The sequence below is a fragment of the Paenibacillus woosongensis genome (assembly GCF_030122845.1).
GTDB lineage: Bacteria > Bacillota > Bacilli > Paenibacillales > Paenibacillaceae > Fontibacillus > Fontibacillus woosongensis_A.
The window spans coordinates 2418434-2533776 of the sequence record NZ_CP126084.1 but is presented as its reverse complement, the minus strand read 5'-3'; the positions used below and the strand labels follow the sequence as shown (position 1 = coordinate 2533776).

The 115343-nt window shown below is 51.1% G+C and carries 108 protein-coding genes and 1 riboswitch (2 of these 109 running past the window's edge); of the genes, 13 read left to right on the top strand and 95 right to left on the bottom strand.

The features are described from left to right. Positions 1 to 1681, bottom strand: the 5' portion of a protein-coding gene (locus QNH46_RS11575) for a glycoside hydrolase family 3 C-terminal domain-containing protein (protein ID WP_283928205.1). The gene continues 614 nt to the left of window position 1, outside the view; only the first 1681 of its 2295 coding nucleotides appear in the window; the start codon lies at positions 1679 to 1681; its stop codon lies beyond the left edge, outside the window. A 187-nt stretch (positions 1682 to 1868) separates the two neighbouring features. Here QNH46_RS11575 and QNH46_RS11570 point away from each other — a divergent pair, with 187 nt between their 5' ends. Beyond that, positions 1869 to 3107 carry a helix-turn-helix domain-containing protein gene (locus tag QNH46_RS11570; protein ID WP_283928204.1) on the top strand — a complete coding sequence of 413 codons (1239 nt, stop codon included), beginning with the start codon at positions 1869 to 1871 and terminating at the stop codon, positions 3105 to 3107. A 56-nt stretch (positions 3108 to 3163) separates the two neighbouring features. Here QNH46_RS11570 and rhaD read toward each other — a convergent pair whose 3' ends face one another. Beyond that, entirely contained in the window at positions 3164 to 4021 is an 858-nt protein-coding gene (gene rhaD, locus QNH46_RS11565; protein ID WP_283928203.1) for a rhamnulose-1-phosphate aldolase, read from the bottom strand. Between the two features lie 330 nt (positions 4022 to 4351). Here rhaD and QNH46_RS11560 point away from each other — a divergent pair, with 330 nt between their 5' ends. Next, entirely contained in the window at positions 4352 to 5107 is a 756-nt protein-coding gene (locus tag QNH46_RS11560) for a DeoR/GlpR family DNA-binding transcription regulator (protein WP_283928202.1), read from the top strand. A gap of 69 nt (positions 5108 to 5176) precedes the next feature. Here QNH46_RS11560 and QNH46_RS11555 read toward each other — a convergent pair whose 3' ends face one another. From QNH46_RS11555 to QNH46_RS11385, 35 genes are all read right to left on the bottom strand, one after another. Beyond that, positions 5177 to 6166, bottom strand: a complete 990-nt coding sequence (locus tag QNH46_RS11555) for a dihydrodipicolinate synthase family protein (RefSeq protein ID WP_283928201.1) — start codon at positions 6164 to 6166, stop codon at positions 5177 to 5179. A gap of 31 nt (positions 6167 to 6197) precedes the next feature. Beyond that, positions 6198 to 7385, bottom strand: coding sequence for a M20 metallopeptidase family protein (locus QNH46_RS11550; RefSeq protein WP_283928200.1), 1188 nt, complete (start codon positions 7383 to 7385; stop codon positions 6198 to 6200). Continuing rightward, the gene (locus QNH46_RS11545; RefSeq protein WP_283928413.1) at positions 7378 to 8706 is read right to left on the bottom strand and encodes a helix-turn-helix domain-containing protein; all 1329 of its coding nucleotides are present in this window, start codon (positions 8704 to 8706) and stop codon (positions 7378 to 7380) included. Before QNH46_RS11545 ends, QNH46_RS11550 begins: the two co-directional genes overlap by 8 nt. 51 nt (positions 8707 to 8757) lie before the next feature. Further along, on the bottom strand, positions 8758 to 9576 hold the full coding sequence (locus QNH46_RS11540) for a sugar phosphate isomerase/epimerase family protein (RefSeq protein ID WP_283928412.1): 819 nt from the start codon (positions 9574 to 9576) through the stop codon (positions 8758 to 8760). Continuing rightward, complete coding sequence (locus QNH46_RS11535; RefSeq protein ID WP_283928199.1) at positions 9566 to 10549, bottom strand: Gfo/Idh/MocA family protein; 984 nt, start codon at positions 10547 to 10549, stop codon at positions 9566 to 9568. Before QNH46_RS11535 ends, QNH46_RS11540 begins: the two co-directional genes overlap by 11 nt. Before the next feature lie 108 nt (positions 10550 to 10657). Continuing rightward, the gene (locus tag QNH46_RS11530) at positions 10658 to 11482 is read right to left on the bottom strand and encodes a carbohydrate ABC transporter permease (RefSeq protein ID WP_283928198.1); all 825 of its coding nucleotides are present in this window, start codon (positions 11480 to 11482) and stop codon (positions 10658 to 10660) included. A gap of 34 nt (positions 11483 to 11516) precedes the next feature. Beyond that, a complete protein-coding gene (locus QNH46_RS11525; RefSeq protein ID WP_430691932.1) occupies positions 11517 to 12449 on the bottom strand; it encodes a carbohydrate ABC transporter permease in 933 nt (310 codons plus the stop codon). Positions 12450 to 12569: 120 nt separating this feature from the next. Continuing rightward, positions 12570 to 13892, bottom strand: coding sequence for an ABC transporter substrate-binding protein (locus QNH46_RS11520; protein WP_283928196.1), 1323 nt, complete (start codon positions 13890 to 13892; stop codon positions 12570 to 12572). 150 nt (positions 13893 to 14042) lie between these two features. Next, positions 14043 to 16091, bottom strand: a complete 2049-nt coding sequence (locus QNH46_RS11515) for an alginate lyase family protein (protein ID WP_283928195.1) — start codon at positions 16089 to 16091, stop codon at positions 14043 to 14045. Then, entirely contained in the window at positions 16084 to 17001 is a 918-nt protein-coding gene (gene sdaAA, locus QNH46_RS11510; RefSeq protein WP_283928194.1) for an L-serine ammonia-lyase, iron-sulfur-dependent, subunit alpha, read from the bottom strand. The genes QNH46_RS11515 and sdaAA overlap by 8 nt, the downstream gene beginning before the upstream one ends. A gap of 31 nt (positions 17002 to 17032) precedes the next feature. Further along, positions 17033 to 17698 (bottom strand): L-serine ammonia-lyase, iron-sulfur-dependent subunit beta, encoded by a 666-nt coding sequence (gene sdaAB, locus QNH46_RS11505; RefSeq protein ID WP_430691931.1) that lies wholly within the window; start codon positions 17696 to 17698, stop codon positions 17033 to 17035. Beyond that, on the bottom strand, positions 17695 to 18768 hold the full coding sequence (locus tag QNH46_RS11500) for a dihydrodipicolinate synthase family protein (protein WP_283928192.1): 1074 nt from the start codon (positions 18766 to 18768) through the stop codon (positions 17695 to 17697). Before QNH46_RS11500 ends, sdaAB begins: the two co-directional genes overlap by 4 nt. Continuing rightward, positions 18768 to 19784 (bottom strand): NAD-dependent epimerase/dehydratase family protein, encoded by a 1017-nt coding sequence (locus QNH46_RS11495; protein WP_283928411.1) that lies wholly within the window; start codon positions 19782 to 19784, stop codon positions 18768 to 18770. The genes QNH46_RS11500 and QNH46_RS11495 overlap by 1 nt, the downstream gene beginning before the upstream one ends. Positions 19785 to 19950: 166 nt before the next feature. After that, on the bottom strand, positions 19951 to 20451 hold the full coding sequence (locus QNH46_RS11490; RefSeq protein WP_155611085.1) for a sigma-70 family RNA polymerase sigma factor: 501 nt from the start codon (positions 20449 to 20451) through the stop codon (positions 19951 to 19953). A gap of 29 nt (positions 20452 to 20480) precedes the next feature. After that, entirely contained in the window at positions 20481 to 21404 is a 924-nt protein-coding gene (locus QNH46_RS11485) for a D-alanyl-D-alanine carboxypeptidase family protein (RefSeq protein WP_283928191.1), read from the bottom strand. A 219-nt stretch (positions 21405 to 21623) separates the two neighbouring features. Further along, on the bottom strand, positions 21624 to 22289 hold the full coding sequence (locus tag QNH46_RS11480) for a GGDEF domain-containing protein (RefSeq protein WP_283928190.1): 666 nt from the start codon (positions 22287 to 22289) through the stop codon (positions 21624 to 21626). A 63-nt stretch (positions 22290 to 22352) separates the two neighbouring features. Further along, entirely contained in the window at positions 22353 to 25439 is a 3087-nt protein-coding gene (locus QNH46_RS11475) for a hybrid sensor histidine kinase/response regulator (protein ID WP_283928189.1), read from the bottom strand. Between the two features lie 159 nt (positions 25440 to 25598). Next, positions 25599 to 25799: a sortase family protein gene (locus tag QNH46_RS11470; protein WP_283928188.1), complete on the bottom strand. Its 201-nt coding sequence runs from the start codon at positions 25797 to 25799 to the stop codon at positions 25599 to 25601. A gap of 236 nt (positions 25800 to 26035) precedes the next feature. Next, the gene (locus QNH46_RS11465; RefSeq protein WP_283928187.1) at positions 26036 to 26440 is read right to left on the bottom strand and encodes an LPXTG cell wall anchor domain-containing protein; all 405 of its coding nucleotides are present in this window, start codon (positions 26438 to 26440) and stop codon (positions 26036 to 26038) included. Positions 26441 to 26475: 35 nt separating this feature from the next. Continuing rightward, entirely contained in the window at positions 26476 to 26754 is a 279-nt protein-coding gene (locus QNH46_RS11460) for a prealbumin-like fold domain-containing protein (RefSeq protein WP_283928186.1), read from the bottom strand. Between the two features lie 182 nt (positions 26755 to 26936). Next, a complete protein-coding gene (locus QNH46_RS11455; RefSeq protein WP_283928185.1) occupies positions 26937 to 27113 on the bottom strand; it encodes a hypothetical protein in 177 nt (58 codons plus the stop codon). Between the two features lie 116 nt (positions 27114 to 27229). Continuing rightward, entirely contained in the window at positions 27230 to 27445 is a 216-nt protein-coding gene (locus QNH46_RS11450; RefSeq protein ID WP_283928184.1) for a collagen binding domain-containing protein, read from the bottom strand. Between the two features lie 31 nt (positions 27446 to 27476). After that, complete coding sequence (locus QNH46_RS11445) at positions 27477 to 27992, bottom strand: Ig-like domain-containing protein (protein ID WP_283928183.1); 516 nt, start codon at positions 27990 to 27992, stop codon at positions 27477 to 27479. 152 nt (positions 27993 to 28144) lie between these two features. Then, positions 28145 to 28612 carry a hypothetical protein gene (locus QNH46_RS11440; RefSeq protein ID WP_155611080.1) on the bottom strand — a complete coding sequence of 156 codons (468 nt, stop codon included), beginning with the start codon at positions 28610 to 28612 and terminating at the stop codon, positions 28145 to 28147. 142 nt (positions 28613 to 28754) lie between these two features. Further along, positions 28755 to 29888: a response regulator gene (locus QNH46_RS11435; protein WP_283928182.1), complete on the bottom strand. Its 1134-nt coding sequence runs from the start codon at positions 29886 to 29888 to the stop codon at positions 28755 to 28757. A gap of 27 nt (positions 29889 to 29915) precedes the next feature. Further along, positions 29916 to 31013 (bottom strand): sensor histidine kinase, encoded by a 1098-nt coding sequence (locus QNH46_RS11430; protein ID WP_283928181.1) that lies wholly within the window; start codon positions 31011 to 31013, stop codon positions 29916 to 29918. Continuing rightward, positions 31003 to 31698 (bottom strand): response regulator transcription factor, encoded by a 696-nt coding sequence (locus tag QNH46_RS11425; RefSeq protein ID WP_283928180.1) that lies wholly within the window; start codon positions 31696 to 31698, stop codon positions 31003 to 31005. Before QNH46_RS11425 ends, QNH46_RS11430 begins: the two co-directional genes overlap by 11 nt. A gap of 132 nt (positions 31699 to 31830) precedes the next feature. After that, positions 31831 to 32544, bottom strand: coding sequence for an MgtC/SapB family protein (locus tag QNH46_RS11420; RefSeq protein WP_283928179.1), 714 nt, complete (start codon positions 32542 to 32544; stop codon positions 31831 to 31833). 141 nt (positions 32545 to 32685) lie between these two features. Further along, the gene (metE, locus tag QNH46_RS11415) at positions 32686 to 34992 is read right to left on the bottom strand and encodes a 5-methyltetrahydropteroyltriglutamate--homocysteine S-methyltransferase (RefSeq protein ID WP_283928178.1); all 2307 of its coding nucleotides are present in this window, start codon (positions 34990 to 34992) and stop codon (positions 32686 to 32688) included. Between the two features lie 132 nt (positions 34993 to 35124). After that, positions 35125 to 35321, bottom strand: a riboswitch (cobalamin riboswitch). A 96-nt stretch (positions 35322 to 35417) separates the two neighbouring features. Then, positions 35418 to 35777, bottom strand: coding sequence for a replication termination protein (locus QNH46_RS11410; protein ID WP_283928177.1), 360 nt, complete (start codon positions 35775 to 35777; stop codon positions 35418 to 35420). A 195-nt stretch (positions 35778 to 35972) separates the two neighbouring features. Further along, positions 35973 to 36614 (bottom strand): response regulator, encoded by a 642-nt coding sequence (locus tag QNH46_RS11405; RefSeq protein ID WP_283928176.1) that lies wholly within the window; start codon positions 36612 to 36614, stop codon positions 35973 to 35975. Positions 36615 to 36924: 310 nt separating this feature from the next. Further along, the gene (gene hrpB, locus QNH46_RS11400; protein WP_283928175.1) at positions 36925 to 39438 is read right to left on the bottom strand and encodes an ATP-dependent helicase HrpB; all 2514 of its coding nucleotides are present in this window, start codon (positions 39436 to 39438) and stop codon (positions 36925 to 36927) included. A gap of 158 nt (positions 39439 to 39596) precedes the next feature. Then, a complete protein-coding gene (locus QNH46_RS11395) occupies positions 39597 to 40403 on the bottom strand; it encodes an SDR family oxidoreductase (RefSeq protein WP_283928174.1) in 807 nt (268 codons plus the stop codon). A gap of 149 nt (positions 40404 to 40552) precedes the next feature. Next, positions 40553 to 40708 carry a hypothetical protein gene (locus QNH46_RS11390; RefSeq protein ID WP_283928173.1) on the bottom strand — a complete coding sequence of 52 codons (156 nt, stop codon included), beginning with the start codon at positions 40706 to 40708 and terminating at the stop codon, positions 40553 to 40555. 21 nt (positions 40709 to 40729) lie between these two features. Further along, the gene (locus QNH46_RS11385) at positions 40730 to 41566 is read right to left on the bottom strand and encodes a hypothetical protein (RefSeq protein WP_283928172.1); all 837 of its coding nucleotides are present in this window, start codon (positions 41564 to 41566) and stop codon (positions 40730 to 40732) included. A 468-nt stretch (positions 41567 to 42034) separates the two neighbouring features. On the opposite strand from QNH46_RS11385, the gene QNH46_RS11380 reads away from it, so the two are divergent. Next, on the top strand, positions 42035 to 42274 hold the full coding sequence (locus QNH46_RS11380) for a hypothetical protein (protein WP_155611069.1): 240 nt from the start codon (positions 42035 to 42037) through the stop codon (positions 42272 to 42274). Positions 42275 to 42340: 66 nt separating this feature from the next. Here QNH46_RS11380 and QNH46_RS11375 read toward each other — a convergent pair whose 3' ends face one another. Together QNH46_RS11375 and QNH46_RS11370 are read right to left on the bottom strand one after the other, a co-directional pair. After that, the gene (locus QNH46_RS11375) at positions 42341 to 42529 is read right to left on the bottom strand and encodes a hypothetical protein (protein WP_283928554.1); all 189 of its coding nucleotides are present in this window, start codon (positions 42527 to 42529) and stop codon (positions 42341 to 42343) included. Between the two features lie 45 nt (positions 42530 to 42574). Beyond that, the gene (locus QNH46_RS11370) at positions 42575 to 43795 is read right to left on the bottom strand and encodes an MFS transporter (protein ID WP_283928171.1); all 1221 of its coding nucleotides are present in this window, start codon (positions 43793 to 43795) and stop codon (positions 42575 to 42577) included. Between the two features lie 156 nt (positions 43796 to 43951). Between QNH46_RS11370 and QNH46_RS11365 the strand changes: the two genes are divergently transcribed. The 3 genes from QNH46_RS11365 to QNH46_RS11355 all read left to right on the top strand — a co-directional run bounded on the left by QNH46_RS11365 (position 43952) and on the right by QNH46_RS11355 (position 46277). Then, positions 43952 to 44743: an alpha/beta hydrolase gene (locus tag QNH46_RS11365; protein ID WP_283928170.1), complete on the top strand. Its 792-nt coding sequence runs from the start codon at positions 43952 to 43954 to the stop codon at positions 44741 to 44743. 92 nt (positions 44744 to 44835) lie between these two features. Beyond that, positions 44836 to 45822: a YpdA family putative bacillithiol disulfide reductase gene (locus QNH46_RS11360; RefSeq protein ID WP_283928169.1), complete on the top strand. Its 987-nt coding sequence runs from the start codon at positions 44836 to 44838 to the stop codon at positions 45820 to 45822. A 2-nt stretch (positions 45823 to 45824) separates the two neighbouring features. Continuing rightward, entirely contained in the window at positions 45825 to 46277 is a 453-nt protein-coding gene (locus QNH46_RS11355) for a DUF441 domain-containing protein (protein WP_155611065.1), read from the top strand. A 142-nt stretch (positions 46278 to 46419) separates the two neighbouring features. Here QNH46_RS11355 and QNH46_RS11350 read toward each other — a convergent pair whose 3' ends face one another. Both QNH46_RS11350 and QNH46_RS11345 read right to left on the bottom strand, forming a co-directional pair. Beyond that, positions 46420 to 48168 carry an ABC transporter ATP-binding protein gene (locus tag QNH46_RS11350; protein ID WP_283928168.1) on the bottom strand — a complete coding sequence of 583 codons (1749 nt, stop codon included), beginning with the start codon at positions 48166 to 48168 and terminating at the stop codon, positions 46420 to 46422. Between the two features lie 74 nt (positions 48169 to 48242). After that, positions 48243 to 49205 (bottom strand): phosphotransferase family protein, encoded by a 963-nt coding sequence (locus tag QNH46_RS11345; protein ID WP_283928167.1) that lies wholly within the window; start codon positions 49203 to 49205, stop codon positions 48243 to 48245. A gap of 146 nt (positions 49206 to 49351) precedes the next feature. Between QNH46_RS11345 and QNH46_RS11340 the strand changes: the two genes are divergently transcribed. Next, positions 49352 to 49870 carry an ADP-heptose synthase gene (locus QNH46_RS11340; protein WP_283928166.1) on the top strand — a complete coding sequence of 173 codons (519 nt, stop codon included), beginning with the start codon at positions 49352 to 49354 and terminating at the stop codon, positions 49868 to 49870. 152 nt (positions 49871 to 50022) lie between these two features. On the opposite strand, the gene QNH46_RS11335 is transcribed toward QNH46_RS11340, so the two are convergent. Next, on the bottom strand, positions 50023 to 50325 hold the full coding sequence (locus tag QNH46_RS11335) for a HesB/YadR/YfhF family protein (RefSeq protein ID WP_283928165.1): 303 nt from the start codon (positions 50323 to 50325) through the stop codon (positions 50023 to 50025). Between the two features lie 463 nt (positions 50326 to 50788). On the opposite strand from QNH46_RS11335, the gene QNH46_RS11330 reads away from it, so the two are divergent. Beyond that, complete coding sequence (locus tag QNH46_RS11330; protein WP_283928164.1) at positions 50789 to 52543, top strand: ABC transporter ATP-binding protein; 1755 nt, start codon at positions 50789 to 50791, stop codon at positions 52541 to 52543. Positions 52544 to 52548: 5 nt separating this feature from the next. After that, positions 52549 to 54633 carry an ABC transporter ATP-binding protein gene (locus QNH46_RS11325; protein ID WP_283928163.1) on the top strand — a complete coding sequence of 695 codons (2085 nt, stop codon included), beginning with the start codon at positions 52549 to 52551 and terminating at the stop codon, positions 54631 to 54633. A gap of 392 nt (positions 54634 to 55025) precedes the next feature. On the opposite strand, the gene QNH46_RS11320 is transcribed toward QNH46_RS11325, so the two are convergent. The 3 genes from QNH46_RS11320 to QNH46_RS11310 all read right to left on the bottom strand — a co-directional run bounded on the left by QNH46_RS11320 (position 55026) and on the right by QNH46_RS11310 (position 57532). Then, positions 55026 to 55928 carry an S-layer homology domain-containing protein gene (locus tag QNH46_RS11320; RefSeq protein WP_283928162.1) on the bottom strand — a complete coding sequence of 301 codons (903 nt, stop codon included), beginning with the start codon at positions 55926 to 55928 and terminating at the stop codon, positions 55026 to 55028. Between the two features lie 106 nt (positions 55929 to 56034). Beyond that, positions 56035 to 56370, bottom strand: a complete 336-nt coding sequence (locus tag QNH46_RS11315; protein WP_283928161.1) for a four-helix bundle copper-binding protein — start codon at positions 56368 to 56370, stop codon at positions 56035 to 56037. 112 nt (positions 56371 to 56482) lie between these two features. Continuing rightward, positions 56483 to 57532, bottom strand: coding sequence for a CobW family GTP-binding protein (locus tag QNH46_RS11310; protein ID WP_283928160.1), 1050 nt, complete (start codon positions 57530 to 57532; stop codon positions 56483 to 56485). A gap of 160 nt (positions 57533 to 57692) precedes the next feature. On the opposite strand from QNH46_RS11310, the gene QNH46_RS11305 reads away from it, so the two are divergent. After that, positions 57693 to 58205, top strand: a complete 513-nt coding sequence (locus QNH46_RS11305; RefSeq protein WP_283928159.1) for a MogA/MoaB family molybdenum cofactor biosynthesis protein — start codon at positions 57693 to 57695, stop codon at positions 58203 to 58205. 5 nt (positions 58206 to 58210) lie between these two features. Here the strand turns inward: QNH46_RS11305 and QNH46_RS11300 are convergent, their stop codons facing one another. From QNH46_RS11300 to QNH46_RS11250, 11 genes are all read right to left on the bottom strand, one after another. Next, a complete protein-coding gene (locus QNH46_RS11300) occupies positions 58211 to 58744 on the bottom strand; it encodes a hypothetical protein (protein WP_283928158.1) in 534 nt (177 codons plus the stop codon). Between the two features lie 187 nt (positions 58745 to 58931). Further along, a complete protein-coding gene (locus QNH46_RS11295; protein WP_283928157.1) occupies positions 58932 to 59939 on the bottom strand; it encodes an acrylyl-CoA reductase family protein in 1008 nt (335 codons plus the stop codon). 73 nt (positions 59940 to 60012) lie between these two features. After that, on the bottom strand, positions 60013 to 62316 hold the full coding sequence (locus QNH46_RS11290) for a thiamine pyrophosphate-dependent enzyme (protein ID WP_283928156.1): 2304 nt from the start codon (positions 62314 to 62316) through the stop codon (positions 60013 to 60015). 68 nt (positions 62317 to 62384) lie between these two features. Then, positions 62385 to 63392, bottom strand: a complete 1008-nt coding sequence (locus QNH46_RS11285; RefSeq protein WP_283928155.1) for a 2-oxoacid:acceptor oxidoreductase family protein — start codon at positions 63390 to 63392, stop codon at positions 62385 to 62387. Positions 63393 to 63713: 321 nt separating this feature from the next. Next, positions 63714 to 65168: a nicotinate phosphoribosyltransferase gene (locus QNH46_RS11280; RefSeq protein ID WP_283928154.1), complete on the bottom strand. Its 1455-nt coding sequence runs from the start codon at positions 65166 to 65168 to the stop codon at positions 63714 to 63716. A gap of 57 nt (positions 65169 to 65225) precedes the next feature. Then, the gene (locus tag QNH46_RS11275) at positions 65226 to 65768 is read right to left on the bottom strand and encodes a cysteine hydrolase family protein (RefSeq protein ID WP_283928153.1); all 543 of its coding nucleotides are present in this window, start codon (positions 65766 to 65768) and stop codon (positions 65226 to 65228) included. Positions 65769 to 65879: 111 nt separating this feature from the next. Beyond that, the gene (locus QNH46_RS11270; RefSeq protein ID WP_155611048.1) at positions 65880 to 66665 is read right to left on the bottom strand and encodes an NUDIX domain-containing protein; all 786 of its coding nucleotides are present in this window, start codon (positions 66663 to 66665) and stop codon (positions 65880 to 65882) included. 82 nt (positions 66666 to 66747) lie between these two features. Continuing rightward, positions 66748 to 67170: a PaaI family thioesterase gene (locus tag QNH46_RS11265; RefSeq protein WP_155611047.1), complete on the bottom strand. Its 423-nt coding sequence runs from the start codon at positions 67168 to 67170 to the stop codon at positions 66748 to 66750. A 175-nt stretch (positions 67171 to 67345) separates the two neighbouring features. Beyond that, the gene (locus QNH46_RS11260) at positions 67346 to 67801 is read right to left on the bottom strand and encodes a YlbF/YmcA family competence regulator (protein ID WP_213588554.1); all 456 of its coding nucleotides are present in this window, start codon (positions 67799 to 67801) and stop codon (positions 67346 to 67348) included. 71 nt (positions 67802 to 67872) lie between these two features. Continuing rightward, on the bottom strand, positions 67873 to 69423 hold the full coding sequence (gene miaB / locus QNH46_RS11255) for a tRNA (N6-isopentenyl adenosine(37)-C2)-methylthiotransferase MiaB (RefSeq protein ID WP_283928152.1): 1551 nt from the start codon (positions 69421 to 69423) through the stop codon (positions 67873 to 67875). 224 nt (positions 69424 to 69647) lie between these two features. Next, entirely contained in the window at positions 69648 to 69854 is a 207-nt protein-coding gene (locus QNH46_RS11250) for a DUF1657 domain-containing protein (protein ID WP_283928151.1), read from the bottom strand. Between the two features lie 174 nt (positions 69855 to 70028). Here QNH46_RS11250 and QNH46_RS11245 point away from each other — a divergent pair, with 174 nt between their 5' ends. The 3 genes from QNH46_RS11245 to spoVAD are packed head-to-tail and all read left to right on the top strand — an operon-like array spanning position 70029 to position 72407. Then, positions 70029 to 70889 carry a DUF421 domain-containing protein gene (locus QNH46_RS11245; protein WP_283928150.1) on the top strand — a complete coding sequence of 287 codons (861 nt, stop codon included), beginning with the start codon at positions 70029 to 70031 and terminating at the stop codon, positions 70887 to 70889. Positions 70890 to 70900: 11 nt separating this feature from the next. After that, the gene (gene spoVAC / locus QNH46_RS11240; RefSeq protein WP_430691910.1) at positions 70901 to 71389 is read left to right on the top strand and encodes a stage V sporulation protein AC; all 489 of its coding nucleotides are present in this window, start codon (positions 70901 to 70903) and stop codon (positions 71387 to 71389) included. A gap of 1 nt (position 71390) precedes the next feature. Continuing rightward, positions 71391 to 72407 (top strand): stage V sporulation protein AD, encoded by a 1017-nt coding sequence (gene spoVAD / locus QNH46_RS11235; RefSeq protein ID WP_283928148.1) that lies wholly within the window; start codon positions 71391 to 71393, stop codon positions 72405 to 72407. Positions 72408 to 72491: 84 nt separating this feature from the next. Here spoVAD and pduL read toward each other — a convergent pair whose 3' ends face one another. The 39 genes from pduL to QNH46_RS11040 all read right to left on the bottom strand — a co-directional run. Then, the gene (gene pduL / locus QNH46_RS11230) at positions 72492 to 73064 is read right to left on the bottom strand and encodes a phosphate propanoyltransferase (protein ID WP_283928147.1); all 573 of its coding nucleotides are present in this window, start codon (positions 73062 to 73064) and stop codon (positions 72492 to 72494) included. 120 nt (positions 73065 to 73184) lie between these two features. Beyond that, on the bottom strand, positions 73185 to 74051 hold the full coding sequence (locus QNH46_RS11225; protein WP_283928146.1) for a 2-oxoacid:ferredoxin oxidoreductase subunit beta: 867 nt from the start codon (positions 74049 to 74051) through the stop codon (positions 73185 to 73187). Between the two features lies 1 nt (position 74052). After that, positions 74053 to 75813 carry a 2-oxoacid:acceptor oxidoreductase subunit alpha gene (locus QNH46_RS11220; RefSeq protein ID WP_283928145.1) on the bottom strand — a complete coding sequence of 587 codons (1761 nt, stop codon included), beginning with the start codon at positions 75811 to 75813 and terminating at the stop codon, positions 74053 to 74055. Between the two features lie 228 nt (positions 75814 to 76041). Further along, complete coding sequence (locus QNH46_RS11215) at positions 76042 to 76989, bottom strand: dipeptidase (RefSeq protein ID WP_283928410.1); 948 nt, start codon at positions 76987 to 76989, stop codon at positions 76042 to 76044. Positions 76990 to 77140: 151 nt separating this feature from the next. Further along, the gene (locus QNH46_RS11210) at positions 77141 to 77401 is read right to left on the bottom strand and encodes a stage V sporulation protein S (protein ID WP_006286829.1); all 261 of its coding nucleotides are present in this window, start codon (positions 77399 to 77401) and stop codon (positions 77141 to 77143) included. A 128-nt stretch (positions 77402 to 77529) separates the two neighbouring features. Next, positions 77530 to 78324 (bottom strand): TIGR00282 family metallophosphoesterase, encoded by a 795-nt coding sequence (locus QNH46_RS11205; RefSeq protein WP_213589393.1) that lies wholly within the window; start codon positions 78322 to 78324, stop codon positions 77530 to 77532. 86 nt (positions 78325 to 78410) lie between these two features. Further along, complete coding sequence (rny, locus tag QNH46_RS11200) at positions 78411 to 79952, bottom strand: ribonuclease Y (protein WP_283928144.1); 1542 nt, start codon at positions 79950 to 79952, stop codon at positions 78411 to 78413. Between the two features lie 280 nt (positions 79953 to 80232). Next, entirely contained in the window at positions 80233 to 81060 is an 828-nt protein-coding gene (locus QNH46_RS11195) for a regulatory protein RecX (protein ID WP_283928143.1), read from the bottom strand. A 128-nt stretch (positions 81061 to 81188) separates the two neighbouring features. Next, positions 81189 to 82247 carry a recombinase RecA gene (gene recA / locus QNH46_RS11190; protein ID WP_283928142.1) on the bottom strand — a complete coding sequence of 353 codons (1059 nt, stop codon included), beginning with the start codon at positions 82245 to 82247 and terminating at the stop codon, positions 81189 to 81191. A 678-nt stretch (positions 82248 to 82925) separates the two neighbouring features. Continuing rightward, positions 82926 to 84188 (bottom strand): competence/damage-inducible protein A, encoded by a 1263-nt coding sequence (locus QNH46_RS11185; RefSeq protein WP_283928141.1) that lies wholly within the window; start codon positions 84186 to 84188, stop codon positions 82926 to 82928. 123 nt (positions 84189 to 84311) lie between these two features. Beyond that, on the bottom strand, positions 84312 to 84899 hold the full coding sequence (gene pgsA, locus QNH46_RS11180; RefSeq protein ID WP_155611031.1) for a CDP-diacylglycerol--glycerol-3-phosphate 3-phosphatidyltransferase: 588 nt from the start codon (positions 84897 to 84899) through the stop codon (positions 84312 to 84314). Next, the gene (gene rimO / locus QNH46_RS11175; RefSeq protein ID WP_283928140.1) at positions 84896 to 86224 is read right to left on the bottom strand and encodes a 30S ribosomal protein S12 methylthiotransferase RimO; all 1329 of its coding nucleotides are present in this window, start codon (positions 86222 to 86224) and stop codon (positions 84896 to 84898) included. Before rimO ends, pgsA begins: the two co-directional genes overlap by 4 nt. Positions 86225 to 86363: 139 nt before the next feature. Next, positions 86364 to 86855 (bottom strand): YajQ family cyclic di-GMP-binding protein, encoded by a 492-nt coding sequence (locus QNH46_RS11170; protein WP_213588567.1) that lies wholly within the window; start codon positions 86853 to 86855, stop codon positions 86364 to 86366. 186 nt (positions 86856 to 87041) lie between these two features. Continuing rightward, positions 87042 to 87209, bottom strand: a complete 168-nt coding sequence (locus tag QNH46_RS11165; protein ID WP_283928139.1) for a hypothetical protein — start codon at positions 87207 to 87209, stop codon at positions 87042 to 87044. Between the two features lie 86 nt (positions 87210 to 87295). Next, positions 87296 to 88303: a RodZ domain-containing protein gene (locus QNH46_RS11160; protein WP_430691909.1), complete on the bottom strand. Its 1008-nt coding sequence runs from the start codon at positions 88301 to 88303 to the stop codon at positions 87296 to 87298. A gap of 427 nt (positions 88304 to 88730) precedes the next feature. After that, positions 88731 to 88985 carry a DUF3243 domain-containing protein gene (locus QNH46_RS11155; RefSeq protein ID WP_155611027.1) on the bottom strand — a complete coding sequence of 85 codons (255 nt, stop codon included), beginning with the start codon at positions 88983 to 88985 and terminating at the stop codon, positions 88731 to 88733. A gap of 144 nt (positions 88986 to 89129) precedes the next feature. Next, positions 89130 to 89897 carry an elongation factor P 5-aminopentanone reductase gene (ymfI, locus tag QNH46_RS11150; RefSeq protein WP_283928137.1) on the bottom strand — a complete coding sequence of 256 codons (768 nt, stop codon included), beginning with the start codon at positions 89895 to 89897 and terminating at the stop codon, positions 89130 to 89132. 3 nt (positions 89898 to 89900) lie between these two features. Next, entirely contained in the window at positions 89901 to 91181 is a 1281-nt protein-coding gene (yfmH, locus tag QNH46_RS11145) for an EF-P 5-aminopentanol modification-associated protein YfmH (protein WP_283928136.1), read from the bottom strand. A gap of 3 nt (positions 91182 to 91184) precedes the next feature. After that, positions 91185 to 92465, bottom strand: a complete 1281-nt coding sequence (yfmF, locus tag QNH46_RS11140) for an EF-P 5-aminopentanol modification-associated protein YfmF (protein WP_283928135.1) — start codon at positions 92463 to 92465, stop codon at positions 91185 to 91187. A gap of 129 nt (positions 92466 to 92594) precedes the next feature. Next, a complete protein-coding gene (gene sleB / locus QNH46_RS11135; protein ID WP_283928134.1) occupies positions 92595 to 93428 on the bottom strand; it encodes a spore cortex-lytic enzyme in 834 nt (277 codons plus the stop codon). Positions 93429 to 93600: 172 nt separating this feature from the next. Beyond that, positions 93601 to 96315 (bottom strand): FtsK/SpoIIIE family DNA translocase, encoded by a 2715-nt coding sequence (locus tag QNH46_RS11130; protein WP_283928133.1) that lies wholly within the window; start codon positions 96313 to 96315, stop codon positions 93601 to 93603. Positions 96316 to 96376: 61 nt separating this feature from the next. Next, positions 96377 to 96610 (bottom strand): YlzJ-like family protein, encoded by a 234-nt coding sequence (locus tag QNH46_RS11125; RefSeq protein WP_283928132.1) that lies wholly within the window; start codon positions 96608 to 96610, stop codon positions 96377 to 96379. Further along, positions 96607 to 97368 carry a ClpP family protease gene (locus QNH46_RS11120; protein WP_283928131.1) on the bottom strand — a complete coding sequence of 254 codons (762 nt, stop codon included), beginning with the start codon at positions 97366 to 97368 and terminating at the stop codon, positions 96607 to 96609. The genes QNH46_RS11125 and QNH46_RS11120 overlap by 4 nt, the downstream gene beginning before the upstream one ends. Before the next feature lie 210 nt (positions 97369 to 97578). Further along, complete coding sequence (locus QNH46_RS11115; protein WP_283928130.1) at positions 97579 to 99258, bottom strand: ribonuclease J; 1680 nt, start codon at positions 99256 to 99258, stop codon at positions 97579 to 97581. Between the two features lie 227 nt (positions 99259 to 99485). Then, complete coding sequence (dapA, locus tag QNH46_RS11110) at positions 99486 to 100361, bottom strand: 4-hydroxy-tetrahydrodipicolinate synthase (RefSeq protein WP_283928129.1); 876 nt, start codon at positions 100359 to 100361, stop codon at positions 99486 to 99488. Positions 100362 to 100384: 23 nt separating this feature from the next. Beyond that, positions 100385 to 101608 (bottom strand): aspartate kinase, encoded by a 1224-nt coding sequence (gene dapG / locus QNH46_RS11105; protein WP_283928128.1) that lies wholly within the window; start codon positions 101606 to 101608, stop codon positions 100385 to 100387. 361 nt (positions 101609 to 101969) lie between these two features. Then, positions 101970 to 102560 (bottom strand): dipicolinate synthase subunit B, encoded by a 591-nt coding sequence (locus QNH46_RS11100; protein WP_283928127.1) that lies wholly within the window; start codon positions 102558 to 102560, stop codon positions 101970 to 101972. Next, positions 102557 to 103456, bottom strand: a complete 900-nt coding sequence (gene dpsA / locus QNH46_RS11095) for a dipicolinate synthase subunit DpsA (RefSeq protein WP_283928126.1) — start codon at positions 103454 to 103456, stop codon at positions 102557 to 102559. Before dpsA ends, QNH46_RS11100 begins: the two co-directional genes overlap by 4 nt. Before the next feature lie 183 nt (positions 103457 to 103639). Further along, positions 103640 to 104095, bottom strand: a complete 456-nt coding sequence (dut, locus tag QNH46_RS11090; protein WP_283928125.1) for a dUTP diphosphatase — start codon at positions 104093 to 104095, stop codon at positions 103640 to 103642. Continuing rightward, positions 104079 to 105332 (bottom strand): M16 family metallopeptidase, encoded by a 1254-nt coding sequence (locus QNH46_RS11085; protein WP_283928124.1) that lies wholly within the window; start codon positions 105330 to 105332, stop codon positions 104079 to 104081. Before QNH46_RS11085 ends, dut begins: the two co-directional genes overlap by 17 nt. 91 nt (positions 105333 to 105423) lie before the next feature. Continuing rightward, positions 105424 to 106407: a polysaccharide deacetylase family protein gene (locus QNH46_RS11080; protein ID WP_283928123.1), complete on the bottom strand. Its 984-nt coding sequence runs from the start codon at positions 106405 to 106407 to the stop codon at positions 105424 to 105426. 177 nt (positions 106408 to 106584) lie between these two features. Continuing rightward, positions 106585 to 108690 carry a polyribonucleotide nucleotidyltransferase gene (gene pnp, locus QNH46_RS11075; RefSeq protein ID WP_283928122.1) on the bottom strand — a complete coding sequence of 702 codons (2106 nt, stop codon included), beginning with the start codon at positions 108688 to 108690 and terminating at the stop codon, positions 106585 to 106587. Between the two features lie 241 nt (positions 108691 to 108931). Continuing rightward, complete coding sequence (gene rpsO / locus QNH46_RS11070) at positions 108932 to 109201, bottom strand: 30S ribosomal protein S15 (RefSeq protein ID WP_055108415.1); 270 nt, start codon at positions 109199 to 109201, stop codon at positions 108932 to 108934. 197 nt (positions 109202 to 109398) lie between these two features. Further along, positions 109399 to 110346 (bottom strand): bifunctional riboflavin kinase/FAD synthetase, encoded by a 948-nt coding sequence (locus QNH46_RS11065; RefSeq protein ID WP_283928121.1) that lies wholly within the window; start codon positions 110344 to 110346, stop codon positions 109399 to 109401. A 41-nt stretch (positions 110347 to 110387) separates the two neighbouring features. Then, entirely contained in the window at positions 110388 to 111311 is a 924-nt protein-coding gene (gene truB / locus QNH46_RS11060; RefSeq protein ID WP_283928120.1) for a tRNA pseudouridine(55) synthase TruB, read from the bottom strand. After that, positions 111308 to 112285, bottom strand: a complete 978-nt coding sequence (locus tag QNH46_RS11055; RefSeq protein WP_283928409.1) for a DHH family phosphoesterase — start codon at positions 112283 to 112285, stop codon at positions 111308 to 111310. The genes truB and QNH46_RS11055 overlap by 4 nt, the downstream gene beginning before the upstream one ends. Before the next feature lie 17 nt (positions 112286 to 112302). Further along, the gene (gene rbfA / locus QNH46_RS11050; RefSeq protein WP_213588587.1) at positions 112303 to 112656 is read right to left on the bottom strand and encodes a 30S ribosome-binding factor RbfA; all 354 of its coding nucleotides are present in this window, start codon (positions 112654 to 112656) and stop codon (positions 112303 to 112305) included. 15 nt (positions 112657 to 112671) lie between these two features. Continuing rightward, on the bottom strand, positions 112672 to 115239 hold the full coding sequence (infB, locus tag QNH46_RS11045) for a translation initiation factor IF-2 (protein ID WP_283928119.1): 2568 nt from the start codon (positions 115237 to 115239) through the stop codon (positions 112672 to 112674). Continuing rightward, on the bottom strand, positions 115232 to 115343 hold the final stretch of the coding sequence (locus QNH46_RS11040) for a L7Ae/L30e/S12e/Gadd45 family ribosomal protein (protein WP_283928118.1). The gene runs 212 nt beyond the window's last position; only the last 112 of its 324 coding nucleotides appear in the window; its start codon lies beyond the right edge, outside the window; it ends in the stop codon at positions 115232 to 115234. The genes infB and QNH46_RS11040 overlap by 8 nt, the downstream gene beginning before the upstream one ends.

Here is a 115343-nt window from a genome sequence, read left to right as displayed (position 1 = left end):
CGCTTATGGACATATCCCGATAACTGAATTCGGTATAGCTCAATCCATGGCCAAATGGAAACAGCGGCTCGATTTCCTTGGCATCGTAATAGCGGTAGCCGACGAAAATTCCTTCCTTATACTCCACCTTGTCCCCGTCACCCGGAAAATTCAAATACGACGGATTATCACTGAGCTTCATCGGAAACGTCTCGGCAAGCTTGCCGGAAGGATTTGCATCGCCGAACAGCAACGAAGCAATCGCACCGCCCAGAGCCTGCCCGCCTAAGTAACCTTCCAGCACCGCTTTTACTTTCGGCAGCCAAGGCATTTCGATCGGCGCCCCGTTGCTGAGCACCGCGACAAGGTTCGGCTGAACGGAAGCCACCGCTTCGATCAAAGCGATTTGGTTCTGCGGGATGCTCAGATGCTCACGGTCATAGCCTTCCGATTCATATCGGTCAGGCAAGCCGATAAACAAGACAGCAACATCCGTATTCTGTGCTGTTTCTATCGCCTTGGCCATCGACTCCGCGTCGATTTCATCATGCTCCAGAGGGTAGCCCTCGGCAAAGAACACCTCTGCATCGCCCGCCGCCTGAACGATCTCCTCGAACACGTTATCCAGCTTCGTCGGCAATATATGCGAGCTGCCTCCGCCCTGGTATCTAGGCTTTGTCGCCAGTGTACCGATCACAGCGATCTTCCCTTGCTTCGCAAGCGGCAGCAGCCGGTCTTCATTTTTTAACAGCACCATGCTCTCCATGGCTACTTCTTTGGCCAACTGATGATGCGCCTCCCGATCATAAACGGCGTTCTCCCGCTTCTCGTCGACCGCCTTAAAAATAATGTTCAGCAGTCTTTCCACAGCCTGATCCAGCTTCGCTTCTGCAAGCGTTCCATTTTGGACGGCCGCGATAATCTTTTGCTCCCCAAGGCCACTGCTCGAAGGCATTTCCAGCTCCAATCCCGCTTCAAGCGCTTTTACGCGCTCATTGACCGCACCCCAGTCAGAAACGACAAAGCCTTCAAAGCCCCATTCGTCCCTTAAAACATCGGTAAGCAGCTCTTCGTGCTCAGAGGCGTATTCACCATTTACTCTGTTGTAGGCGCACATCACCGTCCACGGCTGGGCATCCCGAACCGCATGCTCGAAGCTGGCGAGATAGATTTCACGCAGTGTTCTTTCGTCGACGACGGCATCGGTCGACATCCGGCGATGCTCCTGGTTGTTGGCGGCGAAATGCTTTAACGATGTGCCTACGCCCTGGCTCTGCACGCCGCGAATATGGCTTGCGGCCATTTGTGAGGAGAGGTAAGGATCTTCGGAGAAATATTCGAAATTTCTGCCGCACAGCGGCGAACGCTTGATATTGGCTCCCGGTCCAAGCAGCACCGCCACATTCTCGGCCTGGCACTCCTGGCCTAGCGCTTCACCAACCTGCCTGATCAGCTCCCTGTTCCATGTACTGGCCAAGCCCACAGCCGACGGGAAACAGGTGGCTGGCACGCTTTCGTTGAGCCCTAAATGATCGGCGTCCGCCGCCTGCTTGCGCAGACCGTGTGGTCCGTCCGTCACCATAATAGATGGAATGCCCAGACGCTCGATCCCTTTCAAATGCCAAAAATCCAGCCCTGAACATAACCCTGCCTTCTCCTCCAACGTCATTTGGGCAATTAGTGATTTCATGTCTCTTTTCATAGGCTCCTCCTGTTCCAAGCATAAAGTAATCGCTTTCAATAATGATATATTCATTATAAGAAGAGAATCTGATTATTTATGGCGCTGATTTAGGCTTTTTGGTATTTTTTTAAGGTTTTTTCCTGGAAAGATGTTCGAATCGCTGAAGTATGTTATGTTCAAATTATGAACCTAAAGGAGATTTATCATGACCCTGCCAGCCGATCATTCCTTGCCATATATTTGCAAGCTCATGTGGCACTCTTTTAAAATACCGGTCTTTTATTTAAATGAGCATAAAAAGATCGAAATCGAATTTTCCGCTAATTTCGTAATCAATCCGCACTTCTCGTCCAAAGACAGCTGGTTGTCCCAGATTTGCGCACCGCATGCCGGACATATGCCCATACTCTTTAGAACGGATGATTCGGAGACCTTTATCTCCGTTCCTGTTCGTACGGACGGTGAATTTAATGGAACCATTCTGCTTGGACCGGCAGCTGAAATGAAACTGACCGATACGGAAATTCAAGCTTTCTTGCAGAAGACAGGCCCCGATCACGACCTGCACGACGAGCTGGCTGCCTACTATCGCTCCCTCCCCGTGCTTTCGATCACGGACTGCGTGTATGCCGCCATGCATCTACACTATATGCTGTATCAAGAAGTGCTTGACCCTGCCGATGTCTATACGCAGAGCCGTTCGGTAACGAGCTTGTCCAAAGAGATCGAGGATCCAATCCTCACGATCTCCGAACGCCGCCAGAATACGGCCATGCACCATGATGCCTTGTTTGAGCAAAAATCGATGCAAGCGATTAAGCAAGGCAATAAAGATGAGGTTATCCGCAACTGGAGGCAGCTCCCCCAATACGGCGAAGTCGGACTGCTCTCCAAAACAAGCGAGCTCAGAAGCCGGAAAAATCTCGCGATCACCGTCATCACCCTGGCAACCCGGGCCGCTGTGGAAGGCGGGCTGCAATATGAGACCGCCCTGACCATCAGTGATCTGTATATTCAAAATGTCGAAGAATTAAACGATGTTAAGGCGGTCGACCATTTCATTGAGGAAGTGCTGTCCGATTATGCGGAACGCGTGCATCAAACGAAACGGAACCGGTACTCCAAGCCGATCAATATTTGCCTGGATTATATTTTCAAGCATTTGTACGACCATATCAGCTTGAATGATTTGGCCCAGAAAGCGGGGCTTCATCCCAATTATTTATCCGCGCTGTTCAAGCGCGAGGTCGGCTATTCCCTGCGGGAATATATTCAGCGGATCAAAATAGAAGAGGCCCAATCCCTATTGCTGCTTACGGATCAGACCATTTCGGAAATATCGACATTGCTGAATTATCACGACCAAAGCTACTTCACGAAAATGTTTAAGAAATTCACCGGAGTGACCCCCATCGAATACAGAAACAAACGAAGCGTCCTGTGAACGCTTCGTTCATGACGCCGCACGAACATACATCGCAAGCGTTATTACAGTGTCCGCTAGAGCGGTGACTTGGTGCTCAGAATGCCTTCACGCGGCGTTACGCCAAATGCCTGGGCCAGCTCGGCCAGCTCCCCATCGGTGATCCGCTGCCTGATCGGCTGGTTGACAATGAGCATGTAGATTTGCGCCGCCTTCTCAATCGTTTCAATGAGCCCGAAAGCCTCGTCAATGGAGCTGCCCGTGCCGAATATGCCATGGTGCGGCCATACCACGGCGCGGTGGCCCTTCATTTTCTCCGCCGTGGCTCTGCCGATCTCGCTGGAACCCGGCACCATCCACGGGATTACGGCAATGCCATCCGGGAAAACGACGATACATTCCGTGCACATTTCCCAGAGCGTCTTCGTCAATTTATTATCGTCCAAATCATGAATAAAAGTCATAGCAATGACGTTCGTCGCATGGTTGTGAATGACGACGCGGTGGTTCGGGTCAACCTTCAAGCGTTCGATATGACTCATGAAATGGGACGGCAGTTCACTCGTCGGTACCGCGCCGTCCTTCAATCCCCACAGCAGCTCCAAATGCTCTCCGTTCTTTGAGACGCGCAATATGCCGAGATTCGCTTCCGGGTCGGCAACGACGTTCTTGAAATACTTGCCCGAACCGGTCACGATAAAATAGCGGCCAGCCAGTTCATGCACGGGAAAAGCAGGCTTGATCGTTCGGATCACATGGTTAATATCCAGATACTGCGACACTTCGGCTTCGTCCAGAATGCAGCTAATATTCCCGCCGTTCCGCTCATCCCAGCCAAACCTCCACATATGCTGCGTAATTTGCGCCATTTCCTTCACAAAAGGAATCTCCAGCTTGCGCGTACAGGATAAAGGATGCTGTTTAATAGTTGTCATCACGGTTTCTCCCTTTCTCTTGGCTTAAATGTTGTGCTTTAGCGTTGAAGCAGGGATTTCCTGTTCGTATATACCGCACCGAGCGGATAAGGTTTGAATTCCGGCTCCAGCTTGACCCCTCACTTCATCGTCACCAGTAAATCCTAAATTTCTTTGTTCTACTTACATCGTACCTGTGGTTATCTGTTAAGTCAACACGATCAAACATAATTAAATGTTGTTTTATCTGTTTTTGTTTATTTTTGTTAACATATTTGTAACAAACCTATACTTTTCTGTATTTTCAACATATAATGAGGAGCTAATAAAGGTACGGAGAAAGGAGTTTCTATGCTAGCAGCTGAACGGCGCCAAATAATGATCAGCATGGTGCATGCGGACAAACGCGTCCTCGTCTCGGAGCTCAGCGACAAATTCAACGTCACAGAGGAAACGATCCGCCGTGATCTGGAGAAGCTGGAGAAGGAAGGCATCGTCACTCGAACCTATGGCGGTGCAATATTAAACAGCCATACCAATGAAGACCTGCCCTTTACGACCCGAAATGCCACAAATTCGGAAATCAAACAGCAAATCGCAGCTAAAGCATTGGAGCTGATCCATGACGGGGATACCCTGATGATGGATCCCAGCTCTACCTCGTTTGAACTGATGAAGCTTCTGCATCAGCGCAAAAATTTAACTGTCATCACAAGCTCGATTCATATTTTGCACGAATTTCTAAACAGCGGGATTCAAATCATTTCCACCGGGGGAACATTGCGTCCTAGATCGATGTCCCTCGTCGGCACAAACGCAGAGGAGATCGTAAAGAAATACAACGTGGATAAAGTGGTCATGAGCTGCAAAGCGCTATTCCTCGGCAAGGGAATCATGGATTCCAACGAGCCGGAATGCGAGCTGAAGAAGGCCATGCTGCGCCAAGCCGGCAAAGTGCTGCTGCTTGCGGACCATTCGAAATTCAATAAGACCGCGTTTGTCAAGCTCATGGAATTCGATGAAATCGATGCGCTCATCACCGACCGGGAACCCGAGCCGGCGTGGATGGACATGTTGAAGGAGAAGGAAATCGAAGTCGTTTTCTGACGCAAAAAGGCTCTCCAGCCGGTTAGATGGCATATGGAGAGCCTTTTTCTTGTTGAAATTCATCTCAGGTTAATACAACCGGTACTTATCGATCCCTTGGCGAATCGAAGCCAGCTCCTGTTCCGTCATTTCGTATCCTGCCATATCATGGGCCGCTTCCTGCGGAATGACGCCGGCAAAGACAAGGCAATGCAGCATTCTTAAAATGTACTTATCCATCGGCTCTGTGAAGGTCATCTCGGCGAATCCGTCCACACGCTCCGATAAGTCGAGGAACCTGGCGTAATCCTGTACGCGGTATGCCGTAATCAGATCCGCCTGAATATTCGGAAAAGCAGCTCCAAGACCAACGAGCGCGCTCCGTGCCCCGCGCATCAGGGCATAACCGAACATCCTGTCTTCTCCCGTGATGTGCATCTGGCCTGGAAACTCTTCGGCAAGGAGCCGGGCGATCTTCTGCATCGTCATAATGCTGTCCAGCGTCGCGATCTTAATGCCGATCACATGGGGCAGAGAGAGCAGCTCCCGCAGCAAATCCAGGGAATACGACCATCCACCCGCTCCCTCATACAAATAAAAGATGACTAGCGGAATGCCGAGACGAGCCAAATCGCGGTGATATTCAGCCGCCGCCGCCTCCCGCTCATGAGCTGGCAGCCCGCGAAGAAGGACGGGCGGAAATACTAGCAAGGCATCCGCTCCCCCTGCGATCGCTTCCTCGGCCATCCTATTACTGTCCATCCGCCAACGCTCGATTCGGTCTGCCATGCTTAAAGCAGGATCAGGCAGCGCTCCTGCCCCGGCAATGACAACTCGAGTAGGACCCAGGGCCGATCGCCACAACCGCAAAATATCACACCGCTGCCCCGGCTGCAATTGCAGCCCCCGCCCGGTATGCGCCCATACCGCTACGCCGGCGATGTTCTGGCGAGCCAAGTAAGAAGCGTATGCGGCCTGAGCCTCGTCGTGAATCCTCCCGTCCGCATAACGCGGAACCGGGACGGCGGGGATCAGCCCTCCCTGCAGGGATTGCTTGACTCGTTCCGCATGCTCCAACATGATTGTACTCCCCCTTTCTAGCAAAGATGTATTAGTTCGTATCCCGTAAATAGTTGCGTACAAACTGCGCCAAATATGCGGCGCCATAGATCAGTGACTGCTCATCGACGGCAAGCTCCGGATGATGCAGCGGGAACCTGCCTTTGCCTGCCCCGCCTGTGCCGACCAGCAGGAACGCGCCAGGGATGTGCTCCATGTAATACGCCATGTCTTCGCTGGTCATTTGCGCATGCGCAAGACGATGGATTGCTTCCTGCCCGTACAGTTCGCGGAGCGCCTCTTCGGCGCAGCTGATCCACCGGCCATCATTTACGGTGGGCGGATATCCGAACTCATAGCGAACGTCCGCCCGGGCATTCATCCCCGCCGCAACCGCTTGGGCAAGCTCCGTCACACGATCTCGCATCCTTTCGCGGGCAGCCGAATTCACCGCACGAACTGTGCCGCGAATCTCCACCTCATCCGCGATAATGTTAGGGATGCTGCCTCCGTGGATCGAACCCATGCTCAGCACAACGGCGTCCGCCGGATCGCTCTCGCGGCTGATCAGCACCTGCAGCGCCGTGAGCACGTGAGCTGCGGCGATGATTGCGTCGACGCCCTGATGCGGCGCCGCCCCATGCCCGGAACGGCCATGGACCGTAATATCGACATGATCCATGCTGGCCATAATTGTCCCCGCCTTTACGCCGAAGCATCCTGTCGGCAGATCCGGCCACAAATGCAAACCGATGATGCCGTCCACGCGCGGCGAGTCCAGCACCCCGGCGTCGATCATGTGCCGGGCCCCGCCCAGCATTTCCTCCGCCGGCTGAAAAATGAACTTGACCGTCCCCATCAGCTCACGCTTTAGTCCGGTCAGCATCCGAGCGGCGCCTAGCGCCATGGCCATATGGCCGTCATGGCCGCAGGCGTGCATCGCGCCCTCATGCCGCGATGCATAAGGCAGCCCTGTCCGCTCCTGCAAGGGCAGGGCGTCCATATCCGCCCGTACCGCGATACATGGCCCGGGGCGGCCTGTTTCGAGCAGCGCCACGACCCCGGTGCCGGCAACGCCGCGCTGCACCTCAAGCCCAAGCCGCTCAAGATGCTCCGCCACGTACGCCGAAGTAATGAACTCCTGGAAGCCCAGCTCGGGATATTGATGCAAATGGCGGCGAACGTCTACAATTTCCTGTTCCAGAGATAAGGCGACTTGCAATAGGTTCATTTTACTCATAGTCGACTCCTTCTAGGTTCAAAGAATAAATTTGCCGCGGTCTGCCCCGTCCAGCAGGCTGCTCTTCCCCTACGATGCTCGCAATTTCATATTTCTCCAAGGCCGCCATGATCCGCCGTGCACTGCGAAGCGTAATACCGAAGCCCTCCGCGAGCTGGGCGGCGGTAATCCTCGACGTACCGAGCCTCCGGCATAGCGAAATGAGCTTATTGATCGTACCCACGCTAAGCCCTACCTTTTTCGCTAACGAAATCAGCTCGGGATTCTCGCTCCGCGCGGAATATTCCAGCTTCAGCTCCGAGCCCATCGGGCCGTAAACCATTCCGTCCTGCATAATCAGAAAACAGTTGCCTCCGCCGCCCGTCTTGGCCTTGAGCAGCGCTTCGCGTGCTTTGCCTTCCGCCTCGTTGGCTGTACGGCCCATGCCAATGCCGATGCTGGCATTCCATTGCAGCCGCTCCATGACTTCCAGCAGCAGCGGAGCGTCCTGGAATTTACGCGTCACCTGCTCGATAATTCCCCGTGTGGTGATAAACGATACTTCATCCGAATCGCTCCATTTGATCAGGGACTGGGTTTCTTCTCCAAAATCGATGAGAATTTGCTGCAGGATAATTTTTTTGCGCTGGATGTCGTATTCAGAGGCTGCCTCTTTGGCGACCTGCTCAAAGTTATCGATGTTCATAATGCCAACGGCGATTTGCGTGCTGCTATAACGAAGGCTTTTCCCTTCCAGCAGAGCGCAATTCAAGGCGTCCCGAATCGCCGATTGCGTCGGGATGACCCGGAATGCAGGAACGCCGAGCTCGACCAGACGATGATAAACCGAGGTTACGCAGGTTACCGTGACCGTAACTTTCCCCGCTCTCCACAAATCATAATGAAAAGCGACGAATTCCTCATGGCCCATACCCGATGCATAGGTTTTGATAAAAATATCATCAATCGGCAGCCCGATTTCCCGAAGCGGCTCCTCCACCTCATTTCGCTGCAGCACATCCACACTGATTGGCAGCCGTTCATCGAAAGACAGAACATGCTGGCGGTAGCAATCAAACAGCACCTTATACAGTGCCGTTCCCGAATAAAACACGTGAATCATAGGTTTACCGGGTGATGCCGCCAAGGCAATCTGATAAGGGATCGGACCTGTAAAAAGCAATATATCCGCCTGATCCCGAATGTTCTCGATGATCTCAAGCGTCTCCCGTTCATGGCGGTAAGGCGCGGGGAGCATGGACAGCTCGGAAAAGAAAGATCCAATATGGAGCACCGCATCGACTAGGTCATGCGGACCGATGACTGCAACCTTCATGTTCATCGACACGTTCGCCACCCCCAAAATAGGATCATACGCCTAAATTCAGGACTGCTAATGCATATATTCGGTTAACTCCGCCAGCGACTGCTTCGTCAATTCCAAAGCCTGACTGCCAAAATATTCGAAAGAGATGAAGCCTTGATACCCCAAGGCAATCAGCCTGCCCAGAATCGCCGCATGATTCGCATCCCCCTGCAGAACAGGTACGGCTATGCTTTTGCTCCAGTCCTCATGGTTCCAGTGGTAATTTTTAAAATGCACATGGCTGACCAGTGGATAGAATTGCTCCAGCACCGGGAGCGGATCGAGCCGGTCCACGCAGAGATTGAAACCGTCATAGATAAGTTCAATTTCATGTTCATGGGGTTCCAGCAGCCTGTTCAAGCCGCCTGTCGTGTCGGCCAGTGTATGATTGTGAATTTCGACCGCGAGAGAAACACCTTGCACACTGCAAATTTGACGCGCCTCCTGCAAACCTTGTGCGGCCATGCGCCAATGACCGTTCGCTGCCTTTCCAGAGGATACATGTCCCGCAAATACACGAATCCGCGGACAGTGCAGCGCTCTGGCCCATTCCGCCGAATACTGAAGGCTTTCCAGCTCGGCTTGGTATGCTTCCCTCCCCTTCGTAAAATAGCTGTATTCGCTAATACAGGGGACTTGCAGCCGGTTTGAATCCAGCAAAGCCCGCAGCTGGCCTAACGTACCGCCCCGATTCAAGTAGTCTTCGATATGTCCGCGCCAGATTTCCACGCCTTGCAGCCCTATACCTCTGGCTTCGACAGCGATCTGTTCGATCGTCATCGTCTTTAATCCGGTCGTGCAGATGCTGAACCGAATGAAGCCCTGTTTATCGCCGTCACTCTGCATCAAGGGTTTGTTCCACTCCCGTCTCATCCGAGCGGTACACCGCTTCCAAGGCCGCGATGACCGATCTGGCGTATTCTCCCGTGCTGCCCGGCTCCGCATCCTGCCTGATCGCCTGCAGCAAATCTTCGAATTGCAATACGAACGGATCAGTGCTGCATGGAGGCCTAACCTCCTCATAGCGACCGTCCCGGCTCACCCACAACCCCTTGGCAGAAACGAGCCTGATCATCCCTTGTGTGAAAATCAGCTCCGTTTCATCCCTGGCTACGCCAGCGTAACCGGATTGCACGATCACGGCAGATACTCCGCTTGATGTTTCTAGAAAAATACAGCCGCTTCCCTCCACATTGCCCCTCGTTCCTTCGTAAGACAAAGCCGCCTTCACCTTCTTAATCCGGCTTCCCGTCAGCCACTGGATCTTGTCGATGGAGTGAGCGCCCAGATTCATGAGAATCCCGCCGCCTGCTTTGGCTTTATCCAGAAACCAAGCTGGGCGGTGCTCACTGAAATAATACAAATGGCGGGTATCCTGAATGGCGAGAAGCTTGCCAAGCTCACCGCTCTCAATGAGCGTCTTGGCCAGCAGATTGGCTGGCCAGTAATGCTGGGTATGACCGACCATGAGCTTGACGCCCGAAGCCCTTGCCGCCCCCAGGATTGCATCGCATTGCTTCACATTAAGGGCCATCGGCTTCTCCAGAAGCAGATGACAGCCCTGGGCAGCACACCATATTGCACACTCCTCATGCAAAAAATGAGGCAGTGCGATAATGGCAATGTCCGGCTTTTCTTTACGGACCATCTCTTTATAATCGCTGTAATAAGTAATGCCGTACTCGCCGCTTACTGTTCTGCCTCGCTCCTCGTCGATGTCAGCGACAGCTGCCGCGCTCAGCTCCTTCATTTGCCGGATCGCGTTCAAGTGGTTGCGCGAGATAATGCCAGCTCCGATGAGAACGACCCGATAGGGCATGCGATTCCCTCCTTTCTTGAAGTTGCCGGAAGAGTTTGTTCTTGGCGCAAACTTTTCTGGTCACTTTATGCCTACCGGAAGAGTCCGCCCTGGCTCAAATTCGTCCGGTCATTTTATACCGGACGAATTTGTGCCTTGCACAAAGTATTTCTCCGCAAACAAAAACACCAGCAATATCGGAATCAAGCTCATCAGCGCCGCGGCAACCATATACTGCTCATTGCCCGACCACTGCCCGGCCATGGAGAGGATGCCGATCGGCAGCGTGAAGTTCTCCTTCGACGTCAGGAAGATCGCCGGCGACAGTATCTCGTTCCACTTCGTCATAAACGTAAAGACAGCCAAGGTGGCGAAGGTCGGCTTGCACATAGGCAGGAATATTTTCCAGTAGATCTGAAACGGGTTGCACCCGTCGAGCTTGGCAGACTCCTCGTAATCCTTCGGAATCATGAGGAACGCCTGCCGCATCAGGAATATGCCGAACGGCTGGGCCAGCCACTCGATAATCCACAGCGGTGTCAGCGTATCAAGCATATACAGCGATTTAAATATAACGAATTGCGGAATGATCAGCACAACCGGCGGAATCATCATCGTGCCGAGCACGATCATGAACAGCGTATTTTTGAAGGGAAATCGCAGTCTCGCAAACGCAAAAGCGACCATGGAGCAGGAGATCAGGGCTCCGCACACGGACAGCACCGTCACGATAACGCTATTGATGGTGTATTGCTCGAATGCTCCCAGCTTCCACACCTCAAGGTAATTGCTCCATTGGATCGGCCTTGGAATCCATTTGGGCGGAAAGGCGGTATACTGGGCATAAGTTTTCAAGGAATTGAACAGCGTTGTCAAAAACGGCAGGATCATAATAAGCGAACTAAAAATAATGACGGCGTAACCGACGCTTTTGCGAAATCTATTCAGCTTCATACCGGAGCCTCCTTTCGACATGCTGTGCTGCTATTCATTCGTAATGCACCCACTTTTTCTGAAGCGTGACCTGCAGGGCGGTAAGAATGAACAGGATGACGAAGAGCACCCAGGCAATTGCTGAAGCATATCCCATACGCAGGAAAGTGAAGCCCTCCTGATACAAAAAAATCATCAGCACAAGGCTGGATTTATTCGGTCCCCCGGCCGATGATGCATCGAGCGCCCCTCCCGTCATCACGTAAATTTGCTCAAACGCCTGGAAGGTGGAGATCGTGCTCAGAATGAGAACGAGAAACGTTGTGCCCGAAATCAGCGGCACTGTAATATGCATGAATTTGCGGAATACGCCAGCCCCGTCAATTTCGGCCGCCTCGTACACGTCTGAAGGAACGTTCTGCAATCCGGCAAGAAAAATGACCATAATGTAGCCGATCCCTTTCCAAACAGCGATCATCACCAGCAAAGGAATGACGAGACGTTCATCCTGCAGCCATTTTTGCGGTTCCAGCCCTATTTTCAGGAGAAAAGAATTGGCCATCCCGAAGCGGGGATTAAAAATCGCATCCGAAACATACAAAATGACTGTCCAGGAAGAAATAACGGGCACAAAATGCGCCAATCGGAAAAATTTCAGCCCCCGCAGCCGCTGATTCAGTGCCGTCGCTAAAATCAAGGCCAAGACGGTCTGCAGCGGCACGAACAGGATCGTGAAATATACCGTGTTCCACATCGCCTTCCAGAATACCGGCTCCTGGAACAGTTTCTTATAATTCGCCAGGCCCGCCCACTGCGGAGCGTTCAGAATATCATAATGAGAAAAACTGAAATACAAGGAGGCGAGCAGCGAACCAAGTACAAAAACAATAAAATGAATGATATAAGGGGTTACCATCAGCAGTCCCCACTTGCTGTCACTGTTAAGGCGCCGCCTCCGGATCCGCGGGGTTAATGGTTTGACTCCCATCCTTACTTTTTCCGTTTTTTCCATCATGATCATCACGCTTTCTGTCGCTATTCTAGAGGGCCGGCACTTGGCATGCCAGCCCGCAATCCTTCAAAGTTTCAAATGAAAGGCGCTGCTCTATCATTTCTTATAAAATTCATCCAGCACCTTCTGCACTTCCTGATCCGCCTGCTTCATTGCCTGCTCGACGGAAATTTCGCCTTCGAATGCGCGGTTGATGCTGTCGTTGAATTTGCCGACCCATTCGCTCCATACCGCATTTACATCCAGCGTCCCGGCGAATTCGAAGCTGTCGAGAAAGGCCTGTTTATTGGCCGGCGATCCGCTCAGGAACTGCTCGGAATTCGCCACCGATTTCTTGACAGGCACCGCCTCGCCAAGCGAAGCCCACTCTTTCTGAACCTCATCCTCTGTGGCCCAGAATTTCACCCATTCCCAGGCAGCTTCCCCTACCGCGCCTTCGGCCTTCTTGTTGATCACCCAGGAATTTGCGATCACCGGGGAGAAGCGTTTGCCTTCAGGACCTTTTGGCAGCAGCGTCACATCGTAATTCAGGCCTGCTGCGTTCGCATCGATCGTCCGGGCGTATATGCCGATTCTCATGGCAGCCGCCTTGCTCGGGAAGGGGGCCATATTGCTCTGGAAGCTTTTTAAATCAGAGGGAGTCGGAAGCAGCTCGCGCTGCATGCCGTCCACAATCCAGTCCAATGCGGCTTTGTTCTCTGGCGAATCGATGATCGACTGTTCCAGCGTCTCGTTGAGCACCCCTCCGCCATACGATTTCAGCACCGTCATCCATCCTTCGGTGATGCTGAAGAAGGTAAGGCCGTATTGACTGATCTTATTTTTGTCGAACGCCGGGTCTACGGCGTATTTGCCATTGGTATCCTTCGTCAATTTCTCCGCGGCCGTCTTCAGATCGTCCCAGCTCCAAGCGTCAGTCGGGTACTCAATCTGGGCTTCGTCGAACATATCCTTGTTGTAGTACAGCACGGCGATTTGGATCCCCTGCGGCACGCCCCAGTACTTGCCTGCAGCGTCTTTATTAAACTCCAAGCCGTAGTAATCGCCTGCTTTCAAGTCCCGCTGAATCCATTCGGTCAAATCCTTAAGCACGCCACGCTCCGCATATTTCGGGACGAGCACCCCGTCCGAGAGCCATACATCCGGTGCGCTTTCCGCCGCGATTTGCGTATCCAGCTTCTGAAAGAACTGATTATACGGGGAGGATTCCGTTTTTATTTTAATATTCGGATGCTTTTCCTGGAATTTGGCGATCAGCTCCTGCATCTTCTCATCCGATTGAGCTGAGGAATAAAATCCAAGCTTCAATTCCACATCTCCGCCGCCCTTGCCCTTGGTCGAACAGCCGGAGATCAGCAGCGCGGAAAGCAATGTTATCGCAAGCAGCAACGCGCCCCATTTTTTGTGCTGGCTTTTCAAGCTATAACCCCCTAATGATTGGATTGTTCACCTTATTAAAGCGCTTTCTCATAATTGTGTCCGATTTGTGAACTGTGAACTTACTTTAAAATTACTGCATGCTTCCTTTTAGGGTCAACGTCCTTAAAAAGTCCTTTATTCATGCTTTACTTATACCTTTATGATGGAAGGCCTCGCCTCATTCCCGGTTAGCCCGCCGCTGCGCACCAGTAACACCTCACCGCTGAGATGATGATCCCCGAAACGGTAGCTGCGCGGGCCTTGATGGGAGAACACGAACTCTTCCTTCCCCTGCTCCCTCTGCACCGAAAACGCCGTAGCCAGATGGGACGGAACCTGATTACCGTAACTGTCCAGTACCTCCAGCTCTTGCAGGATAGGCAGCTTCGCCTGCGGGCTGGCACTTGGATACAGCAGGGTAATGAATTTGGTGAACCCCTTGCCTTTGCGGACGAAAGAAGCTTTAAGCGAGGGGGTTTTCTCGTTGTAATTGCGCGACACCCAGCATGGTCCCTCTTTGACGTCCACTGGAACCAATGGGATAATCCACAGTTCGGGCCCCTCCTGAGACGCAGCCGCATGAACAATTCCATCCTTCCGAACCGTTAATTCAAGCCCCTCTGCAAAATGAAAAGGGATCGTATATTCATGCTCGCCATGGGAACGGCAAGTATCGACGATAACCCAGTAATCCGGCTTGACAAACAGCACCTGTCTTGCGACATGCACCGGCTGCTCCAATCTCCAATAGCCGTCATGCCCGGCCTGCACGTAATCGAAATCCGGACCGCTGTTCCAGTAGCGGTCTAAGGGCCTCGCCACATCCGCCCAGCGCCAGGAGCTGACGTACGTGGAAATCGTCTCCCCGTCAACGGACAACGTATTATGCTGCAGCGACTCCATGAAATATTGTCTATCTTCCGTTTCCATATATGTGAATCTGCCCGGATCGGTCAGAAATTCGCGACCGTGTGCGAACAGGCTCACATGCAGTAAATCATCGTGCCCATGCGCCCGGATCACATCCATATGGCCGCCGTCAAAAACAAGATACTGCGCGTGGCTGCCCCAGCCGCTGCGCATAAAGACATATCCGCTGTCGTTCAGTTGAATTGACGTGAAGCTTGGCTCCTGAACTGCCAATTGATTAAAGCGATCGTATCCCCGTTCCCCAAAAAACCAAATTCCTTCGTAGTCCAGCCGCTCATAAGCCATTCGCTTCAAATCGCCGCGCCCGAACAGAACGGAACCGCGGCTAAGTACGTCCCGCATGTCTGTCCCGTCGCTGTCGCCGAGCATCGGCTGACGGCCATCAGGCTGAACAAACGCTAGCGAAGCGGTATACATGCGATTCAGCGTGTCATCCAGCACTTCCGGCATTTCAATGCCATTCAACCTGCCAAGCCATACCGATTCGAACAGGCAATGCAGCACCTCATGATGGTACATGGTGCACTGCTCGTTTTGCAGGCCGTCCGTATACACTTGCAGCCTGCACATTTCCGCCAGCCGCTGCAGTGCAGTCTGCAGCCATGTCTCGGCTTCCGCAAGTTCGGGGAACAACAGAGCAAGCTGAAACAAACCATTCGTCTCCAGGAATCCCCAATTGCTCTGCCGATCATGCGGGACATATGCCAAATTCAAGTACATTCCATGCCTGCGGACCGCTTCTTTAAACAGCTTCTCTTCCGGTTCCCCCCACAAGGAACAACGGCGAACGCAGTAATACCCTTTTAGCCAATGCGTAATCCGTATCCCGCTATCCAGCTTGCGCCACGTATCCTTGACGTTGTAAACCCGGTCTGCCGCAGAACGCACTTCTTCCTCTGTCAAAGGATTTTGCTGCATCCAATCCTTCAATAGCCGGATGTATCCCTCGGCATATTTCTCTTTTCCCGTCAGCCAATAGGCCTGCCCGAGCTCACCCATATATCGCGCACGGTTCAGCATGACTAGCCATTCCAGATCCTCGTTATGCCGGTAATACCAATTGATGCGCTCAGGGAAAGCAACCTCCTCCTCGCAGCGCTCCATATCCCAGCGATGCGTGAAAATAAAGGTGTTCCGGCACGCCAAATCAGCCCGGTGCACGACTTCCTTCACTTCCTCCGGCCAGTGCTTCCGGCAGGCATCGACGATAAACCGGCGATCTTCCTCCGTCCAATAAAAACGCCGAACCGGCAGTGAACCTTCACTCATCCTGTATGCCCCCCTTCTCTTCCGATCGTTCATGACTTGATCCAAACAGTCTCTGGCGGTGCCTTTCGCCTGTCGGCGTCGCCGCAAGCCCCCCGAGCGCCGTCTCTTTAAGCGTTCCAGGCATCGCCTGGCCGACGCGGTACATCGCTCCGATGACTTCGTCCGCAGGTATGATGGTTTCGATGCCCGCCAGCGCCAGATCGGCCGATACGATCGCATTGGACGCCCCCATCGCGTTTCGCATTACGCAGGGCACCTCCACGAGTCCTGCAACGGGATCGCATACGAGACCTAGCGTGTTCTTTAGGGCGATCGCCACGGCGTGAGCCGACTGCCTTGGCGTGCCTCCGGCCATTTCAACGATTGCGCCGGCCGCCATAGCCGACGCGGAGCCAACCTCAGCCTGGCATCCCCCGGCTGCGCCGGAAATGAAAGAACGGTTGGCGATCACATAGCCGATGGCGCCTGACGTAAACAGGAAGCGGACCATTGCGTCGCGATCCGCGCCCAATTCCTCGGCCAGCCCGAAGAGGCAGCCCGGGATCACACCGCTCGCTCCCGCGGTCGGCGTAGCGACAATCGTGCCCATCGCCGCATTGACCTCGTTTGTCGCAATCGCCCGGCTGACCGCCTGAAGCACCCGCTGGCCGGACAAGGTGCTCCCCTGTCGCAAGTAGCCCTCCAGCTTGCGCGCATCGCCGCCGGTTAAGCCGCTCCGCGATCTAATCTCCTCCGTTAAGCCGCGCTGCACGGCCTTCTCCATCGTGTCCAGGTGCTGAAACATTTTGCTGATGATCTTCTCCTTCGGCACACCCGTGGCCAGCGCTTCCTCCTCGATCATGATGTCGGCTATGGCTTGGCCCTGGGCCTCGGCAAGCTGCACCAGTTCCTCTATTGTGCTGAACTGCATGGGTTGTAAACCTCCCTTTCAATCACCCTTCTTACAAGGGCGGCAGAATCCGGACATGCGCGACATCAGCAATGCCTGCGATTTGCGATCCGGCGGAAGCGGATATCTCTTCATCCGTCTCAATGATCAATAGCGCTTCCTGGCCCTTCGCCTTGCGGGACATTTCCATTCTGGCGATGTTGATCCGCCGATCCGCCAGCACACTGGCCACGGAAGCGATCAAGCCGAAATGATCCTTATGGAATACGAAGGCTGTCCAGGCATCCCCCGACAGATTCATTTGAAAATCATCCGCCTCCAGCATGGCGACTTTACCGCCCCCGATAGAGATGCCTTTCACCCTCATTGCCCCTGCTTCATCCTCAAGGCGAATCCAGGCTGTATTGGGATGCTCCTCGGGCAAGTCTACGGTTGTGATTGAAATGGCTAGACCAATATCTTCCGAAATTTTAAGAGCATCCTTGATACGGGGATCATGGGTATCGAAACCCATCAGCCCGCCGACGATTGCCACATCCGTACCATGCCCCTGATACGTCTTGGCGAATGAGCCGCAAAATTCGATTTGCGCCTTATGCGGAACGCGGCCGAATAACCGTCTGGCCATCCGTCCGATGCGTGCCGCACCCGCTGTATGCGAGCTGGACGGCCCGATCATGACCGGGCCGATAATATCAAAGACGGAGCGGTATTTCATGGCGATCCCAGCCATTTCGCCAAATGGCGATGCACGAAATCATCATCGTTCAGATGGGGATATGAGTGATATACCCGGTCGATTTCCTCCATCTGTCCTGGAGACAGCTGTTCCGCAGGATTCAGGCACCAGCGGCCCTCGAGCAAGCCTTGGCGGCGAAGCACCTCATGGATGCCCGGAATACAGCCATGAAAATCATGCCCGGGGTCAAAAAAGGCAGCATTCGCGTCGCTGATTTCCATGCTTCGCGTGAGAAGCTCATGAGGTATGTTTTCTCCGCTTTCCCGCAGATCAATGATTTGTGACATCAGTTCAACCGCTTTGCGCGTCCAGACCGCCCAGTGTCCGAGCAGACCGCCAACGATACGCTTCTCGACCTTCATACCGCCGACCTTAAAGCGATAGATCGTCAGCAAATCGGCCACGATATTGTCATCATTACCGGTATATAATGCGATGGATTCGCGGCGGCTCGACTCACAGACAGCCCTGACAACATCCAGCGTTTGATAGCGGTTGAAAGGGGCCATCTTGATCGCCTTCACGCCTGGAATTTCGGCCATTTCCCGCCAGAACCCATAGCTTAGCCGCTTTCCGCCTACGGCTGGCTGCAAATAAAACCCGAAGACGGGAATGACGTCTGCGATCGCTTCCGTACGCTCTAGAAGCTCTGACTCGCTCCACGAATCCAGCCCGCCTGTACTGACTAGGCCCAGATCATAACCAAGTTTAACGGCAAGCTCGGCTTCCCGCAGCGCCTGGTCCGTCGGCCCGCAAATTCCCGCGACCTTGATGAACGTACGATCCAGCCCCGCTTCCTCGACTTCTTCCGCCGCCATGCGCAGAACCGGCTCAAACAACCCGATGCCCGGATCGCGAATTTCGAACTGGGTCGTATGCACGCCAACGGCTATGCCGCCCGCACCCGATTCGATATAGTATCTGGACAAAGCCCGCTGCCTCCGTTCATCCAAGCGCCGGGACGCATCTAGCGCCAGCGGATGGGCCGGAATTACGGTGCCTCGCTGCAGCAGCGCATCAACCTCCGGTTTCAACTGCAGGGCTGTCATTAGAACGCACCTGCCCGTTCCTGGAAATGCGTCGGTTTGTTCAACGTATTTCCACCGGCTTCGACCCAGCCGGCCGTCCATTCCATCATTTGCCGGAGCGTGACGCGGGGATAGCCAAACAGACGATGGGATTGCGAGGCATTGTTAAGGAGCGCCGTAGACTGCTCCGTTCCGGTAAATTGCGGAACTGTTCCAAGCAGTTCGCCAAAACGCTCCGCCATCCAACGAACCGATACCGTCTCTGGTCCGGTAATATTGAGCGTGACGGGAGGCGAGTCACACAGCAGCAAAGAGCGGATCGCCATTTCATTGGCATCCCCTTGCCAAATGACATTGACCTGGCCCATGCTTACATCGATCGGCGTCCCTTCTTTAACCGCCTTAGCGATTTCTAACAAGATGCCATAGCGCAGATCAATCGCATAATTTAAGCGAAAATTGACGAGTGGCGTACCATTTTTCCGGGAGAAATATTCAAACACTCGTTCCCGGCCAAGGCAGGATTGCGCATATTCGCCAATAGGTGCAGGAGGCGTCTCCTCAGAGGCGCCGCCTGACCCGATATGGGTAAGCGGATAAATATTTCCCGAGGAAAAAGCGACGATTCGCGACCGCGGGAACTTCTCAGCTACGCGCCCCGGCAGATAGGCATTCATTGCCCAAGTAAAATACTCGCGGCCCGTTGTTCCAAACTTGTTACCGGCCATATAAATGACATTGCGCGCGGACGGCAGCTTGGCAAGCGCCGCTTCATCCAGCAGATCAGCTGCAATCGTCTCAATGCCTGCCGACTCCAGCTCGCCGCGTAAATCGCCAGAGGAGAAGCGGGATACGCCGGTTACTTTCGCCTTAATGCCAGCCGCCTCGATCCCTCGCTTCACCAGCTTGGCCAGACTTGGCCCCATTTTTCCGCCCACGCCAAGGATGAGAATATCTCCATCCAGCTTGGACAAATCCTCTATTAAACGGTCAGAAGGCTCGCTTAACTTGCTCTCCAGTTCGCTTATCGTTTTCAACATTCTCACCTCTACTAGTTATATGATCAGATGGAAATCAATACCTCCTGTCGATTTCATTCTAGAATCGCCGTTATTATAAGACAACGTCTTTAAATCGACCTTAAAAGCGCTTACAACAACGTTAAAATAAATAAGGCCGGGGATATTTCCCCAGCCTTTGTGGTTAAGCGGTCGCCGTAGCCTTCGATTCGTTGCGAAGTCTTTGTCTCGCGCGATATAGCGTAATTTTGAATTTGGACAACGAAATTTCCATGAGATTCGCCGCTTCCTGATAAGAGAAACCATGGATGTCGTAGAGCAGCACGGCCTGACGCTGATTTAGATTCAACAGCAACAATTGGCTGTAAAGCTCCTGGCGGCTCTCCTCCCGAAGCATCCATGTTTCCGGCGTCTCCTCGCCTGCAAACTGATAAAAAAATTCATTTTCATAGGAAGAGGAACGACTCTCCTTGCGCAGCTTATCTATGTAAGCATTATGCGACACCCGGAACAGCCAGGGCTTCACTTTTTTCTCCGGCAGCTGCTCCAGGTGGGACCATGCCCGGCAGAACGTCTCTTGTGTCAAATCCTCTGCGGTGTGGTGGTTCCGGCATAAGTAAAACAGATACCGGTATACGTCATTTTTATAATCACGGTAAGCTTTGTCGATCGATAATACGCTCATTTCCTATTCTCCCCTTCGTTATTCTCTCTCTAGCTTTGGAATCCGTAATCCAGCAATTTGACCGAGTCCGACCAAACTCCCTGCTCAGTCGAATGAAGAACAACGGAAATCAACTCTTTGTCATTTCGGACGGCCGACCCGACCAGACAATAACCTGCCTTCTCGGTGTATCCCGTCTTGATGCCGTTAGCTCCCTGAAAATACCACTCATTATCGCTTTGAATTAGTCTGTTGCGGTTACGAAAAGCAGTGGTTTCCCCCGTACCCTCTCTATAGTGAACCACCTCGCCAACGATGCCCTGAAAGGCTTCTTGACTCATCGCAGCTTGGGCGATGACTGCGATATCCCGCGCCGTCGTATAATGATCCGGATCATGCAGCCCGTGCGGATTGACGAAATGGCTGTTCTTCGCACCAAGCTCCTTAGCCCGCTGATTCATCAGCCCGGCAAAATAAGCGATCGCTTCCTCCGGCTCCAGCTTTCGGCCCGTTTCTTTCTCCGCAATATATACCGCCGCGGTTCTGGCCGCATCGTTCCCTGAGGGGAGCATCATCGCAGCGATCAGATCCCGAACTGGCAGCTGGTCCCCTTCGTGGAGACCTGCCGTGCTCTCGTCGGCTGTACGAAGCCGCGCTTCCTTGCCGACCGTTACAAGCTCATCGGGATCGCCTCTTTCGAGCACGATCAGCGCCGTTAATATCTTGGTTGTGCTGGCAGGATACATTCGCTTTTTATCATTATGGGCATATAAGATTTTTCCGGTCTCCCGATCCATAACAAGCATGGATTTTCCTTCCAGTCCACCTAGCCCGGGGGCTGTTATCACACGCCATTGCGCTTTTGCTTTACTCATGAACGCCGACGCGCTCAGGTGCAGATGATCAAGCTGCGGAGAGTTGGCCAGGAGCAGCAGTCCGATGACTGCAAACAGTACAAGCCCTTTTTTTCGCAAGAACTGGTAACCCCTTTCCTCCTTGCGCAAGCATAGGTCAGTTGAATTCGATATTTCCATTATCGGGGTCATAGTTTTCTTTCCGCGTAAGAAATTATTAAGATTATCTTAAGATTTTGCTGCAAATTTCTTAAACTTTCCGTCCAGCAAGCTTGAACAGCGTGATATAGCAAAAAACGCGCCTCCCCTGTAGGGATGACGCGTCTTTGACGGACGGATCTAAAATAGCATTTTTCTCTTATGTTTCTTCCTAAGCGTGTATTCCAATTCCTTCAAATACTTATGTCTTTCCTCCCTGTAAAGTGAATATCGGTTTCTGCCAAGCTTCTTGGCATGATACATCGCGAGATCAGCTTCAGCCATCATTCGCTGGCGGTCAACCTTGCGCCCTTCACTAATGCTGATCCCGATGCTCCCGGTGACCTTGATGTTACGCCCCTGAATTTCAAACGGCCGGCTGATTTTATCCAAGATTAGCGACGCCAATATCTCCACTTTGTTCGGATCGCAATTTTTCATGATAAACACGAACTCATCGCCTCCGATGCGAAAAGCCAACTGGTTTTTATTCGTGATTTGGCGCAGGCCGATACTGACATCATGCAGGAGCTGATCCCCCGCCATATGACCGTACGTGTCATTTATCTCTTTGAAATGATCCAGATCTAGAGACAATACAGCCAGATGATCCTTCCCTTTATGACGTGCCCAGAAATGATCGAAACCATTTCGATTCATAAGCCCAGTGACGGCATCGGTATAAGCCAGCTTCATCAGGTCTGTTCTCTCCCGGAGCAGCGACCGGAGAACAATGGTCATCCCGACAAGCACTGCACTTAAAACTCCGATGATAATGATATACATCGTTCCTGCATGTTCTGCCATACTCTTATCACATCCCATTTCATAAAAAGAACTATAAACAGCAAAGATTCAAGGTCGGTCAGGCTATGATTTGGGCTTAGGTATCTGAAAAGCCACCCTTGTTCCTTCGCCAGGAACGCTGCTTATATGTAAACCCTGTCCATAGAGCTGCTTCAAGCGCCGGTCTGTATTGATAAGCCCGATCCCGCGGCGCGAATGGGAGTCGGTCTCAAGCAGGCATCGCAGCTTCTCTTCCTCAATGCCTACACCGTCATCCTCAACGATGATCTCTGTATAGTCTGGGTGATTATGGATGCAGATCGTTACCGTACCTCCGCTTACCCGTGTCAGCAGGCCGTGTCTGACCGAATTTTCCACGATGGGCTGCATGGATAGGGGAGGTATCTGAACGCTGCTGTAATCCTCCAAGTCCCAGACCACCTGCAGACGGTCACCGAAGCGCTCCTTCTCAATGTAGAGATAAGAATGCAGCATCTCAAGCTCATGTTCAATCGGCACGAGCCGCTGTAAATTGCGCACATCAAAACTGGTCCGCAAATAGCTGCCAAACCGCTCGAGAAGAACTACCATTCGTGACGTATCCATAACACTGAGCGATGCCACGGAGTTTAGCGTGTTATACAGAAAGTGCGGCTGAATCTGTGCCTGAAGCCAAGCGGCCTCCATATGCAGACGCTCCATAATCGACCGCTTTAAGGCGATCAAAGCCTGCACCCTTGTTTTTAGCTCCAGCGCATCCATTGGCTTGCTTAAGTAATCATTCGCTCCGGCCTTGAACCCGGCTTCGATATCCTGAGACCTGCTTCTTGCCGTCAGGAGCAGGATCGGCAGCTCGGAAATCGTATATTTGCGGCGAATTTCCCGCGTCAGTTCGTACCCCGATATATTTGGCATCATGACATCGGAAATGACGAGGTCCCACTCTCCCGAGTCAAGGAGCTGCAACGCTTCCTCGGCGGTGGTTACGGCCGAAATATGATAATGCTCTTGAGAAAGGATATGCTGCAGTATTTTCAGATTTACGGGATCGTCATCCACAGCAATAATTTTGGGCTGGCTGTCCCACTGGGCCGTTTCCTGCTCCGGAGCGGATTCCTCCGTAACGGCCGGCTCGGCTAACCTGTCAGAAGAAGTTAAAAATAGATAGGCCGCATCGTCCTCCCCGGATTTCCCTGGATCTGGCGCCGCTTTATCCTGATCGGCCACGGCCAGAGGTAGCGAGAAGCTGAACACGGAGCCTTGACCGGGCTCGGATTGCAGCTCCAAGCTGCTTCCATGCAGCTCGACAAATTGCTTGCAAATGCTGAGCCCTAGTCCCAATCCACCTTGTATGGCCGGTGCATCAGAAGTCCCCTGATGATACGGTAGAAATACTCTGCGCTGTGTCTCTTCGTCCATGCCGATGCCAGTGTCTCTAACGTAGATACGAGCCTGGTTCTCATGCACTTCCGCCGACAGTACGATGAAGCCTTCGTTCGTATATTTAATCGCGTTATGCAGCAAATTGAAGAGGATTTGCACCAGCCTGTTCTCGTCGGCAAGAACTCGCGGAAACGAATCAGACACGTCCAGCACCATTTCCAGCTTTTTCGCATCGCTTAAATAACGAAGCATCTCGACTACGCCGGAAGCCGTCGCCTGCACACTCACGCTCTGCTTATACAGCCGGATTTGTCCCTCTCGGAGCAATGAAACGTCCAGCAGATCATTGAGCTGAAGCGACAGGCGCTGACCGATCTGGATCAAGAGCTTCAGGTCGCTGCGATGCCTGTCTATCAGACGATTCTGTCCATTATCAAGCACCGCCTGTGCCATGTTGATCATGCCATGCAGCGGATTACGCAATTCGTGTGAAGTATTGGCGAGGAACTCGTCTTTTCGCTTGTCTTCCTCTTGCAGCCGTTCAGCAAGCTTTTTCGCATGAAATGTCGTCTGTGCGAACCGGATGAACCAGAAGGCCGCAAAACTGACAAATGCAATGATCAAATCCAGCGGGTAGTAAGGCATATCCGCCCAAAATCTACTCTTGATGATCCCGCCAATAAATATATTTATGGAAACGGCAGCCGCCGCCATAAGAATGAAAACGGCCGACTTCTCTCCTTCCCGAATGGAGCGGAATGCGAAGTATGGAACAAGTATAATGACAGCAAGCATGATGACAAGCAGTAGATGATTGCCTACTCTCAAATAGCGGTCCGGCAAGCCGAACATGAGCAGCATGCCTGCAGCGCTAAACACGAGAAGCGCGCGAACGGTTCTTCTATTCTCTTTTCGGCCTAGAAGAGATTTCGTGCACAGCATCAGAAAAATAGCCAAGCAAATGTAGATGATAATCTTCAGCTTAAAGACCCATGCCATTGGGATAGGCAGCCAGGCCAGAAGCAGCTTGTCGTCATCCGTCAACACGGAGAGGACGGCAAAAAATATCATAAGCGCAAAGTAAAGCAATTCTTTGCCGCGATGACCAAGCGCAAACAAAATCCCGGCATATATGCCATGCAGCAGCAATACTACGCATGCGACGATCTGCAGCATTTCGGACAGCAGCCTCTCATTCATCATGGCCGCAGCCGTTCCAAATTTTACGGACTGTACTATACCGCCCATGCCGTAGATATGAAAATTCGAGACATGGAGGAGAACCTCAACTTCAGATTTAGCAGTGTGAAAATTAACGGAATAAGGAACGTTTCTTGCTTTGTTGTGTTCCTTTGTCTCTGCAGGGCCCATTTCGCCATACATTTGACCGTTTATATACAATCGTGTTGCTGACTGGACATTCGGAAGCTGAATCGAATATACGCCGTCCGTATCCTGAATCAAAACCCGAAGGCGGTAAGTTCCATAGCCGAATTTTTGATTTATGGAAGAGCTCCATTTTCCCGGCACCTGCATGTAGAGTCTATCGAGTTCATCCCGCTGCTCTCCGCTTGCTGCGGGGCTTACAAAATGCCCAGGGTAGAATTCCCACTCTCCATTTAGTGTAATAACCTGCCGATCGCTGAACTGCCAATGTCTAAGGTCCAGTTCTCCGCGTTCTGCCTGAGGATGCTCGGGCATGATGCGAAAGGAGCACCATACCAGTCTCAGGCTGGCCAACACAAGTAAAAATATACCGAGATAAATAAATACTTTTTTCGTTGTCATCTGCTTTTTTGAAATGGACAAGGATCAACAATTCCTTTACGGTAAGATTGTAGAGCATGCCTCACAACAAAATTGATAAGGGAAGTCTACTCATTTCCCGCTGCTTGTCCGCCTTCCCGGACGTCCTGCTTGGCATGAACAATCAATCGATGGGTAGGGTTAACCAGCAGATCGCAAGTAATCAAGGGGGGCGGTCTCCGTCATATGCGCGGCCACATGCTGCAAATTTTGCTTAGTAGCGCCTTCCAATATCGGCAGCTTCAAATCAATAACATCGATGAGGATCGTCCCCAATCCCTCTTCCTCCTCAAAATTATTAAGCTTCGTATGGGCAATCGCCGGCCCAGACTCCGTATTCATTTCTTCAAGCTACTGGGTTACCTGCGCATAACTTGATTGCAGGCGTTTAGATCAATGCTGTCTGCTTGCCTGCGGCTTTGCTCAGCGTTTTCAATATCCTGCAGAAGCATTTCCTGTCTATCCATTCTTGTTTCTAGTATGATTTGCCCAGTATACAATCTGTTTCTATACAATTTCTCAACTTTTATGAACAAAAAAAATCCTTTCCCGGCAATTGCCGAGAAAGGATTCTTCATCTAAGCTTGTTTGGTTGTTCTTCGCCGTAAATAGATTCCGGCGGCAATGATCGCCAATCCTGCTGCATAGTAAGGCAGATCAGAGCTTTCTCCCGTTTTCGGCAGCTTGGTCACACCCATGTCCGATTTACTCGGATGATCCTGGGCTCCTTCACCAGCTCCTGACACATTTTTACCGTCATTGGCATTCGTTTGTTCTTCATGATTTTGACCGCTTGCCTCGGATTGAGGCGGATTCCCCTCGCCAGTCGAGGCATTTTCTGCGGATTCGCCATCCTCGCCGGTCTCCACGGGCTCCTGAGCTACTGCCGGGTTTTCCGGCTCCGGCTCTTCCGGTGTGGTAACCGGCGGCGCTACTGGCGGTGTTACCGGTGGTTCCGCCTCTCTTTCATTGGCAACAGCCACTCTCTTAACATTGCCGTCGGCCTTAATACCGGAGTCTATTGTGACACTGATCGGAGCGTCAAGCAGTTCGTAGCCTGCAGGAGCCTGAAGCCTTCCAGTACATAGTCACCATACAGCAAATCGGTAAACAGTGCTTTGCCATCAACATCCGTCGTTTTCGTAATCGCCGGTCTTTTACCTTTGGCATCCTGCAATACGAATACAGCGCCTTCCAGCATTTGGGACGAATCGTCCGGAGCGATGACCAGTGTATAATCGACACCTTCCTGAAGCGGCGTCAAGCCCGTTATCGGTGCTAACTCCGCTGGCGCCAACCTTTGCTTTGTACAAACGGAAAGAATCCTCGACAAGCACCTGATTCGGTGTCGGCTCGACAATGATTTTGGCATCCTCGACATAGGATTGTCCGCGGTTGATATAGATCGTCCAATCAATTCTATCGTCGTTTTGCTCTCCGCCTTTGGATACAAACTCTCCACCTTGCCCGTTCCTTCGCTCAGAAGCGTGCCGTTTCCCGATCGCGAACTTCAAGCGTTCCCGCTACCAAATGCTGAGTGTCATTAAAGCGGTCTTCCAAAATCCCCTGCGGAATATGCTTGCCTCTAAAGTTATATTCGATCACCCAGGTCATTGTTCGAGTCTGCTCGTCATAGCTCTCCAATCTCTTGCTCAATACCTCGGGGCGCTGAATCGGCACTGTTTTTGATGCTTCAGCAGATTTGCTTCCCGTCAGCTTCGCCGTATTGGTGAAGCTCGTTTCATCGCCGTTGCCGACATTCGTCGTAGACGTTATCCGATATGCCGAATCGAGCGACTGTCAAATTCGATTCTAAAGCCGTCCAGGGACTGTGTGTCGAGCGTGTAGCCTGATAGAACGGGAGCCCCAAGCTGCGTGCTGCCGTCCACGTTAACGTTCAACTTATGAACTTGGATCGAGGAAACATCCAGAGATAGGCCCGGGGGTGTCTCATCCGTGATTACAGCCTGATCGATCCGTTCAAGCAAAGTGTTGACATCGATCGACCAGTGAATCTGTTTATCCCCCGCGGACCGGAAACGGAATAGCCACCTCGGTACTGCCCGTTATCGCCGTCTTGCTAAAATTGGTGTTGAAAATAATCGTCCCGCCCACGTCAGAATACCCGCTTACATCTTCATCGAAGGTAACAATCACATGGCCGTTTTTGGAGGCAGCGAAATTACTGATTTCTAAACCGCTAATTTCGAGAATGCCATTTACGCTGTTGTACAGCTCGAATTCCTGTGGAATATCGAACTCAAACGTGCTCCCGGCTACGTAATCATGACCGTTCTCAAGCTCCCATTCATATTCCAGGGTCACCGGCGCTCCCATGACCACCGGGTCGGCATTCGGATTATAGACAGCGTCAATGACGCTGCCTGCCGCATCCTTCAGCATGACCTTGGTCAAAATGCTCTTACTGTTACTGGAGCTGCCCAGGGGCGTGTTCGCCGATGCAAATCCGGGACCTATGATGCTGTGTAGAAACAGCATGGCGGCGACCAGTAATACAAAACCTTTTTTTCTCATACTTTAACCCGTCTCCAATTTAGAACTTGTCTTCCTTGTCAAGGATCTACTGAATTATCCTCCCTTCATCGGTTTCTTCAGTGGCAAGCCTATATTGCAAAATCAGACTAGACAATTCTCAACAAACAGGATGGATGCGGTCGAAGAGCTTGTTATTGAGCCATTTTCAGCAAAATTACATCGTTTTCCTGAAGCTCATCTTCTTTTAAAGTATAGAAACTGTAAAATTTCTTTCGTTTGACGGCCATGGCAAGCCAAGTAAAGAAATCCTGCACCATATCATCCACCCACTCGTCTCCTTTTCGGTACAACTTGCGGGAGTATGCGATGCGCAGCTTGGTTTCCCCTTTCCAGGTGAACAAGAATGTATTCTCTTGGCCATGGTGCAGCAATTGAATTTTAAAATTATCCTTCAGCAGGTAAGTGTCCTCGTTGCAGAAGAATAAAGGACCTTTCGGCGTGGCGACGATGCCAAGCATCTGCCCTTCAAAATTAATGTAATAGCCTCTTCCGTAGTTGGCATGCTTATCCCTAGCAATTTCGACTTCCTTCATAGCAAGGAGATCCAAGCCTTTGGAAACGATAGTTGAACGATGTCTAAAGTTACGAATCAATTTCATGTGCAGCTCTTCCCCCAATATTTTTGTATATGTCAAATATTCTTGTCTCCATCATAGAAAACTGGCCTATACAATTTCTAAACAAGTGAACAAAGACTCCGCACATACAAAAAAAGCCGCACACCGGCGACTATAGAAATGACTATTGCTCAATCATATTCTGCTTAAACCATTTGATGATGTGAGGGCTTGGCTCCTCATTCAGCTCTTCCTGGTAGATCCGGGTAAGCATTCCATACTCCCGCTCAACCAGATGGGGATGGTTCATGGAATGATGGATTTTCATCAGGGCAAAATAAGCTTCTTCCTCTAGAGCATGCTGCCTGCAAATAGCGCTATAGCTGTTAATCGCTTGATCAAGAAGCCCCGCGCGCTCATACAGAGCAGCGACGGCATATGAGGCCTCAAGCCAAAGCTCCTTAAGCCGCTGGCGCTCGCTCTCCGCCCACCAGTAATCATGTTCCTGCAAATAATGTCCTGTGTACTGCCTTATAGCTTCAGAGCATCGATCTACACGTTCCAAGGTCGGGGGATAGAGCGATGCAAGCTCTGACTCCCACTGTTCCACATCAAGAACGACATTTTGAATTTTCAGAATGTAGCCTTCAGTTGCGTTGGCAATTTGAAAACGTTCCCCGAACGGCTCCAGTGTTTTACGAATATGATAAACCGCTGTGTATAGCTGGGAGTACACTTTATCCATCTCGTATTCGGGCCAGAGTAAATCGATCAAGGCCGACTTTCGCACCAGTTGCCCGCGATGCTGAAGCAGGTACAGAAAAAGCTCCTGCGCCTTGGAGGTTCGCCACTGCATGATGGAAAATTGCCCAGGGGAGGTCTCAATCGTAACCTGCTTCAGAACATTCAGCCGAATATGCTCTTCCTTCCGCGGCACCTCCTGCTGTTTGGAGACCAGAACCCTCCGCGACCTGACGCGTTCCATCGTGATGGCTAAACGTTCGGCAATAATGGGTTTGACAATATAATCCAAGGCATTCAGCTCGAATGCTTTCACCGCATGTTCGTTATAGGCCGTCACGAATACGATATGCATGTCCGGCTTCTTCTCCAAAATTTGCTCCGCCAGCTCGATCCCGTTAATTTCAGGCAGGCTGATATCGAGGAAAATAACGTCTACATCCTGCTGCAATATTTGCTCTTTGCCCACGAACGGATTGGTATATTTCCCCAGAATCACTACTTCATCAAGCTTCATCAGCTGACGCTCCAAATAATCCAAGGCCAGCCTTTCATCATCTACCAAGATTACCTTCATCGTAATTATGCTCCTTCAACAACATTGCTAAGGCTTCGATTTCCTTGATAACTTGACGGTAAATGCGGTCCGGTCTTCGTCGCTGTCCGCAAAGATTTCACCTTGATGAAGATCGACGATATGCTTCGCTATTGCCAGACCGATGCCGGAGCCTCCTGTATTCGTAGCGCGCGATTTCTCGACCCGGTAGAACCGGTCGAACAAATGTGGAAGATCCGCTTCTGGAATCGGCTCGCCGTAGTTGATAACCTCGGTTATGACCTGATCTCCTTCCACGCGGCCGCGAATATCAATATATTTCCCGTCGCTGCCATAACGGATAGCATTGACAATCAAATTCTCGTATACCCTGCGCAGCTTGTCCCCATCGGCAATGACATAGAGCTGCTGCTCCGCGAAACAGAGCCGGCACTCCATATCGCTCTCCTGCAGCTGCCAGCCGAAGTGTGCCGTGATTTGATGAAGCATTTCAACCAGATTGATCCGGCTTTTATATATCTTCATTTCCTTGTTCTGCAATCTTGTAAACTCAAATAAATCCTGAAGCAGCTGCTTGAGGCGTAGAGATTCTTCATAGGCCATGCCGACGTAATAGCGAAGCTCCACCTCGTCCTTGTACCGGTCCTGTTCTATCAATCCCAAATATCCGGTAATTGACGTCAGCGGCGTGCGCAGATCATGGGAAACGTTCGTAATGAGCTCATTTTTCGTTTGCTCCGCCCGTCTCTCCTCCTCCATAGAGGTGCGCAAGCGATCGACCATTCGGTTGATGTCCGTCGCCAGCTGGCCCAATTTCCCGACGTTCTCAATTGGAATTCTGTGCGTGGTTCCCTCCTCGATCCGATGCACCTCTTCGATCAGAAGCGCCAAATACTTCTCCTCATGACGGCGAATGCTGCGCCGGTAGAAATAGAGTGCAAACAGCAGGAGGATGGGGACGCCCGTAATGTAATAGGCATCAGGATATCCGATATTCCGGTTCACCCAGCTAAGCACATAACCGATAGTCACCCACGGGAATAAGGCGTAGAACAGCTTCGCTACCAATACCAAAATAAGCAGGGCAACAATGGAAGTGACTACAGTCCATAACAGCCACGTTAGAAATCTGAGGCTAGCTTTCAATTTTGTAGCCAACCCCCCATACGGTGCGAATCAGCTTTTCGCCGTCCATTTCTTTCTCCAGCTTATCCCGCAGCCGGCTGATATGAACGGTTACCGAGTTGTTGCTCTCAAAGTACTTGTCCTTCCAAATCAGCTCGAATATCTCCTCCGAGCCGAACACCCGGCCGGGGTGACTGGCCAGCAGAAACAGGATATTGAATTCAATTGGCGTCAGCTTGACTGCCCGGCCATCGACCGTCGCCGTATGCGTCTCCTTGTCGATTTGCAGGGAGCCCAGATTGATGATATGATCCTGCGGAGGCTGCGCAGGCTGCATGCTGTAAGAGGAGCGGCGCAGCAGCGATTTGACCCGCGCAATCAGCTCTAGGGGATTAAACGGCTTCACCATATAATCGTCAGCCCCGGTCATAAGGCCTGTTATTTTGTCCATATCCCCGTCCTTGGCGCTGAGCATCAATATCGGCGTGGTTCGCGTCTCCCTGATTTTCATGCACACGGTAATTCCGTCCATGCCTGGCATCATAATATCCAGGATAACCAGATCTATGGGGTCACGCTCCACAATGTCAAGAGCATCCAGTCCATTGTCGGCCTTAAATACGGAGTAGCCTTCATTCAGCAAATATATCTCGATCAGCTTTGCAATCTTCTCATCATCGTCTACGATTAAAATTTGTTTGCTCATCCAATAATCCATCCTTTGGTGATTGTTCGAATAAACCAAGTTAGTTCTATCATACCATGACCGAACCGCCTAATTATGAATAACTTTCTGATTATCTTACAAACGGGCGGATCCATTGGAAAGTTACAAGCACTACAAATTTTCTACTTCAACACTGATGACATGATCGATTTGGCGCACAAAATGGTATATTTCCGTCGTGTATTCCCGCTCCGAGGCCGAGATGACCATATCAATACGCTGACGGCCCTCCTCCAAATCTTTAATTTTTAAACGGCGTATGCGATGACGGTTCCATTTCGCTGCTGGCCCCTTCTCTTCCTTCCGTTCAATGATCCGGATCATATCCGTAACGTTGCCTCGATCCTCCATCACGATTTTGACGGAGACATCGCGTTGATTCAGTTTATAGGGTCCAAGCCATTTGATCATATAAGGAATGAAATTCACCGCCAAAATGAGCAGGACAACCGCCAGCGCCGCTTCAAGATAAAATCCGGCGCCAATTGCGATCCCGATACCCGACGCCGCCCATATCATCGCTGCCGACGTAAGTCCGGAAATGCCTTCATTGCTTCTCCGCAAAATAACCCCGGCGCCAAGAAAACCAATACCGCTGACAATTTGCGCTGCCAGGCGCATCGGGTCCATATTCGGATGATCCGGTCCGGCGAATTTGTGAAACGATTGTATGGAGACGATGGTCACCAGACAGCTCGCGATACAAATGACCATGCTCGTCTTAATGCCCAGCGGCTTCTGCTTCAGCTGGCGGTCGATGCCGATAAACAAACCGAACAGAAGCGCGATAAACAGCTTCATAATAATTTCCCATTCCAGTAACATTCGTAATCTCCTCCTGCGTATAGAGAGAGTATAAGTGTAACTGCTATGTTTAGGCAATCAAAAAGACTACCCCTCAGGTTACTTTTATAACCTATTCAGGGCAGTCTTATGATTTACCATATTTACATAAAAGTCAGCGGATTACTTGGTGCCGACCAGCGATTCCTTGGCGCGGTATTGATTGGCGGCCAGCACCATATTCTTCAATGATTTCACGGTCTCATCCACTCCCCGCGTCTTCAGGCCACAGTCCGGGTTGATCCAGAACAATTCGGGATCCAGCACCTGCAGCGCGCGGTCGATCATGGAGGTCATCTCCTCAACCGACGGAACTCGCGGACTGTGAATGTCATATACGCCTAAACCGATGCCGAGATCGTACGTATGCTCTTCGAAGCTATGAACGAGCTCGCCATGGCTGCGCGAGGTTTCAATAGAGATGACATCCGCATCCAGTGCACGAATGGAATCGATAATGTCGTGGAACTCGCAATAGCACATATGGGTATGGATTTGGGTCGTATCGCGCACAGTCGACGTCGTGACGCGGAACGCCTTGACGGACCAGTCCAGATACCCCGCCCAGTCTTCGCGTTTCAACGGCAGCCCTTCACGCAGCGCAGGCTCGTCGACCTGAATCATCTCGATGCCTGCTCGTTCCAGCGCCTCTACCTCTTTACGCAACGCCAGCGCGATTTGATAAGCGACCTGCTCACGCGATAAATCACTGCGCACGAAGGACCAGTTCAGAATCGTAATCGGCCCGGTCAGCATTCCCTTGACCGGCTTGTTCGTCAGGGATTGCGCGTATTCCGTCTCCTTCACGGTCATTGGCTGGTCGAAATCAACATCCCCGTAGATGACCGGCGGCTTCACGCAGCGCGTCCCGTAGGATTGAACCCAGCCGCCCTTCGTAAAGGCGAATCCCGGCAGCTTCTCGCCGAAGAATTCCACCATATCCGTACGTTCGAATTCGCCATGTACGAGCACATCGATGCCAATTTCCTCCTGGAGGGAAATCCACTGTTGAATATGCTCCTTAATAAAGGATTCGTATTGCTCCTGGCTCCAATCCCCTTTGCGCCATTTCTGACGGGCGGAGCGAACCTCTGCCGTCTGCGGAAAACTGCCGATGGTCGTCGTCGGAAGCAGCGGCAAATGCCATTTCTCTTTCTGTTTTTTGCGGCGAATGGCGAACTCGCTTCCCCTCGCAGCCGGTTCAGAGGCGATTTTCTCTACCGCGGCCGCTACGTTTGCCCGGTTGCGAGCTGGATCCTTGGCCAGATTATCGAGGGCGATGCGATTGCTTTCGAATATCCCCTTCACACTGTCAATGCCTGTACTCACCGCAGCGCTCAATGCGACGACTTCACCCAGCTTCTCTTCGGCAAAGGACAAAGCGTCGCGAAGCACGGCCACCAGCGTCTGCTCCTGCTTAGCCGACACGGGCACATGCAGGAGGCTGCAGGACGGCTGCACGATAACCTCGGAATCCGCAGCCATTTCCAGGATTTCAAGTAACAGCTGCTTCTGGCGGTACAAGTCCGTGCGCCAAATATTGCGTCCATCGACCATGCCCGCTCCAAGCGTCTTGCCCGCCGGGAATCCAAATTTACGCAGGGCAGCCAGGTTGCCGTCCAGCCCATGAATGAAGTCAAGTCCGATGCCGGCAACAGGCAAAGACACGACCTCCTCATAACGGTCCACCGCTTCGAAATACGTTTGCAGCAGAATGGAAATTTGCGGAGCCTTGCGCTGAATTGTTTCGTAAATGGCTCTTACCCGCGTTATATCCTCGGCCGACACAGAGGTCACCAAAGACGGCTCGTCCACTTGAACCCAGGCTACACCTTCTGCGGCGAGCTCTTGAAGTACTTGAACATATAGCGGCAGCAGCAGCTCGACCCAATGATCCCACTCCGTCGCTTCGTTAAACCCTTTCGATAGCTTGAGGAAGGAGTAAAGCCCGATCAGCACAGGTCTTCCATCGATCCCCAGTTTCTCTTTGGCTTCGCGGTAAGCAACCAGCGGACGGTTTACCGTTAGCTGCGGTTTTCTGCCGCCTAGCTCCGGAACAATATAATGATAGTTCGTGTTGAACCATTTCGTCATTTCACTGGCCGGCGCTTCTTTATTTCCCCGGGCGATGGCATAATACGTGTCCAGAGATACCTCGCCGCCGCTATAGGAGAACCGCTCCGGGACAAGGCCGAACATAACGGCCATATCGAGGACATGATCGTAATACGTAAAATCGCCTACAGGGATGATCTCGATCCCCTGATCCCGCTGCTGCCGTAAATTATGAAGCCGTATTTCCGTTAATTGCCCGTGCAGCTGCTGCTCGTCCAGTTTGCCAGTCCAATAGGCTTCAATCGCTTTTTTCCATTCCCGTTGTCCGCCGATTCTCGGATAACCTAAATTTCCGCTTTTTACCGTATGACTCATTCACAATTCCTCCCCAGTGTAAGTTCTTCCAATAACAAAAAGGGTCCCCTATAGCTGGAATGGCTAAAGAGGACCCTCGTCTACTGCGCGATGGCTCAAATCTTTAACACCTCCCTATCTCCCGTAGGTACAGCAGTGCTGACAGAACAGGCAGGTCTCCTGGCTTCAGAATCATAACTGGACAGCTGCCTTCCCAATGACGGATCATCAGTGGCACCCATGCTCCCAGCTCCTCTGTTACAGTGGCGGGACCGCGCCGGCATTGCACCGGACTTCCCTTTTAAGCTTCAATCGACGGTGATTGAAGCACCTGTTCCCACAATATTCGGTTATGAATATACAATTTATGTTACTTCATGTTGTCAAATAATACAATACAAATCGGATTAGTCCTAGAATAAATATGTCCTATTTATGCACAAAACTCAATAATTATCGGCAACAGCCTTGTTCAACATACCGATGCAGCGGTCTAAATCGACCTTAACCTGCTTCTTGTACAGCTCGGCCTTCTCATGTCCGTCATCGGTAAAATCATAGAGTACGATTTCTTGGAAATCCACGCTGGGATCATTCCCTTTCAGATGCTTCGAGCGATACAGTACCCCTTCCTGCACGAGCTCATGAAGGGCCCGGTATATTTCGCTCTGCGGAGGAACATAGCCAAACGGCTTGAACTCTTCCTTCAACTCTTCAAGCATCTGGTAACCGTAGCCCCTTCGCTGCTCTACCATCGAAATCAAATAGAGCTTGATATATGCCCGTTGTGCAATCATAAAGGCCATCGTTCCACCTCCTGCTCTTTCTTCAAAGTATAGAATAGCTGTGAATTTTTCACAATAGCCGTCCAACAGCTCTTTTAATACGATAGATTAGTTGCTAAGTGCCGTAGTAGGAAGCAGGATTGGCAAATAGGAGCAAAATAGCTTTTTGGGTTACTATTGTGAATTTTTCACATGATGAAATTTGATAATTAGGAGCTAGCTTTCGATCCAACCTTGCTCCAAAGCATATCTCGTCAATTGCACGCGGTTTTCCAAATGCAGCTTTTGCAAAATGTTTTTCAAGTGGTTTTTGACCGTCTGATCGGAAATTTGCAGTTCCTTGGCGATTTCCCGGTTGGTCAACCCTTTGGCGACCCAGTTCAAAATCTCGCGTTCCCGGCTCGTAAGCGGGTGATCAGCGCTGTTATTTTTCTTGGACAGCGGAAATTCCTGAAGAATCCGGAAAGCCAGCTCACTGGACAGCGGGGCTTCGTCACTGGCGACCGCCCGCAAATATTGCAGCCAGGTGCCCGGCTCCAGGTTCTTCAGCAAATAGCCCTGCGCTCCCTGCTTCAGCGCTTCAAACAGATGAGCTGCATCGTCGGAGACGGTGATCAGCACAATTTTGACGTAAGGATATTTCAGCTTAATTTCCCTCGTTGTTTCCAAACCGTCTTTGCCCGGCATATGGATATCCATCAATATAAGATCAGGCATCCACAGCTCTGTCTGCAGCAGGGCTTCGTCTCCATTCTCGGCATATCCGATAATTTCAAAGCAGTCATCGTCCGACAATATTTCACCGATGGCCTCGCGGGCATGGGGATGATCGTCAACGACTAACACTCTTACCTTCATGGCCTAGTCTCCTTCATAATAATGTTACTTGTGCTTGCTTCAAGCTGGCTGGCGTACTCCACCGAATATACGCCATAGACCTGAGCCTGGCAAGCTTTGCGGTAAAGCAAATAGCAGGATCCTCATCCATTTCCGAACAGGGCCAAGCCGAGGGGGTCTTGGAAATGAGACAAATTCTGCACATACCATAAACAAACAGGACGCAAAAATGCAAGGTACAAAAATAGAGCCCGAGAGCATCCGCTTCGTCTTGCGGATGGCTGCCCATGGCTCCAAGCTTCCAGTCATCTATTCCGTAAATAAATGAGGTTCATTTCGGGCGCACTCGATTCGTCGCCGTGGCCTGAAGCGGGTCATCCGGCCAATAATGCTTCGGGTAGCGGCCCTTCAAATCCTTCTTCACCTCGAAATAAGCGTTGTCCCAAAAACTCCGCAAATCGGCCGTAACCTGTACGGGACGCCTAGCTGGTGACAGCAGGTGCATGATAACCGGGACCTTTCCGTAGCCGATGCGAGGCGTGTCCATCATGCCGAATAGCTCCTGCAGACGGACTGCGGCATATGGCTCTCCCTGATCATAATGGATCTGAACTCGGGAGCCGCTGGGTACTGACAAATGCGTTGGCGCCTGTGCATTCAATTCCTGCTTCAGCTCCCACCCCAGCTCATTATCAAAAATCGCCGCCAGGGACAGGGACTGCAAGTCCGATCGTTTGCGAAAATGGGCGATGTAAGGCGCGAGCCATACTCCCGCAGATTCCGCCAAAGCTTCGTCGGAGAAATCCGGCCAGCGCTCGCTCAGCTTGCGGAGAAATCCGATGCGGGCCTGCAGCTGCCGAGCCTTGTCATTCCAAGGCAGAATCCCCACGCCAAGCGTTGCTACGGCATGCAGCAGCGCCTTCGTCAAATCCTCGGCCACAGGCTGAACCGGCTGTTCCCGAAGCACAATCGCCCCTAGCGTCTCCCGCAGACGAACACGGACGGTCCCTGCTTCCTCATCCCATTCCGCCTGTCTCTCTTCCCGGATATGTTCACCGTAATACTGCGTCAAATCATCCCGTTCCAGGGGAGCAGCCAATAAAATCCGCCCCTCTGTCCCTTCATCATCAACTTCTGCAACAGCTAGATAGAGAGATTCTCCAAGATGCTGCTTCCTGGCGAAGACAGCGCCGCGGCCGCTGCGCAGCAAATATCTGCCGTCAGCTCTGCGTTTGGCGATCCGGTCTGGATATGCAAACGACACCAGCAGGCCGCAAGCCTCAAACCATTGCTCTTCTCCCGCTTGCGCTAATTCCTTGATCCCAAGCCTCCGCTCATATTGGACGCTTACGGCTGCCACTCGCTGAAGATCGCGTTCTTCCGCCTGAAGCAACGGGACTCCCGTGCTCCGGGACAAACTTTCCTTCCCCATCAGCAGAGCCAGCCGGCTGCGGATATCGTTGTCTTCACCCGCTCCAGCCGCTCCTCTGAACAAATCGCGCTCCTCCAGAAGTGCGGCCAGACGGCAGGCCGGCCGGCCCAGTCCCAAATCCGCTGCCTTCAGCAGCATATGGGCCAGACGCGGATGCAGCCCAAGCTCGGCCATCCTGCGCCCATGCCCGGTAATGCGCTCTTCGCCGTCAAGCGCTCCGAGCTGCTGCAGCAGCCGCACGGCCTGCCGATAAGGCGCCGCAGGCGGCGGATCAAGCCAGGCGAGCTCTTCCGGCGAGCCCGCCCCCCAGGCCGCCAGCTCCAGAGCGAGCGGCGTGAGATCCGCCTCCAGCATCTCCGGCGCCGTACGCTCGGGCAGCAGCCGGTCCTCCGCTTCGCTCCAGAGGCGGTAGCACACGCCGGGCGCCGTACGCCCGGCCCGCCCCCGCCGCTGGTCAGCGGAGTCCCGGGCGGCGCGCACGGTGACCAGCCGGCTCATGCCGGTGCGCGGGGAGAACAGCGCCGTACGCCGCAAGCCGCTGTCAATGACCACCGTCACGCCCTCGATCGTCAGGCTTGACTCCGCGATCGACGTGGCAAGCACCACCTTGCGCTTGCCCGGCGGCGCTGCCGCTATCGCCTGCTGCTGCTGCTCCGCAGGCAGCGCGCCGTATAGCGGCGCCAAGAGCACATCGCCTGGCACGATAGGTGCCAGCGACCGCTCCACCCGGCGAATTTCCCGTGCGCCGGGCAAAAACACCAGCAAGCTCCCGTCGTGCTGCTCAAGCGCGCTGCGTACCGCTCGCGCCACCGCCTGCTCCAACGGAGCTTGGCTTAATGGCCCTGCCGCGTACCTGGTCTCCACCGGGTACGTCCGCCCCTGGCTGCGAATGACGGACGCGCCGCCAAACAGCTCGGCCAACGGCTCGGGATTGAGCGTTGCCGACATAATCAAGAGCCGCAAATCGTCCCGAAGCAGCTCACGGCTCTGCAGCGCTAAGGCGAGACCGATGTCGCCATGCAAATTCCGCTCGTGGAACTCATCAAAAATAATCAGCCCGACCCCCATCAAGGCCGGGTCATGCTGCAGCATCCGCGTCAGAATGCCTTCTGTCACAACCGTAATCCTTGTCCGGCCCGATGTTTTACTGTCAGTTCTCGTCCGGTAGCCAACCGTCTGGCCAACGGACTCGCCAAGCTGCGCGGCCATATAAATCGCCGCCGAACGGGCGGCAAGCCGCCGCGGCTCCAGCATAACGATGCCCTGACCCTCCAGCCAGGGCTCCTGGAGCAGTTCAAGCGGCGTGCGCGTCGTCTTGCCTGCTCCCGGCTCCGCGAGCAGAATGGCCGTCCCCGCGGACTGCAAACAGGCCTTAAGCTCCGGAATAACCTCATCAATAGGAAGCCTTGTCATTCTCTTCTCCTTCATGTACAAAGTGCTGTTAGCATTTTACCATACAGGCGTCATTTGTCCTACAGCAGTACAAAACCCCGTCCCGAGTCGCTGTGCGAATCGGGGCGGGGTTTCCTTGTTCATGTGAATTTGAATGCCTATATGGATAAATTTAAAAACTACAGCAGGGATTCGGCCCCATCGATAACGATCCGGGCGCCGGTAATGTGCACGGATTCATCAGAGGCGAGAAACGCCACCAAATCCGCAACGTTCTCCGGTTGCCCCGGACCGTCCGCGAGCGGCTGCGAACCTTCCGGGTATTCCACCGGAATGATAATCTCCTCCAGCTCTTCGCGGACCTCTGAGGAAGAATCGATATTCGTCGAGATGGCGCCGGGACAAATGACATTGACGCGGATTTTGAACTTCGCAAGCTCCAAAGCCAGCATTTTGGCAAAGGCGACCTGGCCAGCCTTCGTCGTGCTGTAAGCCGACATGCCGAATCCGGAGAAGCGGTCGTTCCCGTTGATCGAACTTGTGATGATAATGCTGCCGCCGCCCTGCTTTTTTAAATACGGAACAGCATGCTTCACGGTTAGAAACGTCCCGTTTAAATTGATTCCCAGCGTGCGCTGCCAATCCTCGAACGTCATTTCTTCTACGGGAGCCAGTGTGCCGTTAATGCCGGCATTAGCAAATACAATATCAATGCGTCCGAAATGGTCCGCCGCTTCCTTAACCGCCTGCTCCATTCGCACCGGATCCGATACGTCGACGTCAAACGAACGCGACACCCCCCGATAGATTTCATTAATCTGGTGCTCGGTGCTGTGCGTACGGTCATCTATTAAATCAAACAGCGCGACTTTTGCGCCTTCCTTCGCCAGCTTGATAGCCGTTGCCTTGCCGATCCCGGAGCCAGCCCCCGTAACAATCGCGGTTTTTCCTTGAAAACGAAGTCGATTACCCTGCTTCTCCGTCATAAAGGTCACACTCCTACCAGAATTTTGGGTTCATTCGCCGAGGCAGGCTGACGCTGTATGCTCCGCCTTGCCGTCTGTTTCAAGATTACCCAAAACAGGGGGTGATTTAACCACTGGACAAGCAAAATAGATTTAAAACGGCTTATTTTTTACCAAACTAAAAATTGAATAACGACGAGAAAACCGGTAAGGAGCCATCGCACATAACTGCCTCGAGCAGGCGCTTCTTCATATTGCCTGATCTGCTCCTCCAGACGAGCGACCCTCTGCCTGAGTTCCATGATTTCATCATCTATCCTGCTCACAAACTCCCTCCCTCACGTCGGCTACTGTCTTCCTTGAACCTGTTCACAGGGCTCCCGGAACCAGTGCAGAAGCATCTCCTGGAATTGGTCCTTCTGCGTCGGGGTAGCAATAAGCCAGTCTTCATCCGCCTTTGTGCTGGAACGGAACAGCCAATTGATCGAATGGTTGTTGATAAACTGCGCATGCTGCGATTCCCACTGATCGCCATTCCACGCAAAGAAACGAATGTCCCCTTGCGCCACATAAGTCTTCAGGCAATTGGCCAGTGAAATGGCCCCCTCTTGATCATCCGTGATCTTCAGCAGCTCTACCATGACATCCTCCATATCCAAATCATCGAGCTGCCGGATAACCTCCGCAAACTGCCGCCTGGACAGCATAAGCGCAGGCAGCTCTCCCGGGCAATGCGCATTCCACATCATTTTGCCGGCCAAGCTCCCGCATACGTTTCTGACCTCGCTAATTTCATCCAGCTGATGCAGCGCCGGATTGTCTTTTGATCTTTCCACCTTGACTACGCATTCGTCCGCAATATGTAGAAATTGTTCATACGTCTCGGTTCCTGCGCGATATTTCACCCAACAAGCTTTATCAGCCAGGGACGCCGCCACCAGCCTTGACATAACATGCATCGGGACGGTCAGCGTATCCTCGCTCCCCCGAGGCGTTAAATAACCTTTCTGAATTAAGGATTCCCGGACATGCTCCCAATTCTCATCCATCTCCTTGAGCAAGAAGCCGCGAAATGGACCTTCCTTCCCCAGCAGACGGTCTGCTCCGAGCAGATCGGTTAAATAGATCAGTTCTTTGGATTCCAGTGTTACGATTTCACTCTGGGACGCATCCGCAATTAACATCTGCCCACCTCCTCAACAATATCAGGTATGACTCGTTAATCCTTTTTTCTCTATCTAACTCGATTGAAATCAGTACTACTAACCTAGGAATGTTTTCAGGGCTTGATCATACCTAAAATTTTAGCCAATATATTTAACCCTTTTTTCCAAAATTTGAAACACTCCTTACAGTTTTGTAATAACTTCATTCCTATCATAACACTATTTATACCATTTATGCTCGGAATAATTTGGAAATCTATTGCAATATACCCATAAAAATAGGAAAATCAGCTTAACTTTTTCGTTATTTTGAAACTTTATCGACCACTTTTTCGTACTTAAAATAGAAAAAAAAGAAAACAGCCCTTCCATTTTTCGAAATTCCTCATCAAAGATTAATTGAATTATAATGTTTTCTTAATCTGTTTTTAAGTTTTCTGCTTTACAATATGTACTATGAAACCACTGTATTAAGAGGTGATTCACATGAAAATACTTATTAGCTTTCAGAATAATCAGATCCCAGTATATTTCAACGTTGATAGCAAACAGCCGATTCAGCGGACTCTCAAGCTGCTGACCAGCGCGCTGGAGAACAAATTCAATCACGGTAAACGGGCGTTGAAGAAATGCCTGAACTCCCTGATCAGTATTGAAATCGAAGGCTCGGAAGCCATATTGCACAGCAAGAGCGAATATGACTCCTTGGCGCTGTCTCTCTATTAATATTTTCGTCAACAGCAAATTATGATTCTTGGTGAATAGAAGAATAGAGGCCCGAAGCAGCGGCGGTTACCACGCCGGCTTCAGGGCCTCTTCTTCATGCCAAGCTTTCTCGATGCGGATCAGGAACAAACGAATCAAATTTTGCCTCATTGGCTGATAGGTACAGCTATGCAGCTTTTTCAGAATAAACCGATCGATCGCCATATCCTCCTCCCCTTTATTCAGGCAAAACGGCAACTTGGAAATATTTTCCATGCCCTTAATGGTTATTTAACCCAATTGGAACTGATTAAACTCAAATTAATAATGGCCCACGGATGAATTTGTACCTGCAGGGCGGCTGGTCTTCGACCCTAGATTCAGCTTCAGCGCTGCTGCTGTCGCGACAAGCAGCATCCCATTCATCACGAACACAGTGGGAATCGCTATCCAACCCGCCAACGTTCCGCCAGCAATCGGCCCCATCATATTGCCGAGCTGCCCTGCGGATTGATTGAGACTGAACGCCCTGCCGCGGAATTCGGGTTCTGTCGTTTGGACGATCAGCGCATTGAGGGCGGGAAATACGGCGGCGAAAAACAACCCGTAGATGAAACGCAGTGTGCCAAACCCGAAAATGTCGTGAAAGAACACTTGTAAAATATTGCCGAGTCCTCCGCCAACCAAGCCGATGATCAGCGTATTCCGATAGCCGATCCGTTCACCAATTTTGGCCCATACCGGAGCGGCGAGCACGGTAGAAATCCCCACCGCCGAGAAAATAATACCTGAGCTGAAGGAAGCATCTGCAGCGGTAGAGCCCAAATGCAGCACATAAAGCGATAGCAGCGGCTCAAGAACCATCACAGAGGCGGTAACGATGAGCACGACGGTCAAATGCTGCATTAATGGACGATTCTCGGCAGCAGAGCGCAAATCGTCAATCACACGGGAGCGGGCTTTGTTCTTGTCAAAATTGTATTCCCGGACGAATAGCCAGGCGATCAAGGTGGGAATAAGCACGATAGCTCCAGCCGCAAGGAAGGACTCCCGATAGCCGACGAATTTGCTTAGAGCGCCGCCCGCGAGCGGGCCGATAATCCCTCCTGCCGCTCCGGCTGTTGACATAATGCCGAGACAGAATCCTACCTTCTTCTCCGGAGTATTGGTCGCAATCAGCGCGATCGCCGACGGAACATAACCTGAGAGCAAACCGGTAAGAATACGAACGATGACCAGTTCGAACGGATTTCTGACGAAGGCATTCAGTACATAGACTAGACAGAGGGCAAAACCCGCCCGCAGCAGCATCGGCTTCCGGCCGTATTTGTCAGATAGCGATCCCCAGAAGGGAGCGATTAGCGCGCTTGCCAGAAATGTAATGCCAAACGTAAAGCCGGACCAAATCGTCAAATGATCGGTAATGCCTAAATCATGGGCAATAAATAAGGACATGAAGGGGATAACCATGGAATAAGCCATACTGCAAAAAAACACACCGAGCCAAAGCACAACCAAATTTCTTCTCCAGGGGACTTCCATGTGACCACCTCTGCTTCTGCATCTTGAAATATCTAATTCCCTGGTACAGTAAACATAATAACTCCATTGTACCACTTTACCCATATTTCGATCGCCTGAATTCCGCCAGGTAATGTTATAATTTCCCTGATAACAATTGTAAAAGGAGCTAATGCCATGGCTTTAATTCAATGCCGTTTTTTCTCCGAGGTACTGGGCCTCTCCACTTCCATGACGGTCATTTTACCCCAGCCTGCCAAAGCGCAAATCGGATTGGGCGGCAGCGAAGTATCCGGTCCTTTTCCCGCTTTGTATTTGCTGCATGGACTGTCGGATGACGATTCGATCTGGCTGCGCCGGACATCGATAGAACGTTATGTTGCCGAGCTCGGACTTGCAGTCATCATGCCCCAAGTCGATGTCAGCTTCTATACAGATATGGCTGCCGGCAAACGATACTGGACTTTCATCAGCGAAGAGCTTCCTTATATATGCCGTTCCTTTTTTCCCCTGTCGCAGCGCCGCGAGGATACCTTCGTCGCCGGCCTGTCAATGGGCGGCTATGGCGCTTTCAAGCTGGCCTTGAGGAAGCCGGACACATTCTCAGCAGCCGCCAGCCTGTCTGGCGCCTTGGACGTATCGGTCAACCGGATCGATGAAGTGAGACGCCCGATCGAGAATAACAATCCGTCGCTTTACGAGCAAATATTCGGTCCTGCCGGCCCAAAAGGCACCGAAAATGATTTATTATATCTGCTCAAGACGGTTGACCCAGCTTCCGCCCCGCGGCTGTACCAGTGCTGCGGCACTGAAGATTTCCTGTACGAGCAAAACATCCGCTTCAGGGATGCATGCAGGAATTCCGGCTTTGATTTGACTTACGAGGAGGGTCCGGGAAACCATGATTGGGCCTACTGGGATGCGCGCATTCAGGATGTTCTAGCCTGGCTGCCGCTAAACAGAGCTTGACTCCAGGTGGATATTAAGGAGCATTTCCTGTAGGATAGTATTGTTTCAGCTAGCGCCAACGCAAACTTCATTCACGAACTAGGAGGACTCACATGCAAGACGTAATTATCATCGGTGCTGGTCCTTGCGGACTCTCGGCGGCCATAGAATGCCAGCGGCGGGGACTTCACGTTCTCGTACTCGAGAAGCATTCTCTTGTTCATTCCATTTATTCTTATCCGACGCATATGCAGTTTTTTAGCACGCCGGAACTGCTGGAAATCGGGGATATTCCCTTCAGCACGCCTAACGATAAGCCCTTCCGCCATGAAGCTTTGGCCTATTACCGTGGAGTCAGCCGCCATTATAATCTGCAGATCGCTTCCTACGAGGAAGCCACGGCGATCCACCGTCACGAAGACGGCAGCTTTACCGTTCATTCAGTCACGCGGAGCGGCGAGAAGTGGGAATACCAAGCCCGCAACGTCATTATATCCACAGGTTATTTCGATCATCCGAACATGCTCGGCATCCCGGGTGAAGAGATGGATAAGGTATCCCACTATTTCCGGGAGGCGCATCCGTACACGGGCACGAAAGTTGTGATCATCGGTGGCAGCAACTCCGCAGTCGATGCAGCGCTGGAATTGATTCGCGTCGGAGCACAGGTAACGATCGTGTACCGCCGGGACAGCATCTCGGAGCAGATCAAGCCATGGGTAAGGCCGATCTTTGAAAGCATGGTCAACCGCGGAAAGATCGATCTAAGACTATCTTCCCGGGTTATCGATATTGCCCAAGATCATGTCATTATCGAATCCGAGCTCGGCCGGGAGAAAATTTTGAACGATTTCGTGCTGGCCCTTACCGGCTTTCACCCGGACCGAAAGCTGCTGTTCCAGGCAGGCGTCAAGATGTCAGGCGAAGCGGATAAGCCGGTCTTCGACCCGGAAACGATGGAGAGCAACGTGCCCGGACTTTATGTTGCCGGTGTTATCGCCTCTGGAAGCAACGCCAATGAGGTATTCATCGAAACCGGCCGCAAACATGGCGTGCTGATCGCCGAGCACATCGTAGCCAGCAGATCGGGAGAGGCTTGACCATGAGCCAAGTCGATGTCACCTCGCTTATTCTGCTATTTCTAGCCGCGCTAGGTATTTTCAGCAGCAACTTGCCGATTACAGTTGCGATGATTTTCCTGCTGCTGATCCGTGTACTGCAGCTGCATTCCACTTTCCCCTGGCTAGAGAAGTACGGTTTGACGGTGGGCATCATCATTCTGACGATCGGCGTCATGACCCCTGTCGCGAGCGGCAAAATCCCCTTGTCCGTCATATGGTCTTCCTTTTTCCATTGGAAATCCCTGCTGGCCATTGCCGTAGGCATGCTTGTCGCATGGCTAGGCGGACGGGGAGCCGCGCTAATGGGCAGCCAGCCGACAGTCGTTGCAGGCTTGCTCATCGGCACGGTGCTTGGTGTAGCCTTCTTCCGCGGGGTTCCAGTCGGCCCGCTGATCGCGGCTGGCATTTTGTCGCTTTTTATCGGCAAGCTGTAGAAGCTCAAGAAGCTCGAGACTATTCCTAACCGCAAAAGCGCCCGTGAAGCCTTTATGCTTCACGGGCGCTTTTTGGCATGATGCCCAAGCCATTGATTTTAAACCAATTTCAATAACAGACAATAAGTCCTATCCACTTCCGCTAGGGATTCAAATTCTGAATACTGTAGAGCTGGGCATAAACCCCGTCCTTAGCCATCAGCTCTTCGTGCGTTCCCCGTTCGGCGATACTGCCGTTCTTCATGACGAAAATTTGATCCGCATGAGTGATCGTGGACAAGCGATGGGCAACGATTAAGGTCGTCCGGCTTCTGGAGAGCTGCTGAAGCGACTGCTGGATGAGATGCTCTGACTCCAAATCCAGGGCCGAGGTGGCTTCATCCAGTATTAAAATCGGCGGATCCTTCAAGAATACCCGCGCGATAGCAATACGCTGCTTCTGCCCGCCGGACAGCTTCACGCCGCGCTCCCCGACTTCCGTGTCATAGCCATTCGGCAATTCCATAATAAATTCATGCGCATTCGCCGCCCTGGCCGCCTCATAAACCTCCTCTTCACTGCTGCCTGGTTTACCAAAAAGTATGTTCTCGCGAACGGTGCCGCTAAACAGAAAATTATCCTGCAGCACCATGCCGATCGAGCTGCGCAGGCTCTCCATCGTCCACTCCTTCACATCCCGGCCGCCTACCAGCAAACTTCCCTTCTGAATATCGTAAAATCTTGGAATCAAACCGACAAGAGACGATTTTCCTCCGCCGCTCATTCCAACGAATGCTACCGTCTCTCCCGGATGAATCCGGAGGGATATATCCCTAAGCACCCAAGGATCCCGTTCATGATATTTGAACCAGACGTTGCGGAGCGCTATGCCATGATTCCCCCCTTTGAGAGGGAGAGCATCCGGCTGATCAACCATATCGTACGGCTCCTCGAGCAATTCCAGCACCCGTTCCCAGGATGCGGATGCCTGGGTCAGCACAGTCGAGGAGTTAATCAGCCGTTTCAATGGCGAATAAAGACGATCAAGATAGCCGAAAAACGCGATAAATGTACCAAGCGTCAAATTTTGCTGAATGACCAGATAACCGCCATAACCGATGACCAGCAGCGGAGCAATATCCGTCATCGTGTTGATAATCGCGAAGGTCCAGGCATTCCAGCGGCTATGGGCCAGCGCCTTTTTCAAATAATTCCCGTTGACGCCTTCCAGTTTGGCCTGATCATGCCTTTCCAGAGCAAAGCTGCGAATGACCGAAATCCCTTGGATCCGCTCATGTAAATACGCCTGAATGCCGGCGAGAGCTGCAGAGCGGTCTTTGGTCAGTTTTTTGAGCTGCTTGTACAGCACCTTGACGGCGATCGCGTACAGCGGAAAAATCGCGATAGATACAAGGGTCAGCACCGGATCCAGATAGAACATGAACCCAAGGACAAAGACGAGCGTGAAGGCGTCCAACCACACATTCATCATGCCGACTTCAACGATATTTTTGGTTTGCTCCGCATCGTTGATGAACCGGGAGATGATCTCGCCCACCTTCGTGTTCTGATAATAACGGAGCGAAAGTTTTTGCAAATGGCTGTACAGCCTATTACGAAGGTCGAAGAGAATTTTTGCCGTGATCATTTGCGCGAAATACTGCCGGGCATACTCCACCGGCCCGCGCACGATGACAAAGAGAAACAGCGTTGCCCCAAGCACGATCATCAACTGGGAGACCTGCTCCTGAAGCCCCATCGATTTATTCAGCAAAATATCGTCAACGACATATTTCTGCACCAGCGGCAGCATCGACGGAATGCCGAACTTCAGCACGCCTATGAATAAGGTGAGCAGAATCCATTTCGTATACGGTTTAACAAAAGTAAAATAAGCTTTCCAATGTTTCAACTGATGCGCACATCCCTCTATGCTGTTCTGCTAAACGAATTCTGTAGTTTCCGTAATTCTAAATTACGCAATCATCAATCCAAATGGCTGGCCGAACGCCGCTGCAGCAGACTTTCCGCGTATTTGTCCAATCGTGCACCCAGCAAATCTTTGTGCAAATGCGTAATGCCAAGATCTATCCACCCGCGGTATACCACGAGACCATAGGAAACGTAGCTCGCCAAGGTTGCCATATCCCAGTAAGGGTCGTATTCTGCTTCCTGCCTGCCCTGCATGCATTCTATGTAGGCTTCCAGGAAGCGGTCGGCTGCATCAACCCCATGAAGCTGTGCCAAATTCACCCGGCAATGACCAATGTCGATTCCTGAAGGACCCAGGCAGGCATTGACCCAGTCGACGATGCCGGACACCCTCCCATGCTCCCACAGCACATTGCCGGGATGATAATCGCGATGAATGAACCTGGGCGTATACATTGGCTCCGGACCCTGGATGACTCGGGCGATTTCCCGCCAAACCTCAGGTTGGCCCGTCCATTCGGGAATGCTGAAGCGGGTCGGATCGATATATGAAAAATAAGTCCAAGGAAATGTCTTCGTTCCCTGAAGATGCAATTGGGCCAGCGCCTGGGCGAGCCCGCGAAGCCAATCTGCCCTGTCTGCCGGCATAAGAACGACCTCGCCCGGCAACCGCGTCATCAGGACGGAAGGCGTATCACAGCTGCTGCCATCGGAATCGGATGCGAGCCATTTCGGCGCCACAATCCCGTGCTCTGACGCCGCTTGAAGCGCCGCCGACTCATGTGCGACGAGATCTGGCTCTGCCTCAAACCGAGTCAGATCCGTATATTGACGAAGTACCCAGCTGGTGTTCTCCCCGCTTCTCTCCAACTCCACCTCGTAGACCGCAGACGAAACTCCTCCTAACAAGGGGCGGGTACGGCGAATGTTCCAGCTCCCCCCGCTTTGCTCCCTAATCCAGGCAAGGACGTTCGAAGACAACTCAGCTTTCTGTGCCAGATCCTCTGATTCAGGCATAACCTTCCTCCATTCGTCATTCATTTTTTGCCGATCAAGCTGTATTTGTATCCATGTTGTGATATACTCCCTAGTAATATGTCCCTGCCAAGGGCGATCGCTTGCGGCAGTCGACAAGAGCAGCAACCGTTTGTAGGAGGATAACCATGTCACGTCGATTTGTCATTGAAGCCGTGATGGTGGCCATTTATGGGGAGTTACTCGCGCCCGGCGCGCCAGTAGAATATATTGTACCTTACACCACCGTCATTGAGCTGTACGAATTTCAGAATAGTCCCGAACCTCTCATGCATGATCCAGCCGATGACTTGCATGTTAAGAATAAAATCAATGAGTTAATAGCTTATCTGGAAGAACCGCTCAACCGCAAAAAGCTTGAACGAGCCTTGAATATTCCCTGGGCCAAGAGCCCTTCCATCCTGTTCGGCGAGAACGTCTCATGGACGGTGGTCAACGCGCTTGATAACGAGCAATACGGGGAATTCCTCGATCCGATCGAGACCGAAATCGTGCTGACTGCACAGCGCGAAGGCGCCCCAGTCCTGACGGATCAGTTGGAACTGATCCGCCGCATCATCGAAGCGGAGGTTCCCGTTCAGGTATTCGATATCCAGGATTTCGAATTCGCCATGGAAGATAGCATTTTTACGAATAACCAGCCGTAATACAAAGCGAAGGCCCGTTAGACGGGCCTTTTCTTGTCGGAACCAGCAGCTGATCCTCTTTCACCTCGTGCCCTCAATGCCGTTATCTCGCGCTTCTGGGCTTATTCTTGTCCTTTTTGAGTCCCTGCCAAGGCATTTTTGAGGGACTACCGCTAATCCTGCGCCTCGGCCGTTTCGTACTCATACTCGATATCGTTGTGCTTCAGGTCATATAGAACGTTCAGGTTGTATCCCTTCAAATACCACAAATCCTTGTCTTCCATGTAGAACGTAATTCCTTCCACCTCAGCTACAGCTCCCGGCGAGACCGGGGTATCAATGCCGATGCCCAGCGCAAATCCCGGGTGGATGGTTCCTCCCGCACTATATCTCGCAAAAAAGCGGATCGCCTGACCCTCTTGTACGCCAAGTTCGTTTTTGAACCAGCCAGCCGCTTCTTTTGTAACGTTGATCATATCGATCCCCTCCTATCTTCTCCTTATTTTAGACCAATCTTGATGGAATTGCCAAAATAAAAATTGACAGCGGCAAGAAAGCGGTGTTAAACTCAACAGCATACGAGATCTCATTTGCATTAATTACCAAACTATGAAAGGGTGAGCACGGTGTTAATTGTTAATCATTTTCCTGTTCATAACGGACACATGTTACAACTGAATACCGGAGCAACCCCTGCAGGCAGGACTGGAGTATATTCGCGAACTGTCCCCGCCGTCTTCTAGCGGGTATAGGCAATGCTATATAGCTGCGGTTGCTTCACTTTGTGAAAGCAGCGTACGCGTTATATGTTACGGGTCTTTGAGGCATATCGTTTACGGACGATATGCCTTTTTTGCGGTTTCAAATAGAGTCACCTGCAGTGGCTGCTCAAGAATTGAATTAAATCTTGCATTGTTAAAGGGATAGGAGGAAACCTTCATGTTTTCCGTTCTTCACAAGCTAGGCTGGTTCTTCCAGCGAGAAAAAAGGCGATACACGATCGGCTTAATCCTGCTGATTATCACCGGGATTATTGAGCTGCTTCCGCCTCGGCTGCTAGGTGCAGCGATCGACGATATCGTCATTGGTTCCATTAGCTGGGAGTCGCTCACCCAATATATCCTGCTCATTGCCGGCGTACTCATCATCATTTACTACATGACCTACATATGGATGCATAAGCTGTTCGGCGGTTCCAATCTGATTGAAAGGCTGCTGCGCACGCGGTTTATGAACCATTTGCTAAGGATGACGCCGCCGTTCTTTGAACGGAGCCGTACCGGGGACCTTATGGCAAGAGCAACGAACGATTTGAGATCCGTTGCCCAGACAGCCGGCTTCGGCATGCTGACACTTACCGACTCAACGGCTTACTTGTCAGTCATCTTCATCGCCATGGGCACGCTGATCAGTTGGAAGCTAACGCTCGCCGCAATCATTCCGCTCCCATTCATCGCCCTGGCCATGATGATTTACGGCCGCATCATCCACCAGCGCTATACGCTGGCTCAGGATGCGTTTGGCGATATGAACGACCAGGTGCTGGAATCGGTCGCCGGAGTGCGCGTCATACGCGCCTATGTACAGGAGCGGCTTGATGAGAAGCGGTTCCAGGACGTTACTGACGACGTGTACCGCAAAAATCTGGCTGTTGCACGGGTCGATGCCTATTTCGAGCCGACGATACGGCTCTGCGTCGGGCTCAGTTACGCCATCGGTCTGACCTACGGCATATACCTCGTGTTTCATAACGAGCTGACCTTAGGCGACCTCGTGTCATTTAATATGTATCTCGGTATGATGATCTGGCCAATGTTCGCCATCGGTGAATTGATCAATATCATGCAGCGCGGCGGCGCTTCCCTCGACCGGGTGAACGAGACGCTGAACGTCAAGCCCGACGTCGAGGACGCGGCCGATCCGGTCCATGTCGATTATCCCGATACCATTGAATTTAATAATGTCACTTTTCAATACCCGACGTCGGCACAGGTTAACCTCGACAGCATTCATCTGAAGATTCGCCGCGGCGAGACGCTTGGCGTCGTCGGGCGTACCGGCAGCGGCAAATCTACGCTGCTGAAGCAGCTGCTGCACGAATATCCGCTAGGAACCGGCGAGCTGACGATTTCCGGCATTCCGCTTCAAAATATCACGCTGTCTCAACTGCATGGCTGGGTCGGTTACGTGCCGCAGGAACAGATTCTGTTCTCCAAGAGCGTCAGGCAGAACATTCAATTTGGCCTCAAGGACGCTTCGGATGACGAGATTATGGAGGCGATTCGTACCGCTGCGTTCGATCAGGATCTGGGAACTTTGTCCGACGGGCTGGATACGCTGGTTGGCGAGAAAGGCGTGGCCCTCTCCGGAGGACAGAAGCAGCGGGTATCGCTGGCAAGAGCCTTTATCGCCAATCCGGAAATCCTAATTCTCGATGATGCGCTTTCGGCCGTTGACGCCCGTACGGAAGCCCGAATCGTCGACAATATCCGAAGCAAGCGTTCCGGCAAAACCACGCTCATCTCCACGCACCGGCTATCCGCGGTGGAGCATGCCGACTGGATCGTCGTGCTGGAGAAGGGACGCATTATCGAGCAAGGTACACACCAGGAGCTGCTTCAGGCGAATGGCTGGTACCGCGAACAATATGAGCGTCAACAGGTTGAATCCAACCTTGACGGGGAGGTGTCCTAATCCTCATGCATACACATACAGGTAAAGCATTGTTTAAATACGCCTTGACGGCAAAAAATACATTTATCCTAGCCCTGGTTATGCTGGCGATCGGCGTTGCCGCCGATCTGGCCGGCCCCTTCATCGCCCGCTCCATGATCGATGATCACATGCTGGCGATCGAGCGGCCTTTTTACGAGACATCCGGGCCCGGCAAAGAAACTGTTTCTTATGATGGACGTTACTTCAAGCGCGGAGACCGCTTTGCGGCTGATGAAGCCAAAGGCCAGGAGGTTCGCATTCTGCAGACGGGCAAGATCTTCGTCTTCATTGACGAGCCTGTGACAAATCCAAGCGGGGACCGCCGTTTTCAGGATGGCATGCTGACCATTGATTATAACGGGAGCAAATCCGAGTATCCGGCAGTCAAGCTGACAAAAACGGAATTATTCGCGTTCTATCAACCGGAAGTTCCCGGTATTCTGACATTGGTCGGCTGGTATTTCGCCTTTCTGGCGGTCGGCATCGTCATGGAGTTCGGCAAAACCTACTGGCTGCAATCTTCCGCGAACAAGGTCATTCAGAAGCTGCGCGTTGATGTATATAGCCATATTCAGCGCCTGCCGGTCAACTACTTTGACAACCTGCCGGCTGGCAAGGTCGTTTCCCGGGTAACGAATGATACCGAGGCGGTCAAAGATTTGTTTATCGCCGTTCTCTCCAATTTCTTCTCGGGCGTGATAAACATGCTGGGGGTGTACGTAGCCCTGTTCCTGCTCGATGTCAGGCTGGGACTCATTTGCCTTTTCGTCGTGCCGGTCATTTGGATTTGGGTTGTGCTCTACCGAAAATTTGCTACGAAATACAACACCATCATCCGTTCCCGGCTGAGCGAGATCAACGCGATGATCAACGAATCGATTCAAGGCATGTCGATCATCCGGATATTCCGGCGCGAAGAGCAAACCAAGGAAGAATTCGAAAACCTGAACAACGATTACATGAAGCACCAAAACAAGATGCTCAACCTGAATGCCTTGACCTCGCATAATCTCGTCAACGTCATCCGCAGCTTGTCATTTGCGATCGTCCTATGGCATTTCGGTTCGGCTCAATTGACCGGAGCAGGAATTATTTCCCTTGGTGTACTGTACGCCTTCGTGGATGTGCTCGGCCGGTTATTTCAGCCGATTACCGGCATGGTCAATCAGCTTGCGGCACTGGACTCATCCATGGTGTCCGCCGGTCGTGTATTCAAGCTGATGGATGAGCCCGGCGAGCCTGTCACTGACGGCGGAATGCCGCGCTACAAGGGGAATGTCGAGTTCAAAAACGTCTCCTTCGCCTACAAGAAGGATTACGTGCTCAAAAATATTAACTTTGAGGCAAAGCAAGGGCAGACCGTCGCCTTGGTAGGGCATACCGGCTCAGGCAAAAGCTCGATCATCAATTTGCTATTCCGCTTCTATGATCCTCAGAAGGGAACGATTACGATTGACGGCCAGAATGTCACCGAACTGCCGAAGCAATGGATTCGCCAGCATATGGGCATCGTCCTGCAGGACCCGTACTTATTTACGGGTACGATCGCCTCGAATGTAAGCCTCGGTGACGAGCGGATCAGCCGGGCTAGCGTTGAAAAGGCTTTGGCCGATGTAGGCGCAACGCGTATTCTGCAGCATCTGCCTAAAGGCATCGATGAGCCCGTAGTGGAGAAAGGAAGCACACTATCCGCCGGAGAGCGGCAGCTGATTTCCTTTGCCAGAGCACTGGCCTTCGATCCGGCGATCCTGATTCTGGATGAAGCGACGGCCAATATCGATACCGAGACGGAGGCGCTGATCCAGTCCGCGTTAGAAGTGCTTAAGCGCGGCCGTACGACATTCATCATCGCCCACCGCCTCTCGACGATCCGCAGCGCCGACCAAATTCTCGTGCTGCATCGAGGCGAAATCGTGGAACGGGGTACCCATGAAGAGCTGCTCGCCCTAGGCGGAAGATACTATCAAATGTATCGCCTGCAGCTGGGCGCAGCGGAAGAAGCGGCATCAGAGCCGCTTCCACAGCACGCAGGTGCGGTGGCTACACGGGCAGCGGTTAACCCGAGCTAATCTAATCTGGCTTAAGCTGAGTAAAACTGACCTGATCTACCTGCCCTAACCTGCCGGTAAACTCACTGGGATCTGCATCAATAGAAGGCGGCTTCGCCTAACGAATCTTGAGCACGCTAATCCCTCATTTTCGGCATAGTACCAGTTGTAACGAATCTATATGCCGCTATTTGGCTCAAATGCGTTACCTTGGCGTGGTTATGAGGCCAATAGGGCTACCAAGGTTCGTTAGCGCCACCGTGATACGAACATCGAGGCTTCCTCAGGTCCGTTAGGTTTTGATTCATGTTACATCCATGTTACATCTATACACGTTTCACTATCTCCGAATCAATCATCTAAAAATAAGGGCAGCCCCGAGCCATCGAAAATGGCTTAGGGCTGCCCCTTTTTTATTTTTTCAGCGGTTTAATAACCACTTCATATTGGCTGGATACATACGTTTCCGTCTTGGAATCCGTAATGACCTGCGGGTAGAACTTGCCAGGGTCCGGCGACAACAGCTCGTAATATACAACCGCGGTCCTAGCCTTGAACTCAATTTTGGCTACGGCAATGCCATAGCCCGGATGAGGCTGATTCGCCCGGGTTAGGACGACTTTATTCACCTGGTCATTCACCTTCACGGTTTGGTAAGAAACCTGGTTCAACTGCTGGTCGTCGTCTTTGCCCGGAATAACGTTGTCCTTATGCTGCCGAACAAACTCCGCGGCTTGGTATACAAGGCGGGCGGCTTCAATTCGGGTAATCGGCGTTTTGGGGTGGAACTTTCCGTCGTCATCCAGCGACGCAATTTTCGTCAGCAGCAGCGTTTGGATGTTGCTCATGTAATCCGGATTTACCTGATCCGAATCGGCGATGTTCACATACATCATAATTACCGGATAATCGCCGGTCGCAGCTACGCCCTGCATCAGCATATTGGCAAAAGCTTCGCGGCTCAGCTTCTCGTTCGGCTTGAAATCCGCAGGCAATTGGATGCCGTTGTCTTTGGCAATCTGCAGCGACTCGGAATACCAGAACGCCGCACCGCCTTTTACGCCAGGGCTGGCTTTGCTTTTGCCCTTCAAATCCAGTGCCTGCACGATCATTCGCACACCCTGCGCCCCGGTAAGCTGGCTTTTCGGCGCGAATTTCTCCTTGGTCATGCCATGGATAATGCCCCTTTCATGCAGAGACTTCGTAATTGCCGCGTCCCTTCCCTCGACGTCCTGGAAGGCAGCTGCCGAGGAAGCCAGTAGCAGCGAGCTGGACAACAGGAGCGCAGCTGTCAGCTTCAATTTTGGATTCATCATTATTCATCACCTCTGCCCTCTCTGACGCAAAGGGGGACCGGAAGGTTTCAACGTTACAGGAAAATACACCGATAAACTAAACGGATTCCCGCCTTATCCCCCAGCTTTAGGCTGCCGTAATCATACCGCGGCAAATTTCCGCACATCTTCGGCAAGACTGCTCGCATTGCTTGCAGTGATGATGTTCATGCTTCCCGCATTCCTCTGCGCAAGCGTCGCAGGCTTTCGCGCACAGTTCACAAAGCTCTTTGGCAAAAGGCGTGCTGCGCGATAGCGCTTCTGCAACAAAAGAACAGATCTCCGCGCATTCCCGGTCAAGCCGTATACATTCCCGCAGCATCGCCAAATCGTATTCCTTCAAGCTGGAGACATAGCAGTAATTGCATGCATTCATGCACGCTAGGCAAGCTTGGATGCATTCCCTGTATTTTTCCTGAATCATAGTCCTATTCCCTCCTGAAGATGTAGTATCCGCGAACAAACTCTTTATTACACTAACCAGGAAGACGGTGAAATGAAACGAAGTAGGACGATCTGCTAAATAGTGGCTGGACTCAGAGAGATAAGGCCTCCAGCTCGCGAAGCCGGTCTGCCAGCTTGTTTTTATCGAAATGCTCGCCAATGAACACGACGACATCCGGCACATTGCCTTGAGGCGTTATTTTCAAATAATCCGGTTCACGGTAAGCATATTGGAACAAAAAACGGCTGGACGTGTCGGAGAAGCTCAACACGCCTTTGGCCCGGTAGACCTCCCGGGGAAGCTCGGCGATGAAGCTCTCGAATTGCTCGCTGTTAACAGGCCCTTGAAAATAATGGCTGTACACGGTGACGTGTTCATGAGTATGATGCAGATGCCCATGCCCATGAGCTTCCCTATGTCCATGAGTGCTGCTGTCAGCATGCTCTCCGCACTGACAACCGACGCCGTGACTGCAGGATGACGCATGTTCTTTATAATCATGAATTCCTTGCAGATCATCATACAATGTCATAAGGTGTTCGATATTCACGCCGCATTTAACGGCGGGCAGAAGCTCCGCATATGGATTCAACCGCCGGAGCAAATCCTCGATTTCCTGCACTTGCCCACTCTGCAATCTGTCGATTTTGTTGACGATCAGAACGGAACCGCAGCGAATCTGCTCCATCATCAGCCGGTAGGTCTTTCCTTTCTGCGCCGCATGCAGCTCCAGGAAATGAACCGAATCCACGACCGTAATCATCGGCTTGATATCGATTTTGGCTGTTAAGGAAACTTCGGTTACGGCGTCCAATATTTCGAGCGGATTGGCTGCCCCTGTAGCCTCGATCACGATGACATCCGGCCGCTCATCCCGAATGAGCTCGAACATTTGCACGCTGAGGTCTCCCCGAACCGTACAGCAGATGCATCCCCCAAGCATTTCCGCCATCGGCACCTCATCTCCGACAATCAAACCGTCCAAATTAATATCGCCAATTTCGTTCATGATAATCGCCGGTTTTAAGCCTTGCTCTTTCCAGTATGACAGCATCCGCTGCAGCAGCGTCGTTTTCCCGCTCCCGAGAAACCCGGACAATATGTAAACCGGCGTGGCTTGATTCAATTTCGCTTGTGACATCTCCTTACCCCCATATGCATTTCACATTCCATGAGAGCGAGTTTACACCAAGCCATCTTGGGATGCAACCTGTGATTCGCCGAATAGTTCCGGGTAAATATGTTAAAATAGGTTATTGAATCAACCTTCAACCATTTCAGACCCGAAAGGAAACGATAACATGAAATCCGTAGAACAACACCGTCAGGAAGCGCCCCGGCAAGTTTCCTGCATGATTGTGACCGTGTCCGATACCCGGACTCCCGAAAATGACACCAGCGGGAAATTGATACGGCAGCTATTGGAAGCCGGCGGCTGCAAGGTCGTGAAGTACGTGATTATCAAAGACGAATACGACCAGATTCGCCAGCTCCTGCGTGAAGCGGCTTCCGACCGCAGCATCGAAGCGGTCCTGCTTAGCGGAGGCACGGGAATATCGCCCCGGGATACCACATATGAAGCGGTACGCAGCCTGCTGAATAAAGAAATGCCCGGGTTCGGTGAAATTTTCCGTTACTTAAGCTTTACGGAGGATATCGGCTCGGCAGCTATACTAAGCCGCGCGATTGCCGGCACGATCAGCAATATGGCCGTCTTCTCCATGCCCGGCTCTCAGGCTGCTGTCAAGCTTGCCATGGAGCGAATCATCATACCCGAGCTTGGACATGTCATGCGCGAAATCAATAAAATGTAACCCCATTAAGGATTAGCTATCCGGTTCAGCAACTCGTCGAACACGGCTCGCATATTTTCGGTATATTTGTGATCAGGCGTCCCATTTGATGCATATACGAATGCGGTTTTGCCGCGTGTGGCAATGACTGCGGGCTGATTGGCCGCTTTTGCACGGATTTCTCCGGTGCCATAGATTTCAGCCAATTCACGGATCCGCTTCTCCTCGGACGGATAAACATAAACGATCACGAAATGGCGAGGATCACTATCAATTAAGTAATTGTAGGTGATCGTACCGTCCAGCGTTTCAGCATAGGTTTCTCTGGTCAACCTAATTCCGTGTTTGGCGCTCTCGCTGATTAAATGATGAAGCAGCGCTTTGTTTAACGTTTTTCCCTGCGTGGCTTGTCTCTGGTTTCCCTTCTGGTACGTTCTCATCTGCACGCGGTCGAGCTCTTCTTTGGCAATGCGGTTCGAGCCGCTCCGGCATCCTGCCATTACAACCGCCGTCCCCAGAATGAGCATAACGACATATAGGCCGGCCTTCCGCCTTTTCATCGTAACCCCTTCTTTCCATGCGCTTTAACAGCTTTAGAATTACGATTAGGTTGTCTCATCCTAGACGGTTTCATACGAGCCTTCACATTGAATCAGCTGTATTAAAAAAGGGCAGCTGCTCTTCAATTGAGCAGCTGCCCTTGCGTCCCTGGCTCTCCAATGCGGAGAATCCATTTAATCACGATTGCTAGACGGATTTCAAAGTTATGATTTGACGGCCTATCGCCCTGCCGCTCAGTACGGTCGCTAATGCTTCCTCCACCTGGTTCAGGTTATAGGTTGTCACACCTTCCCGAAGCAGTTGCTCTGGCTTCCATTCACTCGCCAGCTTCTGCCATAACTCCAGCCGTTTCGCCTGCGCGCAGTACACGGAATCGATGCCAAGCAAGTTAACGCCCCGCAAAATATAAGGAAAAACCGAGGCTTCATAGGTTCCGCCGCCCGTCAAACCAGACAGCGCCACCGAACCGCCATATTTGACAGTTTTCATAATCTCGCCTAGGCCCTCGCCTCCAACGGGGTCGACGACAGCCGCCCAGCGGGTCTTGCCTAGCGCGCCCTTAACCTCCGCGGCAGCCGCCTCCCGTGAAATAACGGACGACGCACCCCAGTTAAGCAAGGAGGCTTCCGTCTCAGGCTTTCCGGTCGCCGCAACAACTTCAAAGCCGAGCTTACCCAGAATGTTCACGGCAATACTGCCAACGCCGCCTGTTGCCCCGCGAACAAGAACAGGGCCGCTGCTTGGCTGAAGCCCGTTATGGAGCAATCGATCCACAGATAAGGCAGCGGTAAAACCTGCGGTTCCCAGCGCCATGCTTTCCCTGAGGGTTAGCCCCTCGGGCAGCTTGACGAGCCAATCCGCCGGAACGCGGGCAATTTCGGCATATCCTCCGTCATGAGATACTCCTAGGCCGTAGCCTGTGCTCAACACCTCATCTCCCGGCTGAAAATCCGGGCTGGACGAAGAAATCACCTTGCCGGCCAAATCGATGCCTAGAATTCGCGGATAGCTGCTGACCACCTTGCCCTTTGGGCTGCTGGCCAGGCCATCCTTGTAATTGACGCTGGAGTAGTGCACTTCAAGCTCAACGTCGCTCTCTTGCAAATCGGAAATCTGAACCGTTTCGACGCCTGCGGAGAAGCCGTCTTCATTCTGATTTACGCGATACGCGCGAAATGAAGTTTTCTTTCCCACGGGATGCCTCCTTTCGTTACGCTGGTTCATAACTCTTGCTTCATCTATCATACTTCATTCTTGGTCTTTGAGACTACAAATACGGATGCTCATGCTTCGCCAATAAAACTTGCCATCTCCGGTTCACTTCGCGCTCGAACTCTGCTAATGCTCCACTGTTCTCCGGCTTCGTGAGATGGCGGGTCTTGCCCATCGTCTTGAGCCAATCCACCAGTGGAACGCGTTTGCCCTTCTCCTCCGGATTGTAGGTGACCGTCGTACTGCCATGCTCCACTTCATAGAGCGGGAAAAAGCAGGAATTCACCGCGGCGTCCACGATGTTCGTGCCCTCATCATCAGGGCTGATCCAGTTTAGCGGGCATGCTATCAATATTTTACCATATACAAGCCCTTCGTTCTGAGCATACCACTGAGCTTTGGCCGCTTTCTTGACCAAATCCTGCGGATAGGCTTCGCTTCCGGTGAATACGTAAGGGATGTTCGTCGCCGCCATAATCTGCGCCGTATCTTTGTGATGGAACACTTTCCCTTTTTGCACCGAGCCAATATTCGAAGTTGAAGTCCGATGACCTAGCGGCGTTGAATAAGATAGCTGAGCCCCTGTGTTCATATACCCTTCATTGTCGTATTCGATAATTATCATCCGATGATTGCGAAGCGCAGCGCCAATGGCCGGTCCCATGCCGATATCCATTCCGCCGTCGCCGGTTACCATGACAAAGGTGAAATCATCCTGAAGCCCGAGATGATCTAGCTCTCCCCGGCGCTTGCGCTCCCAGAACATCTCAACTACCCCAGATAAGGTTGCGGCCCCGTTTTGGAACAGGTTATGGATATAGGTTGCCTTATGTGAGGAGTACGGATACCCGGTTGTAACGACCATGGCACAGCCGGTATGGAACAGCGCGACGATGTCGCCTTCGATCCCTTTAAAAAACAGCTCCAGTCCGGAGAAAATGCCACAGCCCGGACACGCCCCATGCCCTGGCGCAATGCGCTTCGGCTTCTTCGTCAAAGCACGCAGCGGCGGTATGCGAACGCCCAGCTTCCCGGTCTCCTCATTTTTGGTTACCTGAATCAGGCCGGTCTTCAAATCCTCGAAGCGAAGCGGGTTCAGCACCCGTTTAGGCGCCTTGTCAGGATCTCCCGGCGTATGTCCGTAATAATCGAACGGGATGTCGACCTTTTGCTTCTTCGCCGCCTCGATCGCCAAGGAGAACAAATGATGGCCGTCCTCAGCGTAAAATTCCTTCCCGCCCAAACCATATACGCGGCTGACCACCTGGGTTGTCGTATTGCCATACGTATATAGCGCCGCTTTGATTTCATTCGTCATATTTCCGCCATGCGCTCCATAAGAATCAGCACGGTCGCCTACCGTAACCGCCTTTACGTTTTTGAGCGCCTCAGCGATTTGCCGCTGCGGGAACGGTCGAATCATGTTGGGTGCAATCGAACCCGCCTTGATGCCTTGGCTCCGCAAGCTGTCAACTACGTCTTTGATAATTTCCGAAGCCGAATTCATGAGAAATACCGCTACTTCGGCGTCCTCCATCCGATACAGATCAAGCATTTCGTATTTTCTGCCCGTCAGCAGCTCGTACTCTCCCGCAATGCGTTCAAACACGTCCTCAGCACGGTACATTGCCTGGGACTGCTGATAGCAGTTGTTGATATAATCAGGCTCATTCATGTATGGGCCGACGGTAATCGGGTTGTTGCGGTCCAGTGTATGCGGGAAACCGGCGGGTTGTTCGCCGATAAACTTCTGTACGTCCTCGCGGTTCGCGAATGTATACACACGGCGTTTCTGGTGCGAGGTAAAGTACCCATCCGAAGCGACGAGCACGGGCAGCCTCACCGCCGGATCTTCCGCCAGCTTGATCGCCATAATATTCATGTCGTACACGGCCTGGGGATCACGGCACATTAAGATCGGCCACCCCGTATTCAGCGCAAAATACAAGTCGGAATGGTCGCCGTGAATGTCCAGCGGTCCGGACACTGACCGGCACACTAGATTCATGACCATCGGGAATCGGGTTCCAGACTGAACCGGCATCTGCTCCAGCATGTACATATACCCGTTCGCGCTCGTGGCGTTGAAGACCCGGCCTCCCGCCGTGGATGCCCCGTAGCAAATCCCCGCAGAGCTATGTTCCCCGTCAGAAGGTATCAGCTTGATGTCATGCTGTCCGTTCGCCTTCATCAAATCGAGAAATTGGGCAATCTCCGTGGATGGAGATATCGGAAAATATCCCATGATATGATAATTGATTTGATGGGCAGCGTATGCCGCCATTTCATTACCTGATTCATAAACGACCCGCTGTTCCACCTTGGCTGTGCCTTTCTCTTTTGCAATATCCATCGCCATGACGTTTCCGCCTTTCTTGTTATTTATTGGACTTCAACGATAGCTTTTTTGAGCCGACATTTCCCTCTTTACTGCATCGCAAAATCAAATCTGTGCGGGACGCGATTGGCCGCCGCGACACCGTCTTCCTCCCGCTCACCGGATAACGCATCCGTCGGACAGGCGTGCACGCATTTCAGGCAGCCTTTGCAGTATTGATAATCGATGCCTTGCAGGAACATCTGCAAACGCCCCTTCTTGTCCGGCTGCTCCTCCCAGACAAAGCAGTTATCCGGACAGACGTTATCGCACTGGGCGCAGTGAATGCAGGCATCGAGCTTGAAATGCGGCATCATTCCCGAACGCGAAATGCTTAGATCCTTCAAAATGCTGTTGCCCGGATTGATTACTAGCCCGCCAATCGGCTGGGTTTCGTACCCCAAGACCGGTGTATCCGCCCGGGTAAAGGCAGGCATGCTCATTCCCTGCGGCAGCGCGAAGGTCTCAATCGTCACCTCCTGATATCCACGTTCAAAGGTTGCTATGGCAGGAGCAACCATTTGAGGATATTTGCTCTCTAGGGATTTTCGAATGACCTCCTTCATCGTTTGCGGATCCAAAAATGGACATAACCGAAACATCGCGCCGAGCATGGCCATATTAACCCGATTCTTCTCCTCCAAGGCGATGCCCGTAGCATCAACGACGGCAATCGTTCCTCCGAGCAGCTTCAGCTGTTCCTTCAGCTCTGCCGGAGTTTTGCGGGAGTTCACGAGAACGGTGCTGTCCTCATAAATGCCGCTGATCACATTGACGGTCTTCGCAAGCGCTTCCTGAAAAATGCCTACGATATGCGGCCGCTCTACGGGCGATGTATCCCGGATCGGCGTGTCTAAATTACAGAAACGGATATGTGCTTTAACCGGCGACCCTTTCTTCTCCGATCCGTACGAAGAGAAGCTGACACCATTCAGCCCGGCTCCCTCGACCCCAGCTTCAGCCAGCATTTTGCCGGCTAGGTTCGCGCCAAGGCCCCCTATCGATTCCAGCCGAATTTCGAAAAAACCTAACTCATTCAATTTTGGTAATTGCATCATACGTCCGGACTCCCTTCTTTCGCGTATGCGAGTTCATCTACACGGAATCATTACAGAATCAAACTATACAAAATGCCCCTTCAACAGCATCGCAAATGCTTCGAGTCAAAAATACCTCGATTAATTTTTCAATTTACCATATATGGAGTGTGATGGATGTAACAAATGTCATATGGACAATTTTGAGGCAGGTGTCGAATGAAGCAAGCAACGACGCTAAAAATAGCGGTTTTTGCGCTTTCCCGAGAAATAATAACCAATGAAAAAGGCTGCTTCCTAAGCATGTGCCTAGAAAACAGCCTTGAACTATTTTGGATTGCTTCAATCTTCATGCTGGCCCATATATTCCTCGATCAGCTTCTGCTTAAGCTCCCAAGCCTCCTGGCTCAGATTAACGCGATACTTCTCCGGATTGAGCTTCCGCAAATATTCTGGCCAGAACATTTGCAGCTGCTCCTTATGATAGGCTCTGATCGCATCAAGGGTAGGCAGTTCATAGACAAGCTCCCCGTCTACGAAAATTTGCTGCTGCATCGAAATGGCCTTGTAATTTTTAACGGATTTTTTCAAATAGGGATGAACCGGATCAAACAAACGAAGCTTACCTCCGGATCTGGCCTGCTGCTCATGTGGGAAGCAGATGTAATCGGCGATTGCCTTGCCGCTCTCCCCATCGACAATGCGCAAAATATCCTTTCTCCCCGGGGTCGTTACTTTTTCCGGATTGGCGGATATTTTGATCGTCGGCTCCATTGTACCGTTCCGTTCACGTTCAACAAGCTTATACACTCCGCCCAAAGCTGGCTGGTCCGCAGCCGTAATCAGCTGGGTGCCAACACCCCATATATCGATTTTCGCCCCTTGTGCCTTGAGGTTAAAGATCGTATTCTCGTCCAGGTCATTTGATGCAACGATCTGAACGTATGGAAGACCAGCTTCATCAAGCATTTTACGGGCTTTTATCGACAGGTAAGCGAGATCTCCGCTATCCAGGCGAATGCTGCTTAACCGTTTGCCCTTGCTCTCCAGCAGCTTTGCGGTCTTGATCGCGTTCGGCACGCCGCTGCTTAACGTGTCAAATGTATCCACGAGCAGCGAGACCTGATCAGGAAGCGCCTCAGCAAATCGTTCAAATGCCTCCAGCTCCGAGTCGAAGCTCTGCACCCAGGAGTGTGCATGCGTTCCTTTGGTCGGAATGCCAAAGATCTCTCCGGCAAGCAAATTCGAGGTCGCGTCAAAGCCCGATAAATAGGCAGCTCTCGCTCCCCAAATGGCAGCATCGGCCTCCTGTGCACGCCGTGAACCGAATTCGAGCAGCACATCATTTTCGGCCACCCGCTTCACCCGTGATGCTTTGGTGGCAATCAAGGTCTGAAAGTTCATGAAATTAAGCAGTGCGGTTTCGATCAGCTGGGCCTCCATAATTGTTCCCTCTACGCGAATCAGCGGCTCGCTCGGAAATACCAAAGCTCCTTCAGGAACAGCGTAAAGATTGCCCTTAAATCGGAAATTACGGAGCAGCTCCAGAAAAGCAGGGTCGTAATTCTCTTCCTGTCTGCCCAGAAACTCGATATCGCTATCTGAAAACTGCAGGTGGGATATGTACTGCACAATTCGCTCTAAACCTGCAAACACGGCATATCCGTTGCCGAAGGGCAGCTTGCGAAAATACGCCTCGAACACCGCTTTGCGTTCATGCGTACCGTTTACCCAGTGGGCATAAATCATATTAATCTGATATTTATCCGTATGTAGCGCCAAACTTGAGCTTTGCATCTGTCTTTCATCCTCTCTGGTGTCGCAACTGCACTCATGCGCAGCTATTACTTAAGTTTATCGGCTGCTTGTCACATTTGCACCCAAAGTAGCACGAAAATGCCCGAGTGCCCATGTATGGCCTTCCGGATTGAAGCTGGCTACACCATCCTCGTAAATCGTAATGCCATAACCTTTATTATATGCATCTACAGCGGTATGCAATACGCAAATATCCGTGCAAACACCGACGATCGCCACTTCGTTAATTCCCCGTTCCCGCAATTTCTGCTCGAGATCGGTGCCGCAAAAAGCGCTGTATCGCGTTTTGTCCATCCAGTAAATCCGATCCTGGTGCCGCTTGTACACGTCCGCTAACTTACCGTACAGTTCCCGTCCTTCCGTACCTCGGATGTTATGCGGCGGGAATAGCTTGGATTCCGGATGGAGCGTATCCCCCTCTTCGTGCAAATCCACCGCCATGACGACAAAATCGCCCTGCTGCACATATTGCTCCGTAATTTGGCAAATCGCCGATTCGAGCAAAATCGCCGGCTCTCCTACAGGCAGTTTTCCATCGACGAAATCCTTCGTATAATCAACAACAAGCAGTGCTTTCATCCAGCTTCACCCAGCCCTTCACCTTAATAAATTATGAACATGGAATGAACATGAAACGGCAGCTGACAAATAGTTAACTACATGAACAAAGAATCAAGATATCGCAATCCGTTAAGTATAAATGGATAATCTTGGCGTATAATCGGTAAAACGATATAACTGCGCCGGACGCTGCGAATATTGATTGGACAGCATCGGATTCCCGTTCTCATCGCGCACTTCCTCCAAAATCCCCTGTCTGCTGCGGGTGGACGTGATTTTGCGAATGAAATTCAGCTCCGCGAAATCCGGTACAACCGTCTGAATAACTTGATAAAGCTCGCCAAGCGTAAAATGAGGCGGCAAAAACTGCTTCGCGATTGTCGTATGCAGCATCTGCTGCTGAATTCTCTTATAAGCGTCCTCTAAAATTTCACGATGATCGAACGCGAGCTGTAAATCCTCCAGCGCCTCTTTCACCGTAAACAATCCGACTTCCTGGGCATCGTCCGCGGATTGGCGCTTCTCCAGCACCCACTCCTCGACTAGCGCGAAGAAAGCGTGAGAGATAATCCAGCCGCGCGGGTCGCGTCCGGGCTTGCTGTACACCCCGAGATACTCCAGATGGTGACCGTCTACCCCTGTCTCCTCCTTCAACTCTCTGCGCGCGGTCTCATACAAAGACTCATCCTCTTGTGAAAATCCCCCCGGCAGCGCCCAGGCCCCGGCAAACGGCCAGCTTCTGCGGCGAATCAGCATCACCTTCAAATCGAACCTAGGAAGCGACTTCGTAGCGGCCTTGCGCTCCTGCTTGGCTAGTGTAAACATGACTATGTCCGCAGGAATTCCATCCGGTGTTCGGTATTTCTTGGCATCGTAGCGATGCTGTCCCTGATCCTGTTCTTGTTCCATACTCATCATGAATCACCACATTACTCATATGATAACGTTACCTAGCGAATCACCGGGCAACATTCCGTTGAATTTGCATTACTATGAATCAGCCTTGATCCTTGCCGGAGTTCCCTTTATCCTTCGGCAGCCGGAACGTCGCTGTTGCGATGCTTCCCAATAAGCCCTCACTGTTGCGGACTTCAGCACGCAAAGTCATCGTACGGAACGTCTCATGCAGCGGATAAGCCGTCACGATCAATTCGCCCATTTGCATCGGACTCAGAAAGTTTACGTTCAAATGCGTCGTTACGCCTTCCCGGCCTTCCTTGGTAGCCGTTACAAGCGTCCCCATCGCCTGATCCATCATCGCGGACAGGACGCCCCCATGGACGATGCCCATGGAATTTAGATGCGACTCGGTAGCGGTAAGGCCGATCTCCACACGCTGACTGTCTGCCGATAACAGCCGGAGGCCAAGCAGTCCCCAAAACGACTTCTCACTGCGGGACATGATATCCGTCCAATCCATTATCGTTCCTCCTTCTGTATGGATTGACGCGGTCAACCCTTTCTTGATGTATTATTCCTAAGATGCCTTTATTCAAACAATCATTACGCAGATATTTCATGATATTAATAAAATACGGATGGTGTATCGTCAAAAAAAGTGCGAAGGGTAAGCCTCCGCACAGTTTCATGATGACTTACTCGCCGTATCCTGAAGCCGGAGCAGGTTCGCTTCCGGATTCAACATTGACCTTCTCGGATACCGTATCCCGGATTACCGAAATGACGAGCTGCAGCAAATAATTAATATCGCTCTGGCTTTGCTGGAATTCGGTCACGAGTGGTATTTCATCCAGCTCGTCCTGAAGCTCATCGATCTCCCGCTCAATTTTGTCAACCATCGCTTGATTCTGGAAGCTTTGGAAGGCAACGATTTCCTTCTGCTTCTTCTTGATGGCACTGATTAACGTTTGCACTCTTTCATGCTTCCGGATCAGCTGCTCAGCCTTCTGGAAATGCTGAACCTCCTCGCTTGTCCCGATCAGCTCTGCGAGCTCTTTTGCTTTTGCCATAATATCTTCGCGAATGACGAGATCGCGGGAATCGAATTTCGGAATTCCACAATCGGTCGTGTGGTTATGCTCTTGTCCCAATGCTCTTTCCTCCCAACTAAATTCAAGCCATGTATTTCATACACAATCCAATCTGTATTTCATCCTATTCATTAAGCGGAGGTAACCGCTTCTGACACGATATTCCCTTTAATATACCATGTCATTGGATCGGTAATTTCCACTTGTACGAACTTGCCGATCAAATCCTTGCCGCCCTCAAAATGGACCAGCTTGTTGCTGCGTGTCCGGCCGGACAGCACCTCGGCATTGTTCTTGCTCTCCCCTTCGACAAGCACCTCGACGATTTTGCCTTTCATCAGGTCGTTGCTAATGCGGCAATGCTCGTTAACGACGTCGTTAAGCCGCTGCAGACGCTCTTTCTTCACTTCCATTGGAACGTTGTCTTCCATGACTGCAGCCGGCGTGCCTTCGCGCGGGGAATAAATGAACGTAAACGCGAAGTCATATCCTACCTCGCGAACCAAGGACAACGTGTCTTCGAACTGCTCATCGGTTTCCCCAGGGAATCCAACGATTATATCAGTTGTCAGCACCACGTCTGGTATGGCTTTTTTGATTTTGCGAACAAGCTCCAAATAATGCTCCCGCGAATATTTGCGGCTCATGCGCTTCAACACTTCGGTATTGCCCGATTGAACTGGCAGATGGATATGCTCAACCAGATTGCCGCCCTTTGCCAGCACTTCAATCAAATCGTCATCAAAATCGCGGGGATGCGATGTCGTAAAGCGAACGCGCGGAATATCAATTTGGCGGATGTCGTCCATCAAATTGGCAAACGTATAATCGATGTCGGTAAAATCCTTGCCATAGGCATTTACATTCTGTCCAAGCAAGGTAATTTCCTTGAAGCCTTGACGCGCCAAATCGCGCACCTCGGCGATGACATCCTCAGGACGGCGGCTTCGCTCCTTGCCCCGCGTAAATGGAACGATACAATAGGTGCAAAATTTATCACAGCCGTACATGATGTTGACCCAGGCTCGCATCCCTTCACGTTTCTTCGGCAGGTTCTCGATGATGTCCCCTTCTTTGGACCATACTTCGACGACCATTTCTTTGCTGAACAACGCTTCACGGATCAAATGAGGCAGCCGGTGAATATTATGTGTGCCAAAAATCATGTCGACGAAGCCATGCTTCTGCATAATCCGGTTCACAACGCCTTCTTCCTGCGACATGCAGCCGCATACGCCAAGCAGAAGATCCGGATTTTCCGTCTTAAGCCCCTTCAGGTGCCCAAGCTCGCCGAATACTTTATCTTCGGCATTCTCTCGGATTGCACAGGTGTTCAGCAGAATAATGTTCGCATCCTTACGCTCTTCCGTAGGGGTATAGCCCATTTCCTCAAGCAGACCCTTCATCGTCTCGGTATCATGCTCGTTCATCTGGCAGCCGTACGTATAAATAATATATTTCTTGCCGTTACCGATGCCTTTCAGCTCCTCAGGCACGGCAGTGTTGTACAACACTTGAATATCCTCTTTCCCGCGCTGCTTCTCTTTGCGGTGATTGGGTTCCGAAAGAATTTGAATATCCCGTCCGCGGATTCTGATTTTCTTGCCGCTCTCGTCCTCGGAAATGACTTTGGCGTCCGAGAAATCAAAATACTTGGAGTAATCCTTCGTTTCCTTAGCCATGGTGTCGGCCCACTCCTTTAGTCAATCTATCGCTAAAACTATAACGTCATCTTAAGTGATCGAAAAATGCATTACACCAAATTATAACATGCTTCTAAATTGATATCCAGACGCGATAAGGTCATTGGCGATTATTCTACAAGCTTCTTCAGCACGCGAAAAAGCCCGTTCCAATAGAACGGGCTCGGCTATTGCTTCTTAATTTTCTGCGGTGGAGGTAGGTCCTAGAATCCTTTGTACTGCGGTTCTTCATTTTCCAGCTGCGTAACTCTTGTTTCCACTTGGTCAACGATTTGCTGCGTTTGTTGAGCCGCCGCAGTAAACAAGTTTTTTGCATCCTGGTTTTGCGTGCCCAGAGCGAATGACTCCAGGTTCGCTTGAGCGCTTTTTAACGACGCCAGCGTCGTTTTCACTTGTGATGCTACTGTCATCTGATTCACCACCTTAATCTTGTAACTGTGCTTTGCGCCATCATAATTTGGCCCATTTTGCACAAAACATACTGGAATCTGAGCTTCCAAATTTTGTGTTAGTAAAAAAACAGCTTCTGCGCATAATTGGGTTACCGTGTTTTAGCCGCAATGAAAGGAGTGTCAGTGTTCAGTATGCAAATATGGTTAGAGGTTGTCGTAAGAACGCTGGTTTCTATCGCAGTACTCTTTCTTTTGACCAAATTGCTTGGAAAAAGGCAAATCTCACAGCTTTCCTTATTTGAGTACATTACAGGGATCACGATTGGGGATTTAGCTGCTTATATTTCGGTGAACCATCAGGAGGATTGGTATATCGGCATTACCGCATTAGTCGTCTGGGTTCTCGTCTCATTAGGAATTGAATTTCTACAAATCAAAAGCAAAAAGGCCAGAAACATCATTGACAACAGCTCGACCGTTCTGATTAAAGACGGCAAAATCCTTGAGGACAATTTGAAAAAGGAAAAACTCACGAACGAGGAGCTGCTGGAACAGCTGCGCAAAAAAAATATTTTCAAGGCGGCCGAAGTCGAATTTGCGGTCATCGAGCCGAGCGGAGAGATCAACGTCCTGCTGAAAAAAGAATATCAGCCGATTACCCCTTCCCATTTAGGGATCAAGGTTTCTCCCGAGCCCGAACCGCAAGCCGTCATACTCGACGGAAATATTATGGACGAGCCGCTCTCTACGCTTGGGCTGAATCGGGGATGGCTGGAAACTGAACTTGAGAAGCTAGGCGTAACCGTTGAGAACGTGTATATCGGGCAGGTCGATGGCTTCGGACAGCTGTATGTGGACTTGTATGACGATAAAATCACCGTTCCAGAGCCTCAAGAAAAGGCGGCCTTGCTCGCACAGCTTAAAAAATGCGAAGCCGATCTGGAGATGTATGCTTTATCGACGGAACAAGCGGAACCGAAACAGCTATACACAAACTGCTCCGAGCAATTGCAGCAAATCATTAAGGACGTCAAGCCGCTCTTGGCTAGATAGGAGGCAATGTGATGGGAAACAAAAATAAAAAAATGACCCCGGTTCAGCAGAAATATCAAAAACTTGCACAGTCCAAGGAACCGAAGCGCCCCATATGGAGCAATTGCATCCGTGCTTTCCTGATCGGAGGGACCATTTGCTTGATCGGAGAGGCTATCCGGCAGGCATTCATGAAGTATGGCGGTTTTACGGATAAAGAAGCGGGCAACCCAACCGTTGCCGTGCTGATATTATTGTCCGTCATACTGACATCGCTAGGAGTATACGATAAAATCGCCCAGTGGGCTGGCGCCGGCAGCGCTGTGCCCGTCACCGGCTTCGCGAATTCCATGGCCTCTTCCGCCATCGAGCATCGCAGCGAAGGTATTGTCTTGGGGGTTGGTGCTGGTATGTTCAAATTAGCGGGGTCGGTCATCGTATTCGGCACCGTAGCCGCGTTCATTATCGGTTTAATATATGCCATTTTCGTACCTGGATACGCAGGAGGAGGAGGTTCGTGACATGCTTAAAGGCCACCAAAGCTGGGTATTTGAGAACAAACCGAAGATCATTGGCAGGGCGTCGATCGTGGGCCCCTTCGAAGGTGACGGGCCGCTGGCCAAAGACTTTGATATCATCCATTCAGACCTGTATCTCGGACAAGAAAGCTGGGAGAAGGCGGAGAAGACGCTTATCGAGGAATCAGCCAACCTAGCGGTCAAAAAAGCAGGCCTGACCAAAGAACAAGTCCAGTTTTATTTCGGCGGGGATTTGATGAACCAGATCATCAGCAGCAGCTTTGCCGCCAGATCGCTAAACATTCCTTTCCTCGGCCTGTTTGGGGCCTGCTCCACCTCGATGGAAAGTTTGGCGCTCGCTTCATTCACCGTAAACCATGGCGGCGCCAAGTATGCTCTTGCCGGCACCTGCAGCCATAATGCAAGTGCGGAGAAGCAATTCCGCTATCCTACAGAATACGGCTCACAGAAGCCGCCAACAGCGCAATACACCGTAACCGGGTCAGGCGCTGCCGTCGTATCGCTGGAAGGGGAAGGCCCCGCTGTCACTTCAGCGACGATCGGCAGAGTCATCGATATGGGAATCAGCGACCCGTTCAACATGGGAGCAGCCATGGCTCCCGCCGCGGTTGATACGATCCAGGCCCATTTCAGAGATATGAGAATAGACCCTTCGTATTACGATCTGATCGTCACCGGAGATTTAGCGAAAGTAGGCTATGATATCGCCAAGACTTTACTAATAGAGCACCGCATCCCGATGGAAGGAACCATCTATAAAGATTGCGGCATGATGATTTACGATTACAGCAAGCAGCAGGTTCAAGCGGGAGCCAGCGGCTGCGGCTGCTCGGCTGTTGTCACCTATGGACACTTGCTGAACAAACTTGAACAAGGCGAATTCAAGCGAATTCTCGTTGTTGCTACGGGCGCTCTGCTTTCTCCCTTGTCCTTCCAGCAAGGCGAGACGATACCTTGCATAGCACATGCGGTATCTATCGAGAATACGCAAGCCACGTAAAAAAGATTAGCCCATAAACGATAAAACGGGCTCTCCTGGGGGAGTGTCTCCCCTGGGATCGCCCGTTGTAATGTCGCTTGTAAATCAGTCAAGGATTTCAGCCGTATCGCCGTTGCTCGCTCCAGCCGCATTAGCCTCGTCCGTGTCAATATGCATGTCTAGTGCAAAAGAATCGGATACACGTGCAATGACGTTCTCCAGCACTAGGCCGCGCTCTCCTCCCAGACGGACCTTCAGCATTTGCTTATCTTTAATGCCCCATTTCTCGGCATCGGAAGTATGGAAGTGAATATGGCGAGCTGCTACGATTACACCTTCTTGCAGCTCCACTTCTCCAGCCGGGCCTTTGATCGTAATACCCGGCGTACCTTCAATATTTCCAGATTCTCTTACCGGCGCTTTTACGCCGATCGCAAACGAATCGGTACGGGAAATTTCAAGTTGTGAAGCAGGACGTGCAGGTCCTAGTATACGTACTTTGTCGAATTGACCCTTCGGACCGATGACAGCCACCGTCTCGTTAGCCGCAAACTGTCCTGGCTGAGACAACGGCTTGAATTCCGTCAGCTGGTAGCCTTGTCCGAACAAAGCTTCGATATGTTCCTGGGTCAAGTGGATATGACGCGCTGATACGCCGACTGGCACTGTTTTGCTCATTTTGCAAACACTCCTCAGTTTTTTCTCTATGTCGATGACGCTTTACATCGTTACCCATTATACACCTATTTCAAACAAAAAGAAAAAGATGTCCTCCCAAAAAGGACATCTTTCTCCGATTTATCTGAATTCTGCAACAAGATTGTCAAAGTCGGCCTGGGATAATGCCAGCGATTGATGCGCCAGCGGCTCCTTGGAGAAACCGTGCACGAGGTTCTCGTAGCTTTTCTTTTCTTTGTTTTGATAGATCAAACCTGTGATCATGCTGCCCGTTTCCATCAGCTTCGTCATTGCAGCAAGGCGGTTTGTAGGATCATAGCCTTCTACTGTATCCAAGTTAATGATATTGTCCTTAAACCAGTCGTACGTATTCACTTTGTTGAAGGTTACGCACGGGCTGAATACGTTAATCAACGAGAAGCCTTCATGCTGAATGCCTTGTTCGATCAACGAAGTCAGCTGCTTCAAGTCGCTGGAGAAGGATTGGGCTACGAAAGTAGCGCCTGCAGCAAGAGCTACCTCTAGCGGTGACAACGTAGATTCGATGGATCCTTCAGGCGTACTCTTCGTTTTAAAACCTTCGCCGCTTCGCGGAGAAGTCTGGCCTTTCGTCAATCCATAAATCTGGTTATCCATAACAATATAAGTGATATTGATGTTACGGCGAATTGCATGAACCGTATGGCCCATACCGATTGCAAACCCGTCACCATCCCCGCCGGAAGCGATAACGGTCAAATCGCGGTTTGCCAGCTTTACGCCCTGAGCGATCGGCAGTGCACGGCCATGAATTCCATGAAGACCGTAAGCGTTAATATATCCAGAAATCCGTCCGGAGCAACCGATTCCGGAGATGACCGCCAAATCCTCCGGCTCCAGCCCTACATTGGCCGCAGCGCGTTGAATGGCAGCTTGTACGGAGAAGTCTCCACATCCTGGACACCAGTTTGGTTTGATTTTATTACGAAACTCTTTGAAGGTTGCCATTTTACACCAACTCCTCCTGCGGTTTATTTCCGGCTACATTTTTGCATTCGTTGTAAACTTCCGAAGGAAGGAACGGATTACCGTCATACTTCAACACATTGACAATTTTGTCGTGATAACCGATGTTTTGCTTGATCAGGTTAGCCAGCTGGCCTGTCGCATTATTCTCGAGAACAAGTACCTTCTTGGCTTTTTTAATTTCCGGAAGCACTTCTTCTACCGGGAACGGATGCAGCAAGCGAACGGTCATATGGTTCGTCTTGATGCCTTCGCCGTCCAGACGCGCGCGAGCCTGATCAATTGTACCGCCCGTGGAGCCCATGCCGATGACAAGGATGTCCGGCTCAGCATGCGGAGCCTGCAGGTGGATCGGATTCGTTACTTGCAGTTTGTTCAGCTTGCGCAGACGTTTATCCATCATTTTCTTCCGGTTAATCGGGCTTTCCGATGGACGTCCAGCCTCATCATGCTCTACGCCGGTAACATGGTGGATCCCGTTCTTCTCGCCTGGCAGAACTCGTGGAGAAATACCATTTTCGGTGAAAGCATAACGATTGAACATACTGCCATCCTCACGGTCGGGAATATCCTTCACCACATATCCGCGGTCGATGACGATTTTGTTGTAATCCAGCATTTCGCAGGACTGCTTGCCCAGCGAAAGCTGAAGATCCGTCGCCAAAATGACTGGAACTTGATATTTCTCGGCAAGGTTGAAGGCTTCAATTGTATCGTAGAAGCATTCTTCGATCGAACTAGGCGCAATTACGATCTTCGGAATTTCACCATGAGTACCGTAGATCAGGGCGTTAATATCACTTTGCTCCTGCTTCGTCGGCAGCCCTGTACTTGGGCCACCACGCTGTGTATCCACAATAACGACAGGCGTTTCAGTCATTCCAGCCAGGCCAATCGCTTCCATCATCAGGGCCAAGCCAGGACCCGCCGATGCAGTCATCGTCCGGACGCCAGCATAGTTTGAGCCGATCGCCATCGTAATGGCGGCAATCTCGTCTTCGGTTTGAATTACCGTCCCGCCGAATTTCGGCAGTTTCTTGATTAAATATTCCATGATTTCAGAAGCCGGCGTAATCGGATAGGCGCTCATGATCCGGCATCCGGCAGCAACCGCGCCAAGGCCAATCGCATCGTTGCCGATCATGAACAGCTTCTGCTTACCGTCAGCAGGACCCAGCTTGAAGCTGTCAATCGGCCCTCCGGCAAGCTCAAGCACGAAATCCGCACCGCGTTTCACCGCTTCGATATTCTTCTCAACAATCGTTGGACCCTTACGTCCAAATTCTTCTTCTACGGCTTTATTAAATACTTCCAACGGCAGACCAAGCAACGCCCAAGATGCTCCGGACGCTACCATATTCTTCATCAGTGAAGTACCCAGCTCCTCCGCAATCGCCGTAATCGGAACCGCAAAGAGAGTCGCGTCAACACCTTCAGGAACGGTAGGATCGAATTTAGCATCGGCTACGATGACGCCCCCGCTGCGAAGCTCATGTGCATTCAAATCGATACTTTCTTGGTCAAAAGCGACTAAAATGTCCAAATCGTCGGAAATCGCACGAATCGGCATTGTACTGATCCGAATTTTGTTATTCGTATGGCCGCCTTTAATACGGGAGGAGAAATGCCGATACCCGTACAAGTAATATCCCAGTCTGTTCAAGGCCGTCGAAAAAATTCGATCTGTACTTTCAACGCCTTCACCTTGCTGTCCACCGATCTTCCAAGACAATTGACTAATCAAGATCGCCCACCCCTTTAATCGTATCGCTACAGCACTATCAGTATATTTATAGTGCAGCTAGAATGTTGACTTGGAAACAGTATTCACCGTTTCCATAAATGTGAACATTCTGTTTCAGAGTCATGTCAATTTTATGTCGCAAACAAATAAAAAGCAAGCGTTTTCGAGCCTTTTCTCATATAGTAGTTTTCGATCATATCGATCTCACGATTGGATTAATTAAAGCGCTTACTTGTTTTTTGGCAGCCACGTGCGTAAAAACCTGACTGCATTATCGTACAACCATCCCCGTACAAGCCGTTCAGGATAATGCTTTAGCAGCATTTCTGCCCAATCCAAATAGCGTCCGCAATGATCAAGATCACTAAGATGCTCTTCAATTCCGTCGAAGTCGGAGCCAAACATAATATGGTGCTCCCCGCCCAAAGCGCAAATATGCTCAATGTGAGGAAGCAAATGCTTGCTCGACGGAGCGCCCCCTTTATGAACGAACCAAGGGACAAATGTCACACCGATTCGGCCGTTCATTCGTATGATAGCTTGAATTTGCTCATCATGCAAATTTCTGACATGATCACAGACCGCGTAGGCATTCGAATGCGAAGCTATAAACGGCCGCCGCGCAGCCGCAGAGAGCTCTACAAGCTCCCAGAAGCCCTTCTGGGACAAATGGGATACATCTAGTATCATTTCTAACTGATGGCTTAATTCGACGAGCTGGACGCCTTTAAGCGTAAACCCTCCGTTACGTTGTTCCAATATGCCATCAGCTGCCCAATTCGCATGATTCCAAGTAATTCCCAGCAAACGCACCCCCAATTCAAAGCAAACTTGCAAATAATGCAAGTTTCCCTCAAGGCCGTCCGCTCCTTCCAGTGCCAGTAATCCTCCCTGCTTCCCCTCCTGTTCCCATTGCTCCAGCTCCTCGGCATAGCGAATGGGAAATATTCCGTTTGGAACAACACGGGCATTGTAAACATCGATCTGATCCAAAATATGCCCCATATTCGGAGTCCCCAGCTGCTTGGATAAGAAAATGGCAAAGCACTGCAGTTTTACGTTGCCTTGAACCATTCGCTTTGCGGATACGTCGAGCCGGTCGTCTGCAGTGAAGTCCATTTCAGGATGAAGCCGCATTTTGCTTAAGGCATCGCAATGGAAATCGGCGACTTTCATTTTCAAACTCGTCCCCCGCCCTTCATTAGCTGATTACACGTTTACACCTAGAGATGAAACTTTGAATCCTGATCATAGGTTTGCCTTAAATGCAAAAAAACCTGTCTACGCATGCTCGTAAACAGGTATCTAATTGTTGCTATCTATTATTTTATCTAGGCTCCACGATCAGTTTAATGGCTGTGCGATCCTCGCCGTCAATGACAATGTCCGTAAACGCCGGAATACAAATCAAGTCTACACCGCTAGGTGCGACGAATCCCCGGGCAATCGCTACCGCTTTAATGGCTTGGTTCAGAGCACCGGCCCCTATAGCCTGAAGTTCAGCAGCGCCACGTTCTCTAAGAACTCCAGCAAGCGCACCGGCAACGGAGTTGGGATTGGATTTTGCTGAAACTTTTAATACTTCCATGGTAAGTACCTCCCTGGGAATAATGGTTGATTCCACTACTTAGAAGATATTCGTTAGAAGTGAAAAAATTCCTGCTTTTTACCATCGCCCCTATTCCGCAGCCGGCATTAAGCTAATTTTGCATTTTCTTATTCCATAATCCACTCGTCCTCAAGCAAGCGAATTTTTTGAATTTTCTTCGCACGTCCCGTGGATTCATCCATGTCCACTACTAAGGCATGAAAATGCCATTTCCCTTCGCACACTTGAAAGCGCACCGGCAGCTGTGTTGTAAACTTTCGCAGCACCGCTTCCCTCTCCATGCCTAATACGCCTTCCCGCGAGCCTACCATGCCCGCATCCGTCAAATAAGCTGTTCCCTGAGGCAATATTGTGTCATCATTGCTTTGCACGTGTGTGTGCGTGCCTACGACAAGGGAAGCTCTCCCGTCGAGATGCCAGCCCATCGCGATTTTCTCTGAAGTGGCCTCGGCATGGAAATCGACGAGAATGCACTTATGCTTTTTGGCCAGTTTCCCGATAATTTCGTCGGCTGCCCTAAACGGATCATCAATAGCTGGAAGAAAAGTGCGTCCCATTAAATTGACAATCGCGAGCTCTTTGCCATTGGCTTTAATGACGGTATAACCTCGTCCCGGCGTTCCTGGCGGAAAGTTGGCCGGACGGATCATTCGCGGCTCATCGTCGATAAACTCAAAAATTTCTTTATTATCCCATGTATGGTTGCCCATCGTAAGACCGTGTATGCCTAGCTCGAAAAACTCTTTGGCTATCGCCGCCGTAATACCTCTTCCTCCGGCTGCGTTTTCTCCGTTCGCAATAATGACATGCGGGCTATATTTGGATTTCAAATGCGGGAGCGTCTCCTTTAACGCTTTGCGGCCCGTGCTTCCAACAATATCTCCGATAAATAAAACCTTAATGGCAGGTTCCTCCTCAAACAATGGTTGTATTCTCATAAGCAATGAGAAAAAGCGGCCCCATAAGGGCCACTTTCTCAGCATTAGCTTTACTTTGCGTATTCAACCGCCCGTGTCTCGCGTATGACGGTAACCTTGATATGCCCTGGATAATCCAGTTCATTCTCAATCGTCTTCGTGATGTCCCTAGCCAGGCGGAATGCTTCTGCATCGTCGATTTTATCGGGCTGTACCATAACGCGAACCTCACGGCCCGCTTGGATGGCATAGGATTTCTCCACGCCTTCGAACGATTCCGAAATCTCTTCAAGCTTCTCGAGGCGCCGGATATATGTTTCCAGCGTTTCGCGACGAGCGCCAGGCCTTGCTGCCGACAAGGCATCAGCTGCACCGACCAGCATGGCGATCACCGATGTGGCCTCGCAGTCACCGTGGTGGGATGCGATACTATTGATAACCACCGGGTGCTCCTTGTATTTCTTAGCCAATTCCACGCCGATCTCGACATGCGATCCTTCCACTTCATGATCAAGCGCTTTACCGATATCATGCAGCAGTCCAGCCCGCTTGGCCAGAACGATGTCTTCGCCTAATTCGCCTGCCATAAGGCCGGCCAAGTAAGCAACCTCCATCGAGTGCTTCAGCACGTTCTGACCGTAGCTTGTCCGGAATTTAAGACGTCCCAAAATTTTGATCAGATCAGGATGAAGCGCATGAACTCCCACTTCGAAGGTTGCTTGCTCACCGTATTCACGAATCCGTTCATCCACTTCACGACGCGATTTCTCGACCATTTCTTCGATTCGCGCCGGGTGAATCCGTCCGTCCGCCACAAGTTTCTCCAATGCAGTACGAGCGATCTCCCGACGAATCGGATCAAAGCCAGACAAGATGACGGCTTCCGGCGTATCGTCAATAATGAGATCGATCCCGGTCAACGTCTCAAGCGCGCGGATGTTGCGTCCTTCGCGGCCAATGATCCGTCCCTTCATCTCTTCGTTAGGCAATGCTACAACAGATACGGTCGTCTCCGCAACATGATCGGCTGCGCAACGTTGAATAGCCAGCGTGATGATTTCACGCGATTTCTTATCGGCTTCCTCTTTCGCCTGCTGTTCAATGTCCTTGATCAGCTGCGCCGTTTCATGGCGAACTTCCTGCTCTACATTGTTTAGGATAATGATTCTGGCGTCCTCCATCGTCAAGTTGGAGATACGTTCCAATTCCTGAACCTGAGTTTTATAAATCTGATCAATCTGCTGCTGAGTTTCTTCAATTCGCTTCTCTTTGCCTGCCACCTGCTCTTCTTTTCGTTCAAGCGATTCTAATTTTTTATCCAGCGACTCTTCCTTTTGCAACAATCGTCTTTCCTGCCGTTGAATTTCGTTCCGACGTTCACGAATGTCTTTATCAGCTTCAGTCCGGATTTTATGGACTTCATCCTTAGCTTCCAGGACTGTTTCTTTCTTCAGTGCTTCTGCATCTTTCTTTGCACTTTCCAAAATTTGGCTTGCAGCGTGTTCCGCACTGGAAATTTTAGCTTCTGCAAGAGATTTCCGAATAAAATATCCGATCACGAACCCAAAGAATAAAGCGGCTGCAACGAGAGCGACCCAGACTCCATCGTGCATCTGTTCACCTCCCCGTTGATTCCTCCAAGGCATTCCTTGGGATACTTGCAGTTGTAGTTAACTTCCTCAATTCATCATCATTTCTAAGAATCGAATACAGGCCGATTCAGGTAGGCCGCTCACTTTAATTCATGAGCTAAAATGTAACCCTTCATGATTGGCGAATAGAATGTGTACAGAGTCATAATTTTGGAAGGAAAAAAGGACTCTGTGCATATAGACATTTTATTATTTGACGAAAGATATTGTCAAGCAAATGACAGCCGCTCCTGCCGCAGGCCTATTCCTCTTCCCATTCCTCCGTATTTTCTTGGCCGTCCTGCTGAGCCAACTCGCGGATGACTTTGGAAACAAGCCCTCCTGAGTAGCCTCTGCGCATAAGAAAAGCGCCCGTCTTTCGCTTTCTGTCCATGAATTCGCCTGTGGTGGATCTCCATTTCTTCGCCCCAAGCTGTAGAGCGCTATTATATTCATCCTCTTCACTGACTTCACCAAGCGCCTCCTCAATCAAAGGCTTGGCAATGCCCTTCTGACGAAGTTCGTGGCGAACCCATAGTTTTCCCTTGCCTCTGCTTCCAACACGCTGCTTGGCCCATTCCTGGGCGTATGCGGCATCATCAATAAGCCGCTCCTGCTTAAGACGGTAAAGAACGTCGCTTACCATCTCTTCGCTCCATCCCTTTTCTCCGAGGCGGAGTGCTATTTCGTAGGCAGTACGCGGCTTTCGGCTCAAATATACAAGCGCGTCCCCGTAGCTTCTCTGCCGTTCATCCGCTGCGATAATTTCTTCCAGATCCGACTTGGCAAAAACCGCGCCTTTGATCATCCGATATTTAATCATCACATCTTCATGAATTTCGACCGAATAGGAACCAAAATGGATCCGGTAACGGAACTTCGGCCGCTTTAGGGCTTCCACCATAGTAATTTCCAGTTCACCCTCATCCGGAAAATCATCAAAGCTTGACTTTACGGCGAGGGATTCCTCTGTAGTATTCCCCCAAAAACGCTCTTCAGAAATATCAACTATTCCCTGCGGTTCCTGTAACCGCCTTCCGCCCTTCCCTGAAGCTGGCTGTATCCCGCGATTGCGGTATTTTCCATTCATCGAGCCGCCCCCCCTGCCGCATTATGCTAATGCTTGCTTGCATATTATATCACGGTGGTCACTTCCAAAATAAAAGCGCTCTGTCCTGGCTTCGCCAGAATACAGAGCGCCTAAATATTGCTAAGTTATTATTCTTCGAAAAGCGCCTGCTCTTCTTTCGCTTCTTCTTCGAGCTCGCTTGCGGAAGCCGAAGGCACGACCGTCGACAACTGGCTGGCTTCGCGAATTTTCAATTCAATGGCATCAGCAATCTGGGTATTCTCCTTCAAAAATTGCTTCGCGTTTTCGCGGCCTTGGCCTAAGCGCTCGCCCGAATATGAATACCAGGCTCCGCTTTTATCGACAATATCAAGCTCTACGCCGATATCGATAATGCTGCCCTCTCTTGAAATGCCCTCGCCATACATAATATCGATCTCCGCCTGCTTAAACGGAGGAGCCACCTTGTTCTTGACGACCTTGACCCGGGTACGGTTACCAACCATGTCATTTCCCATCTTGATCGTCTCTATGCGGCGCACGTCAAGACGAATGGTGGAGTAGAACTTGAGAGCCCGTCCGCCAGGGGTTGTCTCCGGATTTCCGAACATCACGCCGACCTTCTCGCGCAATTGGTTGATAAAGATCGCAATCGTCTTCGACTTGCTGATCGCTCCTGACAGCTTGCGGAGGGCTTGAGACATCAATCGAGCCTGCAAGCCCACATGGGAATCTCCCATTTCGCCTTCAATTTCCGCTTTCGGGACAAGCGCCGCCACGGAGTCGATAACGATAATGTCGACAGCGCCGCTTCTTACGAGCGCCTCTGCAATTTCAAGCGCCTGCTCCCCGGTATCCGGCTGGGAAAGAAGGAGTTCGTCGATATTTACGCCAAGCTTGCTGGCATAAGATGGATCCAGCGCATGCTCCGCATCGATGAATGCGGCTTGTCCGCCGATTTTTTGAACTTCGGCAATGGCATGAAGCGCCACTGTCGTCTTACCTGAGGACTCAGGACCGTATACTTCGATAATCCGGCCACGCGGCAGCCCGCCTGTGCCAAGAGCTATATCTAATGCAATCGAACCGCTGGGAACAATTTCCACCTGCATATGAGTGGATTCGCCCAGCTTCATAATCGAACCTTTACCGAATTGCTTTTCTATTTGACGAAGCGCCATATCCAGCGCTGCACGACGATCTGACAATCAGCTCACATCCTTATCAAATTGATTAAATGTAGGACTTTACATTAATAATTGTACCTTGTTTTGGAACGTTTGCCAAGCATTTTTTCGAACATATATTCGGGTCTTAACCCTCCCAAACCCTCCCTTACCGTAAGGGAGGGCCCCCGCAGGGCTTGCAGCCCTCGGGACTCCCGCAAATTGGACTAACGTAGGAGTTGCAGAGACGCTCCTGCTCGCTGCCCCTGCGGGGATACGCTTTACTTTTGGCGCGTGGATCGCTTTTCCCCCTTCGGGTACGTCTTACTTTGGGTTCGCCCGGGTTACCTGGAAACACTCTGCTCAAGGAGATGCGGTTGAGCACCCGGGCGGGCTTTGCTGGAATGAGCCGCTTGCCACCCTTCGGGTCCGCTCCTGGTTTGGCGCTCCTGCATGTTGGAGATGGGAGCTGGTGTGGGTGCGTTTCCTTCTACTTCGTGCTGAGCGGCGCTCTCCCTTCGGGATTCGCTTATTCTGGAATGATAATAAAGGGATAAGTACCCATTTTTAAAATCAACATCAACCAGCCATGGCCAGGGCAATTCAACAAAAAAAGAACCGCAGCGCAACAAATCAGTTAGGCTACGGTTCTTCCGTAATTCCATTATACCCCGAAGCTTACTCCATTTGCAAATGCAATTGCGAACAGCTATGCACGATTCAGCGGCCAGCAGTTTCCTTAAGCTGTCTCCACAGATGATAGAGTACCGTCTTGGCAGAACGAATCCGGATCGTCTCCCGATTCCCCTTAAGATTCAGCTCAAAAACGGCAGTATCTTGTCCGCGGCGGGAGATGGCAATATATACGAGTCCCACCGGCTTGCGCTCCGAATAGCCCGGACCGGCCACACCGGTAATCGACAGACCAAAATCCGTGTCAACAATCATGCGCACCTGCTCGGCAAGCACCTTTGCAGTTTCGGCGCTGACGGCGCCGGGAGCATTTTCTCCCTCCAGCATGTCATGGGGAACGTTGAGCAGCTTCTCCTTCATCTCATTAGAATAGCATACGATACCGCCGTGGAAGACTGCAGCGCTGCCTGGAATGGAGGTGATGGTCTCCATGAGCAATCCGCCAGTGCAGCTCTCAGCGCAGCTCACGGTCAGATTCAGCTCTGTAAGCATGTCCACGATCGTCTTCTCGATCGGCACATCTTCTGTTGCATATAGATGGTCGCCAAGCCGCGAGCTGATTTCCTTCTCCATCACTTCCAGCTTGGCCATCGCTTCGCTTTCTGAATTCGCCTTTGTAGTAATACGCAGTGTAACCTCGCTCTCCTTCGCGTAAGGCGCTACGGTCGGATCGCTTTGCTTTTCGATTAGATCGAGAACGCGGGTCTCCAATGCCGACTCGCCGATACCGGCAAATTTCAGCATCTTTGAATAAATCGGCTGCTTATGGGTCAGCACATGCTGCAATATCCATGTGGCCGCCTGATTTCGGAACATTGGCATCAATTCTTTCGGAGGACCGGGTAATACGACATAAAACTTCCCGTTATGCGCAATGGCGTTCCCTACGGCCAGTCCTGTCTCATTCGGCAGCGGCGTGGAGCCGTCAATCGCATGCGCCTGGCGCCGATTATTCTCGGTCATCGGAATATTGCGCCCCTGAAAGAACCGGTCGATATTATCCATGGCCATCCTGTCGTAGTGCAGACCTCTGCCTAGCACAGAAGCTAACGCTTCCTTGGTCAAATCGTCCTGTGTAGGGCCGATGCCCCCTGAGAATATAAGCACATCCGCCCTCGATTCGGCGGTTTGAATCGCTTGACGCAGACGGTCCATGTTGTCGCCGACAACCGTTTGGAAATACACGTCGATACCAAGAGACGCTAATTCCTGAGATAAAAATTGCGCATTTGTGTTCACGATTTGCCCAAGCAAAAGCTCGGTACCTACAGCGATGATTTCTGCTCTCATCTCTCTCTCACGTCTCCTTCCACCAGCAAAATAAAGGCATTCCCAGTCTCTTCACTTCAAGCACTAATAATAGTTATGGCTGAATAGCAAATTGTTGTTTCATTTATACAATCCGTCCCCTAATCAGCTTTTAGAGAATGAAAGCAAACTTTTGTTCTTCACAAAATAGTCGATGCCCGAATAAATCGTAATCAGCGTAGCAACCCAAATCGCAATTTCATCAAAGGGAAAACGGATCCACTCAAACGGAAAATTATTCAGGAGAAGAACGGATATCGCAATTACCTGAGCGATGGTCTTCGCTTTCCCCCACTTGCTGGCGGCGATAACCGAACCTTCCAGCAATGCGATTTCCCGCAATCCTGTTACGGCAAACTCGCGGCTGATGATGACGATTGCAATGATGGCCTGGATTTCACCCATCGCAACCAGCGCTACCAGCACTGCGGCCACCAGCAGTTTATCTGCCAGAGGATCAAGCAGCTTGCCGAGATTAGTCACCAAATTATGCTTGCGGGCAATATATCCATCAATTCCGTCCGTACTGGCAGCGACAATAAACAATATCGCCCCAATCAACTGGTTTACCGGCAGCGTATAACCGCCAAGCGACAGTTCATAAGACCACCACTCGAAGTCAACCAGCAAGAAGACCAGCATGACCGGGATCATAAAAATTCGGGCAATGGTTATGCGATTGGGTAAGTTCAAAGGACACCCTCCCCGGACATGTCGTATTCATAAGCATGCGTAATTCGTACCTTGGCGATTTCTCCAATGCCAACAGGACAATTCGTAACGTATACTTCCCCGTCGATTTCCGGCGCATCATACTGTGAACGCCCGATATAGACGTCACTGCGGCCGTCATACCGTTCAACCAGCACATCCAGAACCTGTCCGACGAATTTGCCGGCATTTTGGTTAGAAACCTCGCGCTGAATCTCCATCAGCGTGTTGGCGCGCCACTCTTTAACCTCTTCCTCCACTTGATCCGGCAGCCTTGAGGCAGGAGTATCCTCCTCTTTGGAATAAGTAAATACGCCCAGCCGGTCAAATTTGATTTCCCGTACAAAATCGCATAATCTTTCAAAATCCTCCTCCGTTTCGCCCGGAAACCCAACGATCAGGGAAGTGCGCAGCGAAACATTCTGAATACGGGAACGAATTTTTGCGACCAGCTCGCGGATGTCGCGATTGCGTCCCGGACGGCGCATCCGTTTGAGGACCGCATCCTCGCTATGCTGCAGCGGCATATCGATGTATTTGCAAATTTTAGGATTCGTCGCAATCATTTCGATTAGCTCGTCGGTAAAGAAGCCTGGATAAGCATAATGAAGCCGTACCCACTCAATGCCTTCAACCTCCGTAACCCTATTCATCAGCTCGGCCAGCTTATATTCCCCATAGAGGTCGGTTCCGTAATTGGTGGAATCCTGGGCGATCAAGCTAATCTCCTTCACCCCTTGCGAAGCCATTAGCTCAACCTCGGCGATAATCGATTCGATCGAACGGCTGCGGAAGTTCCCCCGCATGATTGGAATGCTGCAGAACGTGCAGTTGTTATCGCAGCCCTCGGCAATTTTTACGTATGTAGTATACTTGGCCGTTGATACTTTGCGAGGGAGTACCTCTTCATAATTAAACACCGGATTCCCGACTTGAACCGGTTTTTTGCCCTTGAGCGCTTCATCAACAATCTGATTGATATTATAAAAATCCCCGGTTCCGACGATACCATCGATCTCCGGCATTTCCTCCATTAAGGCCTGCTTATAGCGCTGTGTCAAGCAGCCGGACACGATAAGCGCCTTCAGCTTCCCCGTCTCCTTCAAATCCGCCAAATCCAGAATCGTATTCACGGATTCCTCCTTGGCAGCGTCAATAAACCCGCACGTATTTACGATAATGACCGTGGCCTCTTCCCGGTCCTCTACGAGGCGGTAGCCCCGTTGATCAATCAGGCCTGACATAATTTCCGAATCAACCAAATTTTTCTCACAACCGAGCGTTACGATTTTCACTTTTTCAGTCATATGCAGTATCCCCCATTGAAATTAACCGATATACCCATTTTTCCCTACAAGTATAAGCTTTACGAACATACGATGTCAAAAACGTGTAAAGGTCTCTCACCGCGCGAGCCCGCGCAGCAAAAGACCGACATTTTGGTTACTATTTGAAGTTGGTAAATTGCAAATCCACCGAAAGATCGCCCTTGCGAAGCATTTGCATCACCTGCTGCAAATCATCTTTGCTTTTGCCGGTAACACGGATTTGGTCGCCTTGGATTTGACTCTTCACCTTCAGTTTGGAGTCGCGGATCATGACATTGATTTTCTTCGCGTTCTCCGAATCGATACCCTGCTTCAGCTTTATGCGCTGACGAACCGTTCCAAGCGAAGCCGGCTCCACCTTGCCGTAATCCAGGTTTTTGATCGGCAATCCTCTCTTGATCATTTTTGACTGCAAAATATCGATGACAGCTCCAAGCTTGTACTCGTCGTCTGACACGATTACCAGTTCATCCTTCTCGACTTTAAGCTCGCTTTTGCTCCCTTTGAAGTCGAAACGGTTTGCAATTTCCCGCTCCGTCTGATCGATCGCATTCGTAAGTTCCTGCATGTCCATTTTGGAGACGATATCAAATGAACTTTCAGAAGCCATAACTCTCCGTCCTTTCCCAATTTGTTTATATCTATTAATTATATGTAATCCCATGGGCAAAGTCCAACCTTGCAAATAGCTGTATCAGCTGCTGGCTGCTCACATTTCCTTATGTGTTTTCGCACCAGAACGCTCCTCGAACATTAAAGCCCGAAGAACGCTTGGGAATATATTTGTCCTCTTGGCTCACTTGGATTTCACCCGGCGATGAGGATCACTGAACATATCCAAAATGCCGAGCAGCATATGGGCGGTTCCAAAGCCAAATAAACCGTAACCCCATGCGCTCGGCATCAGATAATAGCCAAAAAGCGAAACGATAATGCCTAATCCCAGCACGATCCAGCCAGCCATGCCAATGCACCTCACATGAAAATAGCTTGCAAATGCACGCTGGAAAAGCAGGCATAGAAGACTATTCTGCCCGATGCATGGTGCGGTTATTCCGTGTCTGTATCTGTGCTGTCTAGGCCGGCCCCCGCTCCGTCACCGGTCGTGTCCATGTTGAGCTGGATCTTGGAAGTATTTTTGCCGTCCTCCACAACCTGGCCTGCAACGGTTATTTTCGTGTACGAAGAAGCTCCCGATTTGATATACATCCCCTCAGGGCCTAACTCATAAGTGAGCACATCCCCATCCGACGTATTGTCAAAATACAGCTTCTCGCCATCTCTGCCGCCTTTGTACACCTCGACCCAGCTCTTGCCGGTTGCATTGATCACGACCTGCACCGGCCGCCCGCCAGGATTAATGACTTTGAAATTCGTCGTGCTTCCGCTTTTGCCGTCCGGCTGAACCACAACGTCTCCACTCGAATCTGTACCCGCGCCGCTATTCAAACCGCTACCGTTCTCTGCACCGTCCGGCGTGCCAGTATCCGTCTGGTTTCCGTCCGTACCGGCAGGGGCATTACCGCCGTCCGGCTGGTTAGCATCATTAGCTCCCTGCGAATCCCCGTTAGAAGCTCCGTTCTGGCCTTTGTCGCCTTGCTTCGAGGGATTCTCCGATTGGGTCAATTTCGTCGGATCGGTTTCATTGTTCCTGTCCGTAGCCGGATTCTTGCCCCAGACTGCAAAATACATATAAATGACGATCAAAATCAGAATAGCAAAAGACCACATCAGCGCCGTAGACATCCATTTCGAATTGCGCTCGGACGTTTGTCTGCTGCGGCGCTTCTGCAGCACGGGTTCCATCGTCTGCTCCACCTGAGGAGCAGGCACGTCCTGATGATGCTCGTTCAGCAGTTCATCCGCATTTACTCCAACCGTTTCAGCGTATGTCTTTATAAAGGCCCGCACATAAAAACTCCCTGGCAACACCTTATAATCTCCCGCTTCGATGGCTTCTAAGTATCTTTTGCGAATTTTTGTCATATCCTGCACATCATCCAGTGACAAGCCTCTGGCAAGGCGGGCTTCCTTCAATTGCTGGCCCAAATTCGACACGTCCATCACCTCCTGCAAATAATTGAAATAGAATTATATTTTAAATTTAAAAATACAATTTGAAATGAAAGCAGCCTTCCGATTAAATAACGTATTTCCCGGTACAATTGTTACGCTTCACGGCCGGTCATTATTCATGTGTACTATTTCACCAAAAAAAGACGACCAGTAACGCCATCTTTTATCGTCGTACTCAAAAAGACCTACAAATATATGTACTTCATTGTCAAAATCCCTTCATAGAACACTAATTCGACAATATAGGCCATTATTCCTGCATTCATTGACAGAAAAGTGAAAAGTTTGCAGAATGAAAGCGAACAAGAACAATACGTGTTTTATGATATATAAAATATTTTCGAAAGGCAAGCGCCTGTATAAAATGGTAGAAAAGCTCCCCATAACAGGGAGCTTTGCCTTTCGCAAACTATGCGTTTTCCTTAGCCAATTTCACCATCAGCCGGGCAATGGTCTTGCGCTCTTCTTCATTTCCGACATCCCACAGCTCTTTCAGGGCCCGGTTAGAAGCGTTTTGCGGATCGACCTTTTCATCCAGGAAGCTGCCGATCTCGTAGGCAAGGTGAGAGATCGTTTCCTCGCTGAGGCCCGATCTTTCCGCATGTTTGACGCGTTCACCCAAAAATTGTTTCCAGGTATCGAAATTTTTGAGTACTGTTGACATGTTTAAAACCTCCTTCGGTTGAACGTGAGATTTAAAATCAACAGTCGTAATATGCGATTTATTCGGCTTATTTATACGTGGAATCAGGCGAAACAGCTGCGCCATTCCTTGCCTTAACAGTAGAATTTAGCTTGAAGCCCGGCATCAGGTCAGCCAGCCGCCATTGGGGCTAATGATCTGTCCCGTAATATAGCCGGATTCAGGCAGCGCAAGGAAATACACCAGCGAAGCGATTTCCTCGGGCGAAGCCAGTCTTCCTGCAGGAATCTCCTCTTCCAGCATACGGATCTCCTCTGCAGCGAACCGTTCCATCATGTCCGTTTTAACGGCTCCTGGAGCTACTGCATTGACCGTAACGCCGGAAGGTGCCAGCTCTTTAGCAAGAGCCTTCGTAAAGGCGTTTACGCCTCCCTTCGCCGCCGAATATACGGCTTCGCAAGCTCCCCCGGAAATTCCCCAGACAGAGGAAACGTTGATAATGCGGCCAAACCGTTGGTTAATCATGTAGGGCATAAATGCCTGACTGCACAGAAACACGCTTTTCAAATTGATGTTCATCACTTCATCCCACTGCTCTTCCGATACATCCGACAGCAGAGCGTAGTGGGAAATCCCCGCATTGTTCACCAGAATATCCGGCTTAAGGCCCCGGCTCTCCAGCTTCTCCTTCATCCGGTAAATCTCTTCCCGGCTTCCAAGATCCGCATAAACGGTACATACATTTGCACCGACTTGCAGGCATTTTCTGGCCACTTCATTAGCGGCTTCATGTGATTTCCTATAATGAATGACAATATTCATTCCGACCGCGGCAAAACGAAGGGCGATCTGGGCACCAATGCCACGGCTCGCCCCCGTAATCAGCACCGTCATTTCCCCAATGCTTTTATCTGTCCCATGATAGCTGTTCATGTCTTACGGACTAACGACAAGCGATACGGCCAGCTGGTTCCAGTCCATATGCTCGCGCAGCCGGTTATTCACCTCTTCCAAGGTCAAGGATTCATATATCGGCAATACGGAGAACAGATCTCCGCCCCGGAAGCGGTATCGTGTAAACTCGTGGGCGATATTTTCGGGGGAGTTCAGCATCCGCAAATAACCGCCGATTTTTTTCTTGCGTGCGCGCTCAAAATCGTCACTCTGGAACCCCGAGGCGAGTATCAACTTCGTCTCCTCCGTAAAGATCTCCAGCAGACGGTCCGGGTCCTTGGTGTCTCCGCCAATCGCGGAGAAAGCATAATTCGGGTTGCTGTTGAATTCGTGGCCAAAGCTATCCGAAATCAGATCCATGTCATACAGCTTCTGATACAGCTTCGTGCTGGAGCCGATTAGCAGATCCAAGGCCAGCTTAAGCGCAAGATCCCGGCGAAGCAGAGCCTCGCCCGTAATTCCAATATTCGTCTCTTTAAACCCAAAAAGGCATTTCGGTAGTGAAACCGGAAGTTTGATCACCTTGCGCTTCTCGTGAACTTCGTTCGGTTCTGGATCGAACAACCGTTGAATTTCTCCTTGCGGCGAATAGCTCTTCTTAGCCTGGTTGCTCCGTACCAGCGAGAATACTTCCTCCGGATCGACACCGCCCACTACGAATAGAAGCATATTGCTTGGATGGTAAAAAGCGTCATAGCACTTATAAAGCGTCTCTTTGGTAATCGTGCCAATGGATTCCACCGTCCCGGCGATATCGATGTGAACGGGATGTACGGCGTACATAGCCTCGATCAAGCCGAAATATACGCGCCAATCCGGATTATCCTGGTACATGCCGATTTCCTGGCCGATGATGCCCTTCTCCTTTTCCACGTTCTGGTCTGTGAAATAAGGATTTTGCACAAAATTGACGAGCGTCTCAATATTCTCCATGACATTCTCGGTCGCGGAGAACAAATATACGGTCTGTTCAAAGCTGGTAAAAGCGTTCGCAGAGGCGCCTAAAGAAGCGAATTTGGCAAAAATATCGCCTTCCGGCTCCTCGAACATCTTATGCTCCAGGAAATGGGCGATTCCGTCGGGCACCTTCGTCTCGACTTCTCCTTCCACCCGGAAATGATTATCAATCGAGCCATACTTGGTAGAGAAGGTGGCATACGTTTTCTGGAATCCCGGCTTCGGAAGCACATACACCTGCAAACCATTGTCCATCGTCTCCCGGTACACCGTCTCTTTTAGTCGTTCATGCGTGATGAATTCCATCCGCTACACCTCCTTCTTCCCTGTCAAAAAGTAAATCGTGTCGAGCTTGACCGAATTCGCTACGCTAACGACATCCTCGGGCGTAATCGCTTCGATCTGCCGGAGGAGCTCCTCCGCCGGCCGCTCCCGGCCGGACAACACCCGGTTGAAATCATATGCAATCAAATCAAATGCGGAATCCTGCATTTCCAGCAGGCTATTGCGAATCATCGCCTTCGTCTGCGACATTTCAAGCTCGCTGATCTGCCCTTCGCGCAGGCTTGCCAGCTGTGCTTTAATAATTTCTAGCGCTTTATTGTAATTCGCGATTTCGATTCCGGATTGAATCGAGACGATTCCTTTATGGCCATCGAATCTTGATGCCGCGTAATAAGCCAAGCTTTCCTTCTCGCGGACATTAATGAACAGCTTGGAATGCGGATAGCTGCCTAAAATTCCGTTATACACCAAAGCTGCGGCATAGCGGTCGTCGCCATAAGTAACCGGGATGCTCAGACCCATATTGAGCTTGCCTTGATTCACGTCAAGCACTTCTTCGACGACGCGAACATCGTCGCTGGTCAAATGGCTCTGTGCGGGAACGTATTCCGGAATGGCCGAGCGTCCCCAGTTGAAATGCTGCTCTACAAGCTCCTGCACCTCGGCAAGGGTCGTATCGCCAACAACGTAAAAATCAAGGTTCGCCTGCTGCAACCATTGCTGAAATGCCGCATACAGCGACTTTGCTGTGATTTGGTCCAAGTCTTTACGCTGACCGAGCGGATGCAGGCGATAAGGATCGTTCTGGAACATTTCCTCCATACAGCGCTCCGCGGCATAACGTATTTTATCGTTAATGATCGCCTCCAGCTTCTTGCGAACCGTCTCCCGCTCCGAGCTCACATAGGATTCCCGGAATGCGCCGTTCTCCGTAATAGGTTTCGTTACAGCCTCCCCAAGGAAAGAGAAGGTTTTGCGCAGCAAGGAGTCGTCGCTGGATACAAATTCATCATTAATGGTATCCATGCGGAACTGAACGATTTGATAATTCCCCCGCTTGTATACATCGAAGCCAAATCCGGCGCCATACAAATGCTCAAGCTGCTCGCGAAATTGAATGGTTTCCGGGTACGATACCGTGCCCCGCCGCAGCACGAACGGAGTCAACGCTGTAGTCGTTACTGTATCCTCATGCAGAGGAATTCCCGCATAGAGCGATACCGCAAATGTTTTGAATCTGGTCGTCGGCAGAACGTGAATTCTAATGTTGCCGGCTTTACCCCGCTCAAATACAGTTTTATTCAAAATGAAAACTCCTTTACAAGAGACTGTCTTGTCACATTTTACCTCAATAATTTTAGTTCCATTCTATACTATGGCAAAGTAAAGAAGCAACCCGATCCCATGAACGGCTGCTTCCTGCCAAAACGTTATTTACATACAGAAAATATGCTTACCGATCGTTTTAACCTGAGGACGGCTCCAGATCCATTTCGAGGTTGCTGTCTCCGGGTTGAAGTAATACAGGCAGCCGCCGGTCGGATCCCAGCCGTTCAATGCCTGCTGTACCGCTTTCTTTGCACTCTCGTTCGGTTCAAGCCAGATTTGGCCATCAGCGACCGCAGTAAAGGCGAGCGGCTCGAAAATGACGCCCGATACCGTATTGGGGAAGCTCGGCGACTTCACGCGGTTAAGAATTACTGCTGCCACGGCGACTTGTCCCTCAAAAGGTTCCCCGCGGGCTTCGCCGTATACGGCATTAGCCATGATTTTCAGGTCATTGGCCGACAGTCCCATCGCGTTACCGGAGGATAAATCTGCCGACGTGTTCCCTTCAGCCTGCTCGGACGCACTCTCTGCCCCTTTATTTGCTTCGGTCTCGCCAGTCGCATACTCCATGCCCGGCTTCCATTCCTTCGTGGCATTGTAAAGCTTCAGCTTCGTTTTCGGCCCGGCCAGACCGTCAACCGGCATGCCAAACTCCGACTGGAACCATTTGAGGGATTCCAGTGTCTTAGGACCGAAATAACTATCGAGCTTGCCATGATAAAATCCTAGAAAACCCAGCCGGCCTTGAAGCTCATAGACATCTGTTCCAAAGGCGCCATACTGGATCACCTGTTCGCTGAATACAGGAAGGGAAGATTTCGGCTCCTCGCTTCTTTCCGCCATAGCGGGCGTACTATGCCAAAGCCGATAAGCTCCGAACAATGCCCCGCACAAAAGCAGCACTAAACCGGTAGCAAACCATATTCTCGATTTTTTCATACGTTTAGCTCTACCTTTCTTTTGTGGATTAACATAGATGGATGACATTATTATGACTACTGCCGCCCTTTCCTATGCACTCCAAAAAAGAATCCTTTCTCGCAGAGCAAAATTAAAACGGCAGACCCTTGTACTTCAAGGATCTGCCGCCATATATCAGCTGTAGGAGCTATTACGAAGATACTTTCCCGAGCTTGAACTGCTCCAAAGAGATCAGTACTTCCCTAGGTTTACTTCCTTCATACGGACCGACGATGCCGCGCGCTTCCATTGAATCAATCAATCTCGCCGCACGGGTATAACCGATGCGCATCCGTCTTTGCAGCAGCGAAACCGAGGCCTGCTTCGCTTCGAGGATGATCTGTACGGCCTGATCGAACAGTTCATCCACGACCTCCTCCATTTCCTGCATTTCTTCATCCACCTCGGGGACGAGGCTGTCGTCATATTCAGCCTGCCCTTGATCGCGGACGTAACCTACAATCGCTTCGACCTCCTGATCGCTCATGAAGGCGCCCTGCACGCGGATCGGTTTCGAGGCTCCCATCGGCATAAACAGCATATCGCCTCTGCCGAGCAGTTTCTCCGCCCCTGCCATATCCAGAATGGTTCGGGAATCTACCTGGGAGGATACACCAAACGCGATTCGGGATGGAATATTGGCTTTGATTACGCCGGTGATTACATCCACCGACGGACGCTGCGTGGCGATAATCAGGTGGATGCCGGCAGCCCGGGCCATTTGCGCCAGGCGGGCGATTGCATCCTCTACATCGTTCGCCGCGACCATCATCAAATCGGCAAGCTCATCGACGATCACGACAATGTACGGGAGAATGGCCTCCGGATTGTCCTTCATCATCAGATTGTAGCCTTCTACATTGCGGGCGCCCGATTTGGAGAACAGCTCATAGCGTTTTTCCATTTCCACTACGATCTTTTTCAGGGCCAGTGAAGCCCGCTTCGGATCGGTGACGACCGGGGCTAGCAAATGAGGAATCCCGTTGTAGACATTTAGCTCAACCATTTTGGGATCGACCATCATGAACTTTACTTCATCCGGCTTTGCTTTGTATAGAATACTGGTAATGATACCGTTGATACATACCGATTTCCCAGAACCTGTTGCCCCGGCAACGAGCAAGTGTGGCATTTTAGCCAGGTTCCCTACAATCGTCTGTCCCGAGATATCCCGCCCAAAGGCGATGGACAATTTTGATTCAGCATCTTGGAAAACCGGGGTTTCCATCACTTCCCGCATCGTAACGAGAGATACCTCGTTGTTCGGCACCTCGATGCCGATCGCCGATTTGCCGGGAATCGGCGCCTCCATGCGGATATCCTTCGCTGCAAGCGCCAAGGCGATATCGTCCGTCAGATTGACGATCCGGCTCACCTTGACCCCGATGTCCGGTTGAATTTCATACCGGGTAACGGCAGGTCCGCGAACAACCTCCAGCACGCGCGCCCTTACCCCGAAGCTCTCCAGTGTCGCCTCCAGTTTTCGAGCGGTTTGCTTGTAATCCGCCTGATCACCGGACTTGCCGCTGCCTGCCGGCTTGGACAGCAGACGGAACGGCGGCAATTTATACGGCTTGGGAGCCGGCTTCGGCGGGGGTGCCGGTTCTTCGGGCTTGTCCCCTTCTTCTTGAATACCCTCTTCAGAGGTTTCAGCACTTTCCCCTTCCGAAATCTCTTGGGAGATTGCATTCATTTCCACGGCGTCCGCCTCAGCTGTGTTCAGCTCCGGCGGGCTGTAATCCTCTATGGAAGCCAAGGCATCCGGCCATACTTCCGATTCGCCAGACTGCTGCTCCTCCGCTTCAGATTCACTTTCGCCGGAGCGTCCTTCATGCTGTATATTGTCGAAGAAATCGCGAATAATGGGACCGACATCTGCCTGGTCGTTCCGCTGCAGAATCGGTTCACCGGTGTAAGGATCGAATCTCGCTCCTTCAGGGACGGAAGTATTGCTGCCTGCATAATCGAGTTCATTCCAATTCACTCCGGAAGTATGTAACGGCTCGTCCTCCGCGAATCGCCCCCCCAACTCCTCGCTGAAATCCCCAGAGCTGCCTGTCTGCTTCGGACGGGGCTTAAAGTTAAACAGCTGAAAAAATACCGGCTTGTTCTGCGGCTTAGGGGACGCAGGAAACTCCTCCTCCTCTTCCTCCGTTTCATCCTCATACCGGGTTTCCCGATCCGGAGATGCAGATGGCCGCTTCTCTCTTTTGACGGGAACAGGACGCAGCATTCTCAGCTTCCGGCCGAAATCGGCTCCCACTCCGCTTACATTTTTACGAATCAACCGAAATAAATCGACATAAGACAGACCAGTAATCAGCATGAAACTGATCGCCATCATCACGATCATGATCAGCTTCGCTCCGGCAATGCCGAACAGAGAATAGAGCAGGGCAAATTCAAGCCCGCCGACATAGCCCCCGCTGATATCGAGACCGAGCAGGCTGAACCCGGTATCCTCAAGCGTTGGGCCGAACAAGGCGGTTTGAAGATCATGATGAATTTGCGACATAATATTTCCCGCCGATAATGACACCGATGGAGCAAGCTTCTTCTCCATGGAAAAAATCGTGCTCATCAAAACCAGCGACAGCACGGCGAGTAGCGCTCCACTGCGGCGAGTATTCCAGCGGGACGGCCATTTGCGGCTTATCATCACGCTGAGCCCAATGAAAATCCCGATCAAAGGAATTACGAAATAGAACTTGCCGAGGACAAGTGCGGACATCTTCGATAATGTCCGGCCAACTGCGGCCTCCCCGGACAAGGCGATAATCGATAGCGTAATCAGGATGATCCCATATATTTCATACTTGAGCATACTGCCCAGTGCTGCCTTTTTTTTCTTCTTTTTTCGCGCCAAACGAAGATCACCCCCTAGATGAATATTATACCATAATCACTGGGGGCAACCTATAGACTCTTTATGATTTGCGCAAAATTGGGATAAACGTAACCTGCTGCCCAGGCGTATAGGCCGGATTTAGATAATCGTCCAGAGAGCAGCGCAGCAGCCGGATAATCGTTGCCCGATTGTCCTGCTCCATCCTGACCTGCATCAACACGCCGCCGAGCTCAATTTCCGTATAGCTGTCTTTCGTTTCCTGGTCGTCCCAGTTCCAATAAACGTCTTGCGGCAAAATCGTATAATGAGTCATTGTGTAAGTCCTCCTCCCGCACGCCGCGATTCGATCAGTTCATTCAGCTTGGCAAGTCCTTGGCCGATTCCGCCGATTCCATCAATCAGCCCGTTCCTCACCGCATCGTTCCCTCCTACAGCCGTGCCGATATCACGGTTCAGCTCTCCGGTCTTGAACATGAGCTCCTTGAACGTATTCTCGGAGATTTGCGAGTGGGCCGTCACAAATCGCACGACGCGCTCTTGCATTTTCTCGATATACTCGAACGTTTGCGGCACACCGATCACAAGCCCTGTCATGCGGATGGGGTGAATCGTCATCGTCGCACTCTCGGCGATATACGAATAATCGGAAGCGACGGCAATCGGCACACCGATGCTGTGTCCGCCGCCGATCACCACCGTGACGGTCGGCTTGGACAGCGAAGATATCATTTCCGCAATCGCCAATCCGGCTTCGACATCACCGCCTACTGTATTCAGAATAATTAAAATCCCTTCAATGCGAGGGTTCTGCTCGGCTGCTACCAATTGAGGAATCAAATGCTCATATTTGGTCGTTTTATTCTGCGGAGGCAGCACAAGATGCCCTTCGATTTGTCCTATGATCGTCAAGCAATACACGTTGGATTCCCCGGGCGCAGGCACTGCGGTCTGACCTAGCTGCTGGATCGTTTCGGTGACCGCGGCTGCCGTCTTTTCCCCTCCTGGAACTTCAGGTGCAGGCTCCGCTGCGTCGTTCGCCGTATAGCTTGACTTGTGATGTTGCTCATTCATCCTCGACACTTCCTTTCGGCGCTGGCCAGTAATTATTCATCGTGTCGTTAGTATGCCTAGGCCAGCAGCCTTCATACAGGACCGGCAACAAAAAAGAAAGCCCCCTCTCCTACAAGAAACCGTCCAATATTGCCGGCAGGAGAAGGGGCGACTGTGTGCCCGACCCGAAAGGTCAGATATATGAATTTTTCTTATTTTTACAGTTGTTCATTACACTTCCATAATGATCGGCAATATCATCGGTCTGCGCCGGGTTTGCTCATAGAGGAAGCGTCCAAGCGCATCCTTGACATTGGTCTTGAGCGAAGCCCATTCGTTAACGTTCTCGCTCATTAATTTCTCCAACGTGCTGGAAACGATTCGGTTCGCCTCTTCAAGCAGGCCTTCGGACTCCCTTACGTATACGAAACCTCTGGAAATAATATCCGGACCGGATACGATTGTTCCATCCTGCTTGCTCAGCGTAACGACGACGACCAGAATGCCGTCCTGAGACAGCAGCTTGCGATCGCGAAGCACGATATTACCTACGTCGCCAACTCCAAGGCCATCAATCAGAACGTTGCCTGCTGGAACTTTACCGGCCTTGCGAGCGACGCCGTTCTGGATTTCCACCATTTCGCCAATATCGAGCAGAAAAATATTATCCGGGTCAACGCCGACGGACTCTCCGAGCAGTGCATGCTTCCGCAGCATGCGGTATTCCCCGTGGACGGGGATGAAAAATTTAGGTCGCATCAAATTCAGCATTAATTTCAATTCTTCCTGGCTGCCATGGCCGGATACGTGAACACCGGAATTCGAGCCGCTGTAAATCACCTCGGCGCCTAACCGGAACAGTTCATCGATCGTCCGTCCCACGTATTTTTCGTTACCAGGTACAGGAGTCGCTGCGATGATCACCGTATCCCCAGGCAAAATATCGACCTTGCGATGTGTGGAACGGGCCATGCGTGTTAACGCCGACATCGGCTCGCCTTGGCTGCCTGTACATAAAATGACGACGCGGTCCGCAGCCATTTTGTTTACTTCTTCCGGCTCGATCAGAATGCCGTCAGGGACGTTCAGATATCCGAGCTCCGAAGCAATCGTCACGACGTTAACCATGCTGCGTCCGATAATCGTCAGCTTGCGGTCCGTCGAATAAGCCGCATCGATTACCTGTTGAATCCGGTGCACGTTGGAAGCAAACGTAGCAACAACGACACGCTGCTGAGCCTTGCGGAAGATATCATCCAGGACGATGCCGACATTTTTCTCCGACGGTGTGAAACCAGGTTTCTCCGCATTCGTACTATCCGATAAAAGCGCTAGTACCCCTTTCTTGCCGATTTCCCCCATGCGGTGCAAATCAGCAAATTGATCATTGACTGGAGTATGATCAAATTTGAAGTCACCTGTGTGAACTACGTTGCCTTCCGGCGTTTCAATGCACACCCCAACCGAATCAGGAATACTGTGATTTGTTTTGAAGAATGTCGCTTTAAGCGTCGACCCCAGCTGCACTTCCGAATCGGCATGAATGAGCACGCGCTTTGTATCGCCCAGCAAGCCGGCTTCCTTCAGCTTGTTCTCGACCAGACCTAACGTTAATTTGGTTCCGTATACGGGAACATTCAAGTTTTTGAGTACATAAGGCAAGCCGCCGATATGGTCTTCATGCCCGTGCGTAAGCACGATGCCTCTTACTTTGTCACGGTTCTCCGTCAAGTAAGTGATATCGGGAATGACGATGTCAATGCCAAGCATGTCCTCTTCTGGAAATTTAAGGCCAGCATCAATTACAACGATGTCATTGGCATACTGAACGACGTACATGTTCTTTCCGATTTCCGCTACGCCGCCCAATGCAAAGATCGTCAATTTATCATTATTCATTTTTTTGGACAAGTGAATCTAACCCTCCTAGTTATTTGGACGTTGTATATTTTGATAACATTAAATTTTTTTAAATCACCGCACCCAGTCACTTGAAATCATTATACATGATTAAAATGGCAAAAAACAAGTCAAACACTTTACAGCTAGTTAACGTTACCTTATGCAATACCAAAAAAACCGATGCCCCAAAGCGGGCATCGGTTTCTGGAAGAAGAGCACATTTTTAACTTATTCCCTTAAGGGAGCAGATTGCGGATAAACGCAGCCTCTGCTTCCGTAGGCGGTACAAGCGGCAAACGTACAGAGCCTACGGCAAAACCAGTTTGGTTTAGCGCATATTTAACGGCAACCGGGTTTGGAACCGGATGCGGACATTCGAACAGCCCTTTGAATACCGGAAGCAGCCGCTGATGCAATTTGGCGGATTCGACCACTCGGCCATCCAAGAATGCTCCGATCATTTCCTTCATCTGATGGCCAATAATATGGCTGGCTACACTGACAATGCCATAGGCGCCGACAGACATGGCCGGCAAGGTGGCGGAATCGTCCCCTGAATACACTTTGAAGCCTTCAGGAGCACCGGCAACGATTTGGGTCACCTGCTCTAAAGATGCGCATTCTTTAGTCGCAACCACATTTGGAAGTTGGGCCAGGCGCAGTGTTGTTTCAGCCGTGAGGCCGATCACCGTACGGCTTGGTACATTGTACAGCATGACCGGAAGCTCCGTCGAACGGGCAATCGCTTCGAAATGGCGATACAAGCCTTCTTGGTTGGGCTTATTGTAATATGGCGCGACGAGCAGCACACCATCGACGCCGCACTTCTCTGCCTTTGCCGTCAATTGAATGGACTCTGCCGTATTGTTGCTGCCGGTGCCGGCAATGATTTTGCAGCGCCCGTTGGCTTGCTTCAAGGCAAATTCGAAAAGAGAAAGTTTCTCTTCTTCGCTTAGTGTTGGTGATTCCCCCGTCGTACCGCAAATGACCAGAGCATCTGATTTCTGCTCATCGATCAAATAGTCAATTAGCCTAGCCGTCTGCTCCCAGTCGATAACCCCTTGGTCATCGAAAGGAGTTACCATGGCCGTAATCAATCTTCCGAAATCCATGTTGTATCCCCCTCTAAAATAATTCACTGATGGGCAAGCTCGAACTTGGTGTGCAGCGCCCTAAGTGCCTGTACCATGTCCTCTTTGTTCACGAGCACCCATATCGTCGTATTTGAGTCCGCAGACTGCAATATTTGAATGCCCTGCTCGGTTAGTGCTTCAACGATCTGAGCCATAATTCCCGGCACCCCGTTAATCCCGCCGCCGATGACGGATACCTTAGCGCATCCGCTTAATATGCGGGGAGAGAAGCCCATCGATTCCAAAATCGCTTTCGCTTTCCCGGCATCGCTGTCAAATACCGTATAAACGACCCCCGAAGGGGTTACATTAATAAAATCGACGCTGATCGCGTGTGCAGCCATTGCTTTGAACACCTGCAGCTGCAAATTCGCCTCAGATTGTCCGGAAGATTGCACCGTAATCTGGGTTACATTTCCGACGTACGCTATTCCGGTAACATATCTGTCGACAACCCCTGTCTGTACATCTCTAAAGCCTTCAGGATTGGCAACCAGTGTCCCTTCGCTTTGCGAAAACGTGGAGCGGACTCGAATGGGTATGCCGGACTGCATCGCAATCTCAACTGCACGGGGATGAATGACCTTAGCTCCCTGATGGGCCATATTGCAGATTTCGGCATAACTGACATGCGTCAGAGCCCTGGCATCCTCGACAATGCGCGGGTCGGCTGTCAATATGCCGTTGACATCTGTATAAATATCAACCATTTCTGCATGCAGCGCCGCACCCAGCGCCGTAGCCGAAGTGTCGCTGCCGCCCCGTCCCAACGTCGTAAATTCACCGTTCACGTTCTGTCCCTGGAACCCCGTCACGATCACGACGTTCCGGTTCTCCAATTCCTCAATCACACGGGTGGGAACAACATCAAGAATGCGGGCATTGCCGAATTGGCTGTCCGTTCTGAATCCTGCCTGAGCTCCCGTCAGTACGGTGGATAGAATACCCTCGCGCTGCAGCAGACTGCTGAGCAAGCTGGCGGATATGATTTCACCGCAGCACAGCAGTAAATCCTGTTCTCGCGAGGAAAGAGATCCCCCCGCCTGCTCGATCAGATCAAGCAGCGTATCCGTTGCATAGGGATCTCCCTTCCGGCCCATAGCCGATACTACAACAACAAGCCGGTAGCCGTTATCCAGTTCCCGGCGAATGTGTGAAATGACATGCTCCCTCGCTTCTGCAGAGGAGAGGGATGTGCCGCCGAACTTCTGCACCATAATGTGCATGCATATTCCTCCAGTATGATGGCGGAGTAAAGCAGTACTTCATTCCGTCTTTCTTGAATTGCCTCTCTGCTATTTAACTCGGTAACGCTTGTGCTGCGACGATTTCCGCGTTTTAAACAGCGCTCCATACACTCCCTTAAATCAGGTTGTAGGATACGATCCACATGTTCAAACCGCGCTGATTACCCGGATTACGGCACAAGCGGACCGTGAATACCTACTGACCGTGAATACCTACTTCTCGCCGGATCATGTACGAGCTCTCCCCTGTTGCTCCTGCCACAACGAAATTAATTTAGTTGGGCCAGCCGGCACGTCTTCCTTTCCCCAAAAGAACTATATGTGAATTAATATGAATCCATTATCTGAATCGTTCAATAATCAGCGGCTGGTATTGCTTACCTTCCAGCGCGGCATAGGCTGCTTCGGGGACGAGCTCCATTCTGGCCACGAGGGAGTTTGGTTTGCCCGTCGGATTATCCTGTCCGAAAGGAACGAAATAAATATTCTTAGCAACGATTAATTTTGCGATATTAGCCAGGTTGAAGCCAAGACCGTCATTCGTTGATACAGCCAGCACGACAGGGCGCCCATTACGCAATTGGGCCTTCGCCGCCATCAATACCGGACTGTCGGTCACCGCGTTAGCAAGCTTGCTCGTCGTCGTTCCGGTGCAGGGCGCAATAACTAGAACGTCCAGCAGCCTCGTAGGCCCTAGCGGCTCAGCATCGACAATGGAGGAAATTATTTCATTCCCTGTTATCTCCTTCATCTGACTGCGCCAATCTTCCGACTTGCCAAACCGGGTATCCGTCGTTAATACCGTATGAGATACTATTGGAACCACCTTGGCTCCCTCGTCGACAAAGCGCTTGATTTGCGGCATTACTTCAGCAAACGTACAATGCGAACCTGTTATCGCATAGCCTACCGTTTTACCCTGCCAATTCACATTTCATCCCCCCGTAAATGGAACTCTTCCGATATCGACTGACAGATCGTATTCGCCATTATGATCCCTGCTGTCTTAGGAGCGACGATTCCGGGCAAACCAGGGGCCAGAAGCGCCTTGATTCCCCGCTTCTCCGCAAAGCGAAAATCAGTTCCTCCTGGAGCCGAAGCAAGATCAATAATGACGACGTTCCGGGGCAATTTCGAGATGATTTGTGCTGTGACTATCATAGTCGGAATCGTGTTAAAAATCAAGTCGATTCCCCCCGTATAAGCCCTCAAATCCGTTGCTACGAAAGGCTTCCATCCCATTTGGACAGCTCTGGCTGCCTGATCTTCCCGGCGAACCCCTACCTTCACGGTTGCTCCTAGGCCCTGCAAGGTTTGCGCCAAGGTAAACCCAGTCCTTCCTATGCCCAGCACGATACAGGTCGAACCATGAATCGTAATGTCGGTATGCTGAATCGCCATCATGATGGCTCCTTCAGCCGTTGGTATCGAGTTGAATATCGCCACATCATCCCGCTCAAGCAGCTCGATTAACTTGAAACTGAATTCGGCGGCCATGCGTTTCAATAAACTTTTGGCCATGCCTGTATAAACTACGGTCTCTTCCCGGATTTCCGCAAACATATCTTTCGTCAGCACAACCTCGTCGTTCGCAAACGGCGAGTCGACAACACCTTGGTCATTGCAGCCGATCACTGGAAACACGATAACGTCGGCCCGCATCAGCAAACCGGGAGACAGCTTCTCATGCGATACTCCGGATAGAGGAGGCTCCCATTGTTCGAAGCCGACTACCTTCACTGTAGCGTCAAGCTCCGTACACTTGTTAATAATTTGAATCTGCCGAGCATCTCCGCCAATAAATACAATTGTTAGTCCGGTAAGCATCGTGGACGTCCTCCTTCCAAGCTAGCACATTATAGAACATCTTATGCCGACGCCTATTAAGTGGTGATACCCGGTTCATAGGCTTTTGCCGCAAACAAAAAAGGCCTGCCGATCCTGTACCGATAAGTACAGGCCAGCAGCCTTCATGTTCTAGCATTGTGAATAAGCTAGTTTAGCGTAAATTCAATTTCTTCCGGTATGGCCGAATCCTCCGGCACCGCGCACAGTTTCAGACAATTCCTCAACCTGGACGAGGTTGACCTCAGGAACGATTTGGAATACCATTTGCGCAATGCGCTCTCCCCTCCGGAAGGTAAAGGGCTCGTCCCCGTGGTTGATCAACAGCACTTTTACCTCTCCCCGGTAGTCGGCATCGATTGTGCCAGGACTATTGAGGCAGGTAATGCCATGCTTGAACGCTAGTCCGCTGCGCGGTCGGATTTGGGCTTCCAGGCCAGCCGGCATGGCTAGGGCAAAACCAGTCGGAATCAGGGTGCGCTGTCCCGGATTCAGCACAACTTCATCGGTAATTGCGGCATATAGATCGAACCCGGAAGCCTGCAAAGACATCTTCTGCGGCAGCTCAAGATCTTCAGTTCCTGCTAAACGTTTAATTTCCACTTCATACGACAAGTTCATCTCTCCTTATTCCTGATAAGACGCGATCAGAGGAACCGACCATAGCCAGCGCATAGGGCTGTTTAAACATCCCTTGCAGCACATCACCGATATCCTCCATCGTTACTGCTTCGATTCGAGATATAATTTCATCCAGCGTGTAATGGCGTCCGAGCATCAGCTCGTTCTTGCCAAGCCGGTTCATCCGGCTGCTCGTACTCTCCAGGCTAAGGATTAGGCTTCCTTTCAGCTGCTCTTTCCCTTTGCTCAGTTCGCTCTCGGTCAGCCCTTTGAGCGAGACGTCATGCAGTATTTCCTTGGTCAGCTCCAGAACGTCCTTGGTTTGCTTAGGCGCCGTCCCCGCATATACGGTAAAAAGACCGCTATCCGCATGTGAGCTATGGTAAGAATATACGGAATAGGCAAGTCCCCGCTTCTCGCGGATTTCCTGGAACAACCTTGAGCTCATCCCGCCGCCCAAGGCATTGTTCAACAGCACCATGGCATACTGGTTTTTATCGCCAATTTGCAGCCCGGGGAAAGATAAGCAAATGTGATTTTGCTCTGTCTTCTTACGATGGAACTTCATTCCTCCGAGAAAATCAGGCGCAGCCAGAGCGCTCTCCGCTCCCCTAGAGCCAAAATCGCCAAAATGCTTCTCTAGCAGCTCAAGAATATTATCGTCATAGTTCCCGGCAATGCTGATGACCGTGTTGTCGACCGTATATTTTTCCCTCATATATGCTTTCAAATGGGAGGAGTCCATGGCCTGCAGCTGCTTCTCCGTCCCCAGAATAGGCAAGGCAAGAGGATGAGTTCCATAGGCTGCCTCGGAAATTAGGTCATGGACCATGTCATCCGGCGTATCTTCATACATCGCGATTTCTTCCAAAATGACATTTTTCTCTTTGCGCAGCTCTTCCTCATCGAACAACGATCTGAAGAACATATCAGATAACACATCCACCGCAATCGGCAAATGCTCATCCAGCACTTTAGCATAATAACACGTATATTCTTTTGACGTAAATGCATTTACGTTGCCGCCAATTGCGTCAAACTGCTCGGCGATCTCTTTAGCATCATACCGCTCGGTCCCCTTGAACAGCATGTGTTCTATAAAATGAGAAATACCGCCTAAATCAGGACTTTCGTTCCGTGATCCAGTTTTCACCCATATACCAAACGATACTGAACGGAAGGTTGGAATTTTCTCCATAACTACCCGCAGGCCGTTTTTAAGCTGTGTTTTGTGCACGAAAGGCCCTCCTAAAAAGTTTTACGAAGTAAAACTTTAGTTCTCATACTCCATAAAGCCAACATTATCCTATCAAAAAAAACAAGTTTACTCAACTCCCCGGCTTCAATACGCGGTCGCTTGACAACGTCTCCTCTACGGTTCCAAGTACTAATCCTTTCTCACGAATTACAGCGATCATATCCTTTAACGCCCGGCTGGATGATTCGGTAGGATGCATCAATATAAGCGTTCCGGGAGCTACCTTCGCCGATATTTTCTGAACGATGCTGGACGGAAGCGGTTTTTTCCAATCGACGGTATCCAGCGTCCACAGCACTGTTTTCAATCCATAATCGGCAGCCTGCCGCACGGTACGCGCATCAAAATCTCCGGAAGGCGGTGCAAACCAGCGATTGTCCACGTTCAGCTCGCTTTTGAGCAAATCCTTCGTTTTGGAAATTTCCAATCTGGCCCGGTAATCATCCAACTGGCTCATGTTCGGATGAGAATAGGCATGATTCTCCAGCTGATGTCCCCTCTTTTGGATTTCCTTGGCGATTTCCACGTTTTTCTTCAGCCAGCTCCCATCCAGAAAAAAGGTAGCTTTGACTTTGGCTTCGTCCAGCGTATCCAGCATCGGGACAATATACTCGTTCCCCCAAGCGACATTAATCATCAAGGCCACCATCGGTTTGTTTGGATTTCCGCGGTAAATCGGCTCCGGCGCCAAATCCTCCAAATTGACGTGCGGCTTCACTTCACGGTACTGGTAGGGAATATCGGCCCCCCGCGGGAGCTCTTTGGCTTTTTGATATGTCTTCTCAATGTCCACTTCAATTCCGTTATAACCTGGGATCGCCTTCCATACACGGTCTATGACCGCATCTACAGGCTCCTCACGCCGTTTCGCGGCTTCCTCCTGAATGATCTTCATCAGATCATCGTCGCTCGCTTCTGCAATTAGTCGGAATGCAAAATCACCGCTTTGCCTAACCGAGCTTTCTTCAACAAAAGCCCTTATTCCTCCCCACTGCCAAAATACAATTACGACGACGAAGCCAAGCAATATCGCGATGAGTTTATTCCGATACATGATAGCTCATCCCTTCACCCCGGTTTTGTCCTCATCATATGAAGACAAGTACTGTAATATGCAACAAACCGATGGTCTGGGCGAGAAATCCTGAAGAAACGGACAAATTAAAAAAGAGCCAGAATATTGTATTCTGTCTCTTTTCCCGCACATTTTGTAATGAAATATGGGGTTAACTTAGGTTGTTGATTTGGCTGCCTCTGCAGTTAACACTGCTTTGCGGGAAAGATTCACGCGACCTTGCTGGTCGATTTCCGTAACCTTGACGGTTATCGTATCACCGATAGCGACAACATCTTCCACCTTAGCAACACGCTCTGTAGAAAGCTGCGAAATATGAACCAGACCGTCTTTGCCTGGTAGAATCTCCACGAAAGCGCCGAATTTCTCGATCCGTTTTACCGTACCCACATAAATCTCACCGACGACAACTTCTTTCACGATGCCTTCAATGATCGAACGCGCCTTATTGTTCATCTCTTCGTTCGCAGAAGCAATGAATACGCGGCCATCCTGCTCGATATCGATTTTCACGCCGGTTTCTTCAATAATCTTGTTGATGATTTTGCCGCCTGCGCCGATCACATCGCGAATTTTGTCAGGGTTGATGTTCATGATGAGAATCTTAGGCGCATATGGAGACAAGCTTTCCTTCGGCTTCTGGATGCGCTCCATCATTTTGGAGAGGATGTGCATACGGCCTTCTCTCGCCTGGGTCAACGCGTCCGTAAGAATTTGGCGGTCGATGCCATCGATTTTAATATCCATCTGGATCGCAGTTACGCCTTCGGCAGTACCGGCTACTTTAAAGTCCATGTCGCCCAAGTGGTCTTCCATGCCTTGAATATCGCTCAGAATCGACACTTGATCGCCATCCTTGATCAGACCCATCGCGACACCCGCTACAGGCGCCTTAATCGGTACGCCAGCGTCCATCATCGCAAGCGTACTTGCACAAATGCTGGCTTGCGAGGTAGAACCGTTCGATTCCAATACCTCGGAGACGAGACGAATGGTGTACGGGAACTCCGATTCTGGCGGGATGACTTTGGACAATGCTCTTTCGCCAAGAGCTCCGTGCCCCACTTCACGGCGTCCCGGCGCACGCAGCGGACGAGCTTCGCCCACGCTAAACGGCGGGAAGTTGTAGTGATGCATAAAGCGCTTGGATTCTTCCAGATCAATTCCGTCAAGAATTTGTACGTCGCCTAGTGCACCAAGCGTACATACGCTGAGCGCCTGCGTTTGGCCACGCGTAAACAAGCCTGATCCATGCGTGCGCGGCAGCAGGCTGATGTCGCACTCGATCGGACGGATTTCTTCCAGCTTCCGGCCATCCGGACGGATCTTATCATGGGTAATCAGACGGCGTACTTCTTCCTTAACGATATCGTGAAGTACCTCCATCACGTCTTTAAGAAGCTCTGGAGACTCTATGTACTTCTCCTCAAAATGAGCCACGGTCTCCTCGTTGATGGCGTCGATCGCATCCTGACGAGCATGCTTCTCGGCAATTCTAACCGCTTCGATTAGACGGCTTGCCGCAAATTCACGAACCTCGCGATTGACTTCCTCATCTACGGAATGAAGCTTAACTTCCATCTTCTCTTTGCCGGCAATGGCAACGAGTTCTTCAATAACCGCCACGATATTCTTGATTTCCTCATGGCCGAACATGATCGCCTCAAGCATGACTTCTTCTGGCACTTCATTTGCTTCGGCTTCCACCATCATAATGGCATCCTTCGTACCCGCCACCACGACATAAATATCGCTTGCTTCCTGCTGGGCAACATCCGGATTAATAATAAACTGTCCGTCAACACGGCCGACAGCTACGCCGCCAATCGGTCCATTAAACGGGACATCCGAAATGCTCAGCGCTGCCGAAGTACCGATCATCGCCGCAATTTCTGGTTCGCAGTCTTGGTCAACGCTCATAACGAGGTTTACGATTTGCACATCGTTGCGGAATCCCTCTGGGAACAGCGGACGAATCGGACGGTCAGTCAAACGGCTCGCCAAAATCGCTTTCTCGCTGGGACGGCCTTCGCGTTTGATAAAGCCTCCCGGAATTTTACCTACGGCGTAGAGCTTCTCCTCATAGTTTACGGTGAGCGGAAAGAAATCGAGATCCTTCGGCTCGGAGGATGCTGTTACCGTACACAACACGGCTGTATCGCCGTAACGGACCATAACGGCTGCGTTTGCTTGTTTTGCCAAGCGGCCGGTTTCCAGTATAAGAGGTCTTCCTCCCAACTGCATTTTCACATGTTTCTCCATGAAATCCCTCCTTGTTCAGATAGAAATTCGTTATAGACTTCATTATTTCCTCCTTTTGCCCAAATCATAAAAGAAGTTGAAGTCTGTCCCCTTTCACAACAAAAGCTCCTGAAGGAGCTATAGATGCGTAAAAAACAAAGTATATACAATTTAACAACTGTTAAAAAGCAACCCGGCCGCCACCGTTCGCTATAATAGCGCATCCGGCGGCAACCAGGCTGCTTTAGATAACCTCGAGAAATTAACGACGCAATCCGAGCTTCTCGATCAAAGCGGAGTAGCGTTTTACGTCTTTGTTCTTCAGGTATGCCAACAACTTACGACGTTGGCCGACCATTTTCAATAGACCGCGACGGGAATGATGATCCTTCTTGTGCGAGCGCAAGTGTTCGGTCAAATTAACAATGTTCTCCGTAAGGATAGCAATTTGCACCTCTGGGGATCCTGTATCGGATTCATGAGTTTTGTGCTCTTCGATCAGTTGTTGTTTGCGTTCTTGAGTCAATGCCATCCTGTTCACCTCCTTTATCTAAATCGCCGTTAGCCTCGTCGCCGGGCGGTGAGGTCCGGTCAACCAAGCTAAGGTTATAGTTGTCATGTGGAAAAATACCAAACTTCACCACGAACAACGTAGATCAGTATACCATAAATGATGGACAAATGTAAATGCTATTAAACACCGGTTCGCCCATAAATTCGTTGATCCTTCTACTCGGCGGCAAGGAGCATGCTTTTAGCTGTGTCCGCATCTTTGCCGATCTGGGCTACAAGCTCGTCGATCGAGCCGAACCTTCGCTCCTCGCGAATGAATTCTACCAATTCTACGGATAGGGATTTGCCATATAAGTCCCCGTTAAAATCGAAGAGATGGATTTCCAAGGAAGGCGCTGACTTATCGTTATGGAAGGTCGGCTTGACCCCCACGTTCATAACGCCCTTCAATCGCTGTCCTTCATAGTTTACCCGCACAGCATAAACGCCCTTGGCGGGGAGTACGAAATGCTCGTCTGGCTTGAGATTCGCTGTAGGGAAGCCGATTTGCCGCCCGCGCTTCTCGCCGTGCATCACTGTCCCATAAATCGAATATCTTCGGCCCAGCCAGCGCGCAGCAAGCTGAACTTCTCCCTCCGCCAGCGCCCGGCGAATCCCGGAACTGCTCACCTTCTCTCCTTCTATGAGAAACGGAGGAACCGTATGAACCTCCAGGGTGTTATCGCTAAGCTCGCGCAGCATCCCGGCGTCGCCTTCCCCGCGATACCCGTAGCGGAAATCAAAGCCGACGACTGCTGTATGGATCTGAAGCGGAACGAGCACTCCCGCCACGAAATTTTGCGGGCTCACCCGCGAAAAAGCATCATTAAATTCCACGATATATACGTAGTCCACGCCCAAGCTTTTTAGAATTCGTTCCTTTTCCCGGGGGGGTGTCAAATAACCGTCATAATCGCCTTTTTTCATAACTTCTTTTGGATGGGGATGAAAAGTCATTACCGCAGCCGGTAAGTTTAAGGATGCCGCCGTCCTCACCGCTGATTCGATTACGCTCGCATGTCCAAGGTGCAAGCCGTCAAACTGGCCGATAGCCAGCACTTGGGGTCTGGCGTTATCGTCTATAACCTCTTTGGTAAGAGGATAAGTCAGATTTATTATTTCCACTGTTATTTCACCTGCAATTTCACTCGGATTAGCACGCTATTTCACTCTGGCGGGAAAACTTTGACTGGTGTAATCGCTCCGGTAGACGGTTCCCCGCGAAAAATGCCCAAAAACTGTCCCTCTGCACCGTACAATCGAATATTCTCTCCCCAGCGCACAGGGGGATCAAGCAGCCGAGAAGATAGTCTTTGTCCCTGCAAAGCCTGCTTGACCTTCTCTTCAGGGATACGATGTGCCGGAAGATGACTCACGGCCCGATCTACAGGAATAAGCCGTTCTTCCAATATCCCATCTGCCGCCAGAGCCGTTATTTCTTCAAGCGTCAAGCACTGGTCTTCCGTAATCCCTGCCGAGACCGTCCTTTTCAGCTCGGCCATTGCAGCCGGTACGCCTAGCGTACGGCCGATATCGACGCACAGCGTACGGATATATGTCCCTTTGGAGCACAGCACGCGAAAAGAAATGGACGGATATTCTCCACCTGGCTCATAAGAGATTAGCTCTAGCTCCTCAATCGTAACTTCCCTCGCTTTGCGCTCAACCGTCTTACCTTCCCGTGCTAATTCGTACAGACGTTTCCCGTCCTGCTTTAAAGCGGAATACATCGGCGGTACTTGGGATATCGTCCCGACAAACTGGCCTAAAGCCGCTCTAACCTCTTCCTCCGTAAGGCTGATCCCTTCCTTGCGTTCAATGATTGAGCCTGACATGTCCTCCGTATCGGTGGCGATACCGAGATACAGCGTAGCTTCGTATTCCTTGGGCAGCTCCTGCAGGTACTCCACCATCCGGGTCGCCCGTCCGAGGCAAAGGGGCAGCACCCCGGTAACCGCCGGGTCCAGCGTTCCGGTATGGCCGATCCTTTTCATTTTTAATATGCCACGGGTTTTGGCCACAACGTCGTGAGAGGTGAATCCTGCAGGCTTATGGACGGCAAGTATTCCTTCATAAGACTTCTGCTTCATAGTCGGGCCTTCACCTGCTCTACAATCTGCGAGACAACCTCGTCTAGACTCCCTTGCATCCGTACTCCTGCGGCGCGAACATGACCGCCTCCACCAAAGCTTTGAGCAACAGCTGCTACGTCAACCTTGCCAGCCGACCTCATACTCACCTTCACGGCATTGTCATCAATCACCTTGAACAGCAAGCCAACTTCAACGCCTTGAATATTGCGGGGATAATTCACAATCCCCTCCAGATCCTCATGGATGGCCCCGGACAACTTCATGTCCTCGTCATCGATCGTAACCCAGCCGATCTTGCCGTCCTCTGTCATCTGCAGTCCATTCAAGGCTCTAGTCAGCAGCCGAATTTGTGCCAAAGTCATTTCTTCCAGCAGCAGTTGCGACAATCCCGGGCCATCTACCCCATATGCCAATAGATCAGACGCGATAGCCATCACTTTAGGGGAGGTGCAGGAATAACGGAATCCTCCTGTATCGGTTAAAAGACCGGTATACAGCGCTGTAGCCACGTCCCGATCGAGCCCGAATTTCAGCCGTTTCACTAGCTCATACAGCACCTGAACCGTGGCTGCGGCTTCAGGTACGATAAGGTTGATGCCTCCGAAGCCATCATTGGTCGGATGATGATCAATGTTCAAAATTTCTGCGTCCGGCGCAAAATATTCGCTGGCTTTCCCGACTCTGCGGAAATCAGCGCAATCGACGCAGATAATATGTTTATAAGTTTTACCTAAAGGGGTCACTGACAGATCCATGATGCGATCCGAATGCAGCAGGTACGACATACGCTGAGGAATCGGCCCTTCGTTGACCATAACGTAATTCTTACCCAGACATGAGAGAAGCCAGCCCACCACAAGGGTGGAACTGACTGCATCTCCGTCCGGCTGTACATGCGACACTACCAGGAAATCATCATGATCCTTCAGAAATTGCTCTACCTGTAGGAACTCCTGTTCATTGGTCTGCATTGCCGTCTCCTTTAAATTCATTTATCCTCGTCTTGCGTAATCTCGCCCAGCAGCTTCTCAATACGGCTGCCATATTCAATCGACTCATCGACTTTAAAGATCAATTCTGGTGTGTGACGCAAACGCATCCGCTTGCCAAGCTCGGTCCGCAGAAAACCGATTGCTTTCTCCAGCCCTTTCAGCGATTCCGACTTTTTCTCCTCATCGCCGAAAACACTGATGTATACCTTCGCCTGCGAAAGATCGCTTGTCACGTCGACGCCAGTCACCGTGACAAATCCGATCCGAGGATCCTTGACCTCATTCTGAATGAGCAGGCTGAGCTCTTTCTTTATCTGTTCGCCTACGCGGCCAGTACGATTTTTAGCCATTGTTGTCACCTCACCTTACTTCCGTTCGACGGCCTCCATAATAAATGCTTCGATAACGTCGCCCTCTTTAATGTCATTAAAGTTATCAAGGGTAATACCGCACTCGTAGCCTTGAGCGACTTCCTTCGCATCGTCTTTGAAGCGTTTGAGCGAGTCGATTTTGCCTTCATATACGACGATTCCGTCGCGAATGAGGCGGGTTTCGGCATTGCGCGTAATTTTACCGGAAGTTACCATACAGCCCGCAATCGTGCCTACGCGGCTAAGCTTGAACGTATCGCGAACTTCGGCATGACCAATGACAACTTCTTTGTATTCAGGATCAAGCATCCCTTTCATCGCCTGCTCGATTTCCTCGATCGCTTTATAGATGACGCGGTGGAGACGAATATCCACCTTCTCCTGCTCGGCCGTCGCCTTCGTCTGATTATCCGGACGAACGTTGAAGCCGATTACGATCGCATTGGAAGCAGCCGCAAGAATGATGTCAGATTCTGTGATGGCGCCTGCACCGCTGTGAATGATTTTCACGCGTACGCCTTCCACTTCGATTTTCTCCAAGGAGCCTTTAAGCGCCTCTACAGAGCCTTGCACGTCTGCCTTGATGATGACGTTAAGATCTTTGATCTCGCCTTCCTTGATATGGCGGAACAAATCATCGAGCGTAACGCGCGTATTACCGCCAAGCTCGGATTGGCGATGGGTAATGGCGCGCTTCTCGGCAATGGAACGGGCTTTCCGCTCGTCCTCGAATACCATGAACGGATCGCCAGCCAGCGGCACTTCCGTTAAGCCTGTAATTTCTACTGGTGTGGACGGCCCGGCTTCCTTGATGCGGCGGCCTTTATCATTGACCATAGCCCGGATACGGCCAAAGCAGTTACCAGCTACGAACGCATCGCCGACTTTCAGCGTACCGTGCTGCACGAGCACGCGGGCAACCGGTCCGCGGCTCTTGTCCAGCTCGGCCTCGATGACCGCACCGCGCGCGCGTTTTTCCGGATTCGCTTTATATTCATTAACTTCCGCTACGAGCAGAATCATTTCCAGCAAATCTTCCAATCCCATTCTTTGCTTCGCGGATACGTTGACGAAGATCGTATCTCCGCCCCATTCCTCTGGAACGAGACCATACTCCGTCAATTCCTGCTTCACTTTATCTGGATTGGCCGTCGGCTTGTCGATCTTGTTGACAGCCACGATGATCGGCAGGCCAGCAGCTTTGGCGTGGTTGACCGCTTCTACCGTTTGCGGCATGACGCCGTCGTCTGCCGCGACGACGATAATAGTAATATCTGTTAATTGGGCACCGCGGGCACGCATCGCCGTAAACGCTTCGTGGCCCGGAGTATCCAGGAACGTAATCTTTTTATTATTAATCTCTACCTGGTAAGCACCAATATGCTGGGTAATGCCGCCAGCCTCGCCGCTGCTGACATTTGTCGAACGAATAGCGTCGAGAAGCGTCGTCTTACCATGGTCGACGTGTCCCATAATCGTTACAACCGGAGGACGTTCTCTCAAATCCGCTTCATCATCGTTCTCTTCGACGGTCTCGAAACGATCTTCCTCAACCGGAATTTTCACTTCAACCTCTACGCCGAAGTCGCCGGCGAGCAGGAGAATCGTATCAATGTCCAGCTCTTGGTTAATCGTCGCCATGACGCCGAGCATAATGAGCTTCTTGATCACTTCAGAAGCGTCCTTGTGCAGAAGCTTGGCTGCTTCCCCAACAGTCATGTTGCCGCGAACAATAATTTTCTTCGGTGTGTTGTCAATTTTCTCGCGAGGCGGCTGCGGAGCACCTTTACCACCTCTGCCGCCTTTACCGCCGCGGTTGTTCTTGAAATTCCCCGGTCTGTTATCGTCAAAACGTCTTTGACCTGGTCTGTTATTATTCCCTTTGCGGCCTTTATCTTGACTTCTTCCGGCATTATCATTGTTAGAATGCTCCTGGCGCGGCGCCGAAGCTTGACTGCGGTTCCCTTGGGAGGATGCATGGCCTGTGCCCTGTCCCGCCCGCGGGCCGCTTGAACCGGCATTTGAACGTTGTCCGCCAGCTTGCTGCGAACTCCGGTTCCCCTGGGAATTGTTGCGATTCCCCTGCTGATATCCGCCGCTTGGACGGTTATTTCTTTCCTGCGTTGCTTGTGCTCCTCCCGGGGAGGATGTATTTGCGTTATTTGTTCTATTATTCATACTTACCTGCTTTTCTTGTTGATTTTTGGTGTTGCTTGATCCGCTGCTGCTGGTTCTAAGGCTCTGCCCTTGATCTTCACGCTGACCGGCGTTCGTGCCGGTCCCGGTTTTCGGCGATTGACTTCCTCCTGCGGAAGCGGGAGCCGACGATTTGGCAGGAGATTTCACAGGCTCGGAACCTTCCCTTTTGGCGGCGGCATTGCTCCTAATATCTTTGAAAAACTGCTCTACCCGTGTTACGGCATCATTCTCCATCACACTCATGTGGTTATTGACCGGAATGTTCAACCGCTTAAGAATTGTAATAATTTCCTTACTGCTCATATTGAGCGATTTCGCATATTCATATACCCTGAGCTTATCTTTGTTCTCTTGTTTACTCAATATACTCCACCTCCGACGTTTTCACGATCGTTTTCCGAATCATATCGGCAAATCCCTGATCGATCAGAGCCAGAACGACCCGTTCCGGCTTGCCGACGCTAGAG

Excerpts from the sequence above, each read along its gene's own strand:
- QNH46_RS11570 (WP_283928204.1), top strand. The coding sequence starts at position 1,869 with ATGACCCTGCCAGCCGATCATTCCTTGCCATATATTTGCAAGCTCATG.
- rhaD (WP_283928203.1), bottom strand. The coding sequence starts at position 4,021 with ATGACAACTATTAAACAGCATCCTTTATCCTGTACGCGCAAGCTGGAG.
- QNH46_RS11560 (WP_283928202.1), top strand. The coding sequence starts at position 4,352 with ATGCTAGCAGCTGAACGGCGCCAAATAATGATCAGCATGGTGCATGCG.
- QNH46_RS11555 (WP_283928201.1), bottom strand. The coding sequence starts at position 6,166 with ATGTTGGAGCATGCGGAACGAGTCAAGCAATCCCTGCAGGGAGGGCTG.
- QNH46_RS11550 (WP_283928200.1), bottom strand. The coding sequence starts at position 7,385 with ATGAGTAAAATGAACCTATTGCAAGTCGCCTTATCTCTGGAACAGGAA.
- QNH46_RS11545 (WP_283928413.1), bottom strand. The coding sequence starts at position 8,706 with ATGAACATGAAGGTTGCAGTCATCGGTCCGCATGACCTAGTCGATGCG.
- QNH46_RS11540 (WP_283928412.1), bottom strand. The coding sequence starts at position 9,576 with ATGCAGAGTGACGGCGATAAACAGGGCTTCATTCGGTTCAGCATCTGC.
- QNH46_RS11535 (WP_283928199.1), bottom strand. The coding sequence starts at position 10,549 with ATGCCCTATCGGGTCGTTCTCATCGGAGCTGGCATTATCTCGCGCAAC.
- QNH46_RS11530 (WP_283928198.1), bottom strand. The coding sequence starts at position 11,482 with ATGAAGCTGAATAGATTTCGCAAAAGCGTCGGTTACGCCGTCATTATT.
- QNH46_RS11525 (WP_430691932.1), bottom strand. The coding sequence starts at position 12,449 with ATGGGAGTCAAACCATTAACCCCGCGGATCCGGAGGCGGCGCCTTAAC.
- QNH46_RS11515 (WP_283928195.1), bottom strand. The coding sequence starts at position 16,091 with ATGAGTGAAGGTTCACTGCCGGTTCGGCGTTTTTATTGGACGGAGGAA.
- sdaAA (WP_283928194.1), bottom strand. The coding sequence starts at position 17,001 with ATGCAGTTCAGCACAATAGAGGAACTGGTGCAGCTTGCCGAGGCCCAG.
- sdaAB (WP_430691931.1), bottom strand. The coding sequence starts at position 17,698 with ATGAAATACCGCTCCGTCTTTGATATTATCGGCCCGGTCATGATCGGG.
- QNH46_RS11500 (WP_283928192.1), bottom strand. The coding sequence starts at position 18,768 with ATGACAGCCCTGCAGTTGAAACCGGAGGTTGATGCGCTGCTGCAGCGA.
- QNH46_RS11490 (WP_155611085.1), bottom strand. The coding sequence starts at position 20,451 with ATGAGCGTATTATCGATCGACAAAGCTTACCGTGATTATAAAAATGAC.
- QNH46_RS11480 (WP_283928190.1), bottom strand. The coding sequence starts at position 22,289 with ATGGCAGAACATGCAGGAACGATGTATATCATTATCATCGGAGTTTTA.
- QNH46_RS11475 (WP_283928189.1), bottom strand. The coding sequence starts at position 25,439 with ATGACAACGAAAAAAGTATTTATTTATCTCGGTATATTTTTACTTGTG.
- QNH46_RS11470 (WP_283928188.1), bottom strand. The coding sequence starts at position 25,799 with ATGAATACGGAGTCTGGGCCGGCGATTGCCCATACGAAGCTTAATAAT.
- QNH46_RS11445 (WP_283928183.1), bottom strand. The coding sequence starts at position 27,992 with ATGAGAAAAAAAGGTTTTGTATTACTGGTCGCCGCCATGCTGTTTCTA.
- QNH46_RS11440 (WP_155611080.1), bottom strand. The coding sequence starts at position 28,612 with ATGAAATTGATTCGTAACTTTAGACATCGTTCAACTATCGTTTCCAAA.
- QNH46_RS11435 (WP_283928182.1), bottom strand. The coding sequence starts at position 29,888 with ATGAAGGTAATCTTGGTAGATGATGAAAGGCTGGCCTTGGATTATTTG.
- QNH46_RS11425 (WP_283928180.1), bottom strand. The coding sequence starts at position 31,698 with ATGAGCAAACAAATTTTAATCGTAGACGATGATGAGAAGATTGCAAAG.
- QNH46_RS11420 (WP_283928179.1), bottom strand. The coding sequence starts at position 32,544 with ATGTTACTGGAATGGGAAATTATTATGAAGCTGTTTATCGCGCTTCTG.
- metE (WP_283928178.1), bottom strand. The coding sequence starts at position 34,992 with ATGAGTCATACGGTAAAAAGCGGAAATTTAGGTTATCCGAGAATCGGC.
- QNH46_RS11410 (WP_283928177.1), bottom strand. The coding sequence starts at position 35,777 with ATGGCCTTTATGATTGCACAACGGGCATATATCAAGCTCTATTTGATT.
- QNH46_RS11405 (WP_283928176.1), bottom strand. The coding sequence starts at position 36,614 with ATGAAGGTAAGAGTGTTAGTCGTTGACGATCATCCCCATGCCCGCGAG.
- hrpB (WP_283928175.1), bottom strand. The coding sequence starts at position 39,438 with ATGACAAGGCTTCCTATTGATGAGGTTATTCCGGAGCTTAAGGCCTGT.
- QNH46_RS11395 (WP_283928174.1), bottom strand. The coding sequence starts at position 40,403 with ATGACGGAGAAGCAGGGTAATCGACTTCGTTTTCAAGGAAAAACCGCG.
- QNH46_RS11385 (WP_283928172.1), bottom strand. The coding sequence starts at position 41,566 with ATGTTAATTGCGGATGCGTCCCAGAGTGAAATCGTAACACTGGAATCC.
- QNH46_RS11380 (WP_155611069.1), top strand. The coding sequence starts at position 42,035 with ATGAAAATACTTATTAGCTTTCAGAATAATCAGATCCCAGTATATTTC.
- QNH46_RS11375 (WP_283928554.1), bottom strand. The coding sequence starts at position 42,529 with ATGGAAAATATTTCCAAGTTGCCGTTTTGCCTGAATAAAGGGGAGGAG.
- QNH46_RS11370 (WP_283928171.1), bottom strand. The coding sequence starts at position 43,795 with ATGGAAGTCCCCTGGAGAAGAAATTTGGTTGTGCTTTGGCTCGGTGTG.
- QNH46_RS11365 (WP_283928170.1), top strand. The coding sequence starts at position 43,952 with ATGGCTTTAATTCAATGCCGTTTTTTCTCCGAGGTACTGGGCCTCTCC.
- QNH46_RS11360 (WP_283928169.1), top strand. The coding sequence starts at position 44,836 with ATGCAAGACGTAATTATCATCGGTGCTGGTCCTTGCGGACTCTCGGCG.
- QNH46_RS11355 (WP_155611065.1), top strand. The coding sequence starts at position 45,825 with ATGAGCCAAGTCGATGTCACCTCGCTTATTCTGCTATTTCTAGCCGCG.
- QNH46_RS11345 (WP_283928167.1), bottom strand. The coding sequence starts at position 49,205 with ATGCCTGAATCAGAGGATCTGGCACAGAAAGCTGAGTTGTCTTCGAAC.
- QNH46_RS11340 (WP_283928166.1), top strand. The coding sequence starts at position 49,352 with ATGTCACGTCGATTTGTCATTGAAGCCGTGATGGTGGCCATTTATGGG.
- QNH46_RS11335 (WP_283928165.1), bottom strand. The coding sequence starts at position 50,325 with ATGATCAACGTTACAAAAGAAGCGGCTGGCTGGTTCAAAAACGAACTT.
- QNH46_RS11330 (WP_283928164.1), top strand. The coding sequence starts at position 50,789 with ATGTTTTCCGTTCTTCACAAGCTAGGCTGGTTCTTCCAGCGAGAAAAA.
- QNH46_RS11325 (WP_283928163.1), top strand. The coding sequence starts at position 52,549 with ATGCATACACATACAGGTAAAGCATTGTTTAAATACGCCTTGACGGCA.
- QNH46_RS11320 (WP_283928162.1), bottom strand. The coding sequence starts at position 55,928 with ATGATGAATCCAAAATTGAAGCTGACAGCTGCGCTCCTGTTGTCCAGC.
- QNH46_RS11315 (WP_283928161.1), bottom strand. The coding sequence starts at position 56,370 with ATGATTCAGGAAAAATACAGGGAATGCATCCAAGCTTGCCTAGCGTGC.
- QNH46_RS11310 (WP_283928160.1), bottom strand. The coding sequence starts at position 57,532 with ATGTCACAAGCGAAATTGAATCAAGCCACGCCGGTTTACATATTGTCC.
- QNH46_RS11305 (WP_283928159.1), top strand. The coding sequence starts at position 57,693 with ATGAAATCCGTAGAACAACACCGTCAGGAAGCGCCCCGGCAAGTTTCC.
- QNH46_RS11300 (WP_283928158.1), bottom strand. The coding sequence starts at position 58,744 with ATGAAAAGGCGGAAGGCCGGCCTATATGTCGTTATGCTCATTCTGGGG.
- QNH46_RS11290 (WP_283928156.1), bottom strand. The coding sequence starts at position 62,316 with ATGGCGATGGATATTGCAAAAGAGAAAGGCACAGCCAAGGTGGAACAG.
- QNH46_RS11285 (WP_283928155.1), bottom strand. The coding sequence starts at position 63,392 with ATGATGCAATTACCAAAATTGAATGAGTTAGGTTTTTTCGAAATTCGG.
- QNH46_RS11280 (WP_283928154.1), bottom strand. The coding sequence starts at position 65,168 with ATGCAAAGCTCAAGTTTGGCGCTACATACGGATAAATATCAGATTAAT.
- QNH46_RS11275 (WP_283928153.1), bottom strand. The coding sequence starts at position 65,768 with ATGAAAGCACTGCTTGTTGTTGATTATACGAAGGATTTCGTCGATGGA.
- QNH46_RS11270 (WP_155611048.1), bottom strand. The coding sequence starts at position 66,665 with ATGAGTATGGAACAAGAACAGGATCAGGGACAGCATCGCTACGATGCC.
- QNH46_RS11265 (WP_155611047.1), bottom strand. The coding sequence starts at position 67,170 with ATGGATTGGACGGATATCATGTCCCGCAGTGAGAAGTCGTTTTGGGGA.
- miaB (WP_283928152.1), bottom strand. The coding sequence starts at position 69,423 with ATGGCTAAGGAAACGAAGGATTACTCCAAGTATTTTGATTTCTCGGAC.
- QNH46_RS11250 (WP_283928151.1), bottom strand. The coding sequence starts at position 69,854 with ATGACAGTAGCATCACAAGTGAAAACGACGCTGGCGTCGTTAAAAAGC.
- QNH46_RS11245 (WP_283928150.1), top strand. The coding sequence starts at position 70,029 with ATGCAAATATGGTTAGAGGTTGTCGTAAGAACGCTGGTTTCTATCGCA.
- spoVAC (WP_430691910.1), top strand. The coding sequence starts at position 70,901 with ATGGGAAACAAAAATAAAAAAATGACCCCGGTTCAGCAGAAATATCAA.
- spoVAD (WP_283928148.1), top strand. The coding sequence starts at position 71,391 with ATGCTTAAAGGCCACCAAAGCTGGGTATTTGAGAACAAACCGAAGATC.
- pduL (WP_283928147.1), bottom strand. The coding sequence starts at position 73,064 with ATGAGCAAAACAGTGCCAGTCGGCGTATCAGCGCGTCATATCCACTTG.
- QNH46_RS11225 (WP_283928146.1), bottom strand. The coding sequence starts at position 74,051 with ATGGCAACCTTCAAAGAGTTTCGTAATAAAATCAAACCAAACTGGTGT.
- QNH46_RS11215 (WP_283928410.1), bottom strand. The coding sequence starts at position 76,989 with ATGAAAGTCGCCGATTTCCATTGCGATGCCTTAAGCAAAATGCGGCTT.
- QNH46_RS11210 (WP_006286829.1), bottom strand. The coding sequence starts at position 77,401 with ATGGAAGTATTAAAAGTTTCAGCAAAATCCAATCCCAACTCCGTTGCC.
- rny (WP_283928144.1), bottom strand. The coding sequence starts at position 79,952 with ATGCACGATGGAGTCTGGGTCGCTCTCGTTGCAGCCGCTTTATTCTTT.
- QNH46_RS11195 (WP_283928143.1), bottom strand. The coding sequence starts at position 81,060 with ATGAATGGAAAATACCGCAATCGCGGGATACAGCCAGCTTCAGGGAAG.
- QNH46_RS11185 (WP_283928141.1), bottom strand. The coding sequence starts at position 84,188 with ATGAGAGCAGAAATCATCGCTGTAGGTACCGAGCTTTTGCTTGGGCAA.
- rimO (WP_283928140.1), bottom strand. The coding sequence starts at position 86,224 with ATGACTGAAAAAGTGAAAATCGTAACGCTCGGTTGTGAGAAAAATTTG.
- QNH46_RS11170 (WP_213588567.1), bottom strand. The coding sequence starts at position 86,855 with ATGGCTTCTGAAAGTTCATTTGATATCGTCTCCAAAATGGACATGCAG.
- QNH46_RS11165 (WP_283928139.1), bottom strand. The coding sequence starts at position 87,209 with ATGGCTGGCTGGATCGTGCTGGGATTAGGCATTATCGTTTCGCTTTTT.
- QNH46_RS11155 (WP_155611027.1), bottom strand. The coding sequence starts at position 88,985 with ATGTCAACAGTACTCAAAAATTTCGATACCTGGAAACAATTTTTGGGT.
- ymfI (WP_283928137.1), bottom strand. The coding sequence starts at position 89,897 with ATGAACAGCTATCATGGGACAGATAAAAGCATTGGGGAAATGACGGTG.
- yfmH (WP_283928136.1), bottom strand. The coding sequence starts at position 91,181 with ATGGAATTCATCACGCATGAACGACTAAAAGAGACGGTGTACCGGGAG.
- sleB (WP_283928134.1), bottom strand. The coding sequence starts at position 93,428 with ATGAAAAAATCGAGAATATGGTTTGCTACCGGTTTAGTGCTGCTTTTG.
- QNH46_RS11125 (WP_283928132.1), bottom strand. The coding sequence starts at position 96,610 with ATGACTCATTATACGATTTTGCCGCAAGACGTTTATTGGAACTGGGAC.
- QNH46_RS11120 (WP_283928131.1), bottom strand. The coding sequence starts at position 97,368 with ATGAATGAGCAACATCACAAGTCAAGCTATACGGCGAACGACGCAGCG.
- dapA (WP_283928129.1), bottom strand. The coding sequence starts at position 100,361 with ATGGATTTCGGAAGATTGATTACGGCCATGGTAACTCCTTTCGATGAC.
- dapG (WP_283928128.1), bottom strand. The coding sequence starts at position 101,608 with ATGCACATTATGGTGCAGAAGTTCGGCGGCACATCCCTCTCCTCTGCA.
- dpsA (WP_283928126.1), bottom strand. The coding sequence starts at position 103,456 with ATGCTTACCGGACTAACAATTGTATTTATTGGCGGAGATGCTCGGCAG.
- dut (WP_283928125.1), bottom strand. The coding sequence starts at position 104,095 with ATGAACTTGTCGTATGAAGTGGAAATTAAACGTTTAGCAGGAACTGAA.
- QNH46_RS11080 (WP_283928123.1), bottom strand. The coding sequence starts at position 106,407 with ATGTATCGGAATAAACTCATCGCGATATTGCTTGGCTTCGTCGTCGTA.
- pnp (WP_283928122.1), bottom strand. The coding sequence starts at position 108,690 with ATGGAGAAACATGTGAAAATGCAGTTGGGAGGAAGACCTCTTATACTG.
- rpsO (WP_055108415.1), bottom strand. The coding sequence starts at position 109,201 with ATGGCATTGACTCAAGAACGCAAACAACAACTGATCGAAGAGCACAAA.
- truB (WP_283928120.1), bottom strand. The coding sequence starts at position 111,311 with ATGAAGCAGAAGTCTTATGAAGGAATACTTGCCGTCCATAAGCCTGCA.
- QNH46_RS11055 (WP_283928409.1), bottom strand. The coding sequence starts at position 112,285 with ATGCAGACCAATGAACAGGAGTTCCTACAGGTAGAGCAATTTCTGAAG.
- rbfA (WP_213588587.1), bottom strand. The coding sequence starts at position 112,656 with ATGGCTAAAAATCGTACTGGCCGCGTAGGCGAACAGATAAAGAAAGAG.